Genomic DNA, 115,343 nt, shown 5'->3' with positions numbered 1-115,343 from the left:
GTTACTCGCGGCGTATGCCACGTGGTTCCTCCTCTATAAGACGACGGTCGGCTACGAGATCCGCGCCATCGGCTACACGGCCAACATTGGCATGGAAGCCCCACGTGCGCAGGGAATCAACATCGGCCGCCGCATCCTGCAGCTCATGTTCTTCTCTGGAGCCCTTGCAGCGCTTGGTGGCTCCTTCTTCATCCTGGGGCTGCAGTACCAGTTCCCCAACACCGCGACTATGGGCTACGGCTGGACTGGTATCGGCGTCGCATTGATCGGCCAGAGCGAACCCCTGGGTGTCGTGCTGGCTGGACTGTTCATCGGTGCACTGCGCACCGGGGCCACGTCCATGCAGATCGCCAACATCCCAAAGACATTCTCCAACATCATTGAGGGTATGGCGGTCGGCTTCATCGCCCTGCAGGTTGCCGTGCGATATTACCTGGTCAAGATCCTCCAGCGCCGCCGCACCCGTACGGACCCACCAGCAGACCAGGAGGCCATAGCGTGAACATCCTGCAGATCAACCTCACGATTGCCCAGATGCTGGACTACACCATGCCGATCCTGTTTGCCGCGCTGTGCGGCGTCCTCAGTGAAAGCGCAGGCGTCGTCAACATCGGTCTGGACGGCATCATGCGTTTCGGCGCCTTCTTCGGGCTGCTCGGCGCGTTTTTCTCTCACTCCCCATGGATCGGCCTGCTGTTCGGTATCGCCATCGGCTGCCTGGTGGGAGCGCTCCATGCCTTCATCACGATCAGGTGGAATGGTGACCAGACCGTCTCCGGAACAGCCATCAACGTCATCGCCGTCGGCCTCATGACGTACTTGCTGGAATACGTCTTCAGCACGACCGGGTATTCGCCACAGCTCCAGAACTACTTTGGAGCACAGGCCTACCGCGTGCATCTCCCTTTCCTTGCCAAGATACCCCTTCTGGGGGCCTTCTCCAACCTGTCGTTCATGATATGGTTTGGCTTCATCTGTACGGTCCTGATGCACGTACTCCTGTACCACACGGTCCTCGGCCTGCGCATCCGTACCTGCGGTGAGAATCCTAAGGCAGCAACGACACTCGGTATCAACGTTTTTCGCATTCGCTGGTTCGCCGTCGTCGCAGGGGCCGCGCTCGCAGGCATTGGCGGTGCTACACTGTCCATTAGCTCATTCTCGGGGTTCAGCGACTCCATGCCCAACGGTGTCGGGTTCATTGGCCTGGCCGCTATGATCTTTGGCAAGTGGACCCCATTCGGCGCTCTTGGAGCGGCGCTCCTGTTTGGAACGGGCCAGATCGTCCAGTCCATCATCGCCGTCACGGGTATCGCTCCCAAGCTGGCGCCCGGGCTCACTCTTATTCTGCCATACGTCCTTACGCTGGCCGTCCTGGCAGGCTTCGTCGGCAAGTCTGTCGCTCCCGCGGCAGACGGCCTCCCGTATTACAAGGAACAGCGTTAGTCGATCCTTACGCCGGCCGCCGCGGGGACATTATCCTCCGGCGGCTTTTTTACTACTCCCATGGAGGTGAGTCATGAGCAGTCAGTCGGGCGAACAGAAAATGCAGTGGGCAATCCGTCACATGCCGATCCTGTCATCAGTTGCCGAACGCTTCGAGAAGGAACAGCCCTTTGCCGGACTCAATATCGTCATCGCTCTCCACCTGGAGGCCAAGACAGCCAACCTGGCCTGCGTGATGCTACGTGGCGGCGCCAAGGTCGCCATTACGGCGTCCAACCCTATCACCACGCAGGACGACGTGGCTCAGGCACTTGCAGAACGCGGAGTCACGGTTTTTGCCAAACGCGGCGAGACGCCGGCTGAGTACAAGGAGTACTTCGGCAACGTCCTGGCCACTAAGCCCAACCTGCTGATCGATGACGGTGGGGACCTCGTGAATGCCGTTCACTTCGAGCACCCAGAACTGCTGCCCGCCATTGTGGGAGCATGCGAAGAGACCACGACCGGAATCACCCGCGACCGTGCGCTGGCCCGCGCGGGCAAACTGTCGTTTCCCATCATCGGGGTCAACGAGGGCCTGTGTAAACACCTCTTCGACAATCGTTTCGGAACGGGACAGTCCGCCTGGGACGGCATTCTTCGGACGACCAACATGAATATCGCCGGCAGGGTTGTGGTCGTTGCGGGGTACGGATGGGTCGGCAAGGGGGTGGCCATGCGTGCCAGAGGCCTCGGCGCCCAGGTCGTCGTTACAGAAGTCGATCCTGTCAAGTCCGTCGAAGCCCACATGGAAGGCTATCAGGTCATGCCCATGCTCGAGGCCGCCAGAATCGGTGAGATCTTCATTACTTGCACGGGCAATGTAAAGGTCATCACCAAGGAGCATTTCGGCGTCATGAAGGACGGTGCCATCCTGTGCAACGCTGGGCACTTCGATATCGAAGTCGACGTTCAACACTTGCGGAACAAGGACCCTCAGCACCACGAAGTCCGGCACAACATCGAGGAGTATGCTTCCGGTGGCAAGCACTTCTATGTCCTGGGCGAGGGACGCCTTGTCAACCTTGCATGCGCCGACGGGCACCCCATCGAGATCATGGACCTGACATTCGCGCTGCAGGCGTTGTCGGCTGAGTACCTGGTCAGGCACCAGGAGTCACTGCCCAATGAACTCATCAACGTACCCGAGACGATCGACGACATGGCATCGAGAGCATTCCTTGCATCTCGCGGCTTGTCCATTGACACGCTGACCGAAGAGCAGAGAGAGTATCTCGGCTCGTACTAGACCTCAGAGATAGACATGGATCGCGCCGAAGCGAAGGGCCGGACGTGACGTCCGGCCCTTCGCAATGAAATGTTCAAGAAATGGTTCTAGCCCAGAGCGTACCAATCGCCCCCGTCCCGCTTGACCCGGTACAATGCTTCATCCGCTCGTGCGATGATGTCGATGGCTGATTTGTCCTTGTAGTCCACCAGCGACCCTCCGACCGAAACGGAGACCTCGATAACGTTCTTCTGGCTCTCCGGCGATGACAGGACCGAGTGATGGACGAGCTCAACGATTCGTCCGCTGAGCTTCTCAACTCCCTCAAGTTCGATAAGCGGACACACGATGATGAATTCGTCGCCACCAAAACGGGCGAGGAAATCCATCGAGCGCATCGAGCGCTGCACAACAGAGGCGACAAACTTCAGTGCTTCGTCTCCTGCCAGAAATCCAAAGCTGTCGTTGATGTTCTTGAACTTGTCGACATCGATCATGACAATCCCAAACCGCTGGAAATGCCGCTTGAACAGCCCATATTGCTGGTCCAGGATCGTGTCGATGTAACGCCGATTGTAGAGACCGGTCAGCTGGTCGACGATCGATGCGTCAGACAGCTTCCTCAACTGCTCTGCAAGAGCGCTTCCAGCCACCGACTGAAGTTCGCCGAATACCTCTACGCCATACCGTTCATTGCCGACCTGCAGGACCGACGCCTTAATGTAGACAGTCAACCGCTCTCCGTCTTTCCGCTTGAGGAAAACCTCCTTGACCTCCTGCCGCTCGCCGGTCTCGATGCATTTCTGCAACGGGCACCCGTCGAAACACAGGTTCTTGCCGAGGACGTCGGTATGAACCAGGATGTTGTCGTGGCAGTGTCTGCTCAGAACTTCGTCAGACGAATAGCCAGTAATGCGTTCCGCCCCCTTGCTCCAGAAGACGATCTCGCGCTCCCGGGTCGTTACGTACACGCCGTCCGAAACAGCGTCCAGGATTTCGCGCAGGCTCTCGTCAAGTACTCCCATATTCATCATATCCTCCTGATTGGCGCAAATCGTGCGACCCGCCCCACAATCACGAGATCGTGACGACGACGGGAGTGTGGTCTGATGGCTTTTCCCAGCGCCTCGGCTCGACGTCGACCATGCAGTCGGTGACGCGCGCGGACAGCGCCTCCGAACCCCAGGCATGGTCGATACGCATACCCATGTGGCGCTTGAACATGTTCATGCGATAGTCCCACCAGGTAAACTGCTGCTCACTGTGGAATTTGCGGAACAGGTCGACGAAACCCCACCCGCGTAGATTCTCGAGCGCCTCACGCTCTTCCTGCATGAAGCCGATGGCGTCCTGCATCTCCTCGGGAGCCCAGACGTCCTGGGGATCCCTGGCCACGTTGAAATCGCCCATGAACAGCAGGCGATGGTTTCTGGAGTATGTTGTGTCGAGATAGGTCCGAAATTCCTGGAAGAACTGAAGTTTGTGCAGAAATGCCTCGTCGCCGCGTTCGCCGCCATGTGGCAGATACCCGTCGATCATCCTGACGTCCCCGACGTCCACTGCCAGAATCCGGCTCGGATCATTGCCGGCCCATCCCTTGACGACGCCAGAGATGGGCAGCCTGGACGCAATAGCAACGCCGTTGTAGGTCTTCTGACCGGACATTGCGACCTGATATCCCAGTGCCTCGAACTCTGCAGCAGGGAATGTCTCGTCGACCGTTTTGGTCTCCTGCATGGCGAGAACGTCCACCTGTGACTCCTGCAGCCACCTCTGAACAACAGGCAGACGAGCGCGCACTGAGTTCACGTTCCACGTCGCTATCTTCACGGCTCACTCCTCACGCTTATTGTAGGCAGGTTTCCGCTCGACGTCACGGCCTCTGGCCATTATCCTCGCCATAGCGGCTGCAAGCCGTTGTCTATCCCAAAGTTCGACCCCCGACCTTGCCGCCAGCTCTCGGGCTGATTCCGTGAACCCGCTGCTCACGACGACCATTCCACGGGTACCACGGTAATACTGCACGGCTCCCAGGACCTCCTGCACCGCGCTAATACCAACGTTGCCGCTATATCTCTTTGCCTGTACGACGATGCGCTTACGGGGCGACGTCAGCACCAGGTCGGCCCCGAAGTCATGACTCATGCCAACATGCTGGATACAGTAGCCCAGATGGACAAACAGCACTGCCAGGAACTCCTCGAACTGCGTGCCGTCCATGGCGTCGATGGAACTCAGCGTTGCTCCGTGAAACATTCGGTCGCGACGCATCCGGACGACGATGCCGGCCACTGCTATCAGAACAAGAAGCACGGCAGTTGCCGCCAGAGAAGGAACGAATGGTATGAATGCATTCCAGCCGGCGGTCACGGTTCTGGAGGCCCACTCCGCTGTCCGCTGCTGCAGCGCACCCAGAACTCCTTGGATGTCAGGCAAGCAGGGCCTCGATCTCCGCCTTTCTGCTCATGGCGGCATCATACCCTCGCACGACATACTCGTGGACGTCCGCAGGCGCACAACCCTTGAGATCAGGTCGGATGACCAGATCAGCCACCTCGAGCTCCGGCCTTGCGATGTTGTTGAACATCAGGTTGAGCGAACGCTCGAGCAGTTTTGGGATGTTCAGGCTGGACTTGTACTCTTCTTGCTGATCCGGATCATACAGTGATACCGCGATGACCCTCGTGGCGCCCCGCTTGCGCAGCTCCGTCACCGGGACCGGCAGCGACATGCAGCCATCCAGCAGATGCTGGTCACCGGACTCGACAACCGGAAACATGCCTGGCAGGCTGAAGCTCCCGGACAAGGGACCCCAGATGTCCCCGCTGTCGAAAAGAAGGGCTCTGCCGGTCTGCGCGTCGGTCGCGGCGATGCAAACGGGTTTCTTGAGAGCCTCGAAAACCGTCACCGGGAGTGATTTGCGGAGAGCGGCGCGCAGACGCAAGGGCGTCGTCAGGCCACTCACGGAAATGGCGGACCCGAGCAGCGTGGCCACTTGGGCGCCGTGCTTGACGCTGAGGGCTTCCAGGGCTTCGGAGTCGAGGCCCGCCGCACTGAACACGGCTACCACGGCGCCCATCGAAGCACCCGAGAACAGGTCGACCTGAACGTGAAACTCTTCCAACGCCCGCAGCACGCCTATGTGCGCATACGCAAGGACCCCGCCCGAACTGAGAGCCAGGCCAAGCTTCTGATTCCTGTGAGTCCTCATCGTCACTCCTCCTGTTCCGGGGCCGGGAATAATCCTCTTCTTAGTAGCATATTAGTATATTGCGGATACGGCAGCTGGACAACAGCGCTCCTCACCACATCTGTCGGCTTGACATGACCCCCTCCATCCTATACTTGGAGTGACATCAGGAGGCACGCATGGCCATTTTTGACGTCATGGGACCGATCATGGGACCCTCCAGTTCGCACAGGGCAGGTGCTGCCAAGATCGGCTACTTGGTACAGCGTGTCTATGGCAAGCCTGTCAGAAGAGCTCATATCATACTCTACAATTCGTTTGCAGAAACCGGGCAAGGAGGTTTGATGTGAACCAGATGGTGCCGGTCGTCGAGGCCACGCGTGAGGTCTTCAAGCCAGTCCCGGAGGCCAAGGGTTCGTGAAGACACAGACGGCGCTGTGCCAGGAACAGCAAGCCACCCGCTCTGCCCGCGAGCGCTCGGACCTTGCGCGTGGGTATCCCCTCGCTGTGGCCAGCGCCATCATCCTGTCGACCACTGCCATCTTCATCCGCTACCTCACACAAACCTACAACATGCCTGCGCTCGTTCTGGCCTTCTGGCGAGATTCGTTCGTGGCGCTCACGATGCTGATTGTTCTCGTCATCCTGCATCCGCGCCTGCTGCGCGCGGAGCGACGCCACGTGGGCTACCTTGTTGCCTACGGCCTCATGCTGACGATGTTCAACTCTTTCTGGACGCTGTCCGTCTCCCTCAACGGAGCAGCCGTGTCGACTGTTCTGGTCTACTCCTCGGCTGCATTCACCGCTCTTCTAGGCAAGTGGCTCCTGAAGGAACGTCTCGGATGGGTCAAACTTGTGACAATCGCAGGCTGCCTGGGAGGCTGCATTCTGGTTTCCGGCGTTCTCGAGCCGGGCGCATGGCAGGGAAACCTGACAGGTATCCTGACAGGAACGCTGTCGGGACTCTGGTACGCGGGTTACAGTCTGATGGGCCGTTCAGCCTCTCAGCGAGGGCTCAACCCGTGGACGACCTTGCTGTATACATTCGCCTTCGCAGCGTGCTTCCTGCTTCTGCTCAATCTGTCTCTCGGGAAATTCCTTCCCGGCGCGGCCGTTGGCCCCGCGGATCTGCTGTGGCTTGGAAAAGCCGCGTGGGGCTGGTTCATACTCTTCCTCCTGGCGGCAGGTCCCACTGTCGCTGGTTTTGGACTGTACAATGTCAGCCTGGGCTACTTGCCGTCAAGTGTCGCCAACCTGATTCTCACCCTCGAGCCGGCATTTACCGCAGTAATCGCCTACCTCGTGCTGGGTGAACACCTGAATGGCATCCAGATCGCCGGCAGTCTTCTCATCCTAGCTGGCGTGGTCTTCCTGAGAGTCTACGAGAGCCGGCACAGCACCCAAGTGCTGACCACGCCGCAAACCTCGACACCGTGTACATCTCCCCAACTCCCTGCACCACATATCTGACATCATACACAGCCTCGGTGAGATGATGTAACACCTGCACCCTTCCGCGCATCCTTGCGCTCTTCAACCGCGGCAGTATCATGAATTGTTACGTTATTCGAAAGGAGCAGTGCACATGAATCAGCCTCAGGTTCGAAAAGGCGGGATCCTGGTCGCCATCGCGTCGGCCGTCATCTACAGCGGCACCTCGGTCCTCGTCAAGTTCGCATACCGGTACAACCTGAACCCTGTCCAGCTGCTCAAGGAACGCTATCTCCTCGCCAGCATCATCCTCGTCGTGATCATCGGGCTCCTGAACTGGCACCTGCTGTTCCCGCGCAACTGGCATGAGGCAGGTGTCCTCCTTGGCTTTTCTGCCGTGTTCGTCACCGGGCCGACGCTGCTCTACTTCACCGCCGTCCGACTGTTGCCTGTGTCGACCGCCATGTTCCTGTTCCACTGCTACCCCGCCTTCGCTGGTCTGTTCGCCTGGATTCTCCTGCATGAACGCGTGACGCGCGCCTACCTGGCGTCGGTAGGTGTCATCGCCGTCGGCCTGCTGCTCCTGCTGGGCGCGAGCTTTCGGAGCGTTTCCGGGATCGGCGTCCTGACCATGCTGGCGTGCGCTGTGGCCTACGCGCTGTACGCCGTACTCTCCCAGCGCGTCATCCGTGGAGTCGACCCGCGCACGCTCGGCCTGTACAACCAGGTGGCGCCCGCCATGGTTCTGTGCCTCCTCACCATAGGCCAGCCCGTCTTCTACCCGGTCATTTTCAGCTCCCGCACAGCGATGCTGGTCTTTGCCGGCATCGGTCTGTCGGCTGCAGGCGGCATGTTCCTGTTCGTACAGGGCATCGCCATGATCGGCGCTCAGCGTGCCGTTATCATTGACTCCCTGGAACCGGTCCTCTCTGCCCTGTATGCGTTCGTGCTCCTCGGCGAGCACATGAAGCCTGTTGCCCTTGCCGGAGGTCTCCTCATCGTGGCCGGCGTCGTCATCGGCAACCTCCCGACAACAAAACGCAATGTACCGTCGACACTGCCTTCAACCACTGGTCAATGAAGAAGGGGCCAAAGCGATTGTCAGCCTGAGATGACTGCCATGCTGGAATATTTGCCGTTTTGCATCTCGTGTTATACTCTCCACTGTCAGAGAGCACTGAGAGGACATTTCTTCAGGGGGAGGAAGAATGGCAAGAGGCCACAGCGAGAAGTTCAGGCGCACCATAGCGGCTTCGGTCCACAGGCGGACTGAGACGTCCGGGACGTCACGCGGTGACAAGGCGCTCATCTACGAGGGCGAGCTGGAGACCATGGCCCGTTTCGTCACAGACTATCCAAGTATCGAGACCGGTGGAGACCTCTTTGGTTTCTGGACCCACACGGGTTCACCGATGATCGAGTATGTACTGGGACCAAGCGAAACTGCTGAACACGAGGGCGCTGCCTTCTACCAGGAGTCCTCGTTCCTCAAGTCTGCCGGCGGAATCCTCCACGACCTGCACGGCCTGCAGCATGTCGGCACCTGGCACTCCCACCACAGACTCGGGCTCACCGAACCGTCCAAGGGCGACTCGAGCACGATGCAGCGAGCACTCGACAAGAACGGGTTCAATGCCTGGTTGCTCACGATATGCAATTTCACCGACAAGTCCGACAGAGTCGAGATGCGCGCATACCTGTACGGTGCATATGGAGACGGAGAACGCCGGCAGTTGACGTGGCTCATCCTGCCCGGTTCCAGCCCCGTGCGCACTGCCATGGAAGCCATCAAAGGATTTCCACGCAGCGAACCGCGCACTCTCGCCTCAACCTACGAAGCCATCCCCAGCACAACATTTGCTGTCATGGCAGCCGCACCTCAGACAGAGAGCCCGACCTTCCCCATCTCCTCGTTCATGGCGACACCCGAAGGGCGTGGCGAACTGCACCGCCTCTTCCAGGAGTTGTCGGCGCTCGAACGAGGCGTCGAAATCCTGCAGCGAGAGGACGGACGGGTGTCGTTAGCCTTTGAGCGCGACGGTTACGCGTTCGAGATCGTTTTTCCACATTCCTACCCTGTCGTCAAGCCCGTCGTCGAATGTCGGCCCGTAGACATTCCAGCAGGACAGGAGGAGTCCTGGAAAACCCCGCGCACCCTCTTTGTAGCCATGGACCGTGGCGACGACGTCGTTACGCACATCGAGGAACTGGTCACAACGTTCCTTGTCAACCGGGAACACACGGGGTCTGACGCCCCCCGCGACAGAGAGGGCTGAGTCCCATGGGCTGGTCTTCGCAGCAGTCAGCTAGACTGCATCTCGAAATGGGTATCCTGTCGCGCTACTTCCCGACCTTCTTCCTGAAGGACAGCATCATCCCCGGTCATGCCGTCATCGAGGGGACCTTGCGCTCCAATGCGGGCAACGAATACCTCATTCGTCTCCGTGTGCCTGCCGACCTGCCAAACTCCGTCCCTATTGTCGAGATCGTCAGCCCTGTCCTCCGAGACCGCTTTGGGCATTCCCTGGTCGACCTGGGTACATCGTACCCGATGCACCTGCTAAAACCGGAGAACGGCGCCGTACGCATCTGTCACTACAGCGCTTCTCACTGGCACCCCAATATCACATTCTTCAAAGTCCTGCTGAAAATCCGGGCCTGGATCGAAGCCTATGAAGGTCATCTGGACAGCGGCTATGCTATAGACCACTACCTGCCGCACATGGAAGCCTGACCACGAGGAGGAACACGATGGAAGAGAAAGACTCGAAGAGCGTCCAGAACCATCTGGCACAGATAACACAGGGCAAGGCGACGACCAAGAAGCTGGTCTTCGACCCGCGAACACAAGAGCTGGTGCTTGTCGACGCCAAGTCCCCTAAGCTTTCGCCCGACGCCGTGACAGCGGATGACCCGACGCGCGACGGCTTCTTCGCCTGTTGACTGCCATGACACCCCTGGTCTACGTGCTTGAGGAGCAGATCCGTGACCTGCTCAGCCAGACGGGAGACGTCCGCCTGGTAGATGGTGTCGCATATGGGTTCGACGACTGGACGGTCTTCCACGCCTATACCGAGAAGCCTTATTCCACGCCTTCTGGGCGCATCTGCCCTTGTGTCGCGATGCGTTCGGACGCTGCGGGATTTGTCGACGAAGAGAAGCTCATGCTGCAGGTTCGCAGCCGAGTCGACCCCGACGGGGACCCCATCGTGGTCCTGTTGGCGGGGACCGACGCGGGGGGTTCACCCTCCTGCCGTGCACTTGTCCTGACCGAGAAGGGCGTAGCCGGTGCAGACGCGCGGTTTGTCCCTCGCCGCTCCGAGTTGTTCTCCCGCAACACCGGGCTCCTCGAGACGTCGGCGCTGGCTGACAAGAAAGTCGTCATCGTCGGTCTTGGCAGCGGCGGTTCCCCCATCGCTCTCGAACTGGCCCGCGCGGGAATCGGCCATTTCACGCTCATCGATTTCGACCGGCTCGAGCTGGGGAACATCAGCCGCCACGTGTGTGGCGTAAACGATCTCGGTCGGTACAAGACGCTCGCGGTGCGAGACCAGGTACTGCAGAAAAACCCCTATGCCAAAGTCTCGACGATGGAAATCAACGTCAACCAGTCGCTGGGCCAAGTCGAGGATGCGGTCGCGGCGTGTGACCTGCTCATTGTCGCCTCTGACAATGACCAGAGCCGTTTCAACCTCAACCAGATGTCCCTCAACAACAACAAGGTCACCCTGTATGGGCGCGCCATCACACGCGCCGCGGGCGGCGACGTCCTGCGTGTACGACCATGGAAGGGCCCCTGCTACAACTGCGTGTTCTCTTCGGGCCTCATCGACGGCCGCGAAGAGGAGATGTCACAAAAGCGGCAGGCTCTCGCCGTATTGCCCGCCTACGTCGAGGAAGACAAGATCAACACCATGATCCAGGTCGGCCTGTCCTCCGACATCGCGCCCATCGCGAACATGATGGTCAAAATGGCACTCGTGGAACTGTCACGTGGTATCGAGACCGGGATGAGCACGGTCGACGAAGACCTCGCCTCGGATTTCTACGTCTGGGCAAACCGGCGCGAAGAAGCCTATGCAAACTGGCCGCGCATGGGATTCAAGTGGACACACCCGAGCATCCTGCGGTGGTACGGCGCTCGCATCGACCGTGATCTGGACTGCCTGGTGTGCGGTGGTCATCTGGAAGAAGAGCCAACGACATAACGTCACGCCCAAACATGACCGAAATGGCCCACCCCTCGGGGTGGGCCATTGTCATATCCTGCGTGCAAGACACATGCTAGAAGAAGTCGTTACGATCGTCCACCCTCGTGTTCAGCAAGCGGAGCGCGATAAACAGGATACCGAAGACGATACGAACAATGAGCCAGACAACACGCCCGGCCACGGCCCAGCCGCTCAGGTCTTCCTCCGCACGCTGATCCGGGACGTTTGCCCACACGTCGCCGAACAGACCGCCTCTGGTACGCTCCTGAGAGTGCATTGCTTCCCACATCGCCTCAGCCTCGGCCTGCCGCTCACGCGGGTCCGTCGCCGCGTTGCCCCACTGTGGGTTCCACGTGGACTGGGGCCCTGCGCCGGCAGCTGAACTGCCGTATGCAGACTGTCCGTAGCTGCTGGGAGCAGCGGTCTCACCCCGACCCTGTGACGACGCGCTGATCTCGTCATTGTACTGCCGCCGCTCCTCGGGGTTGCCGAGGACATCGTATGCCGCGTTGACCCGCTCCATCATGAGAGCAGCACTTGTGTCGCCGGGATGCAGGTCCGGGTGATATTTCCTCACCAGGATCCGATACTGCGAGCGGATCTGTTCCTGGGATGCCGACGGGCTTACGCCCAGAACGCCGTACAGGTCCTTGTCAGGCGTCACTGTTCTCGTCCTCCGCGCCTGCCGGGAGCCCAACCGCCTCGGCCAGATTCCGTTCCTGTGCCGCCCTCGCCGCATCGCCCATGGCGTCACACGCCATGCTCATGGCGAAGTGGAGCTGCGCCCGTATCTCGGGATCCGGTGACATCGCCTCGATAGCCAGTCCCTGCTCATACTGGCGGATGGCCTGTTCGTGTTCCCCTGCTGCCTCCGAGACATCTCCGACCGCCCGCATGGCCTCGGCCTCGAGCAGCCTTTCATCGCACGAATGAGCCAGTGAGAGCGCCCCCATGGCCTCGCTGCGCGCAGACACCAGGTCCTGCCGGGCAAGACTGACCTGTGCAAGAGCAAGCAGCGCGTCGATCTGTCCGGCGGAGTCGTCCGTGGCGCGTGACACTTCGAGAGCGCGGCTGTCCTCATACATCGCCTTCTCCCAGTCTCCCAGCTCCGCGTACATGGCCCCCAGATCGGACGAAACATGATAGGCAAGTTCAGGGTCGGGGTCCAGCTGGGCCGCCAGTTCCTCGGCCTTCCTGGAGAACCTGATGCCGCGCGGGATGTCACCCGTCGTCGCCGCTATCGGTCCCATGTTGGCATACAGCCCCGCAACCTCTTCGAGACGCGCCTGCTCCTCGTACATTTTCGCTGCCTTGTCCCAGAGCTCCAAAGCGCCGATGGTCCTGTCCTCGGAAGCAAGCGATGCACCCATCTCGTCCAGGAAGCCTGCGACATCGCCCTCTGGCGGTGCAAGCGCTTCGACCGCGCGTACGAATGCCCGCAGATCCTTGCGATTCGCTTTCAGCAGGGCGACCACCCGCTTTTCGATCGTCTGGCTTTCCCTGTCACTCATTTCCGTCTCCTTTGGGGTCAGCTGGTAATTACCCTTCATGTTGGTAAGCTCGTCGCTCCAGCCGCGCCGACATGCCCACCATTGTAGCAGAACACCTAGCGACAACATGACCATGCCACGGACATCGTGCCCAGCAGGCGCCACTCACTTTTCTTAGATTGTCCTCCTGATTCTCCTGGATCAACAGACGAGACGCCTCTCAGTCGGCGACGCCGCCTGTTTCCTGGACGTCCACCACGATGGCCGTGCAGTTGTCCGGCCCTCCACAGGTATTGGCAAGGTCCACCAGGCGATGCGCGGTCTCCTCCGGAGATCCCCCTGTCAGGCCAGCCTTGAGGTCGGACTCGGAAACCGTACCCCACAGTCCGTCCGAGCAAAGGAGATACCGGTCACCAGCGCACAGCTCGTCCGATATGACGTCGACCTCGACTCTCGCCGCCGTCCCGACCGCCCTGGTCAAGATGTTCCGTTCGCTGACCTGCCGCGCATAGGCCGGATCCAGGAGTCCCTGGCGTACCATGTCTGCCGCCATCGTGTGATCCTCCGTCAACTGAGTCAACACACTGCCCCGAAGACAGTAGCACCTGCTGTCACCGACGTTGCAGACATACGCGCGCGCTGCGTGCGGCACGAACGCCACCAGCGTCGTCCCCATGCCCGCCAGCTCCTCCAACGAAAGCGACAGACGGTAGACGACCGTATTCGCTTCATGGACTGCAAGCCGCAGCCGCTGTTTGGTGTCTTCGGCTGACAACTCCCGCGAGGACCATGCCGCAACAAAGCTCTCCACAGCCGTGCGAGAAGCGACCTCTCCTGCCCGTGCTCCGCCGAGGCCATCGCAGACGACATAACAGGCACCCTGACGCTCGACCTCCTTGCCTTCCTGAACGACGGCAAAACTGTCCTCATTGGTGTGACGCTGCAGTCCAATATCGGTCCAACCCGCTCCGATGACCCTCATAGTGACCTCCTGCCTGAGTATATCCAACCCTGTCAATAGTCACAAGTCCTGTACGTTTCTCGCGAACGAACTGTTCCTGTGCAGCGCGGTCGCGCCAAGTGAACGAGTGGCTACACCCGTGTGACACCAGTTTTTCCCGTGCCAGAGTTCACACTCCGACATATTCAAATACATGCTCCCCGTCACGAACACAAGTGTTCATCCCCAGTCTGGTTGGCCGTTGACTCCTTTTTCCGTACGTCTAAAATAAAAATAGTGAACTTTCCTGTCCGTCAGTAATACAATACTTAGGAGGTGTCCATGAAACGTCTAGTCGCCGTACTGATTGTTGTGGCTGCCATCTGCTGGCTGACCGTCCCCGGCCTGCTGCTACTCCCTGCCCCAACCTCAGGGGCGACACCAGCGTGGCAGAAGACCTCTCTCGACGCAGGGCAGGTCCGTGCTATTCTCGTTCATCCCACGAACCCCGGCACTGTCTTCGCAGGAACCGACCGGGGACTGTTCAGGTCGACGGACCGAGGAGGCACCTGGGAGCAGTATGGCACCGGCATCAAGGCGACTCTCAAGGTATTTGTCCTTGCCGCTGCGGGTGACGGCAGCCGCCTGTACGCAGGAACCTCCGGCGGAGCATTTCAGTCGACCGACGGAGGTGCGACGTGGTCGCAAGGCTCGGGAATGCTCCCGGGCACTGGAATAATCCGCTACTACTATGCGATTACCACATTGGCGGTCGACCCCGCGAATCCACAGACCGTCTATGCTGGCGACACCGGTATGATGACGGAGGGACGCGTCCTGAAGTCCACGGACGGCGGAGCAACCTGGACGACGGCTGCATCCGGGATATCCAGTGATCACGTGACAGCGCTGGCCATCGATCCAGGCAGACCCGCGACGGTCTATGCAGTGGTCGAAGACTCGCTCTACGTTTCAGGTGACGCTGGTGCCAGCTGGACGAAAACCACTGGGAAAATGCAGGTCAATTCTTCAGAAGCGGACGTGATGACGGTCATGGTGACCTCCGACGCTGTCTATGCTGGGACCACGGCGGGCGTCTGGAAATCCAGGGACGGAGGAGCTACCTGGTCACAGGGAACCGGTCTCAGCACATTGGGCGTCCTCAAGTACTTCTTTGGAATCGCTGCGCTCGCTGTGGATCCAGACAAGTCATCTGTTCTCTACGCAGGCGACAGTGGTCTCATGACCTCTGGCGGAGTGTATTCGTCGACTGATAGCGGCGCCTCCTGGACCCAGGCAGGCGGCACGCTCACCGGGGACATCTCTGCGCTTGCCGTGGACCCCTCGAACCCCCGCATGGTGTATGCTGCTACGGCCGTCGGCCTGTACCGTCTCGAGAATGTCCCCGTCGTCCGTTTCCGGATCACGGCCTCTGCACCACAGGGGCGCGGCACCGTCCTGCCAACGCTGAAGGAAGCCGCGGAGGGTGAAAGCGTCACGCTGAACTTGCTGCCTGACGCGGGATACCACCTTACGCTCCTCACCGACAACGGCATGACCGTGACCGGCCTGGTCCGCGACAACACATATGTACTAACTGGCATCACCGCGGGCCATGCCATCGTGGCAGTCTTCGAACCTATCCCCATCGTCCTGCCTCCACTTCCGTCGCATACGCTGGTGCTCACTATCGGTTCGTCGGCGATGTCCGTCGACGGGACGCGCGCAACGCTCGACTCGCCGCCTATCATCCGCGAAGGCCGGACCCTGCTCCCTATCCGCGCAGTGATCGAAGCCCTCGAGGGGAGTGTCGGCTGGGATGCCGTCGCCCGGAAGGCGACCGTGACGCTCGGCACACATACCATCGAGATCTGGATCGGTTCTAATCAGGCACGTGTGAACGGCGCAGACGTACCTTTGGACGTCGCTGCGATGATCGTCAACAGCAGGACGCTGCTTCCCCTCCGGTTCGTCGCCGAGAATCTGGGATGTATCGTCACGTGGGACCCGGTCGGCAGGACGGTGACAATCAAGCTCTAGTCGGTGAAGTGTGTAGAGGGGTCAGTCTTCGCCGCTTCCAGCACATGGCCTGAACACCACGGACGCGCCGGAACTGGACCGTGACGCCACGCACAACACGCTGGCTTCCATTCGGCCTCCTGTGCGTGGCGGACATGGTATCCCCGAGCTACGACTGAACCGTCTGTACGGGCAGCCGAAGGATGGTTTTCATCTTCTCAGGCGCCGTGCGGTTGGGGTCGCTGAGGTACAGCTCGTGGTGCCGACCCCGCACGCCGTAGCCGTTTGCAGCTATCCACGTGTACATCATGTCGATCGTCGAACGCTCTCCCTCGTATGGCCCCACGTACATCGTCTGAGCACACACTCCCTCAGCCCACGTCTCCAGATGTACCTGTGCAAGAGCAGGCACGTCCTTCTTCTTGCGGACGATCTCAGCCTTCGCCTGCTTCAGCATGTCCGCGGTCACGACCAAAGGCTGCATCACCAGAGCCTTCCACGCCATCTCCCCTGGCGTCGTCACCGCGAAGTCAGCATCAGTCAGGTCCCGTCCGGACGCGTTCCACCACAGTGCCTCCAGCGGCGTCACCTTCCATTCCGCGATGCCCGCAGACTTAGCCCCGAACTTCATGGTATAGGCAGCCGAGTACAGTGCCTGGATAGCCTCCTGGAACGCCCTGGACGTCGACGGGTTGCCAACTCCCTCGATGACAAGATATGGCATGGCAGGCACGGTGACGAGGACGACCTTGCCCACCGGCGGGCTCCACAGGTCCTTCATCTGCTTGCGAAGATCGATCGTCTCCATGTCTGATCCTCTGTCAGCTACTCGTGCGCCGTCGCACGCGCTCGGCGAGCAGCGTGACCCACCGCGATGGAACCTTCTTCTGACCTGATTCCCAGTCCTTCCAGCAACCAGGCAAGTAGTTCATCCATCAATGCCTCCGGACAATCTCAACAAATGTCCTCTCCTAATAAGTGTAGTTCGCAGAAGATAAACTCAAAGGGCAGGGACAAAGCGGACAAGAATTATACTTTTGTCAGCTAAGGTACAATTTCAAGACGACGAATTGTACTTTCATACACAACGACGTGGCCGGACGGATGCAACAATGTTCATGCGCGACAGTCTGGAGCGTATGACGCCCATTGGCAGGGGTGCTTCCACGTCGGGCAGTCTAGATATCAGGTGACGATTCCAGCTCGTGCGCCAAGTCCACCAGCGCCCGGTACCGCACCCATGACGGCCCTTGCAGCAGCCAGGTTGCTCTCTACTCCGAAACCACGAGAGTCTTGGTGACCATACACAGCCGTGCAGGCATAGGATACTGCAGTTCCCACACGATGTTCATGGGATGACTGCCTGTGGATTCCACGAACGTCGCAGGACCCAGATAATAATACGGTGCTCCAATTCCATGCAATTCCTTGTTCTCTCGAACAAACAAGAGAACAGTCCTCTGCAGCTCCACCTGATGGATGTACCTCTGCCCCGTTGGAGATGTCTCCGACACGGTGCTTTGTGACTGCCAGTGAAACAGGCGGTCGCTGATAGCGTAGTCCCGGTACATGGTGGACTCAGAGTAATCCTTTTCGGACTTGTTCAGAGTAACCAGCAGCACATCACAGTTCTTGTCCTTCAAGCGAAGCACCCCTTCGCGCTGTGACGGCTGTCGCTCCCATGAATAGTAGCCAAGACCAGCCAAGAGCTCGTCACGGAGATACAAACGATGAAGCTCCAAAGCACTCCCGAAGGAAAGCCGCATTGGCTGCGAGCTGATGCTAACGTGGTCGAGGCACCATTTTGCGAGCTCTAGGTACTCGGCACGCATCGTAGGATTCCTGGCGAAGATCTCAATGACCTGCTGCCACGAGGAGCACATGGCTCGATCAGACGGCGTCTGCCACACATCGCACCACAACATTACCGCGAATGGACTCTCCGACTGTGAGAGGTTCATATCCCCTTCAAGAGCGTCGATAATGAAATGCAGAAACGAAGGTGAATCAGCGTGCGCAAGTCTCAACAGTCCCTTGGTGAGACGATCCTCGTCTGGTTCTATCCATGCCTTCCTCTTGCCTGCTTCAGAACACAGTCGGCTCCAGGACCTTCCTGTTGTCTCGTAGATGCTGTAGGCTTCCAGTTGGTGGTACTCGAGGAATGCGGCCATCGTAAGAACCTGTTGGGCTTCGTCTTCGAACTCAGCAATTCGCTGGACCATCCGGGTACGCCCACTTCGTACTGCAGACCTGATGTTTTCCAGGACACTCTCCTTGGCCACACGCTCAAGTTGTATGTTGCACCCTTTGGGAAGAAATGGGAAGTCNNAAGCGAGCCTCGAAACTGTAGTTTTGTTGCGCCTTCCCTATGAAATCAAGCACCGTCAGACACTCTTTTCCTTCATCGATTCGCAGCCCTCGCCCAAGTTGTTGAAGAAACACTGTAAGACTTTCAGTCGGTCGAAGGAACAGGACCGTGTCGATTTCCGGGATATCGATGCCTTCGTTGTACAGGTCCACGGTGAAGATGAAGTTGACTTCCTTGTTACGGAGTAGACTCTGGGCTGTGACGCGATCCGTCGGGGCAGTTGCAGCCGAGACTGCAACGGAGGGAATGCCCGCACGTCGGAAGAAGCCGGCCATGAACTCTGCGTGCTCGATACTCACACAGAAACCCAATCCACGGGTATCTTCCGCTTTTCTGCAGTAGCGTTGGACGGCATCCACTATGAGGCGTGCCCTGCCCTCGTTTGCTGAATACGCTTGATTCAACTGTTGGATATCGTATCCGCCACGACTCCATCGGAATGTATTGAGGTCGACAACGTCGGTCACGCCGAAGTACTGAAAGGGACATAGTAGTCCTCGATCAACGGCCTCCGGCAACCGAATTTCAGCTGCTATGCGACCCCCAAACCACCTGAGTATGTCTTTGCCATCCATGCGTTCTGGTGTTGCAGTGAGTCCAAGGAGAATATCCGGCTGCGCATATTCCAGAAAATCGACATACGTTGGCGCTTCAGCATGATGGAACTCATCCACAACTATGTAGTCATATGTTGCGGGATTGCGAAGCAGTGCCCCTACGCCTCGCGCAGCAAGCATCTGGATCGAAACAAACAGGTAGTCTATTTGCGACGGTTCCGAGTCGCCTACAAGTACATCGCCGAAATTTGCATCGTGGAGAACATTCCGAAAACATGCCAGCGACTGCCGCAAGTTTTCCTCTCGATGTGCAACAAACAGGAGGCGATTTCTCCTTCCTGGATGCTCCTCACAGTATCGTTTGTAGTCGAAGGCGGCAACAACCGTTTTCCCAGTACCAGTTGCTGCGACCACGAGATTGCGTCTTCGGCCGTGCAGTTCCCTTTCCGCTTTCAGCCTTTCAAGAATGTCCTGCTGAAATCCATAAGGGCGAATATCCACAAGATATTGGTGCTGTTCAGTCGATCTCTCGTTTCCCAGGGCTTTTCTAAGAGTAGGCTCATCTTCTAGCGAGTAAGCCCGAAACTCGGGGTCGCTCCAATATGTTTCGAACGTGCCAACGAATTTGTTGACAATGTCGGTAGCGTCTCTGGCAGTGACTTTGATGTTCCACTCCAGCCCACTCGTGATGGCGGCATGCGAGATATTGGATGAACCGATATAGGCCGTCGTAAACCCGCTGTCGCGATGGAACAAATATGCCTTGGCATGCAGACGTGTGCGGTTAGTATCGTAGGATACCCGTACCGCAGTACTCGGCAGAGAGGCCAACAGTGACACGGCCCGAAGGTCAGTTGCCCCCATATACGAAGTCGTGATGATTCTCAGCGCTGTATTGGGGCGTGACGTGAACTCACGCAACTCTTTTTCGATAAGACGTATACCACTCCACTTGATGAATGACATGAGAATATCGATCCTGTCTGATGACAAGATTTCCTTTCGTAGTTCACTGGCCAGGCTTGGTTCCCGTGGAGAACCCGTGAGAAGCGCGGACTGGCTCAAGCCTGTCTTTGGCCGAAGCTCGTGTAGCCGATCGATGCTTATGTCTGGAGATGTTGGTTTATCGAGCAATGCGAGAAGAATTTCAACTTGTGGAGGTATGGTGCTGCCACCCAGTTCAGCCTCCGGAACCCTTGTACTGAGTCGTTCAACGATGTCATTACAGACAGCTACTCGTTGCTGCAAAGCTTGGTCGCCCGTACATGCATCGAGGGTGCGTCGTATCACTCTCTCCAGATACTGGGATAAAATGGTGGGGCTCTCTGCCGCGTCAATAGTCTCCTGGTCCCATGACCATCGGGTTGGATCGAGGTCGTTCAGCTCCCGGCGCATCAGTTCGTCGATGAGTTGTTCATATAGGCCAGAGCTAAGTCTCAACTGTCCTCCCCCCTGATGCGCCTGCTCGACGTACAGACTAACACCATACTACGTTGTCACGGGCTTTTCTCAAGTGGACACAGCAGGGTCGCTTGTGTGATCTGAAATGACGAACCGCACCAGGTGTTCCTAGTGCGGCGTCGAATCGTGAGCTCCAAGCCCAGGTTCGGGCTGCCTGCCAATTCCTGTGCGGGCACCGTCCGCGAGCGCGGTGACCGTTTCAGAGAAACAACCTCGCTGTGTCGGCACATGTGCCGACACAGCGAGGACAGTTCTCGTGCCAGTATACTACTTCTTGGCTGCGAGTTTCTTGACGATGGGCTTCTTGGCTGCCGGCTTCGCGGCCTTGACAGCGGGTTTGGCGGCAACAATCTTCTTTGCCGGAGCTTTGGCGACCAGCTTCTTGGCTGCCGGCTTCGCGGCCTTGACAACTGTCTTCTTGACCACTGGCTTCGCCGCGACCTTGACGGTCTTCTTGGCGACTGGCGCAATCTTCTTCACTGCCTTCTTCGGTGCAGTAACGACGACCTTCTTTACTGTTTCTGCAGACTTCTTTGTTATTCCAGCCATTGCCATCTCCTTTGTTGAGATTCGTGTTGACGTTGACGCCGAGCCTTGATGTCAATACTCTACAACAAAACAAGTTTCATAAAAGATGTCAAGCCCCCTCGCGCGACCACGTCGAAACGTTCCATAACCAACAACACCACTCCTGGAGATACGATACAGACTTCGTCACGCTTTTGCGCATGCGGCTCAGTTGTCGGCGTTTGTCCCAACAGGTACAGAAATCGCTTCTCCGGGCACTTCTTCGTCCGGTGGAACGTAGTCCGGAATCAGGACCTCCACATCGCGGATATCGCGCACCATGAAACTCGCGACGCTCACCAGCAGCGCCAGGCCACCAAACAACACGAACATGAGAGCCATACCGGCGCCACGGCCGGCGCCAACCAGCGGGCCAAACACTCGTGCCAAGGCTCCTCCAGGCATCATCCGTGGCTCGAATACGAGGTCCGCCAGTGGTCCAGCGGTCAGCATGGCCACGGGCACCGAGATCTGTGCGATCATCATGCGCGTGCCAAAGACCTTGCCCTGCACGTCGTGCGGTACCTTCGTCTGCCAGATAGCGTCGTTGCAGCCGTTGAGAAATGGGATGATGAGCGTTCCGAGAAACCCGGAAACGAGCCAGATGGGCAGCGTTCGGCCAAACCCCATGAGCATGATCCCCAGGGCGGACGCGGACACCATACCCCACAGGACGCCGTACACCTTGCGGCGCGGTCCACCCCATGCCGCCATGAGCGCGCCTCCGACGACGCCCCCGACAGCGGAGACTGAGTTGACAATACCTAGCGTGGTCGCACTGTTACTGGTACGCGCCAGGATCATCGGGGTCCACAGCGTCATGCACACCGACGCAATGAGGTTCGAGGCAAAGAAGCTGAGCTGTAGCAGGAGCAGGGGCCGACGCGCTGCGATGTAGCGCCAGCCAAAGACCGTTTCCTTCCAGAGACTGCCGCGTGCCTCTTCACCTGCCTGTGACCGCGAGGGACGGGGAACATTGACCGCCAGCAACAATGCAACGGCAATGCAGAATGAAGTGATGTCGAACAGGAAGATCGGCACGAGCCCCCACGTGACGACGACCGCACCCGCAATGATGGGCGCAAGGATGCCGGAGCCGCTCTGCGCCAGTGACATCATGCCCGCAGCCCGGCCATACTTCTCCTTCGGCATCATGGTACTGATGGCCGCCTGATACGCAGGCCACTGGAATGCCTGGAACGTCCCGGACAACGCCCCCACGACGCAGAGGTGCCAAATCTGCAGGCGCCCGGTGGCGTACAGGATGAGCATGATAACCGTACCCAGTCCCGAAGCTACGTCCGAAACCCCCATAGTCACCTTGCGGTTCCACCGGTCGACCAGCGCTCCGGCGATGGGACTCATGATGATAGTCGGTGTGAAACTGCAGAACGCCACGATGCTCAGGGCAGTCGCGTGACCTGTGACCTGCCATGCCCACACGCTCACACCGAAGACGGTCATCGCGGACCCAACGAGCGAGACCACCTGACCAGCCCAGATGAGCGTAAACGCCTTCATTCCCTTCGGTCGTACTCGAGCCATAGAGCCCTCCTTATGGGTTTCTACCGCTGAGTGCTCATGCATGAAGAATAAAGAAGTCCTTGACCTTTGCAACAGGGACGGCCCGCAAGAGAAAGGCGCCACACCAAACCAGGTGTGGCGCCTGCAAGGGACGTGCCGGGAGGAAGGTGCCTACTCGACGGCCACCAGCTCGTACTGCCGCGCGCCCAGTCCAGTCTCCTCGGCGTGGGCGACCTGGGATTCCCAGTGCGTTTCGGGGTGGACGTGTGTGAACTTGTCGCCCTGTTCGAAGTGGACATCGGCAAGGACGCTGCCCTGATTCGCGACGGCCTTGTTGACGAGGTCCACGCATGCCTGGTCGAGAGCCACTGGGTCGAAACTCGCGGCGATGCCGATATCGGGCACGATAGCCGCATCGTTGTGGCCCCAGCAATCGCACTTGGGGCTGACGTTCATGATAAAGCTGACGTGGAACGCCGGCTTGCCATGCAGGACGGCATAGGCGTATTCCGCGATCTTCTCGTTGAGCACGTCGTTGGTCCCCTGGAACACGGGGTGCGCGGCGCCATACATACAGACGGCGACGCACTGCCCACAACCGACACACTTCGTGTAGTCGATGGCAGCCTTGCGCTCGGCGTTCCATCCAATCGCGGCCTGTGGGCAGGAACGGACGCAGGTACCACAGGCGGTGCACTTGACGACATCGATACGCGGCTTGGACTCAGAATGCATCTGCATCTTGCCGCCCCGCGAACCACTACCCATGCCCAAATTCTTCAACGTGCCGCCGAAGCCGGCCTGCTCATGCCCCTTGAAGTGCGTAAGCGAGACGATGATGTCGGCGTCGGCAATTGCAGTGCCGATCTTGGCAGTTTCGCAGCGCTTGAGATGAATAGGGACCTCGCGGTAGTCCGTGCCCTTGAGGCCGTCGGCGATGATGACGTCCGCCCCGACGGCGATACGGTTGAAGCCATTCTCCTGGGCAGACTGCAGGTGATCGACTGCGTTGGAGCGGCCTCCCGAATACAGTGTATTGCAGTCGGTGAGGAACGGCTTGCCGCCGAGCTCGCGGACCAGCTTCACGACACGCGCGACATAGTTGGGGCGAATGTAGGCGAGATTGCCGGGCTCTCCCAAGTGCAGCTTCAGTGCAACGAACTTGTCCTTGAAGTCGATGTCTGTGACGCCGGCGGCGCGCATCAAAGCCTCGGTCTTGTCCAGCAGATTGTGACCGGGACGCGTACGCAGATCCGTGAACCATACCTTCGACGCGTTCATGCCCGCTCCATTGGAGCTTGCAGCCGTTGCGACTCCGTAATCCGATTGGCCGAATAGTCTCTCATATGTTTCTCCTGACGTCTCATATCTCCACATTACTCTAGCGCGTTGGTGCCCACACGCAACCTCCGCAGCCTGTCGCTGTGAGGCAAGACCGACCTGATCCTGGCAGACGGATGCTGGCGACGCACTGCTCATGGGTCCCTCTCCAGTTCACGGGCATGGCTTTCCAGACGGTGGCGCGAGCGACGCCGGATGGACTGGAGGTCACGTACACCTTGACAATTCTTGCGACACCACAATAGTGTGTATAAATGAGGCTGAATACATGAAACGACATGTGGAATGTCCCGGAACAGGGACGTCAGATGTGACGTGAGGCGCTGAAACGCGATGCGCAGAGGTCTGTTTCATCATGATGATAGCGGAAGATGCCGGCCAATGCACTCCAATAGCTCCTTCATGGTCCTCAGCATCTGCCTATTGACTTTTCTGTCCACTTTGCAAGAATGCATTATGGACACTAGATGGTTCCCCCTCTTTGTCTCATACCTAGACTCACCACATCCATTTGGTTCATGCTCACGTCTTGTGCCAAACGGCTTTGCCTCGGACTCACCGAGCAGAACTCTGCCCGAAGTCTGCAGTGAGCAGGGTCCCAAGCCCTCAGCCTGTGCAGCTACCAGAGGACCTCACGGCGTGTTTTCCGCGAGGTCTTTCCGCTTTCTTGGGAAGGGGGAGCCAACGGGCCTGCAAGCCTGACGATACTCTGTCGCTCCACGAACCGGTACCACACATCCATATCAAGAGAGGAGAAAACATGAGGAGACTGTTTGCCATTATTCTTGTCTGTGCATTGATTGCCGGCATTGGCGTTGGATGCAAAGCAAAAACTGGGGTTGTCAACCTGGGTGGTATCTTCCCGATGACCGGGGCCTCGGCCACCTTCGGTACTTCCAGCAAGCAGGGAGTAGCAATGGCCGTCGAGGAGTTTAACACTGCCGGCGGAGCAACGGTCGGAGGCGTCGCAACAACGATCAACTACATCAACGAGGACGATGCTGGTGACCCCGCGGTCGGAGCCAGCGCCGCTCATAAGCTCATAGACCAGGACAAGGTCATCGGCATCATCGGCGCCGTTATGAGCAAGGTCACCCTGGCTGTCGCACCTATCGCGCAGGATGCCGGCGTCCCAGAGATCTCGCCAACGTCTACTAATGAGGCGGTCACGCTGGTCGGCGACTACATCTTCCGTGCCTGCTTTATCGACCCGTTCCAGGGTAAAGTTATGGCCAATTACGCGTACAATACTCTCAAGGTCAAGACAGCCGCAGTGCTGTACGACAACGGCAACGACTACCCCAAGGGACTGGCCGAGGCCTTCAAGGCCAGTTTCGAGAGTCTGGGCGGCAAGATCGTCGCCTATGAAGCCTTCACGGATGAAGCTACTACGATCGACTACAAGGCCCAGTTGACCACCATCAAGGCCGCCAAGCCTGAGTTCCTGTACCTGCCAAACTACTACGGCGGAGCTGCACTCCAGCTCAAGCAGGCACGCGAGATGGGTCTGAACGTCCCCGCCGGCGGCGGCGATGGCTGGGACTCACCTGAGCTCGTCACGATAGGTGGCGCGGCTGTCGAGGGTGGTGTCTTCTCCAACCACTTCTCCAAGGACGACAAGAGCCCAAAAGTCCAGGATTTCGTAGCAAAATACACAACCAAATACGGGGCAGCACCTGACGCACTCGCTGCTCTTGCGTATGACGCTGCAGGACTATTCCTCGATGCCTTCAAGACTTGCGGCTCAATCAAGGGCTCGGATATCAGGGATGCCATGAAGAATACGACCTTCTCGGGCATCGGCGGCGCCTACAAGTTCGACGCAAACCGCAACCCCATCAAGGCCGCAGTCATCCTGCAAATCAAGAACGGCCAGCAGACGTTCCTGATGACTGTCAACCCGTAACCTGGCACGCATCTCGGCCCAGGGGGACCAGGTACGTCCCCCTGGCCCCCTGTTGGAGGAGAAAACATGGGTCAGTTCCTGCAGCAACTCATCAACGGCATTCAGATAGGCAGTATCTATGCCCTGATTGCCTTGGGCTATACAATGGTGTATGGCATCGTGCGCCTCATCAACTTTGCTCACGCCGACATTTTCATGTTTGGCGCTTACATGGGATTCTTCCTCGCCCCCAAAATGGCCATGATCTTTGGCGGCGCCTTTGTCCCGACGATCATCGCAGCCATGCTTATTACCGGCCTGCTTGGCTTCATCATGGAGAAACTTGCATATCGCCCGCTGCGCTACAAGTCCCGCCTTTCGGCATTGATCACCGCGCTTGGTGTTTCGATATTTCTTGAAAACTTCTGCGCGATGGACTTCGTCCTCTTCGGCGTACACTTCGTCTTCGGCCCGACGTACCGCAAGTTCCCTGACCTCATTGTGGCCAAGAACATTCCCATCCCCGGCAACCTCGGCCTCAACATTTCCAACGTGCTGCTGCTCGACGTCGGCGTTTCCGTCATCCTGATGGTCCTGCTATTCTGGTTCGTCAACAAGACCCTCATCGGCAAGCAGATGCGCGCGGTGGCATTCGACAAGCCGACAGCCAGCCTTATGGGCATCAACATCGACGTCGTCATCAGTACGGCCTTCATCGTGGGTCCTGCGCTGGCAGGTGCCGGCGGCATTCTGTACGGCACGACCTACGGCATGCTGGCATCCCCGTTCCTGGGCATATGGCCGGGCCTGAAAGCGTTCATCGCAGCGGTCCTTGGCGGCATCGGCAATATCCCCGGAGCCGTGCTCGGCGCATACATCATGGGCATCTCGGAGGCGTTCGCGACGTCCGTCAACTCTAACCTGGGGTACGGCATCGCGTTCGCCATCCTTATTGGTATCCTGCTTATTCGACCAAGCGGCCTGCTGGGCAAGTTCATGCCGGAGAAGGTCTGACATGACCTTTCTTCGTACACACCGCACCTTAGCCACAGTCATTGCATTCGCGCTGGTCTATGCTGTCATCAAGGTCCTGAGCATCCTGCCCCTCAATAACGGAGACCCCCTCCTGAACGCGTATTACATCCAGCTCATCATGCTGGCCGGCATCAACATCGTCATGACTGTCAGCCTGGGCATGGTCAACGGCTTTACTGGCCAGTTCTCCATCGGACACGCTGGTTTCATGGCTGTCGGCGCCTATACGTCAGCCATGATTACGACGGTCTGGTTGCATACGAGTACTGCCAATCCATGGGTCGGGTATCCTGTCTTCATAGTCGCAATTCTTGCAGGGGGGTTACTGGCTGCCGCAGCAGGCTATCTTGTCGGAGCACCATCGCTGCGTCTCAAGGGCGACTACCTGGCTATCGTGACGCTATCGGCCAACGAACTCATCCGAACGGTCATCCGTGTCACTGAAGTGCTCGGAGGTCCCCGTGGCCTGGGTGGCATCCCCAAGTTCACGACGCTGGAGGTCGTGTTCGTGTTCACGATCGTGAGCGTCGTTCTTATGCGCAACTACCTGTTCTCGTCGCATGGACGCTCCATGAAGGCGGTCCGCGACTCGGAGATCGCCGCTGAATCCACGGGTATCAACACGACACGGCAGAAAGTGTTTGTGTTCGTCTTCTCGGCCTTCTTCGCTGGAGTCTCGGGCGGTGTCTTCGCGCACCTGCTTCAGTTCATCCACCCGGACAACTTCAGTTTCATGAAGTCGCTGGAGTATCTTATCTACCTGTACGTCGGCGGCTCCACATCAATCAGCGGGGCCATAGTCGGCCCGGCTATCTTCACGCTCCTGCCCGAATTGATGCGCGGCCTGCAGAAGTGGCGCCTGGTCATCTACCCACTGATCCTCATCCTGACCATGATCTTCCGGACGGAAGGTATCATGGGCCTCAAGGAATTCAGCTTCATCCTCATTCCCCAGCGTCAGAGGAAGGAGGTGAGTGCATAATGGCTCTCCTCGACATTCAACATCTCACACAGTTCTTTGGCGGCCTGCGCGCCGTTTCCGACTTCAACATCCAGCTGGAGCACGGCGAGATCGTCGGCCTCATCGGACCGAACGGCGCCGGCAAGACGACCGTCTTCAACGTGGTCACCGGCGTTTATACGCCAACCAAGGGTACTATCGTCTTCGACGGACAGAACATCGTGGGCAGGAAAACCTACCAGATCACGCAGGCAGGGATCGCCCGCACGTTCCAGAACATCCGCCTGTTCAGCAAGTCCAGCGTTATTGACAACATCAAGATCGCCTATCATTTCCGTATGCCGTACGGCAACACTGATGCGTTCCTGCACACACGCAAGTACTGGCAGGGCGAGCAACTTGTCGACGACTATGCCATCGACATCCTGCGCCTGTTCCACCTGGAGGGACATGCCGAGGACATCTCGGGTTCCCTCCCCTACGGGGCCCAGCGCCGGTTGGAAATCGCCCGCGCTCTTGCCACCAAACCCAAGCTCCTCATCCTGGACGAGCCCGCAGCCGGCATGAACCCGGCAGAGGCAGACCAACTGATGGAAATGATCCACTGGCTCCGCGACAAGTTCGACCTGACGATCCTTCTCATCGAGCACCAGATGAGAGTGGTCATGGGCGTATGTGAACGCATCAAAGTCATGGACTTCGGCGAGACCATCTGCGAAGGCGTGCCCGAGTACATCCGCAACGACCCCCGGGTCATCGAAGCATACCTTGGAAAGGGGGCCTGACATGCTGCTCGAAGTCCGGAACATCGACGTTTTTTATGGCTCCATCTGTGCGCTGAAGGGCGTCTCCTTCAGCGTAGAAAAAGGCGAAATCGTGTCGATCATCGGCGCCAATGGCGCCGGCAAGTCGACGACGCTGCGCGCCATCTCCGGCATTCTGCGCGCAACATCCGGCAGTATTATTTATGACGGACACGATATCACGCACACACCGCCACATCTCATCGCGCGCATGGGTATCTCCCACGTCCCCGAAGGCCGTGGCATCTTTGGCAACCTGACCGTGCAGGAAAACCTGGACGTGGCGCTGTCGTCGGTCAAAGACAGGAAGTCGGCCGGACCCAACCAGGACAAGGTGTTCTCGCTGTTCCCGCGTCTCAAGGAGCGCAGACGGCAGATCTCCGGCACACTGTCTGGCGGCGAGCAACAGATGCTGGCTGTCGGCCGGGGTCTCATGCAGAACAACCCGTTCATGCTGCTCGACGAACCCTCGATGGGCCTATCGCCCGTGCTGACCGAGGAGATTTTCGGCGTCATCACTGAGATCAACGGACTTGGCAAGACCGTGCTGCTCGTTGAGCAGAATGCTTTCAAGGCACTGTCTATCGCTCACCGCGCATACGTGCTGGAAACGGGTTCCCTAGTACTGTCAGGGACGGCCAGGGAACTGCGCGACAACCCGGACGTCAAGAAAGCCTACCTAGGCGGCTAGCCTCCCCGCCGTTCCTCCTTCTCAGCGTTTCCGGGCAATGGGTATCCCCATTGCCCGGAACGTCGTTTTGGGGGTTCCGACCCCACGAGAGCAGCCCGCTACTGCTGGCGCTCGAGCTCGGGCGTGTACGAACCGGTCCGGGCCGCGCTGTTGCACTTGCCTCGATGATAGAACGCCGCCTGCGCCGCCGCGACGTTTGCCTGCTCACCGTGCCAGATGGTAAGTGCCGGCTCCTGCAATGCCCGTCCGTACGAGTAGCTCAGTTCCCACGGATGCGGTCCCAGCTTGTTCATCGCATTGAGATGGGCGGTCGCCAGTTCGGACGACTGCCCACCCGAAAGGAAGACGATTCCCGGAACGGCGGCAGGGACGGTACGGCGCAGTGTGCTTACGGTCGCCTCGGCCACATCCTGGACCCCTGCCTGGCGGGGGCAGGACTTGCCAGAGATCGTCATACTCGGCTTGAGCAGCATACCCTCGAGCAGGACCCCTTGCCGGGCAAGCTCGTTGAAGACCGACCTCAAGACGCCCAAGGTGACGAGCTCACACCGCTCCTGATCATGATCGCCGTCCATGAGGACCTCGGGTTCGACGATTGGGACAAGTCCAGCTTCCTGTGCCAGGGCCGCATAGCGCGCAAGGGCCTGGGCGTTGGCACTGACGCATGCCTTGCTGGGAATACCCGCCCCAATGGTGATGACGGCACGCCACTTGGTGAACCGTGCGCCCAGCGACCGATACTCGGCCAGCCGTTCGCGAAGGCCATCCAGTCCCTGTGTGACCTTCTCACCGGGGTGAAGCGCTAGCTCAACCGCTCCCGTATCGACCTTGATGCCGGGGATAACAGCCTTCTCGGCCAGCAGCCTGGGGAACAGCGTTCCGCCGAGGGACTCCTGGCGAATCGTTTCGTCATACAGGATGATGCCTGAGATGAATTCCTCGACACCAGGCGTCGTAAACAGCATGTCCCGATAAACGCGATGCGTCTCGGCCGTCGACGGCACACCCAGTTTTGCAAATCTCTTGCCGATTGTTCCAACACTCTCGTCGGCCGCCAGGATCCCCTTGCGCGGTGCCACCAGAGCTCTGGCCGTCTCCTTCAACTCACGTTCGTACAACATACCATCCTCCTTATCCGCAGGTCGTTCCTGACAATGCGGCACATGTGCATCCAATACACGATCAGCCGGCTGAGTCGTCCGGCTCGTCCATATCCTCGTCGGTTTCGCCGAGGTCGGCAGCGCGACTGCGATAGTCCTCTGCCAGCTCCTTGTTTCCCGCTTCCTCGTACGACTCGCTCATCTCCCAGAACAACTGCTGTCGAAGATCGAGATCGGGCTGGTCGGCTTCGAGGTCCAGCGCCTGCTGGAACAGGACGACAGCCTGCTCATGATTCCCGTCGAGTGCACTCGCATCCCCGATCGTCTGCAGTGCACGCGCCTGAAAGAGCTTATCGTGCAGAGCCTTGCCAAGAGCGCCGCCCTTTTCCGCCAGCTCACGTGCCTTGGCTGCGTCTCCCTGGGCGACGGCCACCTGGCTCATGATGAGAAGAGCGTCGGTTTCGAGATCCTTGTTGCCCATACCCTTCGATGCATCGCAGGCGGTCTGGAAGTAGTGCATCGCCTTGTCCCACTCCTCCATCTCCGTATACATGCCACCGAGGTCACTCGCGTAATGCAGCGTGAGCTCAGGATCGGCCGGCAGGTCCTTGGCCAGGGCTTCGGCCTTCAGCGAGAAGCTGATGCCCTTCTCCAGCTCGTCGAGCATGCCGTACAGGGGACCCATATTGACATAGACGTGGGCCAGGCCGGCATTGTCATGCTTGGCCTCGTACAGTACGACCGTTCTGTCCAGCAGGGCCAGCGCGGGTTTGAACTCGTCCTGCTCCGCAAGAACCACCGCAGCGTCCAGCAATGCAGTCGCAGGCGGCGTGCCCGCCGGACACGCCTGCTCCACTTTCTGAACAAAGTCCTTGGGGTCCTTCTTGAACGAACGTGTCAGCTCCGCGAGGCGTTCCCGTTGCCTCCGGTCCTTGCGGTCCTCGGCGCTGCTGCTCATAGGTTCCCTGCTCTTGTCTGTCATACTTGGTCCTCCTGTGCCGCTCTGCCGCGACTATCCGCGCGGACTGGCCAGCTGACCCGCGGCAAACGCGATCGCGCGCCGCATATACTCCTCGTCGAACCCGCTTACGACCGCCGGTGTCTCAAATACCCGGTGCGGGATAGTCAACTTGTTGAAGTCAAAGCCGTTGGCTAACTTGAATGCGAATTTCGCCCGATAGATATCGTCTGCGGTTGCTGCCAGCTGTTCCGCCGTCAGATTGTAGCCCGCGGCGGCAAGCGCCCGCAGTGTCAACTCCGGCGTGTAGATGCCACGGGCGAAGAAACACACCGTGAGCGAACTGAGCACCTGGCGCCAGCGCTCCTCGTCCATGAGCTTCTGGGCAAGCTGCTCGGCCGGAATGAGCCCCTTGGTCAGTTCCTTCTGGTCGATGGCATAACCGGCGTTATCCAGATGGCTGTGACGTGCTCCCAGCATGAACCCGAGGTAGCCGGCCGGGCCCGTGTGGTACCCGGGCATCTCGTTGCCACCAAACGCCATGGCAAAGTCGACGCCGCCATAACGGGTTGCCGCTGCGTCCACGCCGCGGCCCAGTGTCCTCCAGAACTCGTTGGACCGGCTCGTGATAGCCTCGACACCTGCAACATACCCATCAGCCTTGCCAAACTCGAGCTTCAGGCCACCCGTGTCCTGTTCGGTGACCAATCCCTTTTCCATTGCTTCGGTCGCCCAGGCCAGGCACACGCCGGAGCTCATGGCGTCTAGTCCCAGGACTTCTACCTTGTTCATGAGGCTCAGCACCTGTTCAGGATTGCTGAGGCCAAGCATCGAGCCGAGCGCATAGATGGGCTCATAGTCATAGGAGATCATCGTCGTCTTGTAGTAGTACGCCTCATCCTGATAGGGTTCGCGCAGCGCTGCGATGTGAATACACGCGACAGGGCAATGCGAGCAGGCGAGGCGACGCCCGAGGTAATGCTCAGCGTAATGCTCCCCCGAGATAGCTTCAGCAGACTCGAAGTGTCCCGCTTGCACGTTGCGTGTCGGGAGCCCGCCGAGCGCAGACAGGGGCTGGACGTTTTCCGCTGTTCCCAGATCGTGGTACTTCTTCATGACGGGGCTGCTGACCGCCGCGGTGTTGATCTCGTCGTAGAGTGCCTGGTACGCGACCTTGTCCGCGACTTCGAGCGTCCGATTACCCGACACTACGACGGCCTTGAGCTTCTTGCTGCCAAAGACCGCCCCCATGCCGAGCCGCCCGAAGTGCCTGTAGGTCTCCGTACTGACGTCGGCGTAGGTCACCAGGTTCTCTCCTGCACGACCGATGCGCATGATGCTGCGCAGACCCGCCGAGCTCTCGTTCTGCCGTACGATGCGGCCGGCTGTCACGCTGGAACTCATGCCCCACAACGTGGTGGCATCGCGGAAATATGCCTTGCCTTCCTCGATGCTGAGGTACCCCGGATTGGTGTTGGCACCGGTAATGACGATTGCGCCGATCCCCGACATGCGGATGGCGACTGCACTACGGCCGCCCGCGTGCGATTCGCCCAAGTTACCCGTATGTGGTGACTTGAACATCGCCACGGTCTTGGACCCGAGAGGGAAGAGTCCATCCAGAGGTCCAGTCGCAAGCACGATAGGCGCCTCGGGGGCCAGCGGATCGATGCCCGCGGGGCAGTTCTCGGTTAGAAGCTGGATAGCGACCCCCGCCCCTCCGAAATACTTGCCAAACAGGTCCTCGCGACGCTCGACCCATGAATGCTTCTTGCTCAGGTCGACGTACAGGACGTTGGCAAGCGGATCATTTGACAGCATCGGGGACCTCCTCGCGGCGTTCCTCGAGCGCCAGCACGCCATGCGGGCAGTACTTGGCACAGTAGCCGCAGTGCATGCAGATAATCGGTTTTTCTGCTTCCTTGTCCCAGAAAATGGCGCTGACGATGCACGCTTGCTGGCAGAGTCCACAGCCGATGCACTTCGAGGGGTTCAGAAGGACTCCTCCGCCCTTGCGCAGGACCAATGCGTCCTCCGGGCACACCTTGGCGCACGGGGGGTCCTGGCATGCTCGACAAACGACCACTGAAAGACCGTGTTCCATGCCACCCACGGACTTGACGTGGATTGCCGTCTTGCCCATTCCCGCATAGCCCAGCCGGCGAGTGCACGCAAACATGCATATCTGGCAGCCTGTACAGCGTTCCGCGTCAACGACGGATAGTCTCATGTATTCTTCTCCTTGCACTGCTGCGTTGTTGGTGGCTGCATCCGCCTGATCATTCATAGTATATGTCCAGTATGGCTATGTCATGCATACATAGTGACTTATCCAACACACACGTGAATCGTTCCTTCAACTCATGAAGCACAGAACTGATTGCTTCCAGGCCAGAAGCCGCTCTAGGACCACAATAGACATCGGCCATCAAAACCAGACAGTCAAGTTTCCCTTTCTGGCGAGCCTGCGACCCTGTGGTTCGCATAAGGTCTGGTTTGGATATACTTTCCTTACAGTACGGGGAGGCTCTGATGGAACAGTTTCATGAGACGATGGCGGGAGCCACGGTCACGCGGATGCTGGTCGGCCCCCTGCTGACCAATTGCTATCTGGTGCAGTCAGGGACGGAACTCATGCTGGTGGACCCCGGCATGGTCTGGAACCGCGAGCTTGAGGAAGTGGCTACCGTCATCGAGAGCGCCAATGCCCGCCTCCGGTGGATCGTATGCACTCATGGGCACTTCGACCATATTTCAGGCGTCGACACGGCGATGAGGCGTTTTCCCGATGCGACGCTACTCATGGACCCGCGCGAGGTTGAACTCGCCAGAGATCCGATAGCGAACTACGCCGCGCAGATGGGCTCGATGTTCGCCATGCATGCGGAGCCATCTCCGCTGACCACCGGTCAGGAACTACCCCTTGGACTCATCACGTACCACGTTGCAACCATACATGGACATACGCCGGCCAGCAGCGTGCTTATCACAGGAGACCATGCGTTCGTCGGCGATACGCTCTTTGCGGGCAGCGTTGGGCGTACGCCCAGCCAGAAGGAGTTCGAGCAGCTGCTGGCAGGCATCCGTGCCACTCTGATGTCCCTGCCGCCTGCAACCCGGATCTTCCCGGGTCATGGAGAACCGACGACCATCGCCGCCGAGATGGGCGCCAACCCCTGGCTGTAGGGGGATTTCCCGCGAGATTCCGCAGACAGCCCTGACTATGTCCGTTCCGATCTAGTGCGTCTTCGAGTCGATGCTCGTGACCCCCTGAGCAATGCGGAACAGTACTATGATGGTCTCACAGGTCAGACGCCAAGACAGGTTTCCCAGAATCAGGATCGCCAGGCCGGCCCAGAAACCTCCGAAAAGACGAAACACCCTGCTGAACATCGATGTCAGTCCTGCCAGTGTTATGACAACCGCTCCCAGGATGTAGAGCCACTTGATGACAGAGAACATCACCAGCGTCTTGAAGTTGATGAAGCCTCCCCACCACGACTGACTGGACACCTGCTGCACGGTCGGCGGCTGGTACTGATACTGCGGTTGAGGCTGTCCACCCCCCTGTACTGGTGCTGGTGCCGGTTCCTGAGTGTACGGTCCGTTCGGATTATCCATGCGTTCCTCCTCTGTATGAGATCCTTCAACTGGACACATGCTATCGAATTGACATCTGCACGTCAACAGACGTGGAAGCCCGCCCGCGCAGTTCCGCGCGCGTCTGCTTGATGTCACCGGCTACGCTCCTGAGCGCCATCAGGTAGCAGGGGATCCACAGCACTGACGCCCCCGCTATCAGCACGAGGAAGGCAGTCCCCAGACTGATCCTCAACGCCACAATGCCTGTCAGCAGCGGGGCAAGCGCCGCTCCGGTGGTCTCCACGAGGCTCTGCATGGCAAGCGCGGTACTACGGACTTCTGGTGGGCTGACGTCGCTGATGGTGGCCACGATGTTGGGAGCAGCGAACCCCGTCAGGAAAGATCCAGTCATCGCGAGAAGGGCGAACGTGACAGGCTGCGTCACTGGGACCAGGAGAGCGGCGCAAAGAACAAATGAACCAGGTATAGTCGCGGCCACGGCTAGAAGGCGACCCCTGAGAGTCGTCCTGAACAGCTTGTCGCCCAGGGCTCCACCAAGTGGAAGACCCAACGCGAGTCCTGCGACGGTAACAACGGCAACCGAGAGAGAAGCCTGCCCTGAATACCCCCGCTCGGTCTCCAGGTACCGGTACATCCAGAAGGTCACGACATTGATGGGGATAACCGCGAGAAACCCCTGCGCATACAATGCCACAAGGGTCCTTCGCTTCAGGAGACGGCGCGCGACAGGCCAGCGGAACGTCGGCGATGCCCCGGACGCACCCACCAGCTCCGGTTCCGTCGCTCCTCGTGGCACTTCCCTCACGAACAGCGCCACCAATGCGGCGACAAGCATACCCGCAGCTCCTGTCGCCACGAAGACGCGGCGCCACCCGATGCGAGGCGCCAGAAACGTCGCCAGCGCGGCTCCCACCACGTACCCCACTGGGATCGACATCTTCAGGACGGCGTACACCTTGCTGCGCAAGCGGGGTTCAAACGTGTCCGCGAGCAGGCTGTACGCTCCTGGGACACTGGCGTCGTCGATGCCGGTCGCAGCCCGCGAGGCGACGAACCAACCGAAGGTGGGGGCCAGAGCCGACAACCACGTCGTGGCCCCCCATACGGCCGCGGCAATCGCCAGGAGCCGCGCACGCGAGAACCGGTCAAAGAGGTAACCCCATAGAGGGAACAGCAAGCCACCGGTCACGAGCGCTCCTGAAAGCACTGTGCCCATCTGTGCTTCGTTGATGTGAAAGGAATCCATGATCGAACTCGTCAGGGGACCAATGATGAGGCGGTCTGCCTGGTGCAGCAGCGCAAAGCAGAGCAGCACTGCCAGTGTAGCCCACCTGCCGTATCGACGGTCCCTCATGCACACCTCTCCAGACGTTACCTGGCATTACTTTACGTCAAGTCACGGGGCGTGTCCAACGCAAGGCATCCCGTTCCGTCCTGAGGTTCAGACCTGCGCTGATCAACCTTTGAGGTGAACGTCGAGATGAAACTGGATCATGCTGCACACTTTGCCAAACGCACAGGCCCCTCCTTGCGAAGGGACCTGTGCCATGATGCACTTGATCTGTGGTTCTTCAGGGAGCCGGGTAGGTGATGGTCACCTCACGTTTCACGGGATCCCATCCAACACTGGCGCCGAGCTGCTCGGCGATGAACCGGAAGGGCAGCATCGTACGGCCGGGTGGAAGGATGACGGGCTTGACGTCGGGGTTCTCGGGATCGATGAGCACGTAGGCACCACCCACACGCGCCGTGTTCTTGCCGATCCAAAGCTCGATGACCTCGCTGCCCCGGGTCAGGGTGACCTTGTGCGCCACCGGGTCCCAGGCGACGTCCGCGCCAAGCGCTTCGGCGATGTAGCGCACAGGGCCCAGTGTTCTGCTCTCCAGGATGACGGGTGCCACGTCCATCGTCATCGCAATGCCATTGATCGTGTAGTTCTTCTTGTCGATGATCAGCTTGATGACGACCGTCTGCACATCAGAAGGCGTCGTCACTGATGCTTCGTTCGACCAGGCTGAGTCGCCTCCGACGTTGTATGCCTTGACTCTGTAAGTGTAGACAGTGGCTGGCGAGACCGTCTCGTCCATCCACTTGATGGCATCCGCTCCCAATGTCTTGATCTGTGTCCAGGCTCCAGTTGCGGTATGGCGCTCGATCCGGAATCCTTCCTCATTGGACGAGTTGTCGTTCCAGTTCACTTCGACCGATCTGGGCGTTCCCGCTACCCCCATCAGCGATGTCGGCGGCAGCGGAGCTGCCACCGGGTCAGCAGGAGTCGTCACCTGCGCCTCGTTTGACGCTCCGGAGTCCCCTGCTGCGTTATGCGCCCTGACGCTGTACGTGTACAGAGAGGACGCGGCTAGTCCGTTGTCCTGCCAGCTCACAGTGCCCGCAGGAAGGTCAAGGGACACCTGGACGGCAGTGACTGCTCCCCCGTCTCTGCGAAAGACCCGGTAGGACGTCTCGTCGTTGGCGTTATCCGTCCAGGCCAGGTTCACAACAGTTGAAGACTGGGCTGCGGCGGTGAGGCCGGTCGGCGCGACCGGAACGGGGACTGGCGCAGCTGGTGTCGTGACAGCTGCCTCATTTGACGCGTCAGAGTCTCCGGCTGCATTGCGCGCCTTGACAGTGTACGTGTAGAGGAAGGAGGCAACGACGCTGGTATCCTGCCATGCCGTCGTACCCGCGGCCAGGTCAGGCGACACCTGGTTGAATGATACGGCTGCGCCATCCTTGCGGTATACCTGATAGGAGGCCTCGTTGCTGGCGTTGTCTGTCCAGGTCAGGCCCACAGCAGTCGGCGACTGAGCCACCGCGGTGAGACCGGTCGGCGTTGCAGGCGCCGCCAGAGCTACCGGCGTCGTCACGGACGACGATGCTGGTGACAGCTCAGACACGTCATCATCTCTCACTGCCTGAAGCTTGTATGCGTAGGTGGTTCCGGGCAGGCAGGTTGTGTCGGCGTACGACGTGACGCTTGAAGCGACTGTATGGATGTCGGCAAATGGGCCGGCCGAGACACTTCTCAGAATGTGCACGGTCGTCGCATTGGCATCAGGGGCACCCCAGGTGAGGTTCACTGTGTTCGAGCTGCCCACTACTACCAAGGGAGCAGACGGGGTGGTGAGAACCCAGACGTCCAGCTGAGGCGTGTCTGGACTGTATCCGCCGTCACCCCACGCGGCCATGTCGACCATCCACCTCCCATAGTCGGCATTGGGGATGGTGTAGGACCGCTGGGTGCTCGGGAGTATTGCCGGCATGACCGGTTCCACCACACTCACGGGTTTGGACCACACATGGAACTGGGTACAGCTGCCGGAATGCACCCAGGAGATGGTAATGGTGCGCCCCGAGCTGTGCGCGACCTGGTGTGTGGGTGCCTCGGGGGGCGTCGTGATCGATCCTGCCGACGACAGGCTCGAAAGGTCTTTGTCTGTGCTCTCAGTCCCTGCCTTCACGGCGCGTACGTAGTAGTAGTACTTCTTGTTGGGATCGACATCATTATCCACCCATGAACTGTCCGTGTGAGGGCCTTCGTGGATGACAGCCGCCTTCATGAGCGCAATGACGCTCCTCAGGACCTGGTAGTGCGTGGCGGCAGGGTCAAGTCCGGCCCACAGGACTCTGATGCCCATGGTGGTGCCCGCACGCTGCAAGGTCGCACTGGTCGGCGCTGCCAGCACCCAGGCCGAGACCTCTGCGGAGTACGCACTGGGAGTAACGGTCGTGACGGGGCCCAGCGGGAAGGGGCGAACAGTGATGATCGTCTCCACAGCCCTTACCCGGAACTTGTGCTGGCCAGCCGCCAGGCCGTCAAGCGTAAGCGACTTGGTCGGGTACGTGAGCGTCCCGACGAGTACCCACGTGAGGATCATCCCGGACACCTTGTATTCCTGTGCCTCGAACTTGAGGCTGCCGATTGGTGATGGAGTGTACGTGTACTCCCAGTCCACAACAACACTCGACCCTATCGAATGTGCCTCGACCTTCGCGGGAATCGACGGTGCCGCAGCATCGACTTGGGCTGCCGGCCCGAAAAGCGGAACACACATGGTGAGGATGACTAGTGCAACGAACAGTCTTCGGCTCATGGCTCCTCCTTGACACTCGTACTGCCGATTGAGATTCGACCACCTGTTCCGCATGGCCGCGGAATGCATCTGCCCCTATGATACGCTGTGCCTGTACCAGTCAAGACCATGGGCGAGCAGGACACCCCACTCGACTCACTTCCCACGCCACATGCCGTCGAGACCTGAAACCGGACGCCCGCCAAAGTTGACCCGGCGACCCGGCGTGATACCATGAACGTGCGTCAAGACGATACCGCAGGAGGCTGAGATGGTAGACGTTTTCATTATCGGTGGCGGACCCGGAGGGTACGTCGCTGCAATCAAGGCGGCCCAGCTGGGTCTGTCCGTCGCACTGGCGGAAGAGGCCGACATGGGCGGGGTCTGCACAAACTGGGGCTGTATCCCTACCAAGACCATGCTGGCCAGCAGCAAGCTCTTCACGCGCATGCACGAGGCGCGCAAGTTTGGTCTGACTGCTGACAACGTGGGTGTTGACTTCGGCGCCGTCATGACCCGAAAGGACCAGGTCGTCGTCCGGCTGCGCAAGGGAATCGAGTATCTGATGAAGAAGAACAATATCCAGGTGTATAGGAGCCGCGCAACACTCAAAGACCCGACTCATGTTTGCATCGATGCGACCAGCGAGGTTGTCGAAGCGAAGAACGTCATCATCGCCACCGGCAGCTCGCCCATCAAGTTTCCCCCCTTCACCGATCCGGGCATCTGGACCAGTGACGACGTCTTCCGCAACAGGGAACAGCCGAAGGAACTGGTTGTCATTGGTGGTGGCGTTATCGGCGTCGAGATGGCGACATTCTTCGGCGCCATCGGGACGAAGGTCACCATCGTCGAGCTGATGCCACATATCCTGCCTGTCGAGGATGAGGACGTTGCGCTGGCACTCACTGTAACCCTCAAGAAGCGAGGGATCACGATCATCACCGGGGCAACGACCCAGTCGCTCACGCCCACGGAGGCTGGTTACAGCCTGACACTCGATGTGAACGGCGCCACACAAGAAGTCCATGGTGATCATGTTCTGCTTTCCATCGGACGGCGGTCGAACGTCGGTCCGGAACTGAAAGCGGCAGGAATCACGCTGTCCAAGAAAGGTATCGTCGTCGACGATCACATGCGCACCAGCGTCCCCGGCGTCTATGCTGTCGGTGACGTGAAGGGAACCTACATGCTGGCACACGTCGCCGAGAAAGAAGGAGTCGTCGCGGCCGAGAACATCGCCGGGCACGACACTCACATGGTCTATACCGCCGTCCCTTCCGTCGTGTTCACCGACCCGGAGATCAGTGTCGTGGGCAAGAGAGAATACGAACTCAAGACAGAAGGAATTCCGTACAAAGCGGGGACATTCCCCGTCAGCGCCAGCGGCAAGGCGCGAACGATGGAGGAAAGCATCGGTTTTGCCAAGGTCCTGGCGCATACCGAAACCCATGAGATCCTGGGGATCGCCCTCTACTGCGCCGAAGCCACCGACCTCGTCATGGAATCGGTTCTGGCCATACAGTTCGGGATGACGGCGGAGAAACTGCTTGAGGCGATCCACCCCCATCCGACGATGACAGAGATGATCATGGAGGCCACAGAAGGCTCGATCGGACTACCTCTGCAATTGTGAATTCCATTGGTGCCAGGCACCAATGGAATTCACAATTGAGGACGAGCGGTTGCCCGGGCCCGTCGCATATCGTGCAGCAACCGCAGGACGGCTTTCTCCTCCTCCACCGCCTGCTCCCCGGCAAAGTCGACGTCATAGACACGCCAGACAAGGTCTTCAATGTCAGGAAACGGCGCAGCACGGTGAACAAGTTCTAGAAGCGTCTCGCCGGGCAGTCGCCGTTCTCCGACAAGGTCCTCTAGCGCTGAAGCGAGCCGGCCACGCCTGTCCTCTGCCCGACGGCGCAGAAACAGGAGTGCCAGGGCGACAGCTGCACACACTCCTGCAAGGACACGCCAATCGCGCAACAAGCGCGACGCCACCGTCCGGAAGGACTCGAACGCAGAGGTGATGGCACGGCCGCTGCCCGTGAAAAACCGGCCGAGACTGTTGGCCGTCTCCACCTGCCTGGCCAGGTCATACGTGACTACGTTCCGGTACCAGGCCATGCGAACGTTGTCCAGGATATTCGTGATCAGCGACACCTGCTGGAAGGAACTGGGCGTCGGGTCGTAACGAACCCAGGTGTCCCCGTCCAGAACTTCCACCCACGTGTGCGCGTCCTTGGCCCGCACAATGAGATACCCTGAAGCTTTGTTCCACTCTGTGGCCACGAAGCCTGACACCAGGCGGGCGCGGACACCTTGGGCACGCAGCAGCAGCACCATGGACGTGGCAAAGTGTTCGCAGTACCCGGAGCGCCGGTTGACGACGAAGTCCTCGATCGACGTTGCTGTCGGGTTCAGTGAGTACTCATAGTTAGCAAGGAGATCGTCGCGAGTCGCCTGCGCCTTGTCCCTGACCGTCAGACCCCGCACGACACGTGCGGCAACGTCCCTGAAAGACTGCGAAAGCTCCGGGACCTGAAGGTACCTGTCCAGCAACACCGGCCGGCCGGCCACGAGACTGTCGACAAGGACCGTGTCCTGATCGAGCGACGAGACGTCGTACCGGATAGTCTTGTAGTAGGGGGCATCCGTAAAAAGGTTGCCCTCCGCGTCGCGGCGGAGGTACTGGAACTGCCCTCGCAGGCCGGTAATGTGTTCCAGCCCAAAGACGACGTCCGTCCCGGTCGGCTCGAGGTATACGGTCGTCTGCATATCGGCCTGCTGGTCGCTTACTACGAACGAATCGATCCCGGAGGACGCGTACAGGGACTCGGGGTGACCGGCCGCGACCAACCATTGCGTGCCAGTGAAGGTTGTGTAGCGCATGCCCGAGATGTAGGCGGGCAGGGACAACCGGGACCCACCCTTCTGGGGCTCGACACGCATGACAACGGTATTGTCCTGCTGTACCTCCCCAGGGGTGATCGTGACGTCCTTGGAGAAACCTGTCGTCTGGATCGCCAGCACAGGACTGCCCTTGATATAGCCCAGTGTCCACCGCGGAAGGGCGAAGAACACGCCAAACGCAAACACAAACGACACGAGCGCAGACACGACGATGGCGCTATAGAATCCCCGGGTGATATGCGGGACTCTGCCTTCGAACTGGGCCATGATCAGCAGGACAGTCGCGATCAGAAACTCACCGAGTAGCAGAAGCCCGAACGCCACCGAGATGGACCCTGCGGCAGACAGGACAGTTACGAAGACAGCGATGAGCACCTGCCCCTGATAGTCACGGGTATTGTCCGTCAGGACGAATCGGCACGCCATTGCTGCCAGCATCGCCTGCGCCAGGAGGGCGAAAAGCTGGGTCCCCAGGACCATGAGGACGAGGAACCAGACGAGGGGAAGTGCTTCGAGGGCCCGTCGTTCCCAGCGCCCATGAACGTGCCCGGCCAAGGGCAGGGCTACGAGGAATGCGACTGCATACAGAGCATACCAGGGCTCGACGGCGGACAGAAACCCGCACGCCGTGAGGCCGAGCAGGAACCCCAGCACGCGCCGGATGTCCAGCGAGCTCCTCATGGAGCACCGTTCACGAAGCTGATGACTTCGTGCGTGAAGCTGTGCAGAGGTCCAGGATGGGGTGGGTCCTCGGTGAGTTCCGCCAGGGCCAGCAATTCCATTGCCTGCTGCCACGCCCTGCGGTCACGTCCATCCAGAAACGATCCGGGAAGCGCAAGCGCGATGGCCTCTCCCGACTCAAAGACCGACGTCAGGCCACTCGCAATCTTCGAGACGCCCAGTTCGAACGCCTGGCTGTCAGGCCAGGCGGCCCTTGCCGTGTCGAGGTAGAACACAGTCTCCTGCTGGTACCTGGCTTCCTGTTCCACGACGTAGGGATCGCCCCTCCGCGCCGACACTTTCCAGTCGATGTGGCGAGAATCATCTCCCGCCTGGTACCTGCGTAGAGAGAAGAAATCACCATCGCCTCCTGCCCTCGCCCTCTCGAGGCGGTGCTCACCCTGTTGGTCCTGTCGCTGCAGAAGCACGGGGTGGACCTGCGGGTACACGACCAGCTCGCCGCCGACAGCGACGTCTCTGCGCATCTCGACGATACCGAAGGGGAACGTGGACGCGATGTCCACCCGCAGTCCCCTCACACGTCCACGCGTGGGCAGGGTAAGCGTGAGCGGAAGTTCCACGGCAGACCGAGCGCCCACAAAGGGAACACTGAGCGATACGGTGTCTCCACCCGCTCGGACACTGACGTGCGCGAAGAACAGCGGAAACGAACCGGTCGTGCGAATCCGGATCGCCAACGACGCTGGACGGCCTGCATACACCTCGTCCACTGTGTCGAGCGAGACCTCGAGACGGCGAAGGTTGGCGACCGACAGCAGTCCCGAGAAGATGAGGGCAGAAAGGAGTGCGCTGAAGACGAGATACAGAAGGTTGTTGCCCGAGTTGATGGCGACCGCCCCGATGCCGATGATGGCAAGGAAAAACAACAGGCCGCTACGCGTCAATCGTTCAGCCCGGTGGTACTTCCTGAATCGCACCTCGACCAGACTCATGGTGCTCCGACTGCTGGAGACCCCCGTCACACAGGTGCCGGCACCTGCTCAAAGATGCGGTCGATATCGGTGCGCGATGCCCCTTTTCGACTGCCGCGACGCAGGATGCGGTGAGATGCCACGTAGGGAGCCATCGTCTTGACGTCGTCAGGGACGACGAACGTGCGACCCTGAAGCAGCGCCCACGCGCGAACTGCCTTGAGCAGATCGATCGCGCCCCGGGGGCTGACGCCTACCTCGAACAGCGTCTCGGAACGGGTCGCGCGCGCAAACGCGAGGACATAGTCCAGCATCGCCGGCGCCACCGTCACTTCGTCGACCGCAGCCTGTGCGTCCAGCACCTGCTGGACCGAGGCTACCGGCTGCAGATTGATGGAATGCTGCCGTACGGGGCGTTCGGTCAGGATCTTGCGTTCCGCCTCGACGTCCGGGTATCCAATGCCCATGCACAGCTGGAAGCGGTCCAGTTCGCTCTCAGGAAGAGGATAGGTACCCGCATACTCGATGGGATTCTGCGTGGCGATGACGAAGAACGGGTCCGGCAACTCCCATGTCGCCCCGTCGATGGTGATGCGTCGATCGTTCATGGCCTCGAGAAGCGCGGACTGGGTCTTGGGGCTGGCCCTGTTGATCTCATCGGCCATAACGACGTTCGCGAAGATGGGGCCGCGCCGGAACCGGAACTCCCCGGTAGCAGCCTCATAGATGTTGACGCCGAGGATATCGGCGGGAAGGAGGTCGGACGTGAACTGGATGCGGCTGTAGGAAGCGCCGATGGATTGCCCCAGTGCCTGTGCAAGCGTCGACTTTCCGACACCCGGCACGTCCTGCAGGAGCAGGTGTCCACCTGCGATCATAGGAACCATGGCCAACAAGACCTGCTCATGCTTGCCCCGCACCACGGTCTCGACGCTGGCCGCTATTGCGGTCACCGTATCCGTCGCTGCCTGAAGTCTGTCTGTTTTTTCGCTCACGTCTGCTCCTCTCTTGCTTAGGTTATACGACAATTGAGAAAGAACTGCAAACCCGTGAACAGCCACGCCGTCCTGTCGGAGCAGCCAACAGGTGTCAGTTTTCATGAGGATCCTAGTGCCTCCAAACCCTAACAGATTGTGATAAAACCTATCACATGGCCTTGCTTGCATCAGATGTCGCACTTCGTATGATTGTGCACGGTCACGGAAGGGAAGGCTGCGGCTTTCCCTCACCACCCAACATCTCTCGGAGAGCGGACAGCTTCAGTTGCCTGCTCTCCAGTTTTTCCGCGCGCACCGTCAGTTCCCAGTGTCTTCGCAGTGACCGGTTTAATGTCTCCCACCTTTTCGGAATATACTATGAAGAAGGCATACACGACGAAAACCCAGAGGCATACATGAATACGATCCGTAAAAGAGAAGAGCTCGGACGCAACGTCGTCAGATATGTCGTCGACGCGCCACTGGTCGCAACGCACAGAAAACCCGGACAGTTTGTCATCATCCGTGTGACGGACCACGGTGAGCGGATCCCGCTGACGATTGCCGACGCAAACCCCGAGATGGGGACCATTTCGCTGATCGTTCAGTCTGTGGGCAAAACCACGCGTGAGATGACCATGCTCAGACCCGGGAATGCTATCCACGACATCGTGGGACCCCTGGGCCGACCGACACATATCCAGCGGTTCGGGACCGTGCTGTGTGTGGGCGGTGGCATCGGAATAGCCCCGCTCTACCCTATCGCGAAGGGCATGAAGGAAGCCCGCAACCGTGTCATCACGATCCTCGGAGCCAGGACGCACGACCTGCTTATCCTTGAAGACGACATGCGCAATGTCAGCGATGAGCTCATCGTCACGACCGACGACGGGTCATACGGCACCAAGGGACTCGTTACCGACGCGATCCGCTTTCTGGTGAACGGCGGAAATCACATCGACCAGGCAATCGTCATTGGTCCTCCCCTCATGATGAAATTCACGTCTCTGCTCACCAAGGAACTCGGTATCCCCACGATGGCCTCCCTGAACCCTATCATGATCGACGGGACCGGCATGTGCGGCGGATGCCGCGTCACCGTGGGCGGCGAGATCAAGTTCGCCTGCGTGGACGGCCCGGAGTTCGATGCGCACGAGGTAGACTGGGACAGCATGATCCGTCGTCTCGGGACCTACTGCACAGCGGAGCAGGTTGCTGCTGACCGCTATGACCACGAGTGTCACGTCGGCCTGGACGCCGGGGAGTCACGATGAATGCTTCCACTCGGTTCAAGCTGTCACCCGTCGTCATGCCCGAGCAGGACCCTGCCGAACGCGTCCACAACGTCCGCGAGGTGCCACTGGGGTTCACACCCGAGATGGCATTGCACGAGGCGCAGCGCTGCCTTCATTGCACCAACCAGCCCTGTGTAGAGGGGTGTCCCGTCGGCGTACGCATTCCCGAGTTCATCCAGGCCATCGAGTCCGGCGACTATCTCGCCGGGATAGGGATCATCAAGCAGACTAACCTGCTGCCGGCCGTCTGCGGGCGCGTCTGTCCCCAGGAAGAGCAGTGTCAGAAGAACTGTACGGTAGGCAAGGCTCACCGGGACGTCGGGCAAGCGGTGCAGATCGGCCAGCTGGAACGATTCCTGGCCGACTGGGAACGGGAGAACCACGCGGCAGTCATCCCCCAGATTCCGTTCGCGAGCGGCAGGCGAGTGGCTGTCATCGGCAGCGGTCCCGCGGGCCTCACCGTGGCCGGCGACCTCATCAAGCTGGGGCACGCCGTCACCGTGTTCGAAGCACTGCACATGCCGGGAGGCGTCCTGGGATACGGCATTCCCGAGTTCCGTCTGCCAAAGGAGATCGTCTATGCGGAGGTTGCTTATCTGACCAGGCTCGGCGTCGATTTTCAGTACAACATGGTGATCGGCAAGTCCCTCGGCGTCGACGAAGTGCGCCAGAGCTACGACGCCGTTTTCATTGGGAGTGGCGCCGGGCTTCCCAATTTCCTGGGCATCCCGGGCGAGAGCCTGCTTGGTGTGTATTCCGCCAATGAATACCTGACGCGCGCCAACCTCATGCATGCCTACAACGAGAACTCCGACACACCCATCCTGCGCGGCAAATCAGTGGAGGTCCTGGGCGGCGGCAATGTCGCCATGGACTCAGCCCGGACGGCACTGCGGCTGGGAGCCCTCCGGGCCATCGTCCTCTATCGACGCTCGGAGGAGGAGATGCCTGCCCGCAAAGAGGAATATCACCATGCGGTTCAGGAGGGAGTCGAGTTCCATTTTCTCCAGAACCCCGTGAAGATCCTCGGTAACCGTGAGGGATGGGTCACCGGCCTGACTGTGCAGAAGATGCAGCTCGGGGAACCGGACGCATCTGGTCGCAGGCGACCGCTTCCGATTGCCGGCCAGACCAGCAACGTCCCTGCGGACGTCGTCGTCGTGGCGATCGGCAACAACCCCAACCCACTTATCCCCGCCGCTCTCCCGAGTTTGCAGATGAACAGACACGGGGGCATCGTCACCGACGAAAATACGATGGAGACGTCGGTCCCGGGAGTCTTCGCAGGTGGCGACATCGTGCTGGGCGCTGCGACAGTCATCCTGGCCATGGGCCAGGGCCGTAAGGCTGCACGTGCCATCCACGCCTTGCTCACGAGAACTACCGAGACGGCCAAGGGCTAGACCAGACTTACGGATGGACAACCTGCGACGATTCATGAAGGAGAACTGGTGGAGATACCTGATGAACCTCGTTCTCGCCGGCGGTGTCTACTGGTCCTCGACCTGGTACGCCACGACCTACCACGCGACGGCCAATGTCCACATCCTGCAGACAGCCTTTGATCGGTGGGTCCCTGTCATCCCACAGTTCATCGTCCCGTACAACTGGCTGCAGCCAGTTCTCTACTTCTGTCTCCTATTCTTCTTCGTCTTCCATCCGAAGATTTTCACAGCATTCGGCGTCGCCTTCATCGCCATCCAGACCGTCAGCAACAGCATTTACATCGTGTTCCAGACGTACGTACCCCGTCCCACCAACTTAGTCGCAGGTAGTAGCAGATACGTCGACGCGCTGCTCGCAACATACAAAAGTGACAACCCTTACAACTGCTTCCCATCGCTGCACTGCGGCCTGTCTGCTCTTGCCGCAAGCTTCTGGTGGGTCAAGAGGAGCTACCGTCCCGTCGCTTGGCTGATGACGGTTTTTGCCGTGGTCACGGCCGTGGCGACTCAGGTTCTCAAGCAGCATGTTATCGCGGACACGGTCGGCAGTCTGCTGGCCATTGGACTGTACCTTCTGGCTTATCGCATCTTCAACCTGAAGACGGAAGCCTGAGCCTCTGCCAGTCAGACGATCTGCGATGACACCACCTGTTTTCCTCTGTCTTGCATTCCTGCCTGTCTCGCAGAGAATGAATGAAGAGGATTTTCTCCAGGGGGTGCCACATGGCAGATAACGCATTGTTCGACAGCAGGGCCGACACTTATGACAGCTGGTACATGACACCCTTGGGCGCCTATGAAGACGAGCTCGAAAACGCGCTGGTCTTCAAGCATGTGGGCGTAGTGCGGGGCAAGACCGTTCTGGACGTCGGATGTGGTACCGGACTGTACAGTATCCGGTTGTCCGAAGGTGGCGCCGACGTTACTGCCGTCGACATCTCCTCGAAGATGATCGAGATAGCGCGCCGCAAGGCCCAGGATCGTGGTCAGTACATCTGGTACGATCAGGCTGACATGGCCAAACTTCCGTACGAAAACAGGACCTTCGATATGGTCGTGTCGATTACCGCACTCGAGTTTGCCGCGGACCCGCTGCTGGCCCTCATGGAAATGGCCCGGGTACTACGACCGGGTGGCAAGCTGGTCGTCGGCGTCCTCAACAACGATTCTCCATGGGCCGACGCTCGCCGCGAACACGCCAAGCGTGAGGAGTCCATCTATGGAGCAGCCCATTTCTTCTCATCGTCCGACCTGCGCTTGTTGTTCCACCGGACGGGCACCTTTGGCGCCCTGACGATGGAAAGCTGCATCTACACGCTTCCTGACGAGGACGAGTTCCAGGACACCACCGCCTCGAGACAGGAGTTCTTCGGCCGCATGTTCAGGCCGCTGACCGGTGCGTTCCTGGTCGGCACGGCGCGCAAGCGCTAGAGTCCCGGGGGGAGAAGTCGATGCTTGTCCGTGACTACATGACGCACGACGTCGTGACGATCGATCCCGAAGCACGGTTGTCCGACGGTCTCAACATGATGCGCGCCCACAACATCCACCGTCTTCCTGTCGTCGAAGACAACCTATTGGTCGGCATCGTCTCCGAGAAGGACCTGCTGTATGCGCTGCCCTCTGCGGACCGACCCATCAGCTGGGTGGAGGCCAGCGCCCAGGCCGCTGCCCTGCCTGTACGCCAGGTCATGCGGCAGGACCTGGTCACGGTCGGCCCTGACTGTCCCATCGAGTTGGCTGCTACGACCATGGCTGACCACAAGATCGGCGCATTGCCCGTCGTGAGCCCTCCAGAGTCGCGTACGCTTGTGGGGATTATCACCGAGACGGACATCTTCAGGTTGTTCATCGAGATGCTCGGTTCACGTGCACCAGGAGTCCGCGCATCTCTTGAAATAAACAACCGCAAGGGCGCTCTCGCCTCGCTGTTCAACCGCGTCGTCGAAGCAGGCGGGCTCATCGCGAGCGTGTCATCATTCCCTGCGGTATCGCCCAATCGTCTCCGGATCATCCTCAAGGTGGCAGATGTAGACCAGGACACGATGCGCAGTCTCCTCAAGCCGGAGGAGACAGTGATCGACCTGCGCGAAATCCAGGAAGCCCGCTAAGTTCTCCGGGGTCAGGTCTACAGATTTTATCGACACTTGTAAAATGTGTAGATCTGACCCTGATTAATTCCGATAACCACTCGGCAGAGACCACGCACGATGACGTGACCATCGCTGTGAACAAATGTGGACGGTACCCAGTCCAACTGCTGTGGGCGAGGAGACCAGGTGCCCTCCTAGTCTCCTCGCCCCTCTTCACGTTCCCGTTTTCGCTGTTATCCTATAGCAAGCGCAAGACCTGGATCAGCGCGCACGAGGGAATGGCAAACCGGATGATGGCTCGGGACGATGCACTGCGTCGATCTGTCTCGTGGCACAATCCTGATATAGTGACCAATATGGCGGTAACAGCCGGCCGGCAACGAGGAGCGTGTTGGATGAGAAGACTTATGACGATCATGGCCTTCGCAGGAGGCTTGCTGGGGCTGGGCAACTACGTCTGGGACGGATGGACCATGGCATCTGGCGGGCGCAATCTCTATGTTCCCAGCAATATCGTGTCAGTGCTGCTCCTGGTGATCGCCGGTTCAGTGGCTGCAATCATGCTGCTGCGTGACCACGGCCGAATGATTGAAGAAGAACGCAGGGAGTACCGGGCAACACTCGCCCTTTCCATAGCCGCACTGGCTATCCTGAGTTCCTGGATTCTGTTCCGAGCCCTCAAAGTCGCCTGACGCTTATTCGATCGTGTTCCTGAGGGCACCGATACCCTCGATCCGGCATTCGACGACATCACCGGCTTTGAGCCATCTGAACGGACGGAAGCCCATGCCGACACCCGCCGGCGTCCCTGTGCTGATGATATCGCCCGGCATCAGGGTCAGACCTCTGCTGAAATCACTGACAATCTCCGTGATGTCAAAGATGAGGTCCGACGTGACGGCCTTCTGCCGCAACTCACCATTGACACTGCACCTGATGTCCAGAGCAGGCGGATACGCGATCTCGTCTGCAGTGACAATGACGGGCCCCATTGCGCACGCAAAGTCCAGGCTTTTCCCTTTGAACCACTGGTCGTGGCTCTTCTGCAGGTCCCGCTCCGAGATGTCGTTGAGGATGGAGTAGCCGAAGATGTGCTCAGGCACACTCCCGTGGTCGATGTCGTGGCCCGCCCTTCCAATGATGACGGCAAGCTCGGCCTCGTAGTCCAGCATACTCGTGACACCCGTGTGGATGGGAACGGACTCGGTTGAGCCGCGTACACGGTCGATCATTTTGGAGAAGTAGACAGGAGCAGTCGGAATGCCTGATGTGAGACCGCCAAGGACCGCAGCTTCCTCCACGTGGTCTCGGTAGTTCTTGCCCAGGCAGATGATGTTGCGTCGTGGATGCGGGATGGGAGCGACGAGCCCGACATCTGTGACGGGCAAGCCCGTGCCCGGTAAGATCGTTACCGCCTGCAGTCCAGGACCCAGCTCTCTCCACTGTTCGATGAGCTCGATCATCGTCGCGGGAGCATCGACACCCAGCAGTTGGCTGAGCGGCACTATCCGGGTGTAGCCTTGTGTGACAAGTCCCACCTGCTCGAGACCCAGGTACGAGAATGTTGCTAGTTGCATGACTGACCTCCTCCTGTCAGAGAGACTCCACGAGTTTGGCGATCTTGGCCGCCGCCTTCAATCCATGTCCAGTAAACGCCGTGACGATCGTTTCGCCCGGCGCTGCGGTGTGGGCATACCTGCGCGCGCCTGCGATCACCGCGGCGGACGTCGGCTCGATGAACCAGCCGCCTCGGCAGCAATCCCGAAGACTTGCCACTATCTCATGTTCAGCAACGGCCACGAACGATCCATCAGTGGCATGCACTGCCGCCAGCACTTGCGAACCACGCGCCGGAGTCGCAATGGCGATGCCCTCAGCAGCCGTATGGCCCGCATGGATCTTGACGGGTTCATCCAGGCCGTCTGCGAACGCGCCAGCAAGAGGCGCGCATGCCGCAGCCTGGACTGCAATAATGCGTGGCACATGATTCACGATTCCCGCCCGCGCGAGCTCCGTGAACCCCAGGTACGCGCCCAGCAGCAGGGTGCCGTTGCCTGCGGGCAGGACCAGGGTATCGGGAGCTGTCCAGCCGAGCTGTTCGGCCACCTCATACGCAAATGTCTTCGTCCCCTGCAGAAACCACGGGTTGTACACATGGCTGGCGTACATGCACGTCGCAGCCGCCTCGAGCGCCGCCCGCGCCGTGTCTTCACGCGTTCCGGGGACGAGGTGCAGCGTCGCCCCATATGCCTCGATCTGCGCCGTCTTGGCTGGGGAGGTGTCTATCGGGACATAGATGTCGCAGGCGACACCTGCGTGAGCAGCATAAGCGGCCACTGCGCACCCTGCGTTCCCTGAGGAGTCCTCGACGACGCGCTTCACGCCGAGCTCGCGCAGGCGTGTCATGAGCACTGCCGCGCCCCGGTCCTTGTAGGAACCAGTGGGGAAGAGCTGTTCCTGCTTGATCAGCAGCGCTCTCCCGTCGAATCTCACGGACAGCAGGGGCGTCCAGCCCTCGCCCATCGTCACAACGTCCTCGCCGACAGGCAGTGCCTCGCGGTAGCGCCACTGGTCGTACGGTCGTCCGGCCGTCATGTCAGGCCGGAAGGACGGCTCGAACCGCAGGTCCAGCATGCCTCCACACTCACAGCGGAGGCGCTTCCCATCGTCGTCGTAGTCCCGGCCGCACCGGGCACAGCACAGGGAATACCTCACCGTCCCTCCGGCAGCACGTCGAAATCTGTACCGGCATCCCCGGCAAGGATATCTGCCATGGCGCTTCCGAACCGTACGGCAAAGGTCTCCAGCGCCGCCTGCGCGGCAGCGACACCGGCAGAACCCAGCTCTCGCTGTAGTACTGCACTCATAGTGGAAGTGAGGTGTACCGTGTGGTAGCTCCATGGGAGAATGCACGCCTCCTGAGCGCGCTGTGCCTCTTCGTGGACCAGGGCGCCCTCGAACGCGCCGTGGTAGACGAGCTGACATATCCCGCTTCTGTTCGTCCTGGTCCCCTTCACGTTTATGACCAGCTCGGGGTTGAACTCGCGCACGACTGCCTTGTCGATCTCCTGGCAGTAGTACTTGCCATAGTCAGTGAGTCCTTCCTGCTGCCATGTCGTGGCCCAACAGCAGCGGCGCACCTGAGCCCGGAGGTCTCCTCGTCAGGACACGCCGACCTGCTGCATCTCACCGGCAGGGACCTCCCACTCGCGATATGACAAATAACTTGCCATGGAAAGGGGCTGTCCATCCTGCTGTGCCCGCAATGCCATGCGATGGCCGCGCTGTTCGCCATACGGTCGAACGGAGGCCCGTATGACTGGCACAGCTACCTCCTCACCCATACGCGCGATCGCCTCCCGGGCGACCCACGCGAACAGCACTGCACGGTGTTCGGCAGCAAAAGCTTCTCCGGTCTTCGCGTCCGCCACTGGTACCTCCTGGAGTACTCTCGACATAGGCTCCCACCTCTGAAGTGTATCGGGACAACTTCTTCAGGCAAGTCCGGACATGCATGCTTCCGCATCAGTTCTGCTATCATGTCTGCATGAGAAAACAGACTTCGTTCATCGTGAACCGCGCCCGTCTGTGGCTGGAGAACCCCTGGCCATTTGCGGCACTTGTCGGCGCGGCCCTGCTGTACATCGGCGCCCTCGCTTCGGGACTGGCGGAGGACGTCCTCGACAATGAGAGCATCGTCCGCGTGGACGGCTGGCTCGTGCACTGGCTCGCCGCGCACCGTACGCCATTCGGCATAGGCTTCTTCGAAGCAGTCTCGTTCGTGGGCAACTGGGAGGTGGCAACCCTGGTGGTAGTTGCCGCAGTCATCTTCCTGTGGAACCGCAGACGACGGGCAGCCCTGACGCTGGCGTTGACCTGTGCCGGATCAGAACTGGTCGTCTACCTTGGCAAGGCTGGTTTCGGACGTCCGCGTCCACCGGCCATTTTCTCCGTCCTGACAGAGTTGGATGGCAGCTTTCCTTCAGGCCACGCGAACATCTCAGTTGCCCTGTACGCCCTGGGTTTCTATCTGCTGTTCCGCGCCGCACACTCGCCACGTCTCAGAGGACTCTGGCTGGTCCTTGCCGCCCTCTTCCCTCTAATGATCGGCTTCAGCCGCTTGTACCTCGGCGTGCACTACCTGTCGGACGTCCTCGGGGGATGGGGTGTCGGGCTGTGGTGGTCCATTCTCGTCGTAGGCGTGCCCGACTTTGTCCGTCGGCGGAGCGCCGCGAACACTCAGGCAGCCGACTTGAGGTCGCGCCCGAACACCGCGAAGTAGATTGTACCGGCCGCCCCGAAGGCCGCGGCGGTGAAGAAGTTCACTCCCGGTCCCTTGTTCCACAACCAGGCGGCGCCAAACGCGGCGACCGAGACAATGAGGTCGCGCAGGAGATAGTACGTCCCAAACGTCGACGCCTTGGCGTTCTCTGGAGCAAGGTCCATGATCAGCGCCTTCCGCGTCGGCTCACCATATTCCTTGAGCCCACGCAGGACGAAGGCGCCGCACAGAGCAGGGAATGACCGGCTGAAGTACAGCACGATCGGGAATGCCGTAAAGAAGACGAAGGTCGTCAGCACAAACGGTTTCTTGCTGTTGCGGTCGGCCAGGATCGCGATGGGGATGTAGACAAGCATCGCCGTTACCATCTCGATCGTGGTCAGGACGCCGAATTGCAGGGGCGTAATGCCGTTCCGGTCCACAGCCCAGAGGACGACGAACGCATAGGGAATCTGTTCAGCGAACCGGATGAGGATGTCCGAAATAAGCAGGTTGCGCAGGTCGGGTGTAATGAAGTGGATGGAATCCCTGAGGTGAACAGCACGGTCCTTCTTGCCTGCGTCCGGGTCTTCCTCGATGAAGAAAATCTCCAGCACGATGGCCACAGCCCCCAGCAGGAGGGCGACCCCGAACGAGATGCGAACACCGTTGATGCGTCCAAACACCTGGATGAGCGCGCCACCCACGAGTGGCCCCAGGGCCATGGGGATGCGCCGTGTCAGCGAGTGGAGGCTGACACCCATTGTGCGCTTGTCCTTTGGGACAGCCTTGCTGACCAGTGACATGATCGCAGGCAGTGAGATAGCGGTCCAGGAGATGAAGAAGACAGCGCCGATGAGGACCGCCCACCAGGTGGGGACGAGAATGACGATCACATACCCCACCATCGCGACGAGGTTGAACACGATGAGCGCTTTCTTGTAGCCCAGCAGGTCGCTAAGGTATCCGCCGGGAAAGCTGTACAGTGCCGACAGCAGGTTGTCCATGCCGTTCAGCGAACCGACTGCCCACGTCGTACCGCCCACAGCCATGAGATAAAGGGGAAGGAACCGCTCGGCCATCTTTTCGCCCATGCCCACCAGAACAACCATGGCGAGCAGGGCGATCATACTGGAGTTCAGCGCAAAGAAGCTGCGGATGACGCTGCTAATGCCACGGCGCGGCACGCGCTCCTGATTCATCTTGTCGACAGGAGTCATGCCGCGCCGTTCAATTACTCTTGCCCGCTACTTAAGGCCGTACAAACGCGGAATGGCCGGCGTACGAGGCCTGGTTACCCAGTTCCTCCTCGATGCGCATGAGCTGGTTGTACTTCTCGACACGTTCGCCACGGCAGGGTGCGCCCGTCTTCAGGTGACCCGTCCCCATACCGACGGTAAGGTCGGCAATGAAGCTGTCGACCGTCTCGCCGCTGCGGTGGGAGACCATGGCGCCCCACCCGGCCTTGCGCGCCATCGTGATGGCCGCAATGGTCTCGGTCAAGGTACCAATCTGGTTCAGCTTGATGAGGACGGCGTTGGCCGCGTTCTCATCGATCCCGCGCTGAATGCGTTCGACATTCGTGACAAACAGGTCGTCGCCGACGAGTTCGATCTTCTGCCCGATGGTCTGGTTCAACAGCTTCCAGCCGTCCCAGTCGTCTTCGGCCAGGCCGTCCTCGAGGACGACGAGAGGATACTTTTCCACCCAGTCGGCATACATGGCGACCATTTCGGCCGAGGTGGCTTTGCGGCCCTCCGTGCGCAGGTTGTACAAGCCGTCTTCATAGAAGCCGCTGGAGGCCGGATCGAGGGCGATGGCGATTTGTTCGCCCGGCTTGTACCCGGCTTTCTCGATGGCCTGGATGATCAACTCGATGGCGTCCGCGTTGCGCTTGAGCGCCGGAGCAAACCCGCCCTCGTCACCGACGCCGGTGGTGTAGCCAGCGGCCTTGAGAACGCCCTGGAGCGTATGATACGTTTCGCTCGCCCAGCGCACAGCTTCCCGGAACGTGGGTGCGCCCACCGGAGCAATCATGAATTCCTGAAGGTCGGTTCCCTGCCAGTTGGCGTGGACGCCGCCGTTCATGATGTTGAACATGGGGACCGGCAGCATTGTCGCCGTCACGCCGCCGATGTACCGGTACAGCGGAAGGCCGCAGGCCTGCGCTGCAACCCGTGCGGTTGCCAGGCTGACGCCCAGGATGGCGTTGGCGCCCAGTTTCGTCTTGTGCGGCGTGCCGTCCAACTCGATCATTGCATGGTCGATACCGGCCTGGTCAGTGGCATCATTGCCCATGACAGCAGACGCAATCTCATTGTTCACATGTTCTACGGCCTTCAGGACGCCCTTTCCGCCATAGCGGGCCCTGTCGCCGTCACGCAGTTCCAGTGCTTCGTGAATCCCTGTCGACGCTCCAGATGGAACACCCGCCCGTGCCATGATGCCGGACGCGAGGGTGACTTCCACTTCGACCGTCGGATTGCCGCGTGAATCAAGGATCTCTCGTGCATGGACACTCTTGATAGCTGTTGTCATTGTTGCTCCTCCTGGTACAGGTTTGTGGACACCACAGTATTGTTCAGCCAATCAGTGTTTCCAGTGTGAGGATGTGTGAGTTTACGTGCTCTCGCGGGCGACCTTGAGCCGGAAGAACGCGTACAAGGCATCATAGACAACGAACTGCGCCTCCAGGTTGCTGACGTCGTCGGGATACATCAAAGAGAAACCCTGCGCCAACGCTTCGAGCCCCCTGGCGTACGGGTTCGCGTCCAGTTGATCCGTATCCGCAGCGTTGACGACGTCGGCAAGCTGCAAGAGCGCCTTGTCGGTGAGATGATACTTCTCCATGATGGAGACAAAGCTGCAGTGACCGTCCTGGTGACCCAGCTCGGCGCCTTCAAGGTCAAAGGGTGTCGCGACCTCGTTCTGACCAAACTGATCCACAATGTCGGTCGCCACAAACACGAACTCCGCTTCGCTGTCGACGAACCGGCTGATCAGCCATGGACAGGCGATCCTGTCCACATGCACGTGCGCGCGCGTTACCCACTTCATATGAGCCTCCCCGATGACGAACTGCCTACAAATATTACAGTTTGCCCCGAACGGTCAGTCGGTCAACTGGTCGGCTTATTGTCTTCCATCAGTGCGCAGGCCCTCGCTTGCCACCAGCGCGATCGATGCTGCTGTCAGGACCAGCGCCGCCGCCATCGACCACGTGAACGGGCTACGGAAGATGACCAGCGACAGCAGGGCACCGGCCAGGGGACCAACGGCAAAGAAGGCTCCCGTACGGGCCGCGCCCATGACCTTGAGCGAAAGGATGAACAGCACCAGAGAGACCCCATACGAGATGCAGCCGACGCCGAGACCGGCCAGGAGGCTGCCTGGGGCAGGAAGGCTGCCTCTGGTCGCCCACGAGAGCCCCAGAGAGAAGAGCCCCGCGGCCAGTCCCTTGATACTGACCAGGATAAGCGGATCGCAGTGGGACAGCCTCGCGGACACGTTGTTGTCGACGCCCCACCCAATGGCAGCACCTATGATCAGCAGCGGTCCGACCATGCTGGACCTCCCGCCCGCTGCGACCCCGGTGAGGAGGACACCGGTCGTCGTCATCAGCACGACCGCAGCCCACACCGCCCCCGAAACACGCTCCCTGAAGAACATCCATGCAATAACCGCCGTGGTCACGCCCTCGAAGTTCAGGAGCAGCGATGCCGTAAACCCCGACGCCGCACGCACGCCGAACATCAGGAGTATTGGCGCCACGACCCCACCGACGGCGATCATCGTGAGCACATACGGCACGTCCAGGCGCCGGAGTGGTTCGCTGTGCAGTCCACGCGTCACCCCGAGCAGACGACCTACAGACACGGCCACGAATGCACCAAGGTAGAGGACACCAGCCAGCGCGATCGGATCCATCCCGGCGACGATGAGCTTCGACAACGGAGCACTGAGTCCGAACAGGACTCCTGCTCCCAGCGCAAGTGGGATGCCTCGGCGGACGTTCATCGCTCCACCACCTCCCATGCCAGTGAACGCCTCTCGTCGTCGCGTTCCACGACAAAGACGACTCCGTTGGATACGGATCCCAGCAGCTGCGCCAGAGCGGCGATGAGCGCCGGACCGGTATATAGCGCTCCTGCAAGGGCCACGGGGTCCGTCCGGGAGACCAGCAGTTTTGAAAGAGGAGCTCCTGTTCCCATCAGCGTACCAGCGCGCAACGCCAGAGGAATTCCACGCCGTAGGTCAGGTTGTCGCATCATGTCCAGGTCTCCACCAAAGACACCGGAATTTTGGAGGAGAGTCGGTGCCTTTCGTCCAGTATATGCAAAACGGGCCACGGCATGCCGTGGCCCGCCTGCACACTCTGGGGTTGGTGTCAGGGCGTCGTGTTCAAGGCGTCCAGTTTTGCCAGGACATCCTCGAGCGCCTTGAGTTCCTGCCCTGCACTCGCGAAGTCGCCCGTCGCCGTGTACTGTTTGTACCGGGTCATCGTGGCGACTGCTTCCGCGATGAGCGCCTTCTGTTCGGCAGTCACCGTCCCAGGCGTGACATTCCCGCCCGTCGTCCCAGTCTCAGGTGTTACGACCGTTCCGGGTGTTACGACCGGCCCAGGTGCAGTGGTCGCAGGTCCTACCCCGCCAATGTCCACCGGAGTTCCCAGCAGACTGCTCAGAGCCTGGTCCAGATTATCCCCCCACACCAGTTTGTCTTTGGTGGCCGCGACGATCTTCTTGATCTGCGGCATCTTGGAACTGCTGGACTGCAGATAGATGGGCTCGATATACAGCAGTGAGCCATCGACCGGCAGGATGAGCATGTTACCCCGCAGGACCTGCGAACCCTGCTGATTCCAGAGCGTCAACGTCTTGGAGATCTCCGTATCCTGATCAATGCGGGCCTCGACCTGGAACGGACCGTACACGACACGGTCCTTGCTGAACTTGATGACCGACACACGGTCAGGACTGTTGATATCGGAACTGATTGCCATAAGCGCCACGAGGTTGTCCTTGCCGACTGGCGTGAACGGCGTGACCAGCGAGAACACAGGCCCCGTCGACCCTGGCAGCCTGAAGAAGATATAGTAGGGCTCGATAGGCGTATCTGTTCCCAGGTAGCGTTCCTTCGCCACCGCCCACTGGTCTTCCTGCCCATAAAACACACGCGGGTCCGTCATGTGGTACTTCGAGAAGACGCGGCTCTGCAGCGCGCCCAGCCCGGATGGATACCGGTAGTGGTCCTTGACAAATGACGGAGCATCGTCGAGCGACTTGAACAACCCCGGGTAGACGCGGTCTATGGTAGCCGCAACAGGATCGGCTTTGTCGATGAGGTAGAAGGTCGTTGTCCCATCGAATGCGTTCACAGTGTACATGAAACTGTTGCGAACGTAGTTGACGACCTTGCCGCTCAACTCTGTGCCTGCGTCGTAGTACTCGCTGTAGGGAAAGTACTGCGACGTCGTATACCCCTGGCCGAACCAGAAGAGCTTGCCTTCGGGGTCCACGACGATGTAAGGGTCACTGTCCACCTCGAGGAACGGCGCGATGTGCTTGATGCGTTCCTGGAGATTGCGGTAGACCATGATACGTGATTCACTGCTGATCTGTCCCGATATCAGGATGTTGATATTCTGGTTGACGAAGGAGAAGGCCAGGCGGTTGAGCATGGAGAGGCGGATGCCGCCGTTGCCCGTATACTGGTACTGCTTGTTGGCATCGCCTTGCGGATAGTCGAATTCCGACGAGTTACCCTTGACGATGGCAAACCCGCTCGTGCCTTCACCGTAGTAGATGCGTGGCTCGGAAATATCCACGAACCCACCGCTGCTGACGGGGGGAATGTCCTTTACCGCATATACGGGAGCGCCTTCGGACGAGAAGTCGCTGACACCATTTGCGACCACGCCGAACCCATGGGTGTAGACCAGGCGATCATTGACGAAACTGCGCGACGTGTCTGGCAGCAGTGACTGCTCCAGTTCGCGCGCAGCGATCATGACCTCCTGCGACGTCCCGTTCAATATGTAGCGGTCGATGTCGATGTCGTTGAACTTATAGTAGCTACGAATGGACTGCAGCTGCTCATTGGTGTCGGCCAGTGCGCGCCAGTCCCACAGCCGCACGTTCTGAAGCACGTCCTTGTTGGCGATGACTGCGCCTGCGGTCAAGGTCGTCTGCGTCCCGGGATCGGGGATCACGTTGACCGCCGACAAGCCGAAAGCAGTGTTGGTCGCCGTGATATTGTTGGCTAGATAGGGCGTCTCGCGCGAGAGTTCGTTGGGCTTGACGACAAAGCGCTGATAGAGCGCTGGGATGCCGGACACAAGCAGAATATAGGCGATGAGCGTGATGGCGCCTACCCAGCCGAGGAATCTCGGGTTTGCCAACCGTGGCTTGAACGAAGCCAGCAGGAACACGATGCCGCACAGCAGGACGCCCACGGCCGTCGCCTTGATGAGCGGGATGCGGACGACCTGATCCACGTTGCTCACGCCGAACACGACGCCGTTGCTCTGGAACAGGAGCCCATACATCGAGATCCAGACTCCCACAGCCGCGATCAGCAGCAGGATGCCTGCGAAGAAGCTCAGGCGATTGCGCAGCCCACGGCGCAGGGCAGCGTCACCCGGCACCGAACTCGCCATGAGGAAACTCGCGCCGATCACCGCCATACCACCCACGACGATGCCCGCAAGAATGCCCAGGAGCCCTCGCATGACAGGATAGGTGAAGAAGTAGAAGCTGATGCTGTGACCGAAGATGGGGTCGGTGTACATCGTCGAGGCCACCTGGCGTACTGCCGCCAGCAGCTGCAGACTGAGACCGCTTGCGCCCAGCCCGACGAAATTCGCAGCGACAACGGCGATAACGATACGCGTCCATTTGAGGACCTGGGAGGTGTGAAGGGCGTCGTCCGCGTTCATCCCCGCGAACAGGCCGCGTGGAAGTCCGGTAACCGCCCACACCACGGCATAGGCCACGATGGCGCCCGCCACATAAGCGGCGATTCTCGCCAGTGTCCTCGTCCAGAAGACCTGCCGGTAGCTGACCTCGGTGAAGAACAGGAAATCCGTATAGATGCCGGCCAGTGCCGAGAACAGCAGCCCCGCGACTGCGACGAGCATAAGCGCCACGCTGAGCCCCAGGGCCCAGCCGCCGAACTTGCTCCTGCGCACCCAGATGAAGATGGCGACAGCCACCAGCAGCAGTACGCCAAACGCCGATATCATTGCCGTCTGTCCAGTCATGATACGTCAACCTCCTGTTTCAAAGCAGAGCCACTACTCTGGAGCAAATCAATACGCACGCAGCTGGAGCCGATCAGGTTCATGCCACGATTGGGAGAACACCTGGATCACTCTCATGCCGTCGAAAGCATGGAAGACTCCTTGTGATAGTCTACGCCATTCACCGGTCGAGACAACGCTGACGGCGGACTCATGCACATCGCCCCACCAGACGGGGCATGAAGATGCCCCCATTCACGGGGGCATCTTCATGCCCGCAACCCGGAGAAACTCAGGGCTTGGGGTACGTAATCGTGATCGTCTGAGTCGAATCTTCCCACTGCACGTCTGCGCCCAGGCTCTCGGCGACGAAGCGCAGAGGGAGCATCGTACGACTGTTCAGGATCTGAGGCACAACCTTTGGGTTCATGCTGTCGATGGGCATCGATTTACTATTCACCAATGCGCTCGACTTCCCGATGACGAGCTCGAGTTCGGTCCCGTCGAGCGATATGCTCACCGTCTGACTAGTGGCATCCCAGGCAACGGTTCCGCCAAGGGATTCGACGACTGCCCTGATCGGGAGCAGCGTGCGGCCCTCACCAATGACCGGCGGCGCATCCAGTACGACGTTTGAGCTGCCGGCTTTCATGGTCGGCAAGCCGATATGAAGGACAAGAACCGTCCGGGGTTGTTCTCCGATGACACGCACGGGAATGGAACGCGCCTTGCCTGCAAGTTCCTGCTTGCCCCCGTCTCCACCCAGCAACTGAAGCTCGTCGATGTCCAACTGTGTCGTTCCGGCCCCGAGCGCGCGGAACGTCAGGACCGCGATACTGCCGTCTCCACTGACCGGCTGGGCATCGCCCTCGAGTGTCGACGCGACGGTTACTTCGCCTGCGGTGCCGTGATCCTCGATGAACAGGGTTTCGGTTCCCAGAAGACTGCCCTTCGCGACACTCACGAACTGCAGGGCCTTGTCGTCATACGTGACACGGCACCCCGCTCCATACAGATTCTCCACGTCGCGTGCGTCCAGCGGCACATCCACTGTCGCTCCCATCGATGTTTCGACTGAGACTCCCCCAATAACCACGGGCGGAGCAGTGCGAATTGCGACTTCGGCATGGACAGTCGTGATGCTTGCCGGGTCCAGCGCGCTGCTGACCTCGACATCCACGGTGCCGACTGTCCCCGGCGCAAGTCCCGCCGGGACCTGGACCGTCACTTCTACCGTTCCTGTCGCTCCAGACAATACCGTGACCGACGCGGGACTGACAGAACTCGACCACGTGCTCCCGGCACGGACCGTCGACTTGACCGCAAACGTGTCCGTCCGGGAACCCCGGTTGCGAAGACTCACCTCAAGGCGGGTCGTCGTTCCAGCCGAGACCAAGCGCTCCACGGTGTCCAGCCGGACGGTCACGCCGGCATCCTGCGACGCCCCCGGTTGTCCATAGCTGAACTCCCGGATCACGTTATGAAAGCCGTCGGTCACATAGAGGGTGCCCTGCGCCGACCACGTCATCCTGCCCGGCAGATACCAGGACCTGGCCGTCGTCCAGGCCACCGATCCGTCCTGATGGAACGCGACGAAGCGCCCGTTCTCGGCATCGCTTACCAGGATAAGGCCGTCGGGCAGCAGCATCGCATCGTGAGGATAGTACATCTGGCCGGGGCCGCGACCACCGCCCGCTGCTCCGAACACCCGGATGACGACCCCCGTGGAGCCATAGCGAACCACCTGCTGAACTTCAGAAGACTCACCCCAGAGGCAGACGAGCAGGTCTCCGCCAGGAAGAACGGTCAGCCCGCCGGGCATACCGGCAGTCGTGAAACGGCCCAGTTCGGTGCCGTCAGCCGCCAGATGGACGACAGATGCGTCGCCCTGGTTGCAGGCCCACAGCGTCCCATCGCTTGCCACCTCGAGATCGCCCGGCCCGTCAACCTTGCCGGCGGCAATAGTCCTGACATAGTTGCCGGCTTCATCATAGACAGCGATGAATCCTCCCCTGGCATCCTGCGCCGCGACGTACACTAGTCCTGCACCGCTTGCCGCGACGGATTCCACCAGCTGCATCGAACGGGAACCTGCACGCATGACAGTGAACAGCTCATTGCCGCTGCGGTCCAGGGCGTCCACGTACCCGCGGTTCCACTCGATCGTCTGCCCGTCTGCGGAGACCGCGGGCGAGCTGCATGCTACCCACAGCTGACCCTTGCCGTCCACTGCAACGTCCTGGGGATTGTTGAGCCGACCTCGGAGGTCGATGGCATAGTCCTGGACAGCCACCACGCTGCCGTCAGGAGCATACTCAATAAGTTTCGCGTGGTAGCCGCTACCAAAGGGATTGGTCGCGTCGCGGAAGAACCCGCTGTTCATGACGTAGACCATGCCGTCAGGTGCAACGGCGACACCGCCGGGACTGAGCACTTCGCCGTCCTGGATGTCGGTCATGTCGGCCGGATACTGTCCAAAACTGTGCTGGTACTGCCCGCTGCCGGAGAAGACCTTGACGGCTGGGACCGTCAGTTCACCCGTGCCGCGGTCTGCCACGTAGATGCTGCCCTTTGTGTCCACTGCGAGGTCAGCAGCGCTGGTGATGAGATTCTCCGCATCTCCAGGCGCCGCAAAAACACGCACAGCCGTCGTTCCGCTCAACCGGTAAACGGCGCTGTCGCCACTGGAAACGACATAGGAGAAGAGACCCGCCGAGGTCATGCCGGCGGGACGGGAGATGCCTGTCACGGTTGTTACGTAGGTGCCTGTCGCCGTGAACTGCTCCAGGCGGTCGTTCAACTGGTCTGCGACCCAGATGCTGCCGTCCGGCGTCACGGCGATGCCGGCCGGTCCCTCGAACTGGCCGGCTGCCTTGCCTTCCGAGCCGAACTCCATCACGACCGAGCCGTCGGCGCCGTACTTGACAACCTTGTTGCCGAAAAAGTCAGCGACATAAATGTTGCCGGCACTGTCCACAGCTACATCGGCCGGGTACTGAAGCTGCCCGCGCCCGCTCCCCAACGACCCGATGACGCGCTTGTGGACAAGGTCAGCCGAGAGAACGTGGATGCGGCCGTACCCAGTGTCACACACGACGACGTCCCCATTCGGCAGAACAGCCACGCCCTGCGACGGGAATGCCTGTGCCGACGGATAATCCTTCTCGACCGTGTTGACACTCTCGATGGTCAACGTCCCGACATAGTCAGAGGGCATCACGCCGATCGTGTCGACCTCGGTCAACGCAACAGCGCCCGTCGCCGTTCCCGTGCCGGGCGTCAACAACGCTCCAAGGAGTGCAATCACGCACAGCAAGCGAATCGTTTTCTTCATTGCCGCCTCCTAGGGGTAGACGTCGCCATAGTGCTGGCGCAGGATCTGCAGGTCGGCGTCGTCGACGCGTCCATCGCCGTTGAGGTCTGCCATGTTGTCATACCGCTTATCCCCGGCCTTCGAGCCGTACGCGCGGGCAAGAGCGACCATGTCGGCCAGGTCCACACGCTTGTTGCCATCGATGTCCCAGACGTTGCCTCCGGAACGCAACGTGATGGCCAGCGACCGGGCGATCATCTCTGTCGTCCCACTGCCGTTGGTCGCCAGAGGGTTTCCAATCCACAGTTCTGTAGAACCGCTGTGTACGACGGTAAATGTGACCGTACACACACTGCCGCTTCCCTGGACCTGGGCCGTCCCTGTCGCGCCTTTGACTGCAACGCTGCCCGCCAAGGCGTCAACAGTGGAGGCAAAGCTCGACGGGGTTGTTCCCCCCTGGTTCAGGAAGTCTCCCTCCCGCACTGACTTCACCGAAAGGTAGTACGGTTCGAATTGCACGACAGCCGCTATGCCTGCAATACTCGTTGTCGTGTCGGCGCTCAGGCTGACCGTCATGTCTTCGCCCTCACGCAGACTCCCACCCATGATACTCAGACTCAGCGCGGGAACACCTGCCATGCCCGTGATATGAATGGGCACCGACTGATGTGCTGCCTCCGAGATCTTCAGGTTGGCCGGGTCGTTGTTGCTCTCGACGACCGACGTCCTCAGGAGATAGTCTCCGTCGGTCAGGAAGAAGTTGCCGTGAACGTCTCGACCGTCCCAGGAAAACTCGTGGTCACCCACGAGCAACAGCGACCTACGGTACACGGTCCCAAGGGTCGCCGCGCCATCTATGCCCGTGACCGTTGCCACGACCTGCGAGGCAAAGCTGGAACCCTGCGGCTCGTCTCCTGCCTCGACGGCAGGTCGCACGCCGCCATACCCGATGTTGAACCGGACGTCCATCGTGCCACTGGGCGCTTCAAGGGTTGCCGTGCTCGTCTGCATCCCGCTCAGCTGTTCAGGGACCTCAACGCCCGCGCGCCAGTAGATGTAGGGCACGTGCAAAGTTCCGCTGGTCGACTGCAAGGTGATCATCCCCTCGTGCGGCCCGTCCCCCACGGCAGCCGGGTTCACGGTCGTGGTCACGCTCACCTGTGCCGTTCCGCCGGGAACGACGATTACGGGTGACGGAGTGATGGTCACCGCCACGCCTGCCTGCGCATCCATCGTCCAATTGAACGAAGGCGAGAAGGTCACACTGTGGTCCGAAAGACTGCGGAGCTTGATCGTCGTCGCGGTCGCAATACTGTCATCGTCGATAAGGACGGCGCCTGTCTGGAACGTCGTTGTGCCGTCGGACGCGGCTATCTCGGCCACGGCCGGAGCGTCGATGGCAGCTGGTACGTTGACCCGGCCGGCTCCCTGCAGTGTCCACGTGATGACCTCGTCGTTCTGCCAGTTGCGCAGGACATCGGACGTGTTCATCAGCGCCATTTTGACCGTCTCCGGTGTCCAGTCCGGATGAGCCGCCTTGATCAATGCGACGGCTCCGGCCACCGCAGGCGAGGCCATCGACGTGCCGTCCAGCTTGGCATACTCGCCACCTGGAAATGTCGAGTTCACCGTGACGCCGGGGGCAGAGACCTCCGGCTTGAAGTGAAAGTCCTCGGTAGGGCCCATCGAACTGAAGTCTGCAAGCGTCCCCAGGCTGCTCCGTGTTTGAAACCGGACGACAAGCCCTCTCGTCGTGAGCTTCTTCAGGTCCAATCCTGCGTCCTGCGTAATGCCGATGCAGGGTACGTAGTTCTTACTCTCGTCGCCCACCGCCACCTTGAGCGTCATACCAAGGACTCCGGGGCTGTGGTTGTAGATGATGACACCAGCGGCTCCCGCAGCCTGAGCATTGAGAACCTTGTCGCGGAAGTAGATCCCGCCGGTCCCGATGGGCCCTCGTTCGACAAGTGCGACCTTGCCCTGGACGTTCACAGCAGCAAAATCGGTCTTCGAGCCATACCCGGCGTCCACGATGCTATATGTGGAGCCTTCCTTGAACTCCGGAGCGATGTCGGCATAACTACCCATGATATTGTCCAGTCCCGTTCCGGTCGGCGTCACGACCTCCACTACTGGATAGGGGCCGTCGTTGGAGGCGGCTACCGCGATGACATTGAGCGCCGTCGCCGGCGAACCCAGGGGCCAGTTGGTCAAAGGGTTGCGCGGACCGGAGTTGCCCGTCGCTGCGACGACCACGACACCCGCCTTGACCGCGTTGTTGATGGCCTCGTTCTCGGGCGTATCAGCCGTCCCCCCGGACGTACCCAGGGACATATTGACCACTGTGCAGTGGTCGCGCACGGAGCGGTCAAGTGCAGCGATGATGTCTCCATCGGCGGCTCCTCCTCCCTGGTCGCTGAAGACTTTATAGGCGTAGAGCTTCGCCTTTGGCGCGACACCCTGCACCTTGCCATCCGCAGCGGCGATGCCCGCGACGTGTGTGCCGTGGCCCTGTATGTCCATGGGGTTCGCGTCGTCGTCAGCGAAGTCGTAGCCTCCCACCACCTTTGCATTGGGGAACTTTGCTCCGCCGAGGTCCGGATGCGTGTAGTCGATACCGGTGTCGATAATGCCAATGGCCGTGCCGGTTCCGTCGAGTTTCCTTCCACTCGCCGACGTACTGTTCCACAACGCCTGATTTACTCCCATGGCGGCATTTGTGTCATCGTCAAGGACCTGCGCCTGCCGGGATTCGTAGACAAACGAGACATGGCTCGTCCCCGCAACCACCGCGAGGTCGGACCCCGCAAGGCTCAGTGCGAGACCGTTGAACGTCACGCTCAGTCGCTGCTTGACCGTATACGTGACACCTTGCGCCGTCACCGAGGACAGGAACGCATTCTGCTCCTGTGAGATCGCTGCCTCTGATGCATGCGCGGCCGCAGTGTCCAGCCACCCCTCCGCTCCCGCGTCCTGGACTCTGCCGACCAGCGGAAGACCTTGCATGCGGACGATGACGTCCTGTGACGATGGCGATGACCCGACACGGGCCAGAAAGGCGGCGTCGATCGTGGGCAGGTTCAGTGCGCCGCGTGCGGGCTTCCCCGGCAACCCGCACACCAGCACCAGAGCCACCGCCACCACGATCCTCAGACACCATTGCAGTCGCCTCGTCATCATTTTCCTCCTGCGCCGCCGGCGGGCCACATGCTCAACCCACACAGAGGCAGATGTGTTGGGTATACCGCCAAACGGCCCAAAGGTCAATGAAGACGGGAACTCACCGGCCTGGACACCGCTGGATTCCCGCATACGCCGAGGAACACCACTCGTATTGCAAAGAAATACTCGTGAGGAGCACCCCTCAGAAACACCCCTCGCATTGGACTAACATGCTCGGGGGCATTGAAAAGAAATACTCGGGGGTCTTGAACAAAAGGACTCGGGGGGAATGACGGAGCAGAGGAAGGCGTCCGCTTCGACTTCTTGCCATACAGGTGCCACCGTCTATACTATTATTCTCTGCAGCTGCAGAGGATAATTCTTCGAGCTGTCCGGCCTTCGGCACAAGCCATGGCGTACAGCCGGCAGGGTACGGCGGGAAACGGCCGTGCCTCCCATTGTGGAAAGGAGAAACAATGAATAGAGGTCTGTCACGTCTGCTGGTCCGTCGCGTCCTTGCGACGGTACTCATTCTCGCGTTTCTGTCCATGGCGTCCGCCCCCCCTGCACGCGCCGCATCACTGTCCGACATCGCCGGACGTCCCGATCAGGCCATTATCGAGCTGATTGTCGCCAAAGGGTTCATGAAGGGTTACCCGGATGGGACGTTCCGTCCCAACGCCCCGGTCACCCGTGCCGAGTTCATCGTGGCACTCGCACGTTCCGCTGGTCTCGATCCTGTACAATCGCCCACCAAGACGTTCAAGGACTTGCCTACGAGCAACTGGGCTGCTCCTCTTGTCTACGCCGCCATCGCTAAGGGCTGGGTCACCGGGTACCCGGACGGGACCTTCCACCCGACAGCCAACATCACCCGCGAGGAGTCGATGGCCATCGTTGCACAGCGTATGGGCTTTGAGATCCGCGGCATGGCGACGCACACGGTTCTGGACAAGGTCGCAGGCTCGGAGGACCTTTCGCAATGGGCATGCACAGCCGCTGCCGCCTGCGTACAGGAAGGCATGGTCACTGATGTAACCAAGCCGACCGCCGCCATCACCCGTGCTCAGACTGCCGCCTACTTCCCCGCTATCCTGGACTACAAGGCACCCGAGACACAGTCGATGATCCTTGCTACGACGACCTCCACCTTCGACTCTGGACTCCTGACTTTCCTGATCCCCATTTTCGAGAAGGCCAACCACGTCAAGGTCAAGATCATCTCGGTCGGTACCGGCCAGGCTATCACGACTGGGCGCAACGGCGACGCCGACGTCCTGCTCGTGCATGCGCGTGCCCAGGAAGACCTGTTCATGGCCGACGGCTTCGGTCTCTTCCGCAAAGACGTCATGTACAACGACTTCATTATCGTAGGGCCGGCCAGTGACCCTGCGAAGATCAAGGGCATGACCGACGCGACCGCTGCGTTCACGAAGCTCGCTGCCTCCGGCTCGACCTTCATCAGCCGTGGCGACAAGTCGGGCACCAACACCAAGGAGCTCGACATCTGGAAGGCAGCGGGCATCACGCCTGCCGGCAAGTCCTGGTATCTCAGCGCCGGACAGGGCATGGGTGAAGTCCTCATGATGACCGACCAGAAACAGGCATACACGCTGACCGATCGCGCCACGTATCTCGCCTATCAGAACGGTGGCAAGATCAACCTGCCGATCCTCGTCCAGGGGTCCCAGGGACTGCTCAATCCCTACGGCCTCATGCCCGTGAACCCCGCCAAGTACCCAACGGTCAAGGTCGACCTTGCTATTCGATTTGCTGATTTCATGACCGGCCTGCCCGGGCAGGAACTCATCAAGAGCTTCGGCGTAGAGCAATACGGGCAGACTCTCTTCTACCCGGATTCCACCGAGTGGAAAGCTACGCGCAGCCTCGACATCGTGCTCCCGAGCGGAAAGGCGGTCACCTATCGTCTGAACGACGTCCGCAGGTTCCCCATGACGACGGTCAAGATCTACCCGCAGAACAACCAGTCGCTTACGCCGGTCCTGTACGGCGGCGTCCAGCTCATCGATATCCTGAAGGTCATCTCGCCCGATCTTACAGCCGCCAGGCACCTGACCGTCGTCGCCACAGCCACGGACGGCAGCCACGTGACGCTGGACTATGACGACATCTACAACGCGCTCACGGGTACGAAGATCATCGTCGTCTATCTCAAGAATGACGCAACACTCTCGACCGACGACGGCTTCATGGCTCTCATGACCACGAAGGGTACCTTCCTGGTGAATACTCTGAAGTACGTCTACCGACTCGAAGTCCACAAGTAGCATGCAAACGACCCGGAGAGACGACGATGGGTGATATCGGCCGGGGCTTCGTTCAGGCCGTTCGGCTCATCGTCTCCCTGGACCCCGGAACGTACGAAGCCCTGGGAACGTCCCTCCGCGTCACCATGAGCGCCCTGTTCTGGTCAGCGCTCGCAGGGTTCCCCCTCGGCATCCTGCTCGCATTCTCCCACTTCCGGGGCAAACAGGGCGTCATGAACGTCGTCTACACCCTGATGGGGTTTCCACCCGTGGTGGCAGGCCTCCTCGTGTACCTCCTGTTGTCCCGCAGCGGCCCTCTTGGGCCGTTGGGACTGCTCTACACGCCAACGGCGATGGTGATCGCCCAGATCACGCTGGCTCTCCCAGTCATCGTCGGCCTTTCGGTCCTTGGACTGCGCGGCGCCGACAAGGGCGTCTTCGACCTCGCGCTCACGCTCGGCGCGACACGCGCACAGGCGTCCATCGCTCTGCTCCGCGAGGCACGCCTGGCCATCCTCGGTGCCGTCATCACGGCGTTTGGCAACGCCATTAGCGAGGTCGGGGCAGCCATGCTGGTGGGCGGCAACATCCAGGGAGCGACCCGCACGCTGACCACGGCACTCGTCCTCGAGACCCGTCAGGGCAGCTTCGACCGAGCCATTGCACTGGGCATCATCCTGCTCCTCGTCTCGTTCCTGGTCAATGTGGTCCTCTCCCGTCTGGGTGAGGGCACGTCGGAGGTCGGCAATGTCCGTCACATCAACTGACCTCATCACGGTCAGAGGTGTGCGCAAGCGCTTTGGTGCCCGGGAGGTCCTCCGGGACATCGATCTCAACATCCTCGCAGGCAGCATTACCGTCATCCTCGGCACAAACGGCGCCGGCAAGACCACCCTCCTGCGCATCCTTGGACTGCTGGAGCCCGCCGACGAAGGCACTGTCGCCTACGACGGCGTTGTCCCGGGCGCGTCGACCGTCGCGTATGGCACGTCGACCAGGAGTCCTTCCCAGGATGGACACTTCCTGCCGCTACGGCGACAGATGCTGCTCGCGTTTCAACACCCGGCGATCTTCAGCAGCTCGGTCCTCAGCAACGTGACGTACGGGCTGCAGCTGCGCGGCGTGAGCCGTGCCGAGGCAGAGGAGCGGTCCATGGCCGCCCTGCGCGAGACCGGCATCTCCGATCGCGCCCGTCAGCATGCTTCGTCGCTTTCCGGCGGGGAAGCGGCCCGTCTCTCGGTAGCGCGGGCCCTGGCCCTGCAGCCACGCCTCCTCTTCCTCGACGAACCATCCGCCAGCCTGGACCCCTATGGCACGAAGCTGCTCGAAGACCTGTTGATGCACATGAGGGACGACCTGGGCATGACAGCCGTTGTCGTGACGCAGGACATCTTCGAAGCCCGTCGCGTCGCCGACCAGGTGGCGTTCCTTCACCAGGGGCGTATCATAGAACAGGCGCCGCGCGATGACTTCTTCACCAATCCCCGCGATGAGCAGACCCGCCGATTCGCTGCGGGCGAGCTGCTTGTGTAAGAGGGGACATCCCCATTGTTGTAACATCTGCCACTGGAGGAATGATGCTGAGCATCGAGGAAGCGTTGAAGGCAATACTGGACCATGCAACACCGCTGACACCGGTCACCATGCCGCTTGACGAGGCTGCCGGCCTGGTACTTGCGGAGGATGTGATTGCGCACGGAAACGTGCCCCCCTTCGCCAACTCCGCCATGGATGGGTTCGCCGTCCAGGCTGCCGACATTCAGCAGGCATCCGAGGCCACGCCTGTCCGCCTGCACATCCTGGAGGACGTCCCTGCGGGCAGTGTCGCTACGCAGCCGGTCCGCCCTGGCACCGCCATCCGTATCATGACGGGCGCTCCCCTCCCGGATGGCGCCGACACCGTCGTCCACGTCGAGGTGACCCGCACGGAAGGCAACGACGTCCTGATCCTCCTGGCCCTCAAGAACGCCGTCAACGTACGCCGGGCAGGCGAAGACATGAAGGACGGCGCCACCGTCCTGACAGCCGGCACTGTCCTGCGTCCTGGCGAAGTCGGCGTCTGCGCTGCAGCCGGTCATGCCACCGTCACCGTTTACCCCCGTGCCCGTGTTGCCGTCCTGACCACAGGCAGCGAGCTGGTCGATACCGCTCAGGTGCCTGGACCCGGACAGATCCGCGATGCCAACGCACACTCGCTGCGTGCACAGGTCGCCGCGATGGGGGCAGAACCAGTCGTCTTCGCCCGCGTGCCCGACACGCGTAAGGCCGTGAGGTCGGCGCTCGAGCAAGCGCTTGTCCAGACTGACGTCGTCCTCACCAACGGCGGCGTCTCGGTCGGCGACTACGACTTCGTCAAGGACGTCCTGCAGGAGATGGGCGCAAAACTGGTCTTCTGGCGCGTCAAGCAGAAGCCCGGCAAGCCGATGGCGTTCTGGACCATGGGTTCTAAACGTATTGTCGGGCTGCCCGGCAACCCCGTCTCCTCCATGGTCTGTGCCGAAGAGTACGTGCGCCCGCTGGTGCGCCGCATGATGGGCCATGCCCTGCTGTACCGTCCCGTCCGTACCACCATCCTCGACGAACGATATGCCAAGGGCGCCGACGCTGGACGCGCCCACTTCGTGCGGGTCCGCCTGCAGGAACGCGACGGAGCCCTCCACGCCGCACTGACCGGTTCCCAGGGGTCCGGTATTCTCACGTCCATGGCACTTGCGACAGGCATCGCCGTCCTCCCCGAGGAGACGCCCGTCGTCGAAGCGGGCCAGACCGTTCACGTACAGCTCACCGACCTTCCGGAGGACCACTGATGACTGACCGTTTTGGACGTACCATAGACTACATCCGCATCTCCGTCACCGACCGTTGCAACCTGAGATGCCGGTACTGCATGCCGGAAGACGGTGTGCCCATGCTGGAGCACGAGGACATCCTGCGCTTCGAGGAGATCGTCGCGTTCATGCGCGTCGCCGTCTCTGAAGGTATCGTCAAGGTGCGCCTCACCGGTGGCGAACCACTGCACCGCCCCGGCATTGTGGATCTGGTGCGCATGCTGCTGGCCGTCCCCGGCCTGCAGGACCTCTCGCTCACCACCAACGGTATCCTGCTGCCTCAGTTTGCCGGCCAGCTGAAAGCCGCCGGACTGAAACGTGTCAATATCGGCCTGCCCTCGCTGGATCCGGCCGTCTACGCCCACCTTACGCTTCTCAGCTCGCTGGACACCGCCCTTGCCGGCCTCAAAGCGGCCGTCGACACAGGGTTCAGCCCCATCAAACTCAACGTCGTCGTCCTGCGTGGCGTCAACGACGACCTGGCGCCGTACCTCGACCTCACCAGGCGCCTGCCCGTCGAGGTCCGCTTCATCGAATACATGCCCATCGGCCCACTCGGTGAGGACAACTGCCTGGTACCCGCCGCCGAGCTTCGACGCAAGCTGGAAGCACTGGCCCCTCTTGAGCCGGCCGACAAGCCACGAGGCAACGGTCCCGCGCAGGAGTATCGCCGTATCCCGGGGGCGCCCGGGACAGTGGCCATCATCGCGCCCGTGACCGAGCATTTCTGTCGCACGTGCAACCGTCTGCGCCTGGTCGCCGACGGCCATCTGCGGCTGTGCCTGTTCGGCGCCGACGAGATTGACATCAAGCCCGCCCTGCGCCCCGTCGTCAACGAGGAGGCGCTGCGTGCACTGCTTGTATGGGCGATGCAGCAGAAACCCGAGTGCATGCCGGCAACGGCCAGTGACTACGGCCGCGCCATGGGAAGCATAGGAGGATAGCATGGGAAGTGATGAGCTGACACATCTGGACGACAAGGGCAACGCGCGCATGGTAGACGTCGGCGGTAAGCTGGAGACAGTCCGTGAGGCCGTCGCCCGCTGCCGCGTCCTGCTGGCGCCAGCCACCTTCGAGCTAGTCAAGGCGGGCAACCTCAAGAAGGGCGACGTCGTGACGGTTGCACAGGTTGCCGGCATCCAGGCGGCCAAACGCACGTGGGAGCTGATCCCCCTCTGTCACCAGATCAACATGACGTTTATCGGCGTGACACTGACACTCAACGAGACTGACCACGCTGTTGACATCGAAGCGACCGCCCGCACCAAGGCCGAGACCGGTGTCGAGATGGAAGCCCTGGTCGCCGCCTCCACCGCCGCACTCACCGTCTACGACATGTGCAAGGCTGTGGAACGGGGTATCCGTATTACCGACCTGCGCCTCATCCGCAAGAGCGGCGGCCAGTCCGGAACGTGGGAGGGTGCATGAACGACCGCGTCGTGGTCTCGGTCAACATCTCTGAGCAGAAGGGCACACGCAAGCACCCGCTGCAAGGTCCTGTCACTATTAGCATGCTGGGCATGCAGGGTGATGCCCACGCAGGCGACTGGCACCGTCAACTCAGCCTTCTGGCGCAGGAGAGTATCGATAAGATGCAGGGCCACGGCCTGGTGCTGCAGCCCGGCGACTTCGCCGAGAATATCACGACACAAGGCCTCGATCTGCTGACCCTGCCAATCGGGACACGTCTCAAGATCGGCACCGCCGTCATGATGGAGGTCACGCAGATCGGCAAGGAGTGCCACCTCGGCTGTGAGATCCGCAAGCTGGTCGGCGACTGTGTCATGCCCCGCGAGGGCATCTTCACCCGCGTCATCACACCCGGCACAATTGAGGCCGGCGACATCATCAGCATCATCAGCAAAGGAGGAACCCCATGAAAGCAGCAGTTCTGACCGTCAGTGACAGTTGCGCCGCCGGGAGCCGCGTCGACGAGAGCGGACCCGCTATTGTAAAGCGTCTCACGGATGCCGGCTGGACCATCGAGGAAACAACGATCGTCCCCGACGAGCAGGTGGAAATCGCCGGAATCCTTGAGCAGTGGTCCATGGAACGCCACGTGAACGCCATCATCACCACGGGCGGCACGGGCTTCTCTCCCCGCGACGTCACCCCTGAGGCAACCCTATCCGTCGTCGACCGCCGTGCACCCGGCATCAGCGAAGCCATCCGTCTCTACGGCCTCAACAAGGGCGTTCCGACCGCCTGCCTGTCCCGCGCCGAAGCCGGCCTGCGAGCCACCACCCTCATCGTCAACCTCCCCGGCAGCCTCAAGGCTGTTCAGGACGGCATGGACGTCCTCATTCCTTTGCTCCCTCATGCATTGGAGATGATCGCGGGGAAGGGACACTAGATAGGCCGAAAGCATCTCTCGGTATTCATTGCACAGGCACAAGTCTCATCAACCAGGCTTGTGCCTGACTTGTTTTTACTCAGAAGCCAAGTCCGCTTTCCGTCAAATCCAGGTACACGACACTGTCGTTGGCGTTCTTCTTGTGCCTGATGAAGGTGAGCTCACCATCATGAAGAGCAATCTGACTTTCCACGTTGGCGCCTGTGATCATTGTTCTTTGATTCGTTGCCCTATTCAGTACGAAAATGTCTCCACTATCGAGTCTCGCAACAAGATAGCCATCGGAAGCAACAATATAGTCAGAGATATAGTCATTGGATGCGGCTATCCCGACTTCGGCAGAAGCGCTTGGCATTGCTACAGGGGCAATCACAATCCTCTTATTGGAAGCATAAACTATTTTACTATCTGGCGTGATGGTATAGGTACCAATATATCTCGGGTCTGATGAGTCTTTCCATTGATCAATAACGATCGGCCTAACAGTGGTGGTCGATGGGCCATAGAAATACACCTGATCTTTCATATCACCACTAGCCATTCTTTCTGACGCACCGAACGCAACAGAAGCCCCATCAAGCGCCCACAACTGCGATATTCCAAAACCTTGCAGAGGACTAGTGAAGACATTCTGTTGTTTTCCGTCGTTTAGGTTAACTCGGATGAACCTTGTTCCTCCACCTCCATCACGAAAGATCGTAGAATTGCCACTAACCGCCATCTCTTCGCTCTTTATGACGAGATAAGCATAGTCGCCTTGAAGAAGGGTTTGATTGAACACCGTGAAAACAGTGGTTGTGGGGGAAGTATCTCCACCCCAACTGTAATTGGGAAGCAATTTGATGAATTTATTGCCCTTTCTATTGACCGCAAAACACTCAGAGGGGATCTCGCCCGGGTCTTCCATCACCTGAAGAAGCACCCAACTGTCATTTATCTGCACGTCCAGAATTCTTGCCCAATCCCTATCTATGACGGTTGAGTATTCCAGTTTTCCACTCTTGGCATCATAGATTACGAGATGCTTAGTATTTGCAGCCCCAAAGGCGTTTACGATTATCTTGCCCGTTCCGGTTGAATAGGCGACTTTCCCGTTACAGGCCGCAACAGCGGAAATTGCAGAGAATCGACTTTCCATTTCTTTGAGTTTCAGTGACGAAAAGGCAACGGTCCTTGGGATGAGGAGTCTCTCTTCTTCCTTCTCAAATGCCAGAGAAAGACCTTCGCTATACTCGTACAACTTTGTTGCCGCGTTCCATCTATAGGCTTCGACGGAGATATTGTCGATCACTGCCGGATCTGAAGCACTCTTGTCGATTGTGTATTGGTAGATGACGTGATTGCCTTTCCCATCATCTGCAAAACTCAACTTCACTTCATGCTGGACAGAAGCACCTTTGCCGAAGAACATTTGGGAAAACAATGCATTCTTATCTTTGAAATTTGCAACATTAAGCTTTCCATTTTCTAACTGGCAAATAGCGTAGTCTTCCGTATAAGCTCCACCTGTTTGCAAATCGACAAGAGCTTCAGGAATAGAATCGCCGTTAATATCAATGGTCTGGGCGATAGAGGGCTCTCCCCTTTCCCCAATCGTGGTCATACTAGGGAACGTCCTCTTCAGCATTGCGCTCAACTCTTTGCTGTCATAGAAGGCATATTCGCCATACGAAAGTTGGTCTATAAGCCATGCGCCATTAGCGTTAGTGTTCCTCACCCAAAGCATTATTGGGGTTTCTCCTGCATTGCCGCCTTGGGCCATTTCCACACTCGTCATAAGGATGATTTTTCCTTTTACCTGTATCGTATGGGAATCTAACTTTTCCATAGAAATGATTTCGATTTTTTCAGGCCATGGGCTTGAGACATCTCCTCCAGGCGCTTTAGATGGATCGTTTATCAAATCCAATAGAAGGTTAGAACTTACAAAGGGGGTATAGACTTGTTTTATTTCTTGAGAAACCATTTCCTCGGGATCGGATAGACGAACTTCCTTCAATTTTGAGCCGAAGCTCTCAACAAGAGCAGTTACCTCAGTTCTTTCATCCTTTTTGATCGTGTTTGGATTCATAAAATTCCAGAAGAAGAACCCTGCGACGAAAACAACTACAACCAGTAAAACAATCCCAGTAGCAATTAGAAATCTCTTGTTCATTCTGCGCCTCCAACACGTGTTTTCAATAAACAGCTTATTCGAAAAGATCGGGGGAAGGGAAAGAAATACTCCCTGGTGTACTAATGGAGGAACCTTGCTTTCCCTTTGCATCAAAACTTGTTATCGAAGTCTTGTCTACATGCAAGTTTCCAAGAACCGTTCCGGACGCATCTACAGCATAATACAGAGAGTCCCAGTTGGTATCGGGATACTCAATGATCAACGTACCATTGTCGCTTGCCAGCTGTGCCTGAAGGGGTCCTACAGTTTGTTCATTTGTTGGACCTTTACTGTAAAATTGGGGGAGCAGTATATTAATTTTCTCTGGCAATGTTATTGAGGGTAAGGTCGCTGCCGTATCGACGCAGCCAATTTGTCCGTTATGACTATGAGTAAAGTAGAGGAGGGATCCAACACGGGCAAAGCTTGCTTCCTGATCCGAGATGAAACCTTCGGTAAATGCATCCCTGTTGCCACATCGTATCCACGTCGCCTTCCCATCGCTTATCCGAAGAAGCCATATGCCATCAGACATATTGCTCATCCCTTTGTCTGCTGCCTCAACAAGAATAAAACCATTTGTAATGCTACCGCTTCCATACACCACAACTATCTGCGTCAGATCGGAAGGAACGGCAACCGTCAGTGTTTGTGCCTTTGAACCAGAAGAAATGCTTTGCTCCGTTATGGTAAGAGTCTTGCCATCCAGCGTTTTATATGGCGGCAGAGCGTCCAATTCAAGTGGAACGGCTACAAAAGCATTCTCATCTGAAGCATACCATCGTTTGATTTCCCCATCTTTGGTCGATAAATACTGCATTCCCTCAGCAGGAGTCAGAAGATTCACATCCTTGGATATCGTTGTTATAAGAGGTTTCTTGCTTAGGTAGCTCCATTGTTGAACGACTCGAACAGGTGGACCAGGTTGCCAGCATAGCGGACCCCTGTTATTGATATCGCTCATATAGACAACGGGCGATTCAGATGCCTGCAGTGTGTTCCACCCGACATTCCACGAGAGCGGAACTACATCATATCTTGTTGTGCTGATTTCCCCCATCATGTTGATCTGCGGACCTTCTAGCGAAACAGGCGCCCGCTTAAACTCAACCGCACTAGGAATGTAAACACGCGGATAATCCAGCCAATAAGGTTGGAGAACTCCGGAAATGCTATATTCCTGCCCCGCGATAATCTGGGGATACCCATTACCGCCAAACGCTTCGCTCCCATCGGCAAGCTGGTCTGCCTTGGTTGAGAGCGGTACACAGAGATAGAGATACCCCATATTTCCAGGCCCCTGGTGGCTGAACGAGACAGGAGAGAGTATCTCCACTCTGATAGTTCTCGTGTCCAGAACATTTATGACCTTTACCGTAGCTGAAAAATCCGTAGTGACTGCGTCCATTCCATTCAGGACGAAAGCAGGGACATTCGCTGTTGTGTATATGGTTGTCCCTTTCTTGATCTGCGTGGCCATGTCATCACCGACAGGTACGCTAATTACGGCCCTTCCACTAGGCCGAAACAAAAAATATGCGCCAACAGAGATGCAAAGAAGAAGCACCATGCCGACAACGATAAACCTGACCAATCCGTTCGTATTCATGCTATGCGCCTCCAACACGTGCTTTCAACAAAATTCGTGGACAGGAACCCGGTCACCAGCACCGTCAGCGCGCCATATCCGTACGGCGTCGCAGCGGAGATCATACCCTCCATTACGAGTATGACGCGATACCGACGTTTTGACTAATTTGCAGGGGAAAGATCAGAAATGCCAAAACACTTTTCCCTTCGTCGCACATGGAAAGAACCCAAACAACAGATGCGGAAGCGGGGTAGCGTGCAGGCGCTGCCTGAACGAATATGCCGCCATCACCGCAAACGCTCATCCAGTCCTCCTCTGGGCGAAATGGCAAGACCTTGATGTACAACAGTGGTAACACTTGAATGCCCCAGTCCACCTCAACCTGGAGTGAAACATTGAAGCATTGGCATTTCGTGCCCGGAAACTTACGGAGAGACCTATCAGTTTATCTTCGACAGATACGGGGAAGAGGCCGTGATTTTAGAATCGTCTGAGCTTTAGTTTTTCGAGTCCCATCTTTGAAAACATGAGAGAAGCGTTTATTTCAGCGCCCATCAAAATGATGATGCTACTCACATATAGCCACATGAGCAAGGCAATGATACCGCCAAGGCTTCCGTATACCTTCGAGTAATTGCCCAAGTTATCGACATAATAGGAGAAGGCAATAGAAACGATGACCCAGCCGACGGAAGCAACTACCGCTCCAGGTATGACCTCTCTGAACTTTAATCGACGGTTTGGGGTATTATAGTAAAGGGATATGAAAACAAGGATGGTTGTAATTAGAGCAATGATGTAGCCAACATAGTTCCAAACCTTTAGGGATACATCCGAGAAACCTAAGAAGTGAAAGATTTGCGTTCCCAGAATTTTACCAAAAACGATAAGAATCAAGGAGAATATAATCGCAACGGCAAGTTCAAGTGTAAAATATAGCGAAACAGCTGTTATCTTCCAAGAGCGACGTGTTTCTTCCTGATCATAGGCCCTGTTTATGCCCCGAATAAGAGAAGTAACGCCACTGGCAGACGACCACAATGCGGACAACATGCCAAAAGATAATAGGGCAACACTCCTATTGGCTATTGTCTGATTGACGATATCCCGCAGAATCAAATATGCATTTTCAGGCATAAACGCGGCAAGGACTTGAATACTGTCCTGAAAGTTGATCATAGGCATATAGGTAATAAGTGTAATTACAAATATGAGAAAAGGGAAAAGGGAAAGAAGCAGAAAGAAAGTTGCCTGGGCTCCTATTGAAAGCAGGTCATCATTCATAAATCTGGCATATATATCTTTGAGCAGTTCCCAAGACTTCATCTTATTCATGACATTTTCTCCAAGACAAGAATAGCTGCTATCTGTCAAGAGTACAATTGAATCCCGAAATCTACGTCTGGAATATTGGCACAGTCATTTTGCTAAATTCATCCAATAATCATCTGTATTTCATGATGAACCTGCAAATCTACATTTAGACACCATGCCTCAACGGGTACATTCAACCAGAGCGGTGGACTGGAACCCGGTCACCAGAGCCGTCAGCGCGCTTAGAGGAGATCATGCAGAACAATGTCTTGTTGCCTTGCCGAGTGACCCGGCATAGAATATTGCCATGAAATACTGCGTCATCGATGCGTTTGCAGGCATTCTGGCCAAAGGGCCGGAAGAGGAGGTTTGACATGCCATTGAAGAAGGGGTACGGTAAAAAGACGGTTGGGGAAAACATCAAGACTGAACTCAAGGCTGGCCGTCCTCAGAAACAAGCTATAGCAATTGCACTTTCTGTGGCAAGGAAGGCCAAGAAGAGTCACGGCAAGTAGCAAGACACGCATGGACAGTCCGGAATATCTGGACAAGCTCGTTAGTGCAGACTGGAGCCGCAGGCGAATTGAGCAACGGCTCCAGGATAACCTCACAGAGGCATTGCTATTGTGTTTCAGGAACAATGACGTTGCGTGACGAGGCTTCTCATCATAGAATACTGTTATGAAATACTACGTCATCGACGCGTTTACGGACAAGCTATTTGCCGGGAATCCGGCAGCGGTGTGCCTCTTACAGGAGCCGCTGACGGACGAGGTCATGGCATCCATCGCACGGGAGATGAATCTGTCGGAGACAGCGTTCGTCCTGTGGGAGAACGACGCCTGGCGTCTGCGATGGTTCACACCGACAGTGGAAGTGCCACTATGCGGCCACGGGACCCTCGCTACTGCCCGGGCGCTGCGCGAGGCTGGTATCGTGACAGACGACGAGGTCTACTTCCACAGTCTGAGCGGCGACCTTGCCGCCCGGTACCAGGGCGACTGGATCGAGCTCGACTTCCCATCACTGCCTCCCACGCCTGCGCCCGTCCCCGAAGCGGTCCTCGACGCCCTGAGAATCAAAACGGCACCCCGTTGGAGCGGTGTCAACGATCACGACTATTGGCTGCTCGACCTCGGGTCGGCGGCCGCCGTGCGGGCCCTGACGCCCGACCGTACAGCCACGATGGCAATCGACCTGCCCGGTATCATCGTCACAGGAGCGGGTGATGCGCCGTATGATTTCACGTCCCGCTTTTTCGCGCCCGCCGACGGCATCTTCGAGGACCCAGTCACAGGGTCTGCGCACGCGGCCCTGACACCCTACTGGAGCAACGTCCTCGGCAGGACCGACTTCCTTGCCTTCCAGGCTTCCTCACGCGGGGGCATCCTGAAGGTGCGCCTTGCGGGCGACCGCGTGCTCATCGCAGGCGAAACGGTCGTGGTAGCCGCCGGAGACCTGCGTATTCCCTGAGGCACCACCTGCGAGGTCATGCCTGCAGACGTGAGAAAGGAGTCGACCATGAGCGCCCCGGGACTGACCTTCAGACCCGCGATACCAGACGACGCGCCGTTCGTTGCACCTCTCCTATATGACATCGCACACAGGGACCTCGACGGGCTGTTCACGGGTCTTGCTGCCGAGTTGTCACCTCTCGATGTCGTCGAGAAGTTCTACCGGGCTCCGGGCGGGATGTTCTCCTGGCACAACACAGAACTCGCGCTCCACGATGGTCTCCCAGCCGGCCTTATCACTGCATACAGTGTGGCATCGAGGAATGGCAGCGCAACTTGGCTGGCTCGAGCAACTGGACAGCTGGGAGCCCACGCGCTCGTGCTCCTTGCCTGGCGTGGCGTGGTCGTGGCCAGAGCGCTGCAGCGCAACCTGCCTGGCAGTTGGTACGTTGCTTTCGTTGGTGTGGACCCGCTGCAGCAGTCCCTTGGCATCGGTTCCTCTCTCATCGCGAGATCCATCCAGACGGCCCGCGCGTCAGGGTGTTCCTGCGTCGAGCTGGATGTCGACGTCGACAACCCGCGTGCCCAGGCGCTATACGAGCGGCTCGGATTCCACGTCCTGCACACCGACCGCCGGAGAACATCCTCCATCATGGTCGAGAGTCGCCGAATGGTCCTGCAGCTACAGCAATGAGCCGAACAGATGCATATAGCACTGTTTCGAGGCAGCGGGGAACCGCAGACGGTAGCAGGGCTGGATTCTCGCATGCGCGGGAATGACGCACTGAAGGAGTAGCTCCTGATCGTGTCTTGCCTTGACTTGTGAAGACAATGTGAATATCTTGATAAGAAGAATGTGTGTCATCTGCGTCCTATATGTGACAGGACATTGACACGACACCACCCCAGCACGGGGCAGGCAAGAAGGATGGAGGAGGCACGAACATGGCGCGGGTGACACTGGTCTATCCTGACTATACGACGACACGACTCTACAGCAAACCACAGAAAGTGAGGGTGGACCGCGGGGGTTGGTATGCCGAAGGGCTGGCGGCCCTTTCCGCGACGCTCAAGCAGGCCGGCCATACGGCGAGCCTCCTGCACGTGACCCAGCCACCGACGCGGGAGGATTTCGCCGCGCGTCTGACGGCGACGCATCCTGACATCATCGGATTCTCCGTACGCACCAGCGCCTTCCCGTCAGTCAGCGAGTGGACCGGCTGGGCGAAGGATGCGGTACACGCGTCCATCGTCTGGGGCGGCTATCATGCCTCGCTTGCGCCCGAACGCTGCATGAGCGTCGCGGGTGTGGATGCCGTCCTCCAAGGCGACGGCGACCTGGCGCTACCTCAGCTGGTGGACGCCTGGATCACCAGCAGGACTCCGCAAGGTATTCCCGGCGTCTGGTGGCGCGATGGGCAGGAGCTTCGGCATGAACCGGTCGGCCCGCTGGTAGCAAACCTCGACGAGCTGCCGATCCCCGACTTCAGCTTGTTCGACCGCAGTCGGCTCATTGCCACTCGCACACACACTGCACTCGGCATGTTGTCGCGCGGGTGTCCTTATAGCTGCACCTATTGCACCAACCACGCCTTCCGCTCCCTGTACCCCAATGCGAAGAACTATCATCGGTCACGCACGCCTGAGGGGGCCATCGCCTACATCCAGGCGCTGCGGACCTGGTACCCCGAGGTGCGCGAGCTGCGCTTTCTAGACAACGTCTTCGGTATCTCCGTCGACTGGCTTGCCCGGTTCGGAGAGCTGTACAAGCGCGAGGTCGGCCTCCCGTTCGCCTGCGACCACCGCGCCGAGCTGCTGACCCAGGATACTGTCCAATTACTGGCCGACATGGGTTGCACGCAGGTCTACCTGGGCATCGAGTCGGGCGACGAAGCGCTGCGCCATCGGTCACTGGGCCGCACGATGAGCAACGAGCTCCTGGTCCAGGTGAACGAGCGGCTCCACGCTGCGGGCATTCGCATCTTTGCCTACAACATGGTGGGGCTGCCCGGCGAAACACGCGCCACGGCACTGCTGACCCCCAAGCTCAACGCACAGGCACACACGGACGACGCCTGTATGAGCGTCTTCTCGCCCTATCCTTCCACGGTCCTGTACGACGTCAGCATCAAGGATGGCTCTGTCGTCGAACCCATCGACTACACGCGCCTGACCTTCCTCGACCAGCCTGGCTTCCACGCGGGAGAGGTCGCGTTCATGGCCCTGTCCTTCAACGCGCTGCGCCGATGGTACCGCCGGCATGGCACAGACTCTCGTATGGGTCGCCTGATGGACCGCATCGTCCTGTCGCCCCGTCTGCCCATGCGCGCTATCGTCGCCACCACCGAGCACTGGGAAGGAGAACGAGAGATGATGAAATCCTTCCTGCGCAACCGCGCGCCTGGCGTCTTCCTGTTCCTCAAGCACCTGCTTCGTGGGCACGTCACCCCTGCACCACACGCCGCCGCCCACGGCCATCAAGAAGGACCACCCCGCTCCTGACTCCCTCACGCATATTGCCTCCTCCTTCAGCGCTGCCAAACCCCGGCAGCGCTGAACTATTTCTGGATACCCCTTCAGCAAAATCTAACCCATTGCGTTATAGAGGCGAGGGAGTAAGGCAAATGCGTGTAGAAGGATAGGAAATGACTGAAACGTTCTGGCTTGTTAAGACATTTGACCCAGTAATGGGGGCAACTTCACCGCAAGAAAGGAGTAATACGTGAAACACGTAGAGACGCCGGGGACATCACAGGAGTTACAATGGTAGTCATCCATATGGTTGCAGAAGAGCTAAGACGGCTGCTGTCACGCAGAAGATTCTGGATCCTGGCAGCAGCACTCGCAGCAATTCTCGTATATATCATCAGTCTAAACACAACGCGCGTTCATCCTGGATCGGCACCAGCAGACTTCATGATCGCTCTCATGGCAAATCTCCCATGGGAACTTCCCATCATTACCGGGCTGGCTGTCGGAGATTCCTTTGCGATCGACCGCCATACGTCCTGGGCCACCTTTGTGCTCACGCGGGGGTTGACACGTCGAAGATATATTGTTGCCAAAGGTATTGGGATGGCGATCGCTATCTGTCTGCTTCTGACAATGTCGCTGGCTGTCGCCGCCGTGGCAGCGGCGCACATGAAAGGACTAGCACCCACAGTTAGCACAAGTGAGTTCGCCAATATCAACCCTGCCGATCATGCCTCGTATCTTGCACATCCATGGTGGTTTGCAGCCCAATTCGCAGGAGTTGACCTGCTGGCGGCCGCAGCCTACTCGACGACTGCCCTGCTCCTGGCTGTGTGGGTGCCGATTCCTTTTGTCGTCAGCATTGTTCCCGCACTCGCCATCTTTGTCGCGATGGTCACGATACCTGAAAGTGCTCAGCAGTGGAATCCATCTCGGATTCTGGCACTGGAAAGGGGGACCATGTCGGGTCGGTTTATGTATTTCTTGATCTGGTTGCTGGTAGCGGCCACCGTTGCCATCATTGCCTACGGGAAGCAGGAAGATGCATAGGAGCAATGCGATGAACGAGATGGTCGTGATACTGTACCTTGTTCCAAGGAGGCCCTGACGATGTTTTGCATGATGCGGTACCAGTGTAGTCGGTTGTTTTCCAGCAAGCGATGGCTGTTCGTCCTGGTGATTGATGCATTCCTGGCACTGGCAGTCGTTCTTGACCGTAAGGATAGGATTTCGTACCTTCTCACCAAGTATTACATTTCCGCTCCCGCAAACATCTGGGACGTTCCTGTCCAAATGCTGTGCGCCGATATCATGATGATTATCATTCTGGTTACGACATTCGTGTTCCTTGTTGGCGACGCTTTCCTGAGGGACGAGCACGCCGGCCGGTTGCCCATGCTGGTTTCCCGTACCCGCAACCGGGCAACCTGGTTTGTATCATTGATCCCAGCTTTGTTTCTGGCGGCTGTTGCCTTTGTTGGAGCGGCAGTTGTCATCAGTTTGGGGGTTGCTCTTCTCTTTCTGCCGGCCAGCACGTCGTTCAGTCCCTTCCTGACCAGCACCATAAACCAAGTATATAGCTTCCGTGCCTATCATTTTCTTCCAAACATGCCACTTAGCCCACCCCTGTTCTTCGCAGGCCTCATTGGGTACCTGGCACCGGCCCTGTGTGGCATAGCCCTGCTGTCCGTCGTGATCTCCATATGGTGGCGTCAAACTGTCGCCGTTTTCATCCCGGTTGTCTGGATATTAATGGTAGACATGAGTCTGCAAGGTGGAGTGACCCGTTTTTCGCCAGGAGGCGGCCGATTCTTCTTTTCGACGCAGCTTCAACTCACACAGCACTGGCAATGGGCCGACTCAAAAATAACAGCAGCCCTCTATCCGTTCCCCGTTGCCGCATCTGTCATCGTCTTTGGCATTCTTTGCGTGATATGGTCAGCATTGGGATATTTCTCTGCACGGTATGTAGACCTGTAATGAAAGGAGATATGTCATGGAACATGTATGTGAACTAACAGGGATCTGCAAGCAGTATCGGTCCCGCAAGACAGTGCATGAAGTCCTGCATGATGTCAGCATGACCCTGGATGCAGGGGAAGTCTTTGGATTCATTGGTCCCAACGGAGCAGGGAAGACGACATTGCTCCGTATCATGTGCGGTCTGGCACATCCCACGAAAGGAAAGGTCACGATCCTTGGGACAGACCTGACGGTCAGGAATGCCCAGCTGCCGACAGGGATCGGGGTCCTTGTGGAGTATCCCTCCTTTATCCCCGAGCTGACCGGAAGACGCAACCTGCAACTGCTTGCCTCCATCCGTGGGGTCATCGGCCTTCCGGAAGTTGATGCCACTATGGAACTCATGGGGCTGGACCCAGCCAACAAGACCCCGGCAGGGAGATACTCCCTGGGAATGCGTCAACGCTTGGGGCTCGCCCAGGCCATCATGGAGAAACCACGGCTCCTCCTGCTGGACGAACCTACCAATGGACTGGACCCTCAGGGTGTCGCAGAACTACGCAGTAATATCCGGCATCTGGCAGATCAAGGGGTTGCCATCTTCCTGGCAAGTCATCTCCTTAATGAGGTAGAACAGGTCTGTGACCGCGTGGCCATTGTCAAGCAAGGCCATGTCCTGCGTCAGATGAGCAAGAATGATCCTGTTCCCTACCATGGGTTTGATCTGCAGGTCAGTGGTGCCAAGGACTGGTCACTGGTCCAACAGTGGGCTGCTCAGCATCAGGCAACCCTTTCCCAGAAAGACGGGGTGCAAGGAGGAATGGTTGGTACCGCCGTCCCTGTTCCTGCTGCCCTTCGTGATCTGGTACAGGCAGGAGCCAGCATTGAATCCATCACCCCGGATCGAGACACTCTGGAGACAACCTTCCTGCAAGCGATCCAGGAAGAAAAGAAGTAACTGCGCCTTCGAACTCTGGCAGAACAGTACGCGCAGATCTCGTCAGCAAAAGCAGGCACATTGCGTTATAGAGGTGAAGGGGTGATGTGAATACCTGCAGAGGGTGCAATCGTCGTCAACATAATGCAGTAAACCACTCATAGCCACTCTTTCGAAAGGGCGTAAAACAGATATGAATCAGAAACAACCAGGAAAAACGGACACATACTACGGTTCATCTGCGTTCTATGTTCCAGATCCTCACCAGACACAGCACAGGTCTCCACCGCGGACGCATCGGCGCAGAAAGGGATGCCTGACCGTTGTCCTTGTCCTGATCCTTGCGATCGGATCACTGATGTGGTACCGGTCGCAGGCGGCTGCGCGCGGAGATGTCACGCCTCCGACGCTCAACACGCCGTTCAGTATTCAGCATCCGATCGCCTCCATTCGGGCTCGGGACGCCGAACAGGCAACGTGGAACGCGATATCGGCTCAGGACCCCGCTGCCATGGAACACGAACTGACTCTGGAGGATGCCTTCTTCCGTCGTGCTGCGACACAGACACGGGAGTGGCAAGTCTTGCTGCTGCCAACGCCACAGCAGTTTGTTCCTCCGCTCCTTGGCACGCTTGTCGTCACGTCGCCATTTGGCCTGCGCGAACATCCCATTATTGGCCAGGAGCTTGAGCATCACGGCGTCGACCTGGTTGCGGCAGCCGGTACGCCGGTCATGGCAACCGCGCGTGGTGTTATCGTCTGGCGTGGCAACAAACTGGGATACGGCTACTGCGTCGTCATACGTCACGGGACACACCTGTCCACCATCTACGGCCACCTGAGCCACATTGGCGTGCACACCGGACAATCGGTCAGCAAAGGTGAAGTCATCGGACTGTCAGGTTCTACGGGCTTCAGCACTGGGCCCCATCTGCACTTCGAAATACGCCGCGACGGAACACCCGTCGACCCGTTGATGCTGCTGCCCCGTTCCGGAAGCTGAACGGCTGCACGCTGGCTGGAATTCATGGTACACTGCGAGAGGTGAAACCAACATGACGACGAGACGACATATGAAGAAGAAACTCCGAACTGCACTGATTGTACTTGCACCACTGGTAACGCTCGTCATTCTGCTGCTGGCATGGCGGCCTTGGTACACACCAAAGCCCCGTCCTGTGCTTGACCCCTGGGTACACATTTCGTATTCTCACGAGGAATTGCAACAAGCCCAGAAATTGGCAGACAGCGGCAAACGTTCTGACCTTCTGGATCCACGGAAGACCCTGACCTCTTTTGTTGCAACGGATGCTTCGGGAGAGGGTTCTTTCGATCTACACACTCAAAACTTAAACATCACACACGTTCAGTCCATCCAGGATGAGGGAAAGGATCCAAAGAATGGAGATCGTTTGTTTCTGGTAACATTTTCACAGCAAAAGGACGTCGTCGTCTTCAGGCTGCGGCAACTCCTTGGCACAGAGCAGACCAAGATCTGGTCCGTCATCGGCTATCTGATCACTTCAAGTTCCTCTTCACGTGTCTCCTATAGCACAACTTGGCAGGAATCTGGCGGTCCCAGTGGTCAATGACTTCAGCTGGGCTAGCTGCCCTGCTTATCTACAACAGCATATGCTCCGGCAAAGTCGCTGATCACCAGTCCTTTTAACTGAGTTGTGTTGACGACTTGGACGACGCGTCCTTCGACAGTATTCACGATTGCTGTCAGATCGGGATCGGTCTCGCTGACTTGCTGCAAGCGTACGGCAACGAACGTTCCTGAGGCAGCAGGCTGTTGTGAAGAAGAGGACGCACGAGTTGTGGACTGGAGATGATACACAGTCAGGGAAGAGACCGCTACTGCCTGACGGCCGCTCTCTTGCACTACAGGATCGGCCATGGCAATTTGCCGCGCCAGCTCCAGTCGGACAAAGAGAGGGATGGACGGCTCCTGCGTATGCGTGTCGCTCGGGACGCTCATCCCAACGACTCCTACCAGGGACTTCGAATGAGGGTCAACAAGAATGTACCCATCCGTACCGCGCACTGTCGCGCGGACCAAGCCTGTTGCAGAATCCCGCCTTGCATCGGTGACCACAGCCAAACGTGCTCCAGGGGTGACCAGCGCAATCAGGTTGTTCCACGTCTGGCGTAGCGGTGACTCTACCAAGTCAGAGCTGGATGTTCCTTTTTGCGTCTCCTGCAGCAGGCGGACGCTGTCGGGTAGCTGTGCAGTAGCATGGATGGCCGTGCGCAGGGGTGCCGTCTGGGTCCACCAGAGGACAACCAGCACGATGGCGAGAGCGGGACCCAACGTCAGACGCCAATGCTGCACATGGCGGCGGTGTACCCCCACCCGGTCGGCATATGCAACGAGACGCCGCCGACTGGCCTCAGCCCACAACGGGTCGACCTTCGACTCCCAGTCCACGTTCTCGAGCAGATGTTCCAGTTCTTTTTGAGTCATTCTCTCACCTCCTCTTCATGAGGACAACGCAACCCGCCCGGATTTGCTGAAATGCCGGCACGCAACACACGAAAGGCATGCTGAAGAGCGTTGCTGACCTGCTTTGCGCTGCAACCGAGCATCGGTGCGATCTCCCGTGGTGTCAATCCCTCGCCGTAGCGCAGCATGACACACTCTCGGTCGAAGGGTGCCAGCTTCTCGGCGGCAACACGCAATTCGCCGGCATGACCCTGAGCCTCCGCGACCAAGTCGTCGTAGTCGGGGTCGGCGTCATCATCACCAATGCGAGCAGTTGCCAAATATCTGTCTGCGCTGCGGCGATGGCGGAACCATGACATGGCCTCGTTGTTGGCGACACGGAAGAGCCACTGCACCAAGGGTGCTCTGCCGCGTGCAAGTTTCGGAAGGTTGTCCACCATCTTGACGAACACGGCTTCAGTCAGTTCCTCCGCGAGGTCTCGGTCCATCACCGTGCGGATGAGACATGCGAAGATGCGGTCGCGATATCGATCGTACAGCACGGCTACTGCTCCGGTGTCGCTTAGTGCCTCCTTCAGGAGATCTTGATCGGACTTGCCCTCCACCACGCTCACCCCCGCCACAATTGACAGTATAGCCGGTTTGCCTGGGCCGTCACTCTTGCTCAGACCGCTCTGACGCGTAGACTGAGAAGTCAGGAGGCATTACAATGGCGACAGAGATGATCAGACTGCACATAGAGGAGACCGGCGAGGACGTCCTGTGCCCGCGAGGGGTCCGTCTGGACTCGCTGGCAAAGGATTACGCAGCATACCACACGTCACGCATCATGGCGGCACGCGTCAACAACGACATCCGTGAGCTGTTCAAGACGCTGAAGCACGACGCCACCATCCGCTTCATCGACATGAGCGTCGAAGACGGCGCACGCATCTACCAGCGCGGTCTCGTGTTTATCCTGTACGCTGCAGCACGTGACCTCTTTCCCGACCGGAGGCTCCGGGTCCTTCATTCGCTGGGACAGGGCCTATTCTGCGACTTCCGCGAGACGCGCGTGACCGACGACGAGATCGCTCAGATCAAGCAGCGCATGCACGAGCTCATCGACCAAGACGTAGAGTACCAGAAGAAGGAACTGTACAAGTGGGACGCCCTGCAGCTGCTGGAGAACCTGGGCATGCACGACAAAGCCGAGCTGCTACGCTACCGCAGTAAGTCCACCGTCAACATCTACTACCTGGGCAAGCACCCCAACTACTTCTACGGCTTCATGCCACACAGCACCGGTGATACTCCGCTCTTCGACCTCATCCCCTACCGTACCGGCATGGTGCTCGTCTTCCCCGGCATCACCAGTCCCACCGCTCTGCCGGACTACGTGCCTCAGGCCAAGCTGGCCGACATCTTCGACGAGGCAGAGGAGTGGGGACGCATCATCGGCGTGGAAACGGCAGGAGACCTCAACAGTGTCGTTGCCAGCGGCCGCACCCGCGAGCTCATCATGGTGAGCGAGATGCTGCATGAGAAAAAGATCGCGCAGCTGGCCGATCGCGTTACGGCCTCGGGAGCCCACCTGGTCCTCATTGCGGGCCCGTCCTCGTCCGGGAAGACGACGTTCAGTAAGCGGCTGGCCCTGCAGCTCAGGGTCAACGGCTTCGACCCTCATGCCATTTCGCTGGACGACTACTTCGTCGACCGCGACAAGAACCCCCTGGACCCGGAGGGCAAGCCTGACTTCGAGTGCCTGGAGTCGCTCAACACGGTGCGGTTCAACAACGACCTCAACCGTATCCTGGCCGGGGAGACTGTCACCCGACCGAAGTACAGCTTCAAGACCGGGACCTCCACCGAAACTGGCGATACCATCGTCCCCAACAACCGTACCATCCTCGTCGTCGAGGGTATCCATGGCCTGAACCCGAAGCTGACATCCCAGATACCGGACAGCGCCAAGTATCGCATCTACGTCTCGGCCCTCACCTTCCTCAATCTGGACGCCGACAACCGAATCCCGACGACCGACGTGCGCATCCTGCGGCGTATGGTGCGTGACCACAACTTCCGTGGGTACTCAGCCCTTCAGACCCTGCAGATATGGCACTCGGTCCGCATGGGTGAGGAACGGCACATCTTCCCCTTCCAGGAGAACGCCGACGCCATGTTCAACTCATCGCTCGTGTACGAGCTAGCCTTCCTCAAAAACTATGCCATGCAGCTTCTGCTGCAGATCGACAACACGGTGCCCGAGTATTCCGAGGCACGCCGGCTGATCCGGTTCCTTGACTACTTTCTGCCGGTAATGGACATCGACGTCATTCCCAGCACGTCCATCATCCGCGAGTTCATCGGCAACAGCTACTTCAACTACTAAGCGGAGAGACTTATGCACACTGACCGAATCATGCAACTGGCACTCGATATGGCAGGACTCACGGAGGTCCCGGAGGACACGCAAGTATATGTACCCGGGAAGATCACAAAGGCACTGGTGTGCATCGACGCCGATACCGGTCTACTGAGCATCGCTCGCGACCTGGGATACGATGGCGTCATCGTGCACCACCCTCAGGGAGACGAGGCCATGCTGAACCTGCACCTCGTCATGAACCGGCAACTGCTAACCCTCACGAAAGCAGGTGTACTGGAGGACGAGGCACGTGAGGCCCTGCGATCCCGGCAGTTCGGTGTCGAACGAAACAACCACATGCGCAACTGGGACTACATGCCCAGCGTCGCCCGCCTCATGAGGATGCCGTTCATGAACATCCACTATCCCTGCGACCTCATGATGGAACGCATCGTGGACGTCCACGTTCAGCAGCGCCTGACCGAGACTGGCCCTGCAGCGACCGTACAGGACCTCACCGACATCCTGCTGGAAATTCCTGAATTCGCGCATGCGAAGACGCGTCCCGCGGTGGTCGTCGGAGACCCCGCTGCGCCCGCCGGCAAGGTCGTCACGGCCTTTGCTGGTGGTACCAATGGTGGCTCGGCCGTCGTGGAAGCGTACTGGCGCCATGGCGTCGGGACTGTGATGACCCTGCACATGGAGGTCGCCGACATCCTGAACCTGCGCCAGTCGGAGGTCAAAGGGACGCTCGTCGTCGCCGGGCACATGGCCTGCGATTCCGTGGGACTCAATGCGCTCATCCGGGTTCTGCGGGCAAACGGGCTCGACCTGACACCAATGGGCGGCATCGTGCCAGGGGTGTAAGGACCGCGATGTTGACACCTGCTTCACTTGTTTATTAGAATAACTACATATACTTTCTTGCTGAGAGCCCGTTGTGCGTCGGCAGGAAAGGGTGAGATATGCTGAATACGTTCATTATAACGCTTCGAGAGGGAGTAGAGATAGCGGTCGTGCTAGCTATCATTTTGGCCTACCTGCGTCAATTGGGCGCCAGCCGGTCTGCGAGCAAGGTATGGCTGGGGACAGCGGCGGCGGCGATTGTCAGCATTGCGGCAGCCGTTGGTATCTTCGCCGTCCTGCACACGACGAAGGTCGAAGGCTTCCAGGCGCCCCTCGAGGGAAGTCTGAAGCTCCTGGCGGTCATCATCCTGACGTGGATGACCCTGTGGATGAAGCGCGAGTCGGCAACGATCGGCTCCAGCCTGCGGCAACGCGTGCTGCATGCCGTCAGCGACGGTTCCGTGTGGACACTCGCCTCACTCGCGTTCATCTCGGTCATTCGGGAGGGCATCGAGACCGTCCTCTTCGTCGTCGGCTCCACACAGCAGGCCAGTCCAGCTGCAACCATCAGCGGTGCCGTCCTCGGCTTCGCCGTCGCCGCCATTCTTGGCTGGATCGTTTACGGCGGCAGCAGGCGGCTGGCTCTCAAGCCGTTTTTCACCGTTATGAGCGTCCTCCTCATCGTCATGGCCGCTGGTCTCCTGGTCGGGGGTGTTGGCGAGTTCCAGGGCCTTGGACTTCTGCCGACAGGAATCGCCCCTCTCTGGTCCACGCGCGCTCTGCTGAGTGACACGGGTATCGTCGGTGGACTGCTGGGCTCTGTCTTTGGCTACGTCGACAGCCCCAATCTCGTCCAAGTCGTCGCATGGATTGCCTACCTGGCTGGAGCGCTGTGGGCCTACTTTCGCCCAACAACGTCAGCATCGATGGCCTCAAAGCAGTCAACTTGAGAACTTTCTGACCTCAGTGCAGAGCGTTATGCACTAAGGACGCGGTCACTGGATGACCGCCCCCTGCTCGGTTGTCTCGATGGGAGGCAGCCACTCCAGCGGATTGGTCGGTTCGCCATCCTGGCGCACCTCAAAGTGAAGGTGGGGACCAGTGCTGAAGCCCGTGTCGCCCGTATACCCGAGAAGCTGCCCTTTCTTGACGCGTTCGTAGGGGTGGACCGCGAACTTCCACAGGTGACCATAGACGGTGGCAATACCTCCACCGTGCAGAACGACGACCATGTTGCCATAGGTAGTCTTGCTACCGATGTACAGGACGACCCCATCAGCGGGCGCAAGGATGGGTGAGCCGTAGTGAGCGCGCAGATCGACGCCCCGGTGGAACGTCTCTTCACCGATGATGGGGTGCATGCGTTCCCCATAGGGTGAGGTGACCTTCATGGGTCCCGTCAGCGGCCATGCCAGCTCCGCCACGGGTTGGAGCTGCGATGCGACCGCCGGGTCACATCCCGCGATGACCGACCGGATGAGCTGATCTTCGCGGTTACTCTGGCGTATCATGGCCTCGTGGTCTCCGGCCTTAACCGCAGCCACGTCCGCCGCCTCTTCAGCCTCGGCCGTCTGCAGAATACGCTCCTGTTGTGCCACCTGGGCATTACAAGCGACGTCGACCTCCTGCCACAGGAGATGTTGTCTGGCCTGCCAGATGTCCGGGGACTGCACGTAGGCGACTGTCTGACGCTGGTCGGCACGGTTACGGCTGAATCCAACCAAAACGACGACTGCCGCCGCAACTGCTATCACCAGCAGGATCCATCCCGCTGCCTTGTGCGTTCTCACTCTGTGGACCTCCACGTTCACGGCACAGACTCATCTGGGCCTAACCTTTTAGTATATGGCACTCACCAGCCTGGACAACGGCAATAAGGTCAAAGATGGATTCCCACATACGCGGGAATGACGGATACAGGAGAAACACGTTCCCCTGTGCGGGAATGACAATAGGGTCTACTGCTTTGCCGGAAGGTCCTGCTGGGCTGTCAGCGCGCGGTCGATCTCCTGCAGGATGTGCTTGGCGCTGCGCCATTCCAGCATCAGGACGGGCAGGTCCCTCTTGTGTGCCTCGTTGATCACCTTACCCGAGAAGGAATGGCTGATGTACGACGTCAGGACGACCACGAGGCGAGTCGTGGAAAGGATTGCCGGGTCGAGGTCTTCCTTGCCATTTGTAGCGATACAGACACTGTTGGGAAGCCATGTCTGCAGGTTCCGGGACAATGTCTCATGTCCACCGGCGACCAGGACCCGCTCGGTGATGGAGCGCACGGTGTATTGCACTTCAGCCTCAGGCTCGTCGCGCGCCGAGAGAATGCCCATCAGCCGCGAGATCTCGGCCTCGCGCGCGCTCAGCCGGTCGCGTGCCCGGTCCAGCTCGCCGGTCAGGCGGTGCACCTCACGCAGTTGTATCACAAGGTCTGCGCGTGCCCTGCGCAGTTCCTCGCCGTCCGCCGGGGCGCCGACCGATGGAGTCGGCCCGTAGACGGTTGGTGACTGTGTCGCTGACACCTTCCTCAGAGCAAAGAGTCCGGCGAGCATGCTGACGGCTGTCCCGTCGTCGAGTCCAGCATCGGTTCCAGCGAGCAGGAAGGCAGCCTGCCAGACGTCGCCCGGTCCCGGAGAAACGGCCTGGCCCACCTGCGCCACCTGCATGAGAACGTCACGGGCGGCGCTCAGGCGCGTCGCAAGCTCCCGGTCTCCACTGTCGCCACCGGTCGCTCGCCACCACAATTGGTCATACCTCAAAGCGGCATCATAGCGGGACCGGCTTGCCGAATCGATCTCCGCCGTTGCCAGAGTCAGGCGGTGCAGCGCCTTGACGAGGGAATGATCCAGAGTCTCACGCAACGGGCTCTCCGCTACCGGGACACCGCAGACGTCGGCGTACCAGGCCAGCACTACCAGTTCCACATCGGGCTCTTGCTGCTCTTCCCTCGGATGCATCGCCCTGAACCGCTCCAGACTTATGCTCTCTCCGGCGCTGACCGTTTGCCACACGCGGCGCCAACCATCCCGCATGATCTCACCCAGGCACGCCCGCGCCCGCTGGTCGTGGTGTGCTGCCACCGATACTCCCACCAACCTGCACGCATACGCTGCGTCTTCCATGGACAGGGTGACCAGCGCTGGGTGACGCACGAGCATGCTGCCTGCCGCCTGCGCGTCCCAGGTGGGGTCAGCCCGCCGCAGCGCGTCATCGATATGCCGATGCAGATGGGCATTCGCGGCACAGGCCGCAATCGCAAACGGAGTGAGGTCGGGCTGGATGGCAGGACGTACGGATGGGATGATGGAGCCGGGGCGCTGTCCCCCAGCTAGTTGCCCTTTCAGTGCCTGCGCCAACTGTGCCTTCTCCTTCTCATCCATCGCTCACCTCGCATAATAAACAGTATATTGCCGGTCACCGCGTTGTCATGCCGCAAGCATCAACATTCTAAAAGATTGCAGGAACTGCATGTGTTGGGCCCCCTCGCTGGAAAGCTGTGCATACAGGTATCCATCTCTGGTCGGATCTGTGGGGGCCGCGTCTCCGGGAACAACGGGGGTCGTGCAGGCCACACGTCGTATGTCTTCCCTTGACCGCAACGTCCAGCAGTGGCATAATTAATTGATACAGCAAGAAGGAGGCGCATTTCCATGAAGCAGTTTGGCCGCAGTCTGCGAGCCGTATGGCACGGGACGATCTGGCAGTGGTGGTTCCTGCTTGCAGGATTCTCGCGCGTCGTAGCGGAAGGCGCGAGCTTTGTCGTTTCCATCATGCTGATGTACACCCTGGGCGACGCCTATGCAGGTAAGGCCCTGTTTACGCCGGAGCTCACGCTCTGGTACCTGGGGACGGCTGGGAACGACCCTCTTCAGTGGTTCAACGCCCGAGCGCTCCAAGTCGTCACTGCATACGCTCTTGGGTGGCTGCTGGTCGGACTCCTGCCGGCGTGGCGCAAGCGGCGCCCAAGACATGCGCTCGTGATGCTGGAGACGGCATGTGTGTTCGTGGCGGCCAACCTGACGGCACTCGCTCTGTGGATCTTCGTGTTCAAGTATGACTCACATACCATTACTTCAACCAACTGGGTTCTCGTGGTATTCCAAGCATTCACCCTGCCGGCGTACTGTATTGTCGGCGCTGTCGTCGCGATGGCGGGGGCACGGGCCACGTGGCGCACCGCCGGCCGCGCCCTTGCCGTCGGTCTCTCGCTTTTCTTCATCAACCTGGCATGCGAACGATCGTCAGGGTGGGTGCTGGCACGCCTCTTCTCCAACATGGACTTCGCTCCCCTCTGGGCAGGGCTACTTCAGCCGGCGCTGACGATCGGCGTCTTCACCGTGGCGGCGCTGTTCGTCTATGCTGCCGTAGCAGACAGTGAGAACCTGCGGGCAGCCCTCCGCAAGGGCCTCGCGTTCCTGCTGCAGCACCTGTGGTTGGCCTTCGCTGTGGGCACCGTCCTGCTCATCTCCAATCCATCGGTGATCTACGTCATCGAGAAGATCCTCTCGTGGCTGAGAGTAAGCTACGCCTCCGGATTGGATGGCAATAGCAGGTTCTCCTTGATAGACGTTCACACATTTCTGGTCTTCGTGGCTCTCGCAATCACCAGCCAGTACTATGCAGACGCGAAAAAGCCGAGAGTGGCTGAACAGGTCACCTCCGCCAAGTCGGTCCCTGCACGCGGCAACGGGTTGCTTGCAGTCAAGTGGCAGCTCGCGATGGCCACTCCCCTCCTCGTGCTGGCACTTGCAACTGTCTCGTTGGCGCCGGCACTGTCGTCTCCACGTACGAGCGATAGTCTCTTTGGCGCTGCCACCACGACAACGATAACGCTCGCTGGTTCCTCCGCGCACTGGGACGCGAAGTACATTGTCCTGATGAGGACGCCTCTCAAGAATGGAGAGACGAGATGCAGCGCGAACCTCGACGTCTCATGGACCGGCCCTTCTTCGGAGACCATCACCCAGGTCCGCTATGAGCTGAGCGATCAGGGGGAACTCAAACCAGGAACCTTGTCGGCTGAATCAGGAGACTTGGGGGCCGAATCAGGTCGATGGGTTCTGCACAACGAAGGCTTGATCGTCGGCAGGTACTCTGGACCAGGAGCCACCCAGGAGCTTCTTCTGACCATCACGTGGAAAGGCCAGACCGAGACGATGTCTCTCGGGATCACCCAGAACCAGACAGACTAGCTCAAAGAACGTCAGGGGGCGACGTCTGACCTACGTAAACCGCTGGAGCAACTTGCAGATCGCATTTGTGCCAAAGTCCAACGCCTCCACAGGAATACGTTCATTGGCTGCATGAATGGTTTGGATGAAATTGAAATCAGCAGGAAGTACCATGGGCAGGAAACCGTAGGTCTGAATGCCCAAGCGCGAGAAGAAACGCGCATCTGTGATAGCGGCCATCAAATACGGTGTGGGTGTACCTTCGGGATCGGACTCGCGCAAAACATCCGCCAAGGTGCCAAACAGCCCCATGTTCGGCTCGGATGGCCCGGGGTCGTACCGGACAACTTCCAGTTCGACTTCGCTTCCAACGATCTGATGCAGTTCAGTGAGCATGTCATCGGGTTTGAAACCAGGAAGCAAACGCCCATCCAGCTCAACGGTGATCTCGCTTGGTATCACATTGACCTTATCACTGGCTCGCACAACCGTAACATTGACGGTGTTGTGCAGTAGCGGGAAGAAGACCTGTCCCTTGGCGCCAAGCGCGTTCAGCACACGATCCGTCAGCATAGGATTGAGAAGCTGACGCAGAACCAGACTTGTCGGCATAGGTAACGCCGAGGCCATCTTTCCAACCATGAGGCGGGTAGCAGGGGTAATGTGCACAGGCAAGTGGTGTCTGTCGAGCTGCTGGATCATTCGTGCCAGCTTTGCCATGGCTTCACCATGCACGGACATCGCACCATGTCCACCCTGCCCCCGGACAATTGCTTTCATCCAGCAGATTTGCTTCTCTGAAATCATGACAGGATAGAAGCGTTGTTTGCCGACGTAGAACGTAAATCCGCCAAACTCGCCTATCGCATATCGAATCCCCTGGAACAGGTCCGCATGGTTCTCGACCAGGTACTTTGCGCCATAGTCTCCGCCGGCTTCTTCATCACTTACGATCGTCAGGACAACGTCACCAGGCAAGTGCAAATTCTCGGCTTTGGCGCGCAGGAAGGCAGCCGTCATCATGGCGATACCACCCTTCATATCCAGGGCGCCTCTACCCCAGACAAAGCCATCTGCCACTCTGCCCTCGAATGGTGGATATTGCCAGATCTGGCTTGCAGTCGTGACCACATCGACGTGGCCGTAGAGCAACAGTGGAGGGGCCTCGCCCTGCCCGTGGAGTCGGGCGACAAGGTTGGGACGTTCTGGTGTTCGAGCCAAGACCTTTGTTTCAAAACCTGCGTCGGTCAGCAAGTTGTTGATGAACCCAATGCATGCGGCCTCATTACCAGGGGGATTGGTTGTGTCGAATTGGATGAGTCTCTGCAATAACTCTACGGGGCCTTTGTATATAGAAGCCAATGTGTTCACCGACTGTTTGGGCATGTCATCCCTCCTATGTTGTATAGCATGACTTTAATCTTGCAGCTGCCCCCGGCATCACATCACCCATTCATGTCACCTCGCGCTCCGGACATCCAACCTCGCGCGGCACCAGTATAGACCCTCGCTGCAGAAAACCTGCTACAATAAATACTAGACCCCTCAGTAAGGTGGTCTCGTATGACGACATCGCCGCCTTCTCCGTGCCGGGAAGCGGCCGCGACTGTTGCGCCGAGGATGCCGCACTCTGTTACATGGAGGTTTGGCATGAAAACACCACTTAAAAGAAAAACTGTCACTTTGACCCAATTCGCCATGCTTCTCGCTATTGAGGCCGTGGTCTGCTTTACACCACTCGGCTCCCTTCCGGCGGTGGGACCGATCGTCGCGACGCTCGGCATGGTTCCCGTCATCATCACGGCCATCCTTCTCGGCACCGGCGCGGGCGCCTGTATGGGGGCATTCGCCGGCCTGTTCAGCTTCCTGGTCTGGACGTTCACACCGCCGAACCCTCTGGTCGCGTTTGTCTTCACTCCGTTCTACATGCTCGGGGCCACGCATGGAAATGTGTGGAGCCTGGTCATTTGTTTCGTACCGAGGATCCTGGTCGGCGTCGTAGCGGGTGCCTGCTTCAAGCTGTTTACCCGCTTGAACTGGAAAAGTGGCGTCGTCTACGGCCTCAGCGGAGCGCTGGGCAGTCTCGTGAACACCCTGGGAGTCCTGGGGGGCATCTACGTCTTCTTCGGGCATAACTACGCAACGGTGCTGGGGAAAGGGTTCAACCTGCTCCTCGGATTGATCGGCCTGACCATCCTGACGAGCGGCATTCCCGAAGCGATCATCGGCGGAGTCGCCGCGTACGCCGTCTGTCGACCCATACAGAAGAATATGAAGCACGATATTGGCTAAGCTCACCCGTGGGCGTATGCTCACGGGCTCTTCTGCTGGACATGGAGGGTTCTACAACAAAACCGGATCAGTGTATCTGATCCGGCTCTTGTATGAACAGGGATGAGTCCTTCGCTATGCGTGATGCTTATGAAACATCCTATTGAAAGAGGCCGATGGAAGGAGAGGAGATACTCCCTGGTGTGTTAATGGAGGAGCCCTGCTTCCCCTTCGCGTCAAAACTTGTTATCGAAGTCTTGTCTGAACGAAGGCTTCCAAGAACTGTTCCAGATGCGTCTACGGCATAATACAGACCGTTCCAATTGGCATCGGGATACTCAATAATCAACGTACCATTGTCGCTTGCCAGCTGAGCCTGCACATTGTACGGAGCATCGGTAGGCTGTTCACGATGAAGTTTGGCGAGGAGCGTATTGATTGTTTCTGGCAATGTTACTGAAAGCGAGGTCGCTGATGTATCAATGCAACCGATTTTCATATCAGTATGAGTAAAATAGAGGAGTGATCCGACACGTGCAAAACTCGAACCCTGGTCTGAAGTAATGATTCCACCGAATGCGTCGTCGCACCATAACCACGTTGCTTTACCGCTGTTCAGACGAAGAAGCAAGATGAAGCGCGGCAACGTCGCGTTGGGCTCTGTTGCATCAAAGAGAACAAATCCCTTTTCAATGCTGCCGCTTCCATATTCCACGACCATCTGCGTAAGCCCAGAGGGAAGGGGGACAGTCAGTATCTGTGCCTTTGAACCGGAAGCAACGCCCTGCTCTGTTATTGTGATAGTCTTAGTGCCAGGCGTCTCATTGAGTAAACCTGGTTGCGCGGGAACGCTCACAAAAGCATTCTCGTCTGAAGCATACCACCGTCTGATACCACCATCTTTTCTGACCAAGTACTGCATCCCCGCGGGTGGAACCAGAAGATCCACATCCTTGGATGTCGTCGTCAAGAGTGGTTTCTTGCTCAGGTAACTCCATTGTTGAACGACTCGAACGGGTGAACCAGGTTGCCAGCACAGTATTCCCCCATTATTGAAATCACTCACATGTACGACGGATGTGTCAGAGCTCTGCAGTGTGTTTTGCCCAATATTCCACAGAAGAAGTGAACTCGCATCGTATTCCGACGATGTGAAATTGGTTTCCAGCATCATGTTGATCTGTGGTCCTTCTACTTTAACAACTTTCTGTGCGCAACCTGTTGCCAAAAGAACTATGACAAGCAGGATGCTCATGAACGTGACGACCATTGAACAGGATCGTGATTTCGTTGTTTTCATGTTGCATGCCTCCAACGGGTGCTTTCATTAGAAGCAGTGGACAGGAACCCAGTTGCCAGCATCGGCTCCTTATCGTATAAGGAGAGTTGTCGCGTCACTTCACCTCATCAATGAGCCATGTGCCCTTGACCTTCTTGAGCGTGAACGTAATGGATGTCTCTCCCGCATTACCGCCCTGCGTCATCTCAACGCTGGTCATCCCGATAATCTTTCCGTTTACTGTGTACGACGTGTCGTCCTCCTTCTGGACAGAAACGATCACTAGCAGCAACACGATGCCTACTGCAATAAACCTGACTAGTCCGTTCGTATTCATGAGATACGCCTCCAACACGTACTTTCAACGAGAGTGGTGGACAGGAGCCCGGTCACCAGAGTCGGTAGCATGCCGCATCCATAAGGTGTCGCAGCGGAGATCATACCCTCCACCACAAGCGTAACACAGTGATGATATTTTGACTGATCTGCAGGAGAGAGTTAGAGATGCCGATCCGACTCTAGTTCCCCGATGAAGTCTGCTTGATCTGACTCGCGGTGGGAACGTAGACAAAAGGATAATCTTGCCAACCAGGCTGGAGAACTCCGGTCACATCATAGTGTCTTGCGGCAACGATCTGCGGATATCCGTTGCCCTTGTACACTATCGTGCCGTCGGAAAGCTTGTCTGCCTTCTCTGACAAGGGAGTACAGAGATAGAGATATATCATGTTCCCTTGCTGCAGCTCCCCAAATGGAATAGGAGGCATAATCTCCCCTCTGACGGATCTCGTATTGAGAACTTCCAGAACCTTCACAGTGACAGAGAAGTCTGAAGGATATTTCCCTTCTTCCTTGAGAATTGACAGAGCAATGATATCTCCATAGGGAGACACAGACGTTCCTTCCGCACTAGGCGTCGTCAAGTCATCTCCCACGGGAACCTCAACTGTTCCAACGACTCTTGGCGAGCAACCCGCCACAAGAACCACTGCAAGCAGGACGATCATGAACGTAGCCGTTATTGAACAGGATCGTGATTTCGTTGTTGTCATGGTATGCGCCTCCAACAGTACGCTTGTCATGCCTTTGGTCCTCCCGTCACGTCGTCAATAAGCCATGTGCCGTTGACCTTCTTGAGCGTAAGTGTGATGGGTGTCTCTCCTGCATTGCCGCCGTGAGCCAGTGTATCGTCGGTCATCACGATTTGGCTTCCGTTCACCGTGTAAGACCCGCTATCCAGCATCTGTACGGAGACAATCTCAATGCGTTCCGGCCATGGGCTTGACACGTATCTTCCTGGGATCCTGATCTTGTCCTGCACAAATACCTGATACAGTCGGTCAGTAATGAGCTGCTTCAAGTTGAAGTCCACCGCGGTAATCACGTTCTGGTCGGACGTGGTGATGACCACATCCTTCAGGCGCGCCCCAAATTCACCGACAACCTGGTAGATCGCGTTGATGTCCGCTTCATTCGGCAACGACCTTGTGGGTGCCCGATACAAGAAAAACCCGGCAATAGAGACAACGAGCAACAAGACTATACCGACAGCGATGAATCTGACCAATCTGTCTGTGCTCATACTATGCGCCTCCAACACGTGCCTTCAACAAGTATGGTGAATTGAAACCCGGTCCCCACAGCCGTCAGCGCGCCGTATCATGCGGCGTCTTAAGCAAGATATACGCCTTCAGAAGTCTTACTTTTCGTATCACCCACAGGATCAGCAATGTGATCAGGAGGAGACTTCCCCAAACCAAGGCGAGATCAAGAAAGTAGTTGGGCAAGATCATATGGGTGGGAAACTCGTAAGGAGAAACGAAATGGGCTCTCATGGGGACTTTGTCCCAATACTGCCACGCCTGATCCTGATACAGGAAGGGAAACGGCAATCCCAAGGAAACGTGCGAGGTCGCATCTGCTGTTGTTACCGCCGGCCCCAGGTCTAGTGACCAGAACAGCAGCACATGTGTCGCTACCCAGGTTGCAAGGACAATCGCCCAACGAGCACGTCGCCTTGAAGAAAGCTTGGTTAGTTTCTGTTTGTCTAGGGTCGTCCATTGGTGCACCTGTTTGACTGTGGTTCTTATGGGGTCTTCCTGATCACTCATGAACGCCCCCATTCTTCGGCCCAGTCTTGGAGTGGAACCTGGTCACCAGAGCCGTCAGCACGCTGCATATTAGTATTCATCGCCGCCCCAGTCACAGATGAGCCATGGAGAAGTCGCGTTGTCTCTTTTCAGTAGATAGTACCAAGTGTATTTTCCACTGGGTTCTACTGAACCTCCCGCATCTCCCTGCTTATATTTGACATCAAGTATGACCACAAATACTTTCATGCCTGCTTCTCGCGATTGTCTCTCACTAACGCTTATCAAGTTCGCATACTCAAGCTTATCAAATTCCCACGGGTTCCCCAAGCCGGGAATCGTATATTGTTTCATTCCAGCAGCATTTTTCTCATTCACGCACTTATAATATTCTTTGATTACTTTTTCTGCCGCCGCTGAACTTTCTGCGTCGATAGCCCACAATTTGACATTACCATCCCAGGCAATGATAAGGAGTCCTTTGTCCACCACCTGCATCACAAACATATTGGCGGTATGAGTCTGACCCCAGCCCACCTGAGAGACACGCTTGTTCCAGAATTCGTCGCCAGTAGCAGGGTCAAGAGCTGCTACAAGTCCACCACCATCTTCAACATACAGAATGTCTCTTGTTATGGTTAAAGTCATATTTGGATACAGATTTTGCGGCATATCCAATCCACCTGTTTTGTACGATACAAACCGTTGCTCCCATGCTTCATTCCCGTTTGCGAGTTCCAGAGCTCTAAGCGTCCCCTTGTCTCCTTGAAGATAGACAAACGTATTGTCAACGGCGAATGAGAAAACATGGTACGCACTCTGGGACTCTCCAGTTTTCCGTGTCCAGAGCCGTTTAGCGGAAGTTGCCGTGGCATCGATCTGCCATACGTCGATCCAGTCATTAATACTCGCAGCACTGTGAATGAAAACTAGTATGTTGCCTTGCTTGACGAGATCTGTGCCTTCTCCATCAATACTTTCTTTCCATAACATCTTGTTCCTTGTAAGGTCAAATGCCACAAGAAAAGACCTCTCGGCAGGCGATTCAACTTCAGTAGATTCAGAGATAATGGCGTATAATGTTGTGCCATCGCACAGTAACTGTCCACCGTAGAGGGAGCCGGTAAAAAGTGCAGGCAAGTCAATGCGACCTAGTAGCTTCCCGTTGGTTCCATCAAGGATGTAGATGCCGGGATTGCGCACCTTTGGCGTCACCTCCAGGAATGTCGTTTGATTATCTGGAGGAAGGGGCAACTGCTCTACCTCTTCGCCAAGAATGTAGACTCGGTCAATCGTGTTGCTCTGCTTGTTGATATGCATGGCAATATCGCTGTAAAATTGAAACATGAATGGCGAGGCGACCGTCATGTCATTCTTCCAGAGCATGGCGCCGGTCGCCTTGTCAAGACACGCGATAGACCTGGATGTTGCAGTCCTGGATAACTTGCTATCGAAACTCAAAACGGCACTGACATAGAAAAGGTGCTTCCCATCCGAATGAAAGGCGGCGTTGCTGAGTGTGTCTGCGTTGGTGCATGCCGACCAGAGCTTCTTGCCCGTTGTCTGGTCCCATGCTGTCGTCCACGTATCATCATAGCCGTCACTTCTGCCATGGTACGTGAACGTATATAGAGTACCGTCCAGCAGCTGTGGCCCGCCGGCGCAAGCGTCATAACCCAAGTCCACATTCTCGGTGGGGTACGAGACGATAACCTTCGTGGGCGTCACAAACAGGCCATCTACATCGACAAATGTGCTGTTAACAATCCCGGAGGTTGTCTGGTTCTGAGGTTCAACAGTCGCTGGATCTGTCCGACTCTGGCATCCAGTTATGGCAGTACTGGACAGTGCCAGTACGAGCAGTCCTGCAATAACCCATACACGTTTCTGTGATTGTCTGTTCGTGTCCATTTCTTGCCCCCTCTTCTTCTCTCTTGATCCAATGGCAAATCGAAACCCGGGTCAGCACGCCATATCGGTGCGGCGTCGCAGCGGAGATCACACCCTCCGACAATAGTGTAACGCGGTGGCGATGTCTTTGCTAACTTGCAGGACAAAAGGTCCGAAATGCCAGAACTTGAAGGCGTCCGCCCTATGGAGCAATGGCTTTGACAGTACCCAGAGTATCAAGATCAGCATATGGCAGATCGTTGAGCCCAAAATCTGTCATGGCCCCATCTGAACTGCGAACAATAAAAGTCATCGTCGTTCCGTAAATGCTTCGGCCATCGGGCGTAAACGCCTTTGTGTCGACAAAATTCCCGTGCAAAACTACCGCATAACAGGCATTATCGCTGTCTACTCTGGCGCCATGCAGCAGTTTTGCTGCTTTTTGCCGTGTGGTTTCCACAAATCGTATGTCCGTGGGATGTTCTTCACCGCAGAGTGCGGCCCACTTCACCGCCATGTCACGAAGACTCGTGCCCTTCCACGACGGAAGCGTTGTTGCGATCTCGATCGGTGCTGCTTCAGCCTTGGGGACTCTCTGAAAACGCCCCGCATTCACAAAAACCAGGGTGGCAGCAACCAGCACCGCACACATCACTGCAAGTGAACCCAGTACTCTTCTTCTCTTCATGGAACCTCCCTTGTGTCGGCCATCTCATTGACTGCTGGAAACACTTTGATACTGGGTGACCCAAGATGCAGATGCCGGCGGAACGACATAGAAATAGGCACCATTCCATCCAGACTGCCATGTTCCTTGGGAATCCATCCATTGCAGGCTGGATGCAACAGCGTTCGTAAGACTGCTTGAGCTTGATTCTTTCTCATTGCACACCCATCGAATGATGTCTTCCTTGAACGAAACGCCTGCCGCAGTTCCGGCAGTGGGGCTCACACTCTTCGTGCTTACTCTCTCACACTCATGACCCGTGCCTCGTTTCCATTCCCTTTCATACCTATAACGCGATAGGGGAGAAATTGCTGAAAACTTCTCCCTTCACTCATATAACGAAGATCCCCTCAAAAGTCAGAAACACATTCCGTGAAAACATCGAAATGACATGCGGTTGCATTGCTGAGAATCGACTCGCGGGTGAGCCACCGACACTAGTTCTGAGCTGCCGGTGGGGTGTTGTAGCTGAAGCCTTCGAGCACTTCACCCGTCTCGGCATCGAGGACGACATTCGCGTCTCCGAACACACATGGATCCCTGGTCGAAGGAATCCGGTTGCCACTGGCATCGATCATACAGGGACCGGAATGGGGTATGTACACGCCGTGAAAGGTCACGATCCAGACGGGGACTTCTTTCATGACCCTGGTTGTCCCGGGCAACGTCAAGGGAGACTCGCCCGGGCCTGCGGGGTAGTCGGAGAAACTGGTGTACATGGCCGTGATATGTTCCGCATCCACCGCGGTCGTATCGATGCCGCCTACTTCGCGCTTTGCGATGGCAATGGCCGTGTCTTCGGTAACGCTCGGCACCCCGTCGAGGGGCTTGAGTTCCATGCCGAAGTCGGCAATCTTCGAAGTGAAGTACTCCGTGCCGCTGCGCGTGAGAGAACCCTGAGACGTATTCTCTGGATGGACATCAGGCCGTGAGGCGTGCGCAAGAGCAACTGCCACACAACCACTGACTCCCAGCATTACTGCGATCACAATACCAAGCATTCGCTTCTTCATGAAGTCCTCCTCTAGTCTCTTGGTACCACGTATCCCTCTGGTTCCCATGTGATGTCGCCGGAGGAGATGTTGTTGCTCATTGTTGAAACCTCCATCTCACCTCCTCTCATCTATATAACGGAGATCGTCCAGAATGTCCGAATCACCACGAATGTTCCACCAATATATGCTCCTGTTGCCTAGTATGTCCACAGTCTCCCAGCATGTCTGTGCGCCAACTGTCTGACAAAACAGCGTGTGTGCTATTAGCTGGCTCGTCTTTGTGTTGTCTTGTGCGTATACTCATATTGGAGGTGGGAGTGGAACCCAATCTGCAGGAGAAGAGCGACCAGCAGTTGCTGATACTGGCACGGGAGGACTCGCGTGCATTTGCAGTTCTATACGGCCGCCATCACCATCATATCTACTCCTATGCTCTCAGTATCCTGCACGACAGGGACCTGGCCGAGGACGTTGCCGAAGAGACGTTTGCACGGCTCACCAGCCACCTCGGCTGGCTCGCCTCGACACGCCGCCCCCTGCTGCCATGGTTGTACTGCGTGGCGCGTAACCGTGCGATGGACGAACTACGAAGGAGGGGGCGAGAAGGACTGCTCGGCGTCACCGAAATCGCCTGCAGCGACCCCGATGATGACATGGTGAAGAATATCGAAGCGCATGCCCCCGAAATCCTGAACGCTATCAGTTCGTTGAACCCTTTTGAATGTGCGTGCGTGACATTGCGACATCTTAGGCGAATGCCGACGAGGGACGTTGCACGTGAACTGGGATGTCGTCCGCGCAAAGTGACAGCAGCTCTCAATCATGCATATGGGCTGCTGCGCCGCAAGCTTTCGGATATCTGACCTCATGTGCGTTATATAGGTGAGAGGCAACCTCATGCAAACAGATGACAGAGACATAGAGCAACTGCTGGAGACAACAGACTGGGAGCCGGCCGAGGACCATGCCCGTACCGAGGCGTCGCTTGCACGCCTGATTGCCCGGCTAAACCAGCGGCGGCACAGAATGCACATCGTCGCGCGGACCTCGTGTGCTCTGGCAATCGTCGTGCTCGTGATGGTTACAGGTACGGTCTGGTACCGTTGGACGCGACCAATGGTAACGGCAGTCCACGAGACACAGACGATTCCCGCCGGCGTTGTGCGCCTGGTCCCTGTAGCAGCAGACTCTGCTCCCAGTGCGCTGCAACGGGCGCTTGCCTCGTTGACCGGTCGCGATCCACGTGGACTTTTGACAAGTGTCCGCGAGGTTGCCGGGACTGGCCTGTTGCGAGCCGAATTGGCGGGCGGGACCGGTCACCTGCTTCTGCTGCCGGGGCACGGCATCGTTGGCATTGTCGCCTCGTCGTCACAATCGTCATCGCTCACCGAGGGCGTTGTTCGTATCGCCCCTCGTGATGCACGTACGCTGACAGCGCAGGATCTGGCAACCGGTGAGGAAATCGCTTCACGCGATGCAAGCGTGGCAGCTTTGGGGCGCGTCGTCGAGGCACACCCAATGACTGCAGCAGTCTATCAGCGCGTAACTCCGTACCCTGGAGGCCAGCAACAGAAATCGGCGTTCATGTATGACCCCACCACATTGTACCTCAGCAGCGGCTACGTACTCCTGCGCCGGGTTGTGACCGTTCCCATTGAGACTACGGGTTCACACACCGCAAGTCTTTCCGCGGTCGTCGACATCGACGCACAGCGCATCATCGCCATTGTGGACACGACTAGCATCTCGGGCGTCATCCTGACCGACGATCCTGGACTTCAAGTGGTGCTCTCAGAGCCATAGAGACACAACAGCAATGGACAGCACGGAACGTTTCGCCGTCCCGCTGGACGCTGAGCGCTGGCGTGGTACAATGCTTGGCATAGTCAACCTTTGCGGGAGGAACACATGAGTGTACTGGAAGAGATACGGGTCAAGGCGAAGGCCCTGCACCGCACCGTCATTCTGCCCGAGGGCAACGAAGAGCGCACCCTGAAAGCGGCACAGATGCTGGTCGGCGGCGGAACGGCAGACGTCATTCTGGTCGAGGACGAGACGTCCATCCGCACCAACGCGACCCGGCTGGGCGTCGACCTGACCGGGGTGCAAATCGTGGATCCGAAGACATCACCCAAGGCGGCCGAGTTTGCCACCCTGATCTATGAGAAGCGCAAGGCCAAGGGCATGACACCCGAGAAAGCGGCTGAGCTGTCCGTGGACCCCATCTACTTTGCCACCTGCATGCTGGAAACCGGCATGGCACACGCGCTTGTGACTGGCGCGGTCCACAGCACCGGCGACATGCTGCGGCCTGCCTTGCAGATTCTCGGCACCGCACCTGGCTGCAAGACGGTCAGCTCCATGTTTCTCATGGTGATGCCCGACGGCAAGCTGCTGGGCTTTGGCGACTGTGCCATCATTCCTGACCCTACCGTCGACCAGCTGGCGGACGTCGCTATCGCTACTGCAAAGACGTACAAGACCCTGACAGGCATCGAGCCCGCTGTCGCGATGCTGTCCTTCAGTACCAAAGGCTCCGCAGAGCACGACATGGTCACAAAGGTCCGTGAGGCGACCGCACTGGCACACCAGAAGGCACCCGAGCTCCTGCTCGACGGCGAACTGCAGTTCGACGCCGCGTACGTGCCCTCCGTCGGTGAACGCAAGGCTCCGGGCAGCCCGGTCGCGGGCAAGGCAAACGTCTTCATCTTCCCCGAGCTCAACGCCGCCAACATTGGCTACAAGCTGGTCCAGCGGCTGGCGGGCGCCCAGGCTATCGGGCCCATCTCGCAGGGTCTTGCAAAGCCGGCCAACGACCTGTCACGGGGCTGCTCGCCCGAAGACATCCGCGACGTCTGCTGCATCGCGTTGCTGAACGCATAGTTGCGGGGACTGACCCATACGACATAGAAATCTGGGGCGGCCGTGTGCTGCCCTTTTCGTGACTCCGGAGGAATGCATGGAACAGAAGAAGCTCATCACCTACACAGCCGGTCACGCGCCAGTCAGAAAACAGCTTCTGCTCTTCTGGATCTTCTTCATCATCGGGGCGTTTACCATCGGCGGTGGGTACGCCATGATCCTGATGATGAAGCGCTACCTCGTTGAGCAATATCACTGGCTCAAGGATGAGGAGTTCTATGACATGCTGGGCATCAGCCAGGTCACACCTGGCCCGATCGCTGTCAACATGGCCACATTTGTCGGCTACACGCAGGGCGGTGTCCTGGGGTCCGTCCTTGCGACACTGGGCGTCAGCATCCCGGCCGTGGCCGTCATCATCATCATCGCCGTCTTCTTCCCCGGCTTCAAGGACAACGTCTGGGTCCAGCGCTTCTTTGCCGGTGTCATCGTAGGGGTCGTGGCGCAGATCGCCACCATTGTCCTCGACCTGGGCAAACGGCAGAAATGGACAATTGTCTCCGCTGTCGTATGCGCGGCATCGCTCGTCATCCTGTTCTTCGTTCACCAGGTCAGCCCCATCTGGCTCATCCTGGGCGGCGGCCTGATCGGCATCGCCGTCGAGGCGTTCAAACCGCGGGGAGCAGGGACGACGACCACAAAGAGGACGTCATGAACGTCATGATCAGCTTCCTTGCCTTGTTCGGCGTTTTCTTCAAGATTGGGATGTTCACGTTCGGTGGCGGACAGGCCATGATCCCGCTGCTGCAGAAAGACTTGGTCGTCAATCTGGCCTGGGTCCCAATGAAAGAGTTTCTGGACTTCGTCGCCATCAGCGAGATCACTCCCGGTCCCGTCGCCATCAATATGGCCACGTTTGTCGGGTACAAGTTGCGCGGTCTCACTGGCGCGCTGGTCACCTCACTAGGTGTCATCCTGCCCTCGTTCATCATCATTCTCATCATCGCGACTGTCGCACATACGTTCCGCACAAACCGCTGGGTCTCTGCATTTCTCGACGGTCTGCAACCCGTCGTGCTGGCTCTGCTCACCTACGCCGTCTACTCCATCGCCAGGGGCGGAATCCCCGCGTGGTGGGGATACATCGCAGCACTCGGCATCCTTTTGCTTATACTCAAGTATGGGAAGAAGCTCAATCTGTTCCTGGTGTTGCTTGCAGCCGGTGGACTCGGGCTCCTGATGTTCAGATAAAGGGGGAATTGAATGAAGAAAGCTATCGACAACTATCTCAACGAACACGAGAACGAGATGATGGTAGCCCTGTCCGGCGCCATTGCTATCCCGTCGGTCAAAGACCCAACGACAGCCAGCTCGCATGCACCGTTTGGCAAAGAGGTCGGCCGTGCTCTCGAGTTCATGCTCAAGACTGCCGAAGGACGACGGTTCACAGCCGAAAACATGGAGAACTACGTCGGTCGCGTCCGCTGGGGTGGCGACGGGACACAATATGCTGTCCTGACCCATGTGGACGTCGTACCAGAAGGAACGGGCTGGAGTGTTCCCCCTTTTGCTGGTACCATCAAGGATGGCCGGCTGTATGGCCGTGGCTCCACCGACGACAAAGGACCCGCCATTGCCTCCATCTTTGCGCTGGCTGCCGCCCGTGCGGCGCTGCAAGCGCAGCACATCGAGCCCAGGAACGCTATCATGCTGTTGTTTGGCACCGACGAAGAGTCCGGAATGGTCGACTTTGACTACTACTTCAAGAAGTACGGCATCCCCGAGGCCGGATTCAGCCCGGATGGTGAGTTCCCTATCGTCAACGGCGAGAAGGGGATCCTCAACCTGCAGCTGGTCGGTCACGGCGTGCACGGAGGCATCCTGCGTCACGCCGAGGGCGGCACGCGTTCCAACGTCGTACCGCAGCACGCCGAGGCGGTCCTGATCACCGATCATGACAAGATGCAGCGCCTGCAAGGGTTGATCGAGCGCCTGCCAAAGGACGAGTTCTCGGTATCGACGACGCTCGCAAACGGCGAGCTGAAGCTCGACGTAGAAGGCGTGCCTGCGCATGCATCTACTCCCGAGAAGGGCCGCAACGCCATCGGCAAGCTGCTGCAGGTGTTGGACGCCGTGCACTGTCTCGAAGGCGACGAGTCCCTGCAGTTCCTTGCACGCGAGGTCGGTACCGAGTGGACCGGACATCGTGTCGGCGTCGACTTTGCGGATGAGGTCTCGGGTGTCCTCACACTCAATCTGGGCACCCTGCAGATCGATCATGACAACAGCACCGCGGTCATCAACATCCGGTATCCTATCAAGGTCACGAGCAAACAGGTCACCGACCAGTTCGTCGAGAAGTTGCTGGGGACCAAGATCGAGTTCACAGTCATGTCTGACAGCACGCCACACTACGTCGATCCCGACACGCCACTGATCCAGACACTCCAGAAAGCGTACACAGAGTATACAGGAACGGAAGCAAAGTGCTTTGCCATCGGTGGTGGCACATACGCGCGGCTCATCCCTGGCGCAGTGGCCTTTGGACCACTGTTCCCCGGTCAGCCGATGACTGAACACGCTCCGGACGAGTATATCGATGTCGACTCCCTGCTCAAGGCGACGCGCATTTACGCGTACGCCATGGCAGAGCTTCTGAAGGGATAAGGTGGGCATAGAGCGCGAAGTCAAGTATCAGGTCCTAGACCAGGCGTTGTTTCGGCGCCTGAACGCCATGGACCACATTGGAAACTTCGCGCTCGAGCACGCCGGAACCGTCGACATCCTGACTATCTACCTCGACACTCCCGAACTGACCCTGTTCTACAGCCGCCACGCCCTGCGCCTGCGCATCATGCAGGGCAGGGTTTTTCTCTCTCTCAAGGGTCCGTCCGCCTCATCTGACGGGTTGGTACAGGAGCGTCCCGAGGACGAGGTCGACGCCCCGGGATTTTCGGAGAAATCACTGCCAAGCGCGGAGGACATCCTGCGGCTGATACCTTCGTCAGCTGGACTGCTGAAGGACGTGACCCTGTCTGCTTCCCTGCGATCGATGGACAAGCGCTCCCTCCATTACGTCCTCCATGAGGGCGAGCGCGCCTACGAGATCGCGTGTGACACGGTCGTCTTCAGCTCCCCCCGCAAGCCTGGCCACAAGGCAGACGCAACCGAACTGGAGATTGAGCAGGAAGCCGGTTCGGTCGAGGGTCTTCAGGATCTGATGCGCGCGTTCGAGACGTTTTTCGCCGTCGTCCCCCGTCGCGCCTCATCCAAGTACCAGGACGGGCTCAAGGCACTCGAACTCATCTGACGGACATTCTGTCATCAATTGTGAATCCCATTGTACCTGGTACAATGGGATTCACAATTGGTCAGTGAAGGACGCGAGTGAGTATGCGACGCAGGTCGTCGAGGTCGAGAGGCAGCCCCAGGACACCATCGACGGACGATGCCTTGTCGGCAGGACAGCCGACGCCATGTTGACAAATGACAATAACTGGCAGGCCCAGACGCCTGCGGCCTTCCACCGCCGCATCCAGGTCGGAGTTGTCGCTGATGATGGCCAGTGCTACGCTTGGAGCGAAGTGTGCTACATCCTGTGCAGCATCCTCCCAGGTCAACGCCGCCTGTGCTGTACACCCTGTCGCGCCGAGCAGCATGACCAGCGGTGACGGCTTGCCGACGACCACCACGCGCGTCCCCCTGAGCTCGATCCCCTGAGCCGGCGCCGCCGTGGCGCCAGAACCGGACGAAGAATGTTGTGTTACCTCTCTTGCCACCGTCAGAACTATGCTGATGACTCCCGGGGCGGACGCGAGGCCAAGCGACGCTCCACTCCTAGTTGCCACCGCCTGCGCCGCCGACGCCAGCAGTTCTGCCTTCGTGCCATCCTCACTACTGATCGCCTGGGTAACGCCATCAAGCTCCAGTCGAACCTCTGCGCGCTCACTCGTCGGATCACCGGCGATGCTCAACTGGGCTCCAGTGACTGGCCTGAGCCGAACAACACCGGATTTGATGAGCAGAATCAATGTATTCTGCAGGTCGTTGTCGGTCATGCGCACGGGAACGGCATGTCCAGGCAGATCCTTCGTGACTGTGACTCCCTTGAGGTACAGCGTCCCTGCCAGGTCAAGCGCATCTGAGGCCGCCTTGACCGCGTCGCATGTTGCGCCGCCTCTGGCACTGTCATGCGCGAAGTTCAGCAGCTTGCGTGCCAGAACTGAGGCCCGCGTGGCGGACTCCTCAATAGCAGCCATCGACACCGCGACAGGACTATCTTCGGGTACGTCCATCTTGGCTAGCGCCGCGTTGCCGAGCACCCCCTGCATCATGTTGTTGAAGTCGTGGGTTACCTGCACGGAAAGCTCCGCCACACTGCGATAACGGGCCAACGTCAGCAGATTCCCCTGTGCTTCATCGATCATTGTTCTCAGGATGACCACACTCATGACGGAGACCACGCAGCGCAGGCAAACCGCAGACGCCTTGCCGACGCCTGTACTACCACCGCGTGCAAACTCGGCGACCACCAAGCCAATGATCTGTCCCCGGTCACGGAGCGCTGCCACGCCGACCATGGACACGTCGCCCTCGTCCGCCGTCGCCCAGCGCACGACGCCATCCATCAGCACGGCGGCCAGCATCGAGGCGGCCGCAACCGGCACCCTGATGCGCGCGAGCGTGTCGCCGATATCATGTCCTGTCGCAACAAGGTCCAGTAGGTCCTCGGCCGCCGCTCTGCGGTAGACGGAGAGGAGCACCTTACCGGTCACGTCGCCGAGAGCCGCCTGGGCCTCCAGCACGGCCTGCTCAGTCGAGACTGCGTCCACCACGCGCACCATGCTCCGAAGGCACGAACACGGGCAGCTCTCAGGAACACCAGAAGCATCCGGCTCCTGCCGTGCCTGATCAGCCGGCAGCTCCACCATCGTTTTCCAGTTCCATTCCTTCATCTTGCCCCCCTCGACTGTACTCTTATGCCCCAGTGTAGATGCAATGCACAAATGGACTTGCTGCAGCGCGTGCCAGTGCAGCATAGGAGAGCCGGAACTCCAGAACATCGCCGGTGACGACGTCGCTCTCCCCGTCTGTGATGTCGACAATCAGGTGATCGCTGGACCCTCCCAGCACCACTGCACCGTCCATGACCGGCGTCAGTCCATCAATATCAGTGTCCATCTTGCCCAGGGCGACCACCGCCCGGCGTCGCAGTCCCTTCGAGCTGACACGCAACCGTGGGCCGGGACCTGCGATATCCGACCGGACCAGTCCCTCTGGTTCCGCCTGTTTATCCTGCAGCTCGATGATTTCCGCCCGCAGAATGGCAGTGTCCTGACGGAGCCACGGGATAAACCTGCCGTCAGCCGTACTCGTCCCCAGCACCAGAGCCTCGCCAATGCGGACCTGGGTGATGCCGGCGGGCATGGCACCGTGCTCGACGAGCGTCAGCGTCAGCGTGCCCCCGGTCGAGACAGTCTCACACGCCAGTCCCAGCTGGTCACGCAGCGTCTGAGCGGAGCGCACCAGCAGTTGATGATTGCGCGGCGTCGCCTGGACACGGGCGAAGCACCCCAGGTTGGTAGCAACGCCAGCCACATGAAGGCCCGACAGCATCATCGCATACCGGGAAAAAGCAACCAGCTGGTCGGGGGACATCCCCTCGCGCCGGTCACCGACGTCGATCATGGGAACAACGTTAATGGTGCGGTGAGCAGCCCGAGCGGCGTCCGAAAGGCTCACCAGGATATGTCGCTCGCTGACGAGAATGCAGTCACAGGCTTCGACTGCGGCTTCCACCTGGCCAATCATCGGGGACCGGAT

At 58.7% G+C, this 115,343-nt stretch carries 106 protein-coding genes, 1 pseudogene and 1 riboswitch (1 of these 108 running past the window's edge); of the genes and pseudogenes, 54 read left to right on the top strand and 53 right to left on the bottom strand.

The window, feature by feature from the left end; all coding sequences use genetic code 11:
- The 3 genes from SMC7_RS05680 to SMC7_RS05670 form a co-directional block, all read left to right on the top strand.
- Positions 1 to 502 carry the 3' portion of an ABC transporter permease gene (locus SMC7_RS05680; RefSeq protein WP_207798728.1) on the top strand. The gene continues 719 nt to the left of window position 1, outside the view, so 502 of the gene's 1,221 nt are visible here — the last part of the coding sequence; the start codon falls outside the window, past its left edge; the stop codon is at positions 500 to 502.
- Positions 499 to 1,446 (top strand): ABC transporter permease, encoded by a 948-nt coding sequence (locus SMC7_RS05675; RefSeq protein WP_207798727.1) that lies wholly within the window; start codon positions 499 to 501, stop codon positions 1,444 to 1,446. Before SMC7_RS05680 ends, SMC7_RS05675 begins: the two co-directional genes overlap by 4 nt.
- A gap of 73 nt (positions 1,447 to 1,519) precedes the next feature.
- Positions 1,520 to 2,734, top strand: coding sequence for an adenosylhomocysteinase (locus tag SMC7_RS05670; RefSeq protein WP_119089380.1), 1,215 nt, complete (start codon positions 1,520 to 1,522; stop codon positions 2,732 to 2,734).
- A gap of 86 nt (positions 2,735 to 2,820) precedes the next feature.
- Here the strand turns inward: SMC7_RS05670 and SMC7_RS05665 are convergent, their stop codons facing one another.
- From SMC7_RS05665 to SMC7_RS05650, 4 genes are read right to left on the bottom strand one after another with little or no spacing between them, the layout of a single operon-like run.
- The gene (locus tag SMC7_RS05665) at positions 2,821 to 3,744 is read right to left on the bottom strand and encodes a sensor domain-containing diguanylate cyclase (protein WP_165845177.1); all 924 of its coding nucleotides are present in this window, start codon (positions 3,742 to 3,744) and stop codon (positions 2,821 to 2,823) included.
- Between the two features lie 43 nt (positions 3,745 to 3,787).
- Positions 3,788 to 4,543: an exodeoxyribonuclease III gene (xth, locus tag SMC7_RS05660; protein ID WP_119089378.1), complete on the bottom strand. Its 756-nt coding sequence runs from the start codon at positions 4,541 to 4,543 to the stop codon at positions 3,788 to 3,790.
- 3 nt (positions 4,544 to 4,546) lie between these two features.
- Positions 4,547 to 5,149, bottom strand: coding sequence for a restriction endonuclease (locus SMC7_RS05655; protein WP_119089377.1), 603 nt, complete (start codon positions 5,147 to 5,149; stop codon positions 4,547 to 4,549).
- Positions 5,142 to 5,924 (bottom strand): patatin-like phospholipase family protein, encoded by a 783-nt coding sequence (locus SMC7_RS05650; protein ID WP_119089376.1) that lies wholly within the window; start codon positions 5,922 to 5,924, stop codon positions 5,142 to 5,144. Before SMC7_RS05650 ends, SMC7_RS05655 begins: the two co-directional genes overlap by 8 nt.
- A 158-nt stretch (positions 5,925 to 6,082) precedes the next feature.
- Here SMC7_RS05650 and SMC7_RS07380 point away from each other — a divergent pair, with 158 nt between their 5' ends.
- The 7 genes from SMC7_RS07380 (at position 6,083) to SMC7_RS05620 (ending at position 11,542) form a co-directional block, all read left to right on the top strand.
- Positions 6,083 to 6,253: a hypothetical protein gene (locus tag SMC7_RS07380; protein ID WP_165845176.1), complete on the top strand. Its 171-nt coding sequence runs from the start codon at positions 6,083 to 6,085 to the stop codon at positions 6,251 to 6,253.
- Between the two features lie 67 nt (positions 6,254 to 6,320).
- Positions 6,321 to 7,373, top strand: coding sequence for a DMT family transporter (locus tag SMC7_RS05645; protein ID WP_207798726.1), 1,053 nt, complete (start codon positions 6,321 to 6,323; stop codon positions 7,371 to 7,373).
- A gap of 115 nt (positions 7,374 to 7,488) precedes the next feature.
- The gene (locus SMC7_RS05640; protein ID WP_119089375.1) at positions 7,489 to 8,415 is read left to right on the top strand and encodes a DMT family transporter; all 927 of its coding nucleotides are present in this window, start codon (positions 7,489 to 7,491) and stop codon (positions 8,413 to 8,415) included.
- A gap of 127 nt (positions 8,416 to 8,542) precedes the next feature.
- Complete coding sequence (locus SMC7_RS05635) at positions 8,543 to 9,610, top strand: hypothetical protein (protein WP_119089374.1); 1,068 nt, start codon at positions 8,543 to 8,545, stop codon at positions 9,608 to 9,610.
- A 5-nt stretch (positions 9,611 to 9,615) separates the two neighbouring features.
- Positions 9,616 to 10,068, top strand: coding sequence for a hypothetical protein (locus SMC7_RS05630; RefSeq protein ID WP_119089373.1), 453 nt, complete (start codon positions 9,616 to 9,618; stop codon positions 10,066 to 10,068).
- Between the two features lie 17 nt (positions 10,069 to 10,085).
- Positions 10,086 to 10,277, top strand: coding sequence for a hypothetical protein (locus SMC7_RS05625; RefSeq protein WP_119089372.1), 192 nt, complete (start codon positions 10,086 to 10,088; stop codon positions 10,275 to 10,277).
- A 5-nt stretch (positions 10,278 to 10,282) separates the two neighbouring features.
- Positions 10,283 to 11,542 (top strand): HesA/MoeB/ThiF family protein, encoded by a 1,260-nt coding sequence (locus SMC7_RS05620; RefSeq protein WP_126850735.1) that lies wholly within the window; start codon positions 10,283 to 10,285, stop codon positions 11,540 to 11,542.
- Between the two features lie 76 nt (positions 11,543 to 11,618).
- Here the strand turns inward: SMC7_RS05620 and SMC7_RS05615 are convergent, their stop codons facing one another.
- From SMC7_RS05615 to SMC7_RS05605, 3 genes are all read right to left on the bottom strand, one after another.
- Positions 11,619 to 12,209 (bottom strand): J domain-containing protein, encoded by a 591-nt coding sequence (locus tag SMC7_RS05615; protein ID WP_165845175.1) that lies wholly within the window; start codon positions 12,207 to 12,209, stop codon positions 11,619 to 11,621.
- Complete coding sequence (locus SMC7_RS05610; RefSeq protein ID WP_119089369.1) at positions 12,199 to 13,056, bottom strand: hypothetical protein; 858 nt, start codon at positions 13,054 to 13,056, stop codon at positions 12,199 to 12,201. Before SMC7_RS05610 ends, SMC7_RS05615 begins: the two co-directional genes overlap by 11 nt.
- Before the next feature lie 199 nt (positions 13,057 to 13,255).
- Positions 13,256 to 14,017, bottom strand: coding sequence for a Stp1/IreP family PP2C-type Ser/Thr phosphatase (locus SMC7_RS05605; RefSeq protein ID WP_119089368.1), 762 nt, complete (start codon positions 14,015 to 14,017; stop codon positions 13,256 to 13,258).
- Between the two features lie 300 nt (positions 14,018 to 14,317).
- Between SMC7_RS05605 and SMC7_RS05600 the strand changes: the two genes are divergently transcribed.
- Complete coding sequence (locus SMC7_RS05600) at positions 14,318 to 16,015, top strand: stalk domain-containing protein (RefSeq protein WP_119089367.1); 1,698 nt, start codon at positions 14,318 to 14,320, stop codon at positions 16,013 to 16,015.
- Between the two features lie 148 nt (positions 16,016 to 16,163).
- Here SMC7_RS05600 and SMC7_RS05595 read toward each other — a convergent pair whose 3' ends face one another.
- From SMC7_RS05595 to SMC7_RS05575, 6 genes are all read right to left on the bottom strand, one after another.
- The gene (locus SMC7_RS05595) at positions 16,164 to 16,802 is read right to left on the bottom strand and encodes a GyrI-like domain-containing protein (RefSeq protein ID WP_119089366.1); all 639 of its coding nucleotides are present in this window, start codon (positions 16,800 to 16,802) and stop codon (positions 16,164 to 16,166) included.
- Positions 16,803 to 17,265: 463 nt separating this feature from the next.
- On the bottom strand, positions 17,266 to 18,216 hold the full coding sequence (locus SMC7_RS07450; protein WP_207798725.1) for a DUF3427 domain-containing protein: 951 nt from the start codon (positions 18,214 to 18,216) through the stop codon (positions 17,266 to 17,268).
- Between the two features lie 64 nt (positions 18,217 to 18,280).
- On the bottom strand, positions 18,281 to 20,359 hold the full coding sequence (locus SMC7_RS05590; RefSeq protein WP_207798724.1) for a DEAD/DEAH box helicase family protein: 2,079 nt from the start codon (positions 20,357 to 20,359) through the stop codon (positions 18,281 to 18,283).
- A 288-nt stretch (positions 20,360 to 20,647) separates the two neighbouring features.
- On the bottom strand, positions 20,648 to 20,929 hold the full coding sequence (locus tag SMC7_RS05585) for a hypothetical protein (protein WP_119089365.1): 282 nt from the start codon (positions 20,927 to 20,929) through the stop codon (positions 20,648 to 20,650).
- A gap of 186 nt (positions 20,930 to 21,115) precedes the next feature.
- Positions 21,116 to 22,492: an MFS transporter gene (locus SMC7_RS05580; protein ID WP_119089364.1), complete on the bottom strand. Its 1,377-nt coding sequence runs from the start codon at positions 22,490 to 22,492 to the stop codon at positions 21,116 to 21,118.
- A 150-nt stretch (positions 22,493 to 22,642) separates the two neighbouring features.
- On the bottom strand, positions 22,643 to 23,752 hold the full coding sequence (locus tag SMC7_RS05575) for a DUF362 domain-containing protein (RefSeq protein WP_119089363.1): 1,110 nt from the start codon (positions 23,750 to 23,752) through the stop codon (positions 22,643 to 22,645).
- A gap of 820 nt (positions 23,753 to 24,572) precedes the next feature.
- On the opposite strand from SMC7_RS05575, the gene SMC7_RS05570 reads away from it, so the two are divergent.
- From SMC7_RS05570 to SMC7_RS05550, 5 genes are all read left to right on the top strand, one after another.
- Positions 24,573 to 25,718: an ABC transporter substrate-binding protein gene (locus SMC7_RS05570; protein ID WP_119089362.1), complete on the top strand. Its 1,146-nt coding sequence runs from the start codon at positions 24,573 to 24,575 to the stop codon at positions 25,716 to 25,718.
- A 66-nt stretch (positions 25,719 to 25,784) separates the two neighbouring features.
- The gene (locus SMC7_RS05565) at positions 25,785 to 26,711 is read left to right on the top strand and encodes a branched-chain amino acid ABC transporter permease (protein ID WP_119089361.1); all 927 of its coding nucleotides are present in this window, start codon (positions 25,785 to 25,787) and stop codon (positions 26,709 to 26,711) included.
- A gap of 1 nt (position 26,712) precedes the next feature.
- On the top strand, positions 26,713 to 27,714 hold the full coding sequence (locus SMC7_RS05560; protein ID WP_119089360.1) for a branched-chain amino acid ABC transporter permease: 1,002 nt from the start codon (positions 26,713 to 26,715) through the stop codon (positions 27,712 to 27,714).
- Positions 27,714 to 28,478, top strand: coding sequence for an ABC transporter ATP-binding protein (locus SMC7_RS05555; protein WP_119089359.1), 765 nt, complete (start codon positions 27,714 to 27,716; stop codon positions 28,476 to 28,478). The genes SMC7_RS05560 and SMC7_RS05555 overlap by 1 nt, the downstream gene beginning before the upstream one ends.
- 4 nt (positions 28,479 to 28,482) lie before the next feature.
- On the top strand, positions 28,483 to 29,187 hold the full coding sequence (locus SMC7_RS05550; RefSeq protein ID WP_119089392.1) for an ABC transporter ATP-binding protein: 705 nt from the start codon (positions 28,483 to 28,485) through the stop codon (positions 29,185 to 29,187).
- Between the two features lie 98 nt (positions 29,188 to 29,285).
- On the opposite strand, the gene SMC7_RS05545 is transcribed toward SMC7_RS05550, so the two are convergent.
- The 4 genes from SMC7_RS05545 to SMC7_RS05530 form a co-directional block, all read right to left on the bottom strand.
- Positions 29,286 to 30,308 carry a class I fructose-bisphosphate aldolase gene (locus SMC7_RS05545; RefSeq protein WP_207798723.1) on the bottom strand — a complete coding sequence of 341 codons (1,023 nt, stop codon included), beginning with the start codon at positions 30,306 to 30,308 and terminating at the stop codon, positions 29,286 to 29,288.
- Positions 30,309 to 30,369: 61 nt separating this feature from the next.
- Positions 30,370 to 31,269, bottom strand: coding sequence for a tetratricopeptide repeat protein (locus SMC7_RS05540; RefSeq protein WP_119089358.1), 900 nt, complete (start codon positions 31,267 to 31,269; stop codon positions 30,370 to 30,372).
- A gap of 30 nt (positions 31,270 to 31,299) precedes the next feature.
- A complete protein-coding gene (locus tag SMC7_RS05535) occupies positions 31,300 to 33,066 on the bottom strand; it encodes an aldehyde ferredoxin oxidoreductase C-terminal domain-containing protein (RefSeq protein ID WP_119089357.1) in 1,767 nt (588 codons plus the stop codon).
- A complete protein-coding gene (locus tag SMC7_RS05530; protein WP_119089390.1) occupies positions 33,053 to 33,475 on the bottom strand; it encodes a 4Fe-4S binding protein in 423 nt (140 codons plus the stop codon). Before SMC7_RS05530 ends, SMC7_RS05535 begins: the two co-directional genes overlap by 14 nt.
- A 302-nt stretch (positions 33,476 to 33,777) precedes the next feature.
- Here SMC7_RS05530 and SMC7_RS05525 point away from each other — a divergent pair, with 302 nt between their 5' ends.
- Entirely contained in the window at positions 33,778 to 34,431 is a 654-nt protein-coding gene (locus tag SMC7_RS05525) for an MBL fold metallo-hydrolase (RefSeq protein ID WP_119089356.1), read from the top strand.
- A gap of 51 nt (positions 34,432 to 34,482) precedes the next feature.
- Here the strand turns inward: SMC7_RS05525 and SMC7_RS05520 are convergent, their stop codons facing one another.
- From SMC7_RS05520 to SMC7_RS05510, 3 genes are all read right to left on the bottom strand, one after another.
- Positions 34,483 to 34,866: a DUF4282 domain-containing protein gene (locus SMC7_RS05520; RefSeq protein ID WP_165845174.1), complete on the bottom strand. Its 384-nt coding sequence runs from the start codon at positions 34,864 to 34,866 to the stop codon at positions 34,483 to 34,485.
- Positions 34,867 to 34,906: 40 nt separating this feature from the next.
- Positions 34,907 to 36,202 carry an MFS transporter gene (locus SMC7_RS05515; protein ID WP_119089354.1) on the bottom strand — a complete coding sequence of 432 codons (1,296 nt, stop codon included), beginning with the start codon at positions 36,200 to 36,202 and terminating at the stop codon, positions 34,907 to 34,909.
- 217 nt (positions 36,203 to 36,419) lie between these two features.
- Positions 36,420 to 38,942: a stalk domain-containing protein gene (locus tag SMC7_RS05510; protein WP_165845173.1), complete on the bottom strand. Its 2,523-nt coding sequence runs from the start codon at positions 38,940 to 38,942 to the stop codon at positions 36,420 to 36,422.
- A gap of 250 nt (positions 38,943 to 39,192) precedes the next feature.
- Between SMC7_RS05510 and lpdA the strand changes: the two genes are divergently transcribed.
- Positions 39,193 to 40,557, top strand: coding sequence for a dihydrolipoyl dehydrogenase (gene lpdA / locus SMC7_RS05505; protein WP_119089352.1), 1,365 nt, complete (start codon positions 39,193 to 39,195; stop codon positions 40,555 to 40,557).
- Between the two features lie 29 nt (positions 40,558 to 40,586).
- Here lpdA and SMC7_RS05500 read toward each other — a convergent pair whose 3' ends face one another.
- The 3 genes from SMC7_RS05500 to SMC7_RS05490 are packed head-to-tail and all read right to left on the bottom strand — an operon-like array spanning position 40,587 to position 44,478.
- Positions 40,587 to 42,512, bottom strand: a complete 1,926-nt coding sequence (locus SMC7_RS05500) for a transglutaminaseTgpA domain-containing protein (RefSeq protein WP_119089351.1) — start codon at positions 42,510 to 42,512, stop codon at positions 40,587 to 40,589.
- Positions 42,509 to 43,504 (bottom strand): DUF58 domain-containing protein, encoded by a 996-nt coding sequence (locus SMC7_RS05495; protein WP_119089350.1) that lies wholly within the window; start codon positions 43,502 to 43,504, stop codon positions 42,509 to 42,511. The genes SMC7_RS05500 and SMC7_RS05495 overlap by 4 nt, the downstream gene beginning before the upstream one ends.
- A 26-nt stretch (positions 43,505 to 43,530) precedes the next feature.
- Positions 43,531 to 44,478 carry an AAA family ATPase gene (locus SMC7_RS05490; RefSeq protein WP_207798722.1) on the bottom strand — a complete coding sequence of 316 codons (948 nt, stop codon included), beginning with the start codon at positions 44,476 to 44,478 and terminating at the stop codon, positions 43,531 to 43,533.
- A 398-nt stretch (positions 44,479 to 44,876) separates the two neighbouring features.
- On the opposite strand from SMC7_RS05490, the gene SMC7_RS05485 reads away from it, so the two are divergent.
- The 6 genes from SMC7_RS05485 (at position 44,877) to SMC7_RS05460 (ending at position 49,985) form a co-directional block, all read left to right on the top strand.
- Positions 44,877 to 45,734 carry a sulfide/dihydroorotate dehydrogenase-like FAD/NAD-binding protein gene (locus tag SMC7_RS05485; RefSeq protein ID WP_119089348.1) on the top strand — a complete coding sequence of 286 codons (858 nt, stop codon included), beginning with the start codon at positions 44,877 to 44,879 and terminating at the stop codon, positions 45,732 to 45,734.
- Positions 45,731 to 47,158 (top strand): NADPH-dependent glutamate synthase, encoded by a 1,428-nt coding sequence (gltA, locus tag SMC7_RS05480; protein ID WP_207798721.1) that lies wholly within the window; start codon positions 45,731 to 45,733, stop codon positions 47,156 to 47,158. Before SMC7_RS05485 ends, gltA begins: the two co-directional genes overlap by 4 nt.
- A 61-nt stretch (positions 47,159 to 47,219) precedes the next feature.
- Positions 47,220 to 47,813 carry a phosphatase PAP2 family protein gene (locus SMC7_RS05475; RefSeq protein ID WP_165845172.1) on the top strand — a complete coding sequence of 198 codons (594 nt, stop codon included), beginning with the start codon at positions 47,220 to 47,222 and terminating at the stop codon, positions 47,811 to 47,813.
- A gap of 110 nt (positions 47,814 to 47,923) precedes the next feature.
- Positions 47,924 to 48,631, top strand: a complete 708-nt coding sequence (locus tag SMC7_RS05470) for a class I SAM-dependent methyltransferase (RefSeq protein ID WP_165845171.1) — start codon at positions 47,924 to 47,926, stop codon at positions 48,629 to 48,631.
- A gap of 20 nt (positions 48,632 to 48,651) precedes the next feature.
- The gene (locus SMC7_RS05465) at positions 48,652 to 49,311 is read left to right on the top strand and encodes a CBS domain-containing protein (RefSeq protein WP_119089345.1); all 660 of its coding nucleotides are present in this window, start codon (positions 48,652 to 48,654) and stop codon (positions 49,309 to 49,311) included.
- Positions 49,312 to 49,688: 377 nt separating this feature from the next.
- Positions 49,689 to 49,985 carry a hypothetical protein gene (locus SMC7_RS05460; RefSeq protein WP_126850734.1) on the top strand — a complete coding sequence of 99 codons (297 nt, stop codon included), beginning with the start codon at positions 49,689 to 49,691 and terminating at the stop codon, positions 49,983 to 49,985.
- Between the two features lie 3 nt (positions 49,986 to 49,988).
- Here SMC7_RS05460 and SMC7_RS05455 read toward each other — a convergent pair whose 3' ends face one another.
- The 4 genes and pseudogenes from SMC7_RS05455 to SMC7_RS05440 form a co-directional block, all read right to left on the bottom strand.
- The gene (locus tag SMC7_RS05455) at positions 49,989 to 50,870 is read right to left on the bottom strand and encodes a fumarylacetoacetate hydrolase family protein (protein WP_119089343.1); all 882 of its coding nucleotides are present in this window, start codon (positions 50,868 to 50,870) and stop codon (positions 49,989 to 49,991) included.
- Positions 50,871 to 50,886: 16 nt separating this feature from the next.
- Positions 50,887 to 52,008 (bottom strand): pyridoxal-phosphate dependent enzyme, encoded by a 1,122-nt coding sequence (locus tag SMC7_RS05450; RefSeq protein WP_207798720.1) that lies wholly within the window; start codon positions 52,006 to 52,008, stop codon positions 50,887 to 50,889.
- Positions 52,005 to 52,436, bottom strand: a pseudogene (locus SMC7_RS05445) (L-2-amino-thiazoline-4-carboxylic acid hydrolase); the annotation flags it as partial. The pseudogene SMC7_RS05445 and the gene SMC7_RS05450, both read right to left, overlap by 4 nt.
- An 18-nt stretch (positions 52,437 to 52,454) precedes the next feature.
- Positions 52,455 to 52,751, bottom strand: a complete 297-nt coding sequence (locus SMC7_RS05440) for a hypothetical protein (protein WP_126850733.1) — start codon at positions 52,749 to 52,751, stop codon at positions 52,455 to 52,457.
- An 89-nt stretch (positions 52,752 to 52,840) separates the two neighbouring features.
- Here SMC7_RS05440 and SMC7_RS05435 point away from each other — a divergent pair, with 89 nt between their 5' ends.
- The gene (locus SMC7_RS05435; protein WP_165845170.1) at positions 52,841 to 53,575 is read left to right on the top strand and encodes a phosphatase PAP2 family protein; all 735 of its coding nucleotides are present in this window, start codon (positions 52,841 to 52,843) and stop codon (positions 53,573 to 53,575) included.
- On the opposite strand, the gene SMC7_RS05430 is transcribed toward SMC7_RS05435, so the two are convergent.
- The 8 genes from SMC7_RS05430 to SMC7_RS07540 form a co-directional block, all read right to left on the bottom strand.
- Complete coding sequence (locus SMC7_RS05430; RefSeq protein WP_119089339.1) at positions 53,533 to 54,774, bottom strand: MFS transporter; 1,242 nt, start codon at positions 54,772 to 54,774, stop codon at positions 53,533 to 53,535. The genes SMC7_RS05435 and SMC7_RS05430 overlap by 43 nt on opposite strands.
- Before the next feature lie 31 nt (positions 54,775 to 54,805).
- Positions 54,806 to 56,092 carry a phosphopyruvate hydratase gene (gene eno, locus SMC7_RS05425; protein ID WP_119089338.1) on the bottom strand — a complete coding sequence of 429 codons (1,287 nt, stop codon included), beginning with the start codon at positions 56,090 to 56,092 and terminating at the stop codon, positions 54,806 to 54,808.
- An 81-nt stretch (positions 56,093 to 56,173) separates the two neighbouring features.
- The gene (locus tag SMC7_RS05420) at positions 56,174 to 56,611 is read right to left on the bottom strand and encodes a chromate resistance protein ChrB domain-containing protein (protein WP_119089337.1); all 438 of its coding nucleotides are present in this window, start codon (positions 56,609 to 56,611) and stop codon (positions 56,174 to 56,176) included.
- Between the two features lie 75 nt (positions 56,612 to 56,686).
- Positions 56,687 to 57,571, bottom strand: coding sequence for a DMT family transporter (locus SMC7_RS05415; RefSeq protein WP_165845169.1), 885 nt, complete (start codon positions 57,569 to 57,571; stop codon positions 56,687 to 56,689).
- Positions 57,568 to 57,825, bottom strand: coding sequence for a hypothetical protein (locus SMC7_RS05410; protein ID WP_119089335.1), 258 nt, complete (start codon positions 57,823 to 57,825; stop codon positions 57,568 to 57,570). Before SMC7_RS05410 ends, SMC7_RS05415 begins: the two co-directional genes overlap by 4 nt.
- 116 nt (positions 57,826 to 57,941) lie before the next feature.
- Positions 57,942 to 60,815: a UPF0182 family protein gene (locus tag SMC7_RS05405; RefSeq protein WP_119089334.1), complete on the bottom strand. Its 2,874-nt coding sequence runs from the start codon at positions 60,813 to 60,815 to the stop codon at positions 57,942 to 57,944.
- Between the two features lie 271 nt (positions 60,816 to 61,086).
- Entirely contained in the window at positions 61,087 to 64,128 is a 3,042-nt protein-coding gene (locus SMC7_RS05400) for a stalk domain-containing protein (RefSeq protein ID WP_119089333.1), read from the bottom strand.
- Positions 64,129 to 64,137: 9 nt separating this feature from the next.
- Complete coding sequence (locus SMC7_RS07540; protein WP_165845168.1) at positions 64,138 to 67,284, bottom strand: S8 family serine peptidase; 3,147 nt, start codon at positions 67,282 to 67,284, stop codon at positions 64,138 to 64,140.
- Between the two features lie 354 nt (positions 67,285 to 67,638).
- A riboswitch (molybdenum cofactor riboswitch) is annotated at positions 67,639 to 67,756 on the top strand.
- Between SMC7_RS07540 and SMC7_RS05390 the strand changes: the two genes are divergently transcribed.
- The 8 genes from SMC7_RS05390 to SMC7_RS05355 all read left to right on the top strand — a co-directional run bounded on the left by SMC7_RS05390 (position 67,746) and on the right by SMC7_RS05355 (position 74,717).
- Positions 67,746 to 69,557, top strand: coding sequence for a substrate-binding domain-containing protein (locus SMC7_RS05390; RefSeq protein WP_119089331.1), 1,812 nt, complete (start codon positions 67,746 to 67,748; stop codon positions 69,555 to 69,557). Its footprint overlaps the riboswitch before it by 11 nt.
- Positions 69,558 to 69,583: 26 nt before the next feature.
- Positions 69,584 to 70,303 (top strand): ABC transporter permease, encoded by a 720-nt coding sequence (locus tag SMC7_RS05385; protein ID WP_119089330.1) that lies wholly within the window; start codon positions 69,584 to 69,586, stop codon positions 70,301 to 70,303.
- Complete coding sequence (locus SMC7_RS05380) at positions 70,284 to 71,069, top strand: amino acid ABC transporter ATP-binding protein (RefSeq protein ID WP_165845167.1); 786 nt, start codon at positions 70,284 to 70,286, stop codon at positions 71,067 to 71,069. The genes SMC7_RS05385 and SMC7_RS05380 overlap by 20 nt, the downstream gene beginning before the upstream one ends.
- A 44-nt stretch (positions 71,070 to 71,113) precedes the next feature.
- Complete coding sequence (gene glp, locus SMC7_RS05375) at positions 71,114 to 72,343, top strand: gephyrin-like molybdotransferase Glp (protein ID WP_119089328.1); 1,230 nt, start codon at positions 71,114 to 71,116, stop codon at positions 72,341 to 72,343.
- Positions 72,343 to 73,308: a GTP 3',8-cyclase MoaA gene (gene moaA / locus SMC7_RS05370; protein WP_119089327.1), complete on the top strand. Its 966-nt coding sequence runs from the start codon at positions 72,343 to 72,345 to the stop codon at positions 73,306 to 73,308. The genes glp and moaA overlap by 1 nt, the downstream gene beginning before the upstream one ends.
- Before the next feature lies 1 nt (position 73,309).
- Positions 73,310 to 73,792 carry a cyclic pyranopterin monophosphate synthase MoaC gene (gene moaC, locus SMC7_RS05365; RefSeq protein ID WP_119089326.1) on the top strand — a complete coding sequence of 161 codons (483 nt, stop codon included), beginning with the start codon at positions 73,310 to 73,312 and terminating at the stop codon, positions 73,790 to 73,792.
- Entirely contained in the window at positions 73,789 to 74,244 is a 456-nt protein-coding gene (locus tag SMC7_RS05360) for an MOSC domain-containing protein (protein WP_119089325.1), read from the top strand. The genes moaC and SMC7_RS05360 overlap by 4 nt, the downstream gene beginning before the upstream one ends.
- A complete protein-coding gene (locus SMC7_RS05355; protein WP_119089324.1) occupies positions 74,241 to 74,717 on the top strand; it encodes a molybdenum cofactor biosynthesis protein B in 477 nt (158 codons plus the stop codon). Before SMC7_RS05360 ends, SMC7_RS05355 begins: the two co-directional genes overlap by 4 nt.
- Positions 74,718 to 74,796: 79 nt before the next feature.
- Here SMC7_RS05355 and SMC7_RS05350 read toward each other — a convergent pair whose 3' ends face one another.
- The 3 genes from SMC7_RS05350 to SMC7_RS05340 form a co-directional block, all read right to left on the bottom strand.
- Complete coding sequence (locus SMC7_RS05350) at positions 74,797 to 76,872, bottom strand: hypothetical protein (protein ID WP_119089323.1); 2,076 nt, start codon at positions 76,870 to 76,872, stop codon at positions 74,797 to 74,799.
- Between the two features lie 34 nt (positions 76,873 to 76,906).
- Positions 76,907 to 78,481, bottom strand: a complete 1,575-nt coding sequence (locus tag SMC7_RS05345; RefSeq protein ID WP_119089322.1) for a hypothetical protein — start codon at positions 78,479 to 78,481, stop codon at positions 76,907 to 76,909.
- 462 nt (positions 78,482 to 78,943) lie between these two features.
- Positions 78,944 to 79,798: a YihY/virulence factor BrkB family protein gene (locus SMC7_RS05340; RefSeq protein WP_119089321.1), complete on the bottom strand. Its 855-nt coding sequence runs from the start codon at positions 79,796 to 79,798 to the stop codon at positions 78,944 to 78,946.
- A 353-nt stretch (positions 79,799 to 80,151) separates the two neighbouring features.
- Here SMC7_RS05340 and SMC7_RS07375 point away from each other — a divergent pair, with 353 nt between their 5' ends.
- The 9 genes from SMC7_RS07375 to SMC7_RS05300 all read left to right on the top strand — a co-directional run bounded on the left by SMC7_RS07375 (position 80,152) and on the right by SMC7_RS05300 (position 88,194).
- Entirely contained in the window at positions 80,152 to 80,292 is a 141-nt protein-coding gene (locus SMC7_RS07375) for a hypothetical protein (protein WP_165845166.1), read from the top strand.
- Positions 80,293 to 80,458: 166 nt separating this feature from the next.
- On the top strand, positions 80,459 to 81,250 hold the full coding sequence (locus tag SMC7_RS05335) for a PhzF family phenazine biosynthesis protein (protein WP_119089320.1): 792 nt from the start codon (positions 80,459 to 80,461) through the stop codon (positions 81,248 to 81,250).
- Positions 81,251 to 81,298: 48 nt separating this feature from the next.
- Positions 81,299 to 81,925 (top strand): GNAT family N-acetyltransferase, encoded by a 627-nt coding sequence (locus SMC7_RS05330; protein ID WP_165845165.1) that lies wholly within the window; start codon positions 81,299 to 81,301, stop codon positions 81,923 to 81,925.
- Between the two features lie 251 nt (positions 81,926 to 82,176).
- Positions 82,177 to 83,733, top strand: coding sequence for a B12-binding domain-containing radical SAM protein (locus SMC7_RS05325; RefSeq protein WP_119089318.1), 1,557 nt, complete (start codon positions 82,177 to 82,179; stop codon positions 83,731 to 83,733).
- Positions 83,734 to 83,994: 261 nt separating this feature from the next.
- Positions 83,995 to 84,753, top strand: coding sequence for a hypothetical protein (locus tag SMC7_RS05320; RefSeq protein ID WP_119089317.1), 759 nt, complete (start codon positions 83,995 to 83,997; stop codon positions 84,751 to 84,753).
- Positions 84,754 to 84,813: 60 nt separating this feature from the next.
- Positions 84,814 to 85,683: a hypothetical protein gene (locus SMC7_RS05315; protein WP_119089316.1), complete on the top strand. Its 870-nt coding sequence runs from the start codon at positions 84,814 to 84,816 to the stop codon at positions 85,681 to 85,683.
- Between the two features lie 16 nt (positions 85,684 to 85,699).
- Complete coding sequence (locus tag SMC7_RS05310; protein WP_119089315.1) at positions 85,700 to 86,623, top strand: ABC transporter ATP-binding protein; 924 nt, start codon at positions 85,700 to 85,702, stop codon at positions 86,621 to 86,623.
- A 172-nt stretch (positions 86,624 to 86,795) separates the two neighbouring features.
- A complete protein-coding gene (locus tag SMC7_RS05305; RefSeq protein WP_119089314.1) occupies positions 86,796 to 87,605 on the top strand; it encodes a M23 family metallopeptidase in 810 nt (269 codons plus the stop codon).
- Positions 87,606 to 87,675: 70 nt separating this feature from the next.
- Positions 87,676 to 88,194 (top strand): hypothetical protein, encoded by a 519-nt coding sequence (locus SMC7_RS05300; protein ID WP_119089313.1) that lies wholly within the window; start codon positions 87,676 to 87,678, stop codon positions 88,192 to 88,194.
- An 11-nt stretch (positions 88,195 to 88,205) separates the two neighbouring features.
- Here SMC7_RS05300 and SMC7_RS05295 read toward each other — a convergent pair whose 3' ends face one another.
- Both SMC7_RS05295 and SMC7_RS05290 read right to left on the bottom strand, forming a co-directional pair.
- Positions 88,206 to 89,069, bottom strand: coding sequence for a hypothetical protein (locus SMC7_RS05295; RefSeq protein WP_119089312.1), 864 nt, complete (start codon positions 89,067 to 89,069; stop codon positions 88,206 to 88,208).
- Positions 89,066 to 89,662: an RNA polymerase sigma factor gene (locus tag SMC7_RS05290; RefSeq protein WP_165845164.1), complete on the bottom strand. Its 597-nt coding sequence runs from the start codon at positions 89,660 to 89,662 to the stop codon at positions 89,066 to 89,068. The genes SMC7_RS05295 and SMC7_RS05290 overlap by 4 nt, the downstream gene beginning before the upstream one ends.
- A 95-nt stretch (positions 89,663 to 89,757) precedes the next feature.
- Here SMC7_RS05290 and SMC7_RS05285 point away from each other — a divergent pair, with 95 nt between their 5' ends.
- The 3 genes from SMC7_RS05285 (at position 89,758) to SMC7_RS05275 (ending at position 93,191) form a co-directional block, all read left to right on the top strand.
- The gene (locus SMC7_RS05285; RefSeq protein WP_119089310.1) at positions 89,758 to 91,419 is read left to right on the top strand and encodes a nucleoside kinase; all 1,662 of its coding nucleotides are present in this window, start codon (positions 89,758 to 89,760) and stop codon (positions 91,417 to 91,419) included.
- Between the two features lie 12 nt (positions 91,420 to 91,431).
- Positions 91,432 to 92,262: a hypothetical protein gene (locus SMC7_RS05280; RefSeq protein WP_119089309.1), complete on the top strand. Its 831-nt coding sequence runs from the start codon at positions 91,432 to 91,434 to the stop codon at positions 92,260 to 92,262.
- A 98-nt stretch (positions 92,263 to 92,360) separates the two neighbouring features.
- A complete protein-coding gene (locus SMC7_RS05275) occupies positions 92,361 to 93,191 on the top strand; it encodes an FTR1 family iron permease (RefSeq protein ID WP_119089308.1) in 831 nt (276 codons plus the stop codon).
- Positions 93,192 to 93,236: 45 nt separating this feature from the next.
- Here the strand turns inward: SMC7_RS05275 and SMC7_RS05270 are convergent, their stop codons facing one another.
- Both SMC7_RS05270 and SMC7_RS05265 read right to left on the bottom strand, forming a co-directional pair.
- Positions 93,237 to 94,031 carry a M23 family metallopeptidase gene (locus tag SMC7_RS05270; protein ID WP_119089307.1) on the bottom strand — a complete coding sequence of 265 codons (795 nt, stop codon included), beginning with the start codon at positions 94,029 to 94,031 and terminating at the stop codon, positions 93,237 to 93,239.
- A gap of 168 nt (positions 94,032 to 94,199) precedes the next feature.
- Positions 94,200 to 95,615, bottom strand: coding sequence for a hypothetical protein (locus tag SMC7_RS05265; protein WP_119089306.1), 1,416 nt, complete (start codon positions 95,613 to 95,615; stop codon positions 94,200 to 94,202).
- A 270-nt stretch (positions 95,616 to 95,885) separates the two neighbouring features.
- On the opposite strand from SMC7_RS05265, the gene SMC7_RS05260 reads away from it, so the two are divergent.
- Complete coding sequence (locus tag SMC7_RS05260) at positions 95,886 to 97,427, top strand: hypothetical protein (RefSeq protein WP_119089305.1); 1,542 nt, start codon at positions 95,886 to 95,888, stop codon at positions 97,425 to 97,427.
- Between the two features lie 30 nt (positions 97,428 to 97,457).
- Here SMC7_RS05260 and SMC7_RS05255 read toward each other — a convergent pair whose 3' ends face one another.
- The gene (locus SMC7_RS05255) at positions 97,458 to 98,792 is read right to left on the bottom strand and encodes a M20/M25/M40 family metallo-hydrolase (RefSeq protein ID WP_119089304.1); all 1,335 of its coding nucleotides are present in this window, start codon (positions 98,790 to 98,792) and stop codon (positions 97,458 to 97,460) included.
- 264 nt (positions 98,793 to 99,056) lie between these two features.
- Between SMC7_RS05255 and SMC7_RS05250 the strand changes: the two genes are divergently transcribed.
- On the top strand, positions 99,057 to 99,698 hold the full coding sequence (locus SMC7_RS05250) for an ECF transporter S component (protein ID WP_119089303.1): 642 nt from the start codon (positions 99,057 to 99,059) through the stop codon (positions 99,696 to 99,698).
- 139 nt (positions 99,699 to 99,837) lie between these two features.
- Here SMC7_RS05250 and SMC7_RS05245 read toward each other — a convergent pair whose 3' ends face one another.
- From SMC7_RS05245 to SMC7_RS05210, 8 genes are all read right to left on the bottom strand, one after another.
- Complete coding sequence (locus tag SMC7_RS05245; RefSeq protein ID WP_119089302.1) at positions 99,838 to 100,977, bottom strand: hypothetical protein; 1,140 nt, start codon at positions 100,975 to 100,977, stop codon at positions 99,838 to 99,840.
- Positions 100,978 to 101,071: 94 nt separating this feature from the next.
- Positions 101,072 to 101,293 (bottom strand): hypothetical protein, encoded by a 222-nt coding sequence (locus SMC7_RS05240; RefSeq protein WP_119089301.1) that lies wholly within the window; start codon positions 101,291 to 101,293, stop codon positions 101,072 to 101,074.
- 181 nt (positions 101,294 to 101,474) lie between these two features.
- The gene (locus tag SMC7_RS05235; protein WP_126850731.1) at positions 101,475 to 102,008 is read right to left on the bottom strand and encodes a hypothetical protein; all 534 of its coding nucleotides are present in this window, start codon (positions 102,006 to 102,008) and stop codon (positions 101,475 to 101,477) included.
- A gap of 26 nt (positions 102,009 to 102,034) precedes the next feature.
- A complete protein-coding gene (locus tag SMC7_RS05230) occupies positions 102,035 to 102,538 on the bottom strand; it encodes a hypothetical protein (protein ID WP_119089299.1) in 504 nt (167 codons plus the stop codon).
- A gap of 64 nt (positions 102,539 to 102,602) precedes the next feature.
- The gene (locus tag SMC7_RS05225) at positions 102,603 to 103,067 is read right to left on the bottom strand and encodes a hypothetical protein (protein WP_119089298.1); all 465 of its coding nucleotides are present in this window, start codon (positions 103,065 to 103,067) and stop codon (positions 102,603 to 102,605) included.
- 69 nt (positions 103,068 to 103,136) lie between these two features.
- A complete protein-coding gene (locus SMC7_RS05220) occupies positions 103,137 to 104,957 on the bottom strand; it encodes a PQQ-binding-like beta-propeller repeat protein (protein WP_119089297.1) in 1,821 nt (606 codons plus the stop codon).
- Between the two features lie 181 nt (positions 104,958 to 105,138).
- Positions 105,139 to 105,624: a hypothetical protein gene (locus SMC7_RS05215; RefSeq protein ID WP_119089296.1), complete on the bottom strand. Its 486-nt coding sequence runs from the start codon at positions 105,622 to 105,624 to the stop codon at positions 105,139 to 105,141.
- A gap of 476 nt (positions 105,625 to 106,100) precedes the next feature.
- Positions 106,101 to 106,676 (bottom strand): hypothetical protein, encoded by a 576-nt coding sequence (locus SMC7_RS05210; protein WP_119089295.1) that lies wholly within the window; start codon positions 106,674 to 106,676, stop codon positions 106,101 to 106,103.
- A 299-nt stretch (positions 106,677 to 106,975) separates the two neighbouring features.
- Between SMC7_RS05210 and SMC7_RS05205 the strand changes: the two genes are divergently transcribed.
- The 7 genes from SMC7_RS05205 to SMC7_RS05175 all read left to right on the top strand — a co-directional run bounded on the left by SMC7_RS05205 (position 106,976) and on the right by SMC7_RS05175 (position 112,830).
- Positions 106,976 to 107,521 (top strand): RNA polymerase sigma factor, encoded by a 546-nt coding sequence (locus tag SMC7_RS05205; RefSeq protein WP_165845163.1) that lies wholly within the window; start codon positions 106,976 to 106,978, stop codon positions 107,519 to 107,521.
- A 34-nt stretch (positions 107,522 to 107,555) separates the two neighbouring features.
- On the top strand, positions 107,556 to 108,461 hold the full coding sequence (locus SMC7_RS05200; RefSeq protein WP_119089293.1) for a hypothetical protein: 906 nt from the start codon (positions 107,556 to 107,558) through the stop codon (positions 108,459 to 108,461).
- A gap of 105 nt (positions 108,462 to 108,566) precedes the next feature.
- Positions 108,567 to 109,541: a phosphate acetyltransferase gene (gene pta / locus SMC7_RS05195; protein ID WP_119089292.1), complete on the top strand. Its 975-nt coding sequence runs from the start codon at positions 108,567 to 108,569 to the stop codon at positions 109,539 to 109,541.
- Positions 109,542 to 109,617: 76 nt separating this feature from the next.
- Positions 109,618 to 110,235, top strand: a complete 618-nt coding sequence (locus SMC7_RS05190; protein ID WP_119089291.1) for a chromate transporter — start codon at positions 109,618 to 109,620, stop codon at positions 110,233 to 110,235.
- Positions 110,232 to 110,771 carry a chromate transporter gene (locus tag SMC7_RS05185; RefSeq protein ID WP_207798719.1) on the top strand — a complete coding sequence of 180 codons (540 nt, stop codon included), beginning with the start codon at positions 110,232 to 110,234 and terminating at the stop codon, positions 110,769 to 110,771. The genes SMC7_RS05190 and SMC7_RS05185 overlap by 4 nt, the downstream gene beginning before the upstream one ends.
- A 12-nt stretch (positions 110,772 to 110,783) precedes the next feature.
- Positions 110,784 to 112,187: a dipeptidase PepV gene (pepV, locus tag SMC7_RS05180; RefSeq protein WP_119089290.1), complete on the top strand. Its 1,404-nt coding sequence runs from the start codon at positions 110,784 to 110,786 to the stop codon at positions 112,185 to 112,187.
- Position 112,188: 1 nt separating this feature from the next.
- Positions 112,189 to 112,830, top strand: coding sequence for a CYTH domain-containing protein (locus tag SMC7_RS05175; protein WP_119089289.1), 642 nt, complete (start codon positions 112,189 to 112,191; stop codon positions 112,828 to 112,830).
- A gap of 61 nt (positions 112,831 to 112,891) precedes the next feature.
- Here SMC7_RS05175 and SMC7_RS05170 read toward each other — a convergent pair whose 3' ends face one another.
- Together SMC7_RS05170 and SMC7_RS05165 are read right to left on the bottom strand one after the other, a co-directional pair.
- Positions 112,892 to 114,475: a hypothetical protein gene (locus tag SMC7_RS05170; protein WP_119089288.1), complete on the bottom strand. Its 1,584-nt coding sequence runs from the start codon at positions 114,473 to 114,475 to the stop codon at positions 112,892 to 112,894.
- A 22-nt stretch (positions 114,476 to 114,497) separates the two neighbouring features.
- On the bottom strand, positions 114,498 to 115,343 hold an 846-nt coding region (locus SMC7_RS05165; protein ID WP_119089287.1), incomplete at its 5' end, for an alanine racemase.

It is taken from the genome of Candidatus Cryosericum terrychapinii, from assembly GCF_003570925.1.
Lineage (GTDB): Bacteria > Caldisericota > Caldisericia > Cryosericales > Cryosericaceae > Cryosericum > Cryosericum terrychapinii.
The sequence above is the reverse complement of the archived record's forward strand: the minus strand, read 5'-3'. Positions and strand labels throughout refer to the sequence as shown.

Excerpts from the sequence above, each read along its gene's own strand:
- SMC7_RS05670 (WP_119089380.1), top strand. The coding sequence starts at position 1,520 with ATGAGCAGTCAGTCGGGCGAACAGAAAATGCAGTGGGCAATCCGTCAC.
- SMC7_RS05665 (WP_165845177.1), bottom strand. The coding sequence starts at position 3,744 with ATGAATATGGGAGTACTTGACGAGAGCCTGCGCGAAATCCTGGACGCT.
- SMC7_RS05650 (WP_119089376.1), bottom strand. The coding sequence starts at position 5,924 with ATGAGGACTCACAGGAATCAGAAGCTTGGCCTGGCTCTCAGTTCGGGC.
- SMC7_RS07380 (WP_165845176.1), top strand. The coding sequence starts at position 6,083 with ATGGCCATTTTTGACGTCATGGGACCGATCATGGGACCCTCCAGTTCG.
- SMC7_RS05640 (WP_119089375.1), top strand. The coding sequence starts at position 7,489 with ATGAATCAGCCTCAGGTTCGAAAAGGCGGGATCCTGGTCGCCATCGCG.
- SMC7_RS05635 (WP_119089374.1), top strand. The coding sequence starts at position 8,543 with ATGGCAAGAGGCCACAGCGAGAAGTTCAGGCGCACCATAGCGGCTTCG.
- SMC7_RS05630 (WP_119089373.1), top strand. The coding sequence starts at position 9,616 with ATGGGCTGGTCTTCGCAGCAGTCAGCTAGACTGCATCTCGAAATGGGT.
- SMC7_RS05625 (WP_119089372.1), top strand. The coding sequence starts at position 10,086 with ATGGAAGAGAAAGACTCGAAGAGCGTCCAGAACCATCTGGCACAGATA.
- SMC7_RS05620 (WP_126850735.1), top strand. The coding sequence starts at position 10,283 with ATGACACCCCTGGTCTACGTGCTTGAGGAGCAGATCCGTGACCTGCTC.
- SMC7_RS05610 (WP_119089369.1), bottom strand. The coding sequence starts at position 13,056 with ATGAGTGACAGGGAAAGCCAGACGATCGAAAAGCGGGTGGTCGCCCTG.
- SMC7_RS05605 (WP_119089368.1), bottom strand. The coding sequence starts at position 14,017 with ATGAGGGTCATCGGAGCGGGTTGGACCGATATTGGACTGCAGCGTCAC.
- SMC7_RS05600 (WP_119089367.1), top strand. The coding sequence starts at position 14,318 with ATGAAACGTCTAGTCGCCGTACTGATTGTTGTGGCTGCCATCTGCTGG.
- SMC7_RS05595 (WP_119089366.1), bottom strand. The coding sequence starts at position 16,802 with ATGGAGACGATCGATCTTCGCAAGCAGATGAAGGACCTGTGGAGCCCG.
- SMC7_RS07450 (WP_207798725.1), bottom strand. The coding sequence starts at position 18,216 with ATGGTCCAGCGAATTGCTGAGTTCGAAGACGAAGCCCAACAGGTTCTT.
- SMC7_RS05585 (WP_119089365.1), bottom strand. The coding sequence starts at position 20,929 with ATGGCTGGAATAACAAAGAAGTCTGCAGAAACAGTAAAGAAGGTCGTC.
- SMC7_RS05580 (WP_119089364.1), bottom strand. The coding sequence starts at position 22,492 with ATGGCTCGAGTACGACCGAAGGGAATGAAGGCGTTTACGCTCATCTGG.
- SMC7_RS05575 (WP_119089363.1), bottom strand. The coding sequence starts at position 23,752 with ATGAACGCGTCGAAGGTATGGTTCACGGATCTGCGTACGCGTCCCGGT.
- SMC7_RS05570 (WP_119089362.1), top strand. The coding sequence starts at position 24,573 with ATGAGGAGACTGTTTGCCATTATTCTTGTCTGTGCATTGATTGCCGGC.
- SMC7_RS05565 (WP_119089361.1), top strand. The coding sequence starts at position 25,785 with ATGGGTCAGTTCCTGCAGCAACTCATCAACGGCATTCAGATAGGCAGT.
- SMC7_RS05560 (WP_119089360.1), top strand. The coding sequence starts at position 26,713 with ATGACCTTTCTTCGTACACACCGCACCTTAGCCACAGTCATTGCATTC.
- SMC7_RS05555 (WP_119089359.1), top strand. The coding sequence starts at position 27,714 with ATGGCTCTCCTCGACATTCAACATCTCACACAGTTCTTTGGCGGCCTG.
- SMC7_RS05545 (WP_207798723.1), bottom strand. The coding sequence starts at position 30,308 with ATGTTGTACGAACGTGAGTTGAAGGAGACGGCCAGAGCTCTGGTGGCA.
- SMC7_RS05540 (WP_119089358.1), bottom strand. The coding sequence starts at position 31,269 with ATGACAGACAAGAGCAGGGAACCTATGAGCAGCAGCGCCGAGGACCGC.
- SMC7_RS05535 (WP_119089357.1), bottom strand. The coding sequence starts at position 33,066 with ATGCTGTCAAATGATCCGCTTGCCAACGTCCTGTACGTCGACCTGAGC.
- SMC7_RS05530 (WP_119089390.1), bottom strand. The coding sequence starts at position 33,475 with ATGAGACTATCCGTCGTTGACGCGGAACGCTGTACAGGCTGCCAGATA.
- SMC7_RS05525 (WP_119089356.1), top strand. The coding sequence starts at position 33,778 with ATGGAACAGTTTCATGAGACGATGGCGGGAGCCACGGTCACGCGGATG.
- SMC7_RS05520 (WP_165845174.1), bottom strand. The coding sequence starts at position 34,866 with ATGGATAATCCGAACGGACCGTACACTCAGGAACCGGCACCAGCACCA.
- SMC7_RS05515 (WP_119089354.1), bottom strand. The coding sequence starts at position 36,202 with ATGAGGGACCGTCGATACGGCAGGTGGGCTACACTGGCAGTGCTGCTC.
- SMC7_RS05510 (WP_165845173.1), bottom strand. The coding sequence starts at position 38,942 with ATGAGCCGAAGACTGTTCGTTGCACTAGTCATCCTCACCATGTGTGTT.
- lpdA (WP_119089352.1), top strand. The coding sequence starts at position 39,193 with ATGGTAGACGTTTTCATTATCGGTGGCGGACCCGGAGGGTACGTCGCT.
- SMC7_RS05500 (WP_119089351.1), bottom strand. The coding sequence starts at position 42,512 with ATGAGGAGCTCGCTGGACATCCGGCGCGTGCTGGGGTTCCTGCTCGGC.
- SMC7_RS05495 (WP_119089350.1), bottom strand. The coding sequence starts at position 43,504 with ATGAGTCTGGTCGAGGTGCGATTCAGGAAGTACCACCGGGCTGAACGA.
- SMC7_RS05485 (WP_119089348.1), top strand. The coding sequence starts at position 44,877 with ATGAATACGATCCGTAAAAGAGAAGAGCTCGGACGCAACGTCGTCAGA.
- gltA (WP_207798721.1), top strand. The coding sequence starts at position 45,731 with ATGAATGCTTCCACTCGGTTCAAGCTGTCACCCGTCGTCATGCCCGAG.
- SMC7_RS05475 (WP_165845172.1), top strand. The coding sequence starts at position 47,220 with ATGAACCTCGTTCTCGCCGGCGGTGTCTACTGGTCCTCGACCTGGTAC.
- SMC7_RS05470 (WP_165845171.1), top strand. The coding sequence starts at position 47,924 with ATGGCAGATAACGCATTGTTCGACAGCAGGGCCGACACTTATGACAGC.
- SMC7_RS05465 (WP_119089345.1), top strand. The coding sequence starts at position 48,652 with ATGCTTGTCCGTGACTACATGACGCACGACGTCGTGACGATCGATCCC.
- SMC7_RS05460 (WP_126850734.1), top strand. The coding sequence starts at position 49,689 with ATGAGAAGACTTATGACGATCATGGCCTTCGCAGGAGGCTTGCTGGGG.
- SMC7_RS05455 (WP_119089343.1), bottom strand. The coding sequence starts at position 50,870 with ATGCAACTAGCAACATTCTCGTACCTGGGTCTCGAGCAGGTGGGACTT.
- SMC7_RS05440 (WP_126850733.1), bottom strand. The coding sequence starts at position 52,751 with ATGTCGAGAGTACTCCAGGAGGTACCAGTGGCGGACGCGAAGACCGGA.
- SMC7_RS05435 (WP_165845170.1), top strand. The coding sequence starts at position 52,841 with ATGAGAAAACAGACTTCGTTCATCGTGAACCGCGCCCGTCTGTGGCTG.
- SMC7_RS05430 (WP_119089339.1), bottom strand. The coding sequence starts at position 54,774 with ATGACTCCTGTCGACAAGATGAATCAGGAGCGCGTGCCGCGCCGTGGC.
- eno (WP_119089338.1), bottom strand. The coding sequence starts at position 56,092 with ATGACAACAGCTATCAAGAGTGTCCATGCACGAGAGATCCTTGATTCA.
- SMC7_RS05420 (WP_119089337.1), bottom strand. The coding sequence starts at position 56,611 with ATGAAGTGGGTAACGCGCGCGCACGTGCATGTGGACAGGATCGCCTGT.
- SMC7_RS05415 (WP_165845169.1), bottom strand. The coding sequence starts at position 57,571 with ATGAACGTCCGCCGAGGCATCCCACTTGCGCTGGGAGCAGGAGTCCTG.
- SMC7_RS05410 (WP_119089335.1), bottom strand. The coding sequence starts at position 57,825 with ATGATGCGACAACCTGACCTACGGCGTGGAATTCCTCTGGCGTTGCGC.
- SMC7_RS05405 (WP_119089334.1), bottom strand. The coding sequence starts at position 60,815 with ATGACTGGACAGACGGCAATGATATCGGCGTTTGGCGTACTGCTGCTG.
- SMC7_RS05400 (WP_119089333.1), bottom strand. The coding sequence starts at position 64,128 with ATGAAGAAAACGATTCGCTTGCTGTGCGTGATTGCACTCCTTGGAGCG.
- SMC7_RS07540 (WP_165845168.1), bottom strand. The coding sequence starts at position 67,284 with ATGACGAGGCGACTGCAATGGTGTCTGAGGATCGTGGTGGCGGTGGCT.
- SMC7_RS05390 (WP_119089331.1), top strand. The coding sequence starts at position 67,746 with ATGAATAGAGGTCTGTCACGTCTGCTGGTCCGTCGCGTCCTTGCGACG.
- SMC7_RS05385 (WP_119089330.1), top strand. The coding sequence starts at position 69,584 with ATGGGTGATATCGGCCGGGGCTTCGTTCAGGCCGTTCGGCTCATCGTC.
- SMC7_RS05380 (WP_165845167.1), top strand. The coding sequence starts at position 70,284 with ATGTCCGTCACATCAACTGACCTCATCACGGTCAGAGGTGTGCGCAAG.
- glp (WP_119089328.1), top strand. The coding sequence starts at position 71,114 with ATGCTGAGCATCGAGGAAGCGTTGAAGGCAATACTGGACCATGCAACA.
- moaA (WP_119089327.1), top strand. The coding sequence starts at position 72,343 with ATGACTGACCGTTTTGGACGTACCATAGACTACATCCGCATCTCCGTC.
- moaC (WP_119089326.1), top strand. The coding sequence starts at position 73,310 with ATGGGAAGTGATGAGCTGACACATCTGGACGACAAGGGCAACGCGCGC.
- SMC7_RS05360 (WP_119089325.1), top strand. The coding sequence starts at position 73,789 with ATGAACGACCGCGTCGTGGTCTCGGTCAACATCTCTGAGCAGAAGGGC.
- SMC7_RS05355 (WP_119089324.1), top strand. The coding sequence starts at position 74,241 with ATGAAAGCAGCAGTTCTGACCGTCAGTGACAGTTGCGCCGCCGGGAGC.
- SMC7_RS05350 (WP_119089323.1), bottom strand. The coding sequence starts at position 76,872 with ATGAACAAGAGATTTCTAATTGCTACTGGGATTGTTTTACTGGTTGTA.
- SMC7_RS05345 (WP_119089322.1), bottom strand. The coding sequence starts at position 78,481 with ATGAATACGAACGGATTGGTCAGGTTTATCGTTGTCGGCATGGTGCTT.
- SMC7_RS05340 (WP_119089321.1), bottom strand. The coding sequence starts at position 79,798 with ATGAATAAGATGAAGTCTTGGGAACTGCTCAAAGATATATATGCCAGA.
- SMC7_RS07375 (WP_165845166.1), top strand. The coding sequence starts at position 80,152 with ATGCCATTGAAGAAGGGGTACGGTAAAAAGACGGTTGGGGAAAACATC.
- SMC7_RS05335 (WP_119089320.1), top strand. The coding sequence starts at position 80,459 with ATGAAATACTACGTCATCGACGCGTTTACGGACAAGCTATTTGCCGGG.
- SMC7_RS05330 (WP_165845165.1), top strand. The coding sequence starts at position 81,299 with ATGAGCGCCCCGGGACTGACCTTCAGACCCGCGATACCAGACGACGCG.
- SMC7_RS05325 (WP_119089318.1), top strand. The coding sequence starts at position 82,177 with ATGGCGCGGGTGACACTGGTCTATCCTGACTATACGACGACACGACTC.
- SMC7_RS05320 (WP_119089317.1), top strand. The coding sequence starts at position 83,995 with ATGGTAGTCATCCATATGGTTGCAGAAGAGCTAAGACGGCTGCTGTCA.
- SMC7_RS05315 (WP_119089316.1), top strand. The coding sequence starts at position 84,814 with ATGTTTTGCATGATGCGGTACCAGTGTAGTCGGTTGTTTTCCAGCAAG.
- SMC7_RS05310 (WP_119089315.1), top strand. The coding sequence starts at position 85,700 with ATGGAACATGTATGTGAACTAACAGGGATCTGCAAGCAGTATCGGTCC.
- SMC7_RS05305 (WP_119089314.1), top strand. The coding sequence starts at position 86,796 with ATGAATCAGAAACAACCAGGAAAAACGGACACATACTACGGTTCATCT.
- SMC7_RS05300 (WP_119089313.1), top strand. The coding sequence starts at position 87,676 with ATGAAGAAGAAACTCCGAACTGCACTGATTGTACTTGCACCACTGGTA.
- SMC7_RS05295 (WP_119089312.1), bottom strand. The coding sequence starts at position 89,069 with ATGACTCAAAAAGAACTGGAACATCTGCTCGAGAACGTGGACTGGGAG.
- SMC7_RS05285 (WP_119089310.1), top strand. The coding sequence starts at position 89,758 with ATGGCGACAGAGATGATCAGACTGCACATAGAGGAGACCGGCGAGGAC.
- SMC7_RS05280 (WP_119089309.1), top strand. The coding sequence starts at position 91,432 with ATGCACACTGACCGAATCATGCAACTGGCACTCGATATGGCAGGACTC.
- SMC7_RS05275 (WP_119089308.1), top strand. The coding sequence starts at position 92,361 with ATGCTGAATACGTTCATTATAACGCTTCGAGAGGGAGTAGAGATAGCG.
- SMC7_RS05265 (WP_119089306.1), bottom strand. The coding sequence starts at position 95,615 with ATGGATGAGAAGGAGAAGGCACAGTTGGCGCAGGCACTGAAAGGGCAA.
- SMC7_RS05260 (WP_119089305.1), top strand. The coding sequence starts at position 95,886 with ATGAAGCAGTTTGGCCGCAGTCTGCGAGCCGTATGGCACGGGACGATC.
- SMC7_RS05255 (WP_119089304.1), bottom strand. The coding sequence starts at position 98,792 with ATGCCCAAACAGTCGGTGAACACATTGGCTTCTATATACAAAGGCCCC.
- SMC7_RS05250 (WP_119089303.1), top strand. The coding sequence starts at position 99,057 with ATGAAAACACCACTTAAAAGAAAAACTGTCACTTTGACCCAATTCGCC.
- SMC7_RS05245 (WP_119089302.1), bottom strand. The coding sequence starts at position 100,977 with ATGAAAACAACGAAATCACGATCCTGTTCAATGGTCGTCACGTTCATG.
- SMC7_RS05240 (WP_119089301.1), bottom strand. The coding sequence starts at position 101,293 with ATGAATACGAACGGACTAGTCAGGTTTATTGCAGTAGGCATCGTGTTG.
- SMC7_RS05235 (WP_126850731.1), bottom strand. The coding sequence starts at position 102,008 with ATGACAACAACGAAATCACGATCCTGTTCAATAACGGCTACGTTCATG.
- SMC7_RS05230 (WP_119089299.1), bottom strand. The coding sequence starts at position 102,538 with ATGAGCACAGACAGATTGGTCAGATTCATCGCTGTCGGTATAGTCTTG.
- SMC7_RS05225 (WP_119089298.1), bottom strand. The coding sequence starts at position 103,067 with ATGAGTGATCAGGAAGACCCCATAAGAACCACAGTCAAACAGGTGCAC.
- SMC7_RS05220 (WP_119089297.1), bottom strand. The coding sequence starts at position 104,957 with ATGGACACGAACAGACAATCACAGAAACGTGTATGGGTTATTGCAGGA.
- SMC7_RS05215 (WP_119089296.1), bottom strand. The coding sequence starts at position 105,624 with ATGAAGAGAAGAAGAGTACTGGGTTCACTTGCAGTGATGTGTGCGGTG.
- SMC7_RS05210 (WP_119089295.1), bottom strand. The coding sequence starts at position 106,676 with ATGAAGAAGCGAATGCTTGGTATTGTGATCGCAGTAATGCTGGGAGTC.
- SMC7_RS05200 (WP_119089293.1), top strand. The coding sequence starts at position 107,556 with ATGCAAACAGATGACAGAGACATAGAGCAACTGCTGGAGACAACAGAC.
- pta (WP_119089292.1), top strand. The coding sequence starts at position 108,567 with ATGAGTGTACTGGAAGAGATACGGGTCAAGGCGAAGGCCCTGCACCGC.
- SMC7_RS05190 (WP_119089291.1), top strand. The coding sequence starts at position 109,618 with ATGGAACAGAAGAAGCTCATCACCTACACAGCCGGTCACGCGCCAGTC.
- SMC7_RS05185 (WP_207798719.1), top strand. The coding sequence starts at position 110,232 with ATGAACGTCATGATCAGCTTCCTTGCCTTGTTCGGCGTTTTCTTCAAG.
- pepV (WP_119089290.1), top strand. The coding sequence starts at position 110,784 with ATGAAGAAAGCTATCGACAACTATCTCAACGAACACGAGAACGAGATG.
- SMC7_RS05170 (WP_119089288.1), bottom strand. The coding sequence starts at position 114,475 with ATGAAGGAATGGAACTGGAAAACGATGGTGGAGCTGCCGGCTGATCAG.